Here is a 115,343-nt window from a genome sequence, read left to right as displayed (position 1 = left end):
TCATATGCTGGATTACGCCCGTGGACAGAAGATCATTTGCCAATCATTTCAGGAGTGGAACATATTCCGAACTACTTTATAGCAGCAGGACATGAAGGTGATGGAATTAGTCTTGCGGCAGTTACTGGGAAAGTGATTGAAGAGTTATTAAATGAAAAAGAAACAATCATTCCTATTGAACCACTTCGTTTGAGTCGTTTTACAGAAAGGGTGTTAAACGGATGAGGTCACAAAGAGTCTTTACGACGATTGATACACATACAGGAGGGAATCCAACGCGGACATTAATTAGCGGACTTCCTAAGTTAATTGGAGAGACGATGGCAGAGAAGATGTTACATATGAAAAAGGAGTATGACTGGATTCGCAAATTGTTAATGAATGAGCCACGTGGTCATGATGTAATGTCAGGAGCATTATTAACAGATCCGTGTCATCCTGAAGCTGATATAGGTGTTATATACATAGAGACGGGTGGATATTTGCCGATGTGTGGCCACGATACAATCGGTGTATGTACAGCTTTAGTTGAATCAGGTTTAATTCCAGTAATTGAACCGGTTACTTCTTTAAAGCTAGATACACCAGCTGGCTTAGTTGAAGTAGATATTTCTGTTCAAGATGGGAAAGCGAAAGAAGTCTCCTTCTGTAACATACCAGCTTTTTTACTGAAAAATATTTCTGTACACGTCGAAGAAATTGGAACTGTAGAGGCGGATATTGCGTATGGAGGGAATTTTTATGCCATTATCGATGCGAAGTCAGTAGGTTTAGAGTTAGTACCAGAAAACGCATCTACAATCATTGATAAGGCGATTCATATTAGAAATACAATTAATGAGAAGTTTGAAATCATTCATCCAGAGTATTCGTTTATAAGAGGATTAACACATGTTGAATTTTATACGGATCCTACTCATGAAAGTGCGCATGTGAAAAATACAGTTGTTGTTCCGCCAGGAGGAATTGATCGATCTCCATGTGGCACAGGAACATCAGCGAAGTTAGCTGTATTATACGCTCATAAAAAAATTAAAATCGATGAAGAGTTTATTCATGAGAGTATCGTTGGTTCATTATTTAAAGGGTGTGTCATAAATACGACATATGTGGAAAATATTGAAGCTGTAATAACGAAAATTACAGGATCAGCTTGGCTTATGGGTATGCATAGATTTTTTTACAATGAAAAGGATCCACTTAAAGAAGGCTTTTTGCTAATTCCGCCGATGGAACATGAAACGGAGGATGTAAAATGAATATTCAAAAAATGTATACAGCAGTAGACGTACACGTAAATGGCGAGGCGTTTCGTGTAATGAAAGACGTACCATGCAAATACTACTACAGTTTGGAGCAATTAAACGAACAATTTTCAGGTGAATTAGCAGAAGAAATGAAGCTTTTATTAAATGAACCACGTGGTTTTATCGGTTTAAATGGGTGTATTGTCGTTCCTTCTATTCATAATGAAGTGGATGCAGCTGTATTGTTTTTTAATCATGAAGGATCCATTCTTCTTCATTACGGAGGCATTGTCGCAGTAATAACGATGTTACTAGAAAGCGGGTATTTAAAAAAGAGAGAGTCTAATCAATACAAAATCGAAACGCTATCTGGCATATTTTCAGTGGATGCATATGTAGAGAATGATGAAGTTGTATCTGTTTCGTTTGAAAGTAAACTATGTTATATGATTGAAAAAAATTTAAAGATTGGTAATATAAGTTACTCTCTCATACAGGCAGATAAAGTATATGCAGTTGTAGAAAAGGATACGTATTCGCCAGAAATCAGTATTGAAAACATCTCTAAATTAAAAAAATGGGGTGAAGCTACACTTCAAAATATACAAAAACAGTCATTAATAAAAAGACTTATTTTAGTAGATTCTATGCAAAAAGAAAAGAACCATATAAAGTCGATTACATTTCATGAAGATAACTTTATAGTACGTTCACCAGGTTTTGTTTCTACTATTGTGTCTTATGTTCATGCTTTATTTAAAAATGAATATATAGCGGATAAACCTTTTAAAAATGAAAGTATTTTTAATAGCTTTATAACAGTAGAAAAAGTGAAGAAAGAAGAACTCGGATATATTTTCCGATTTGAAAGTAGAGGGTTTATTACAGGTATGCAAACATTTATATTAGATCCTACCGATCCGTTTCCAACAGGTTTCTTATTAAAATAATATGTTAAAGGGAGAGAGAAAGATGCAAAATATTAAAGGGGCATTTCCAGTATTAATAACACCAATGGATGAGTTTCAAGAGATTGATTGGAAAGGTGTAAAACAAAACGTAAACTACTTTATTGAGCAAAAAGTAGCTGGAATTATTATTAATGGAAGTACGGGAGAATTTGTTAGTTTATCAAAAGAAGAACGATTCAACATGGTAGAAACAGTATTAAAAGAAGTTGATGGCCGTATTCCAGTTATTGTTGGAACTGCTGCGGAGACGACGAAAGAAACGATTGAATATACGAAACATGCAGAAGCGCACGGAGCAGATTGTGCCTTAATTATAAACTCGTATTACTGTAAACCGAAAGAAGAGGAAATTTATTTTCATTTTAAAGAAATCTCAAACGCTGTAAATATACCAATTATGCTATACAATAATCCATTTACTTCTGGTGTTGATATGAGTACAGAGCTAATGCTCCGTATTGGAAAAGAATGTGAAAATGTTACACATATTAAAGAATCTAGCGGAGATATTCGAAAAGCGAGAGATTTAGTAAGACAAGGCGAAGGTGCTTTTCAAGTCTTCTGTGGATCTGAAGATTTAGTTATGGAATCTTATTTAGTTGGTGCATCGGGATGGGTTTCAGTAGCAGGAAATATCGTTCCAGGACTCGTTACGAAAATGTATGAGCATTTTCAAAATGGTGAATTAGAAAAAGCGTGGGAAATGAACGATGCTATTTTACCTCTTTGTGAGTTTCTTGAAGGATCAGGGAAATATGTACAAATCGTTAAACGTTCAATGGAATTACACGGACAAGTCGGCGGACCTTCTCGCTATCCGAGATTAGGATTAACGGAAGAAGAAGATCAAAAGCTTCAAACGATTTTATCAGAAATTGCAGCTCATGCAGCTGTTTAAATAAGGAGGAGAGTATATATGTTAACGACAAACATTGAGCTGAAACCAAAAGTGAAAGCGTTTTTAAATGAAGAAATTAAAATGTTTATTAATGGCGAATTTGTTCCTTCTATTAGTGGTAAGACGTTTGAAACATACAATCCAGCGACAGAAGACGTTCTAGCGGTTGTATGTGAAGCGCAAGAAGATGATGTTGATATCGCAGTAAAAGCGGCAAGATTTGCTTTTGAATCAGGCCCGTGGGCAGAGATGACTACTGCTGAAAGAGCACATCTTATTTATAAATTAGCAGATTTAATTGAAGAGCATAGAGAAGAATTAGCACAGCTGGAAGCTTTAGATAATGGAAAACCATATCAAGTAGCACTTGATGATGATATTGCAGCGACTGTAGAAAATTACCGCTATTACGCGGGATGGGCTACAAAAATTATCGGGCAAACAATTCCAATTTCAAAAGATTATTTAAATTACACACGCCATGAACCGGTTGGCGTTGTAGGTCAAATTATTCCGTGGAATTTTCCGCTCGTTATGTCTTCTTGGAAAATGGGAGCCGCTCTTGCGACAGGTTGTACGATTGTATTAAAACCAGCAGAGCAAACACCTTTATCTTTACTATATACAGCGAAGCTTTTTAAAGAAGCTGGTTTTCCAAACGGTGTCGTAAACTTTGTACCAGGTTTCGGACCTGAAGCAGGAGCTGCAATTGTAAACCATCATGATATTGATAAAGTAGCTTTCACAGGTTCAACAGTTACAGGGAAATACATTATGCGTCAATCTGCAGAAACAATTAAACATGTAACATTAGAACTTGGTGGTAAGTCACCAAACATCATTTTAGAAGATGCTGACTTAGAAGAAGCGATTAACGGTGCGTTCCAAGGAATTATGTATAATCATGGTCAAAATTGTAGCGCAGGATCTCGAGTTTTCGTTCATCGAAAGCATTATGAAACAGTCGTAAATGAACTTGTGAAAATGGCAAATAACGTGAAGCTTGGAGCAGGTATGGAGGCGGAAACTGAAATGGGACCGCTCGTATCTAAAAAACAACAAGAGCGTGTGCTAAATTACATTGAACAAGGAAGAGCTGAAGGTGCTACTGTTGCAGCGGGCGGTGAACGTGCATTTGAAAAAGGTTATTTTGTACAGCCAACAGTATTCACAAATGTTACAGACGATATGACAATTGTTAAGGAAGAAATTTTTGGACCAGTTGTCGTTGTACTCCCGTTCGATTCGACAGAAGAAGTAATTGAAAGAGCAAATCGCTCTTCATATGGACTTGCTGCGGGTGTATGGACACAAAATATTAAAACAGGGCATCAAGTTGCCAATAAATTAAAGGCAGGAACAGTGTGGATTAATGATTATAACCTAGAAAATGCTGCTGCACCATTTGGTGGATATAAGCAATCTGGTGTTGGACGTGAATTAGGTTCATACGCCCTTGATAACTATACAGAAGTGAAAAGTGTTTGGGTAAATATAAAGTAATAGAGAGTCTAACTGTTAATAAATAGAGGGATGAAATAATGAGAGATGCGGACAACTGGAAGGTTTAATAATAGTTGTCCGTTTTCTTATATATAAAATTGCTTTTTCAAAAGAATGATAAGGGGGATTTGGATGGAGCAGTTAGTAGAATGGTTAGTAGGGCAAGTTTGGAGTATTGGCTTAGTTGTTTTCGCATTAGGAGCAGGAGTGTATTTCACAATTGCAACTCGTTTTTTACAAATTCGCTATTTTAAGGAGATGATTAAACTATTATTTGAAGGGAAGAGCTCGGAGACTGGGATATCATCCTTTCAAGCATTTTGTTTGGCGTTATCAGGTAGGGTTGGAATTGGTAATATCGCAGGAGTAGCGACAGCTATCGCTTTCGGCGGACCTGGAGCTGTATTTTGGATGTGGGTGATGGCATTATTAGGAGCAGCTAGTGCATTTGTTGAATCAACATTAGCACAAGTATATAAAAGTAAAGTAGGCAATGAATACCGTGGTGGTACGCCATATTTCATTGAGAAAGGCTTGAAAATGAAATGGTTTGCGGTCATTGTAGCGGTCGTTGTAACACTATCATATGGCGTTTTATTACCAGGTATTCAATCGAGTAGTATCGCAGTTGGATTTGAAAATTCTAATGGTATTAGCAAATATATAACTGGTATATTGTTAGTCGTATTATTAGCAGCTATCATTTTTGGTGGCGTAAAGAGAATTGCGGGCGTTTCTCAAATGCTAGTTCCATTTATGGCAATTGGTTATGTAATTGTTACATGTATCGTATTAATTGCGAATGTAACGGAAATTCCAAGTATGTTTGCTTTAATTTTCTCAAGTGCATTTGGTGTAAATGAAATGTTTGGGGGCATCGTCGGCGCAGCTATTGCATGGGGGGTAAAACGTGCTGTATTTTCAAATGTTGCTGGTGTTGGAGAAGCGACGTATAGCTCAGCTGCAGCTGAAGTATCACATCCTGCAAAGCAAGGGTTAGTTCAAGCGTTTTCTGTATATATCGATACAATTGTTGTATGTACAGCGACAGCGCTTATGATTTTAATAACAGGTATGTATAATGTAATACCTGAAGGGAAAAGCGCTATTGTAAAGAATATAGGAAATGTAGATGCAGGTCCAATCTATACACAACAAGCAGTTGAAACTGTTATGACCGGATTTGGTCCAATATTTATTTCAATCGCAATCTTCTTCTTTGCATTTACAACTTTGCTTGCTTATTACTATATCGCTGAAACGACGCTTACTTATTTAGATCGTGGGCTCAAATATAGTTGGTTAAAGCCAGTTTTAAAAATTGGATTTTTAATTATGGTTTACATCGGTAGTGTAGAATCAGCGTCGCTTTTATGGAATCTTGGAGATTTAGGAATCGGTAGTATGGCATGGTTAAACTTAATCGCGATTCTATTATTAAGTAAAACTGCATTAAAAGTGTTAAAAGACTATGAAACGCAGAAAAAAGAAGGGAAAGATCCAGTGTTTGATCCTAAAAATGTGGGAATTGAAGGTTTAACATTTTGGGAAGAAAGAAATAAAGAGGTTGAAAGGAAAAATTCTAAAGAAAAAGTGTCAGTAGATAATGGGCTGAAACTGTAGATGTGCAAATTTAAAAGTTAAATAAACTGAAAATTCATTCTATTTTTTAAAAGTAAATATTTGTATATACCCTTCATTTTATCTCATACTAAAGTAAGTGTGAATAAAATGAATGGAGGATATACGATGGAAAATCAACAATATGGCTCTATAAATGATGTATTACTTGATTATAAAGAAGGTATAGGGAATTTTACGCAACAAATCCCTGAAATTGCAGAAACATATAACGCTTTTACACAAGCATGTTTTCAGGAGGGTACATTAACTAAAAGAGAAAAGCAGCTCATTGCATTAGGGATTAGTTTAGCAACACAAGACGAATATTGTACGATTTATCATACGAAGGGCTGTATCGACCAAGGATGTTCTGATAAAGAAATTTTAGAAGCTTGTGGTGTTTCAGCCGCGTTTGCTGGGGGAGCTGCAATGAGTCAGGCAGTAACCTTAGTACAAGAATGTCTGGTGGAATTGAAACATCAAAGTCATTAAACAAGAAAAAGCCCTCCTTGAAAAAATTATTTTAAGGAGGGCTTTTTAGTTTAGCCTAATTTTTTTGGAAGAGTTTCAATTGTTTCATATAATCGATAGCTTTTGTTTTATTACTCTGTTTAGAAACATATTGTAGCTCGTTTAAATCTCTATAATAACTATTAAATATTTCTTCAGAAAGTATGCCGTCAGAGATAGCTTTTTTTATTGCACAGTGTGGTTCATTTGTATGCGAACAATTAGAAAATTTACATTTCCGAGATATACCCGTAATATCTTCATATCCAAAATCAAAGTTACCTTTATGTTCTATCAAGTCAAATCCCATTTTACTAATAATTATTCCCTCCAATTTTGAAAGAGTTTTTTAGAATCATACATACAAATTTTAGCGTTTTTAAGTTATGTTTATTTTAATATTCTATATTTTTATAAATCGATGTCTCTATATTAGGGAGAAGTGTGTATATGCTCTTACCAATTAAAGATTCTAATTCTTTCTTAATTGCATAGAATCCCTTCCAATGTAAAGAAGTATGAGAGGTTGTGCCATGACGTAAACCAACTGAAATCAATCTTTTTTCAAGAGTAGTAAATCCATCCGCATCAGCAAGTGCGTCACAAAGGGTAATCACCTTATTGTATAAGTCGTAGTCACTATTTTTATTCAATATTTCAATTAACCGGCTTTCCATATAATCAGGAACAATGCTCCACTCCGCTGCGATATCTATATGTTCATTTTTGCAAGGAAATGAATGCGTCACACATATAATGGCGTTTCCTGTATACCCTAAATCATTCATATACATATAACCATCATAGGAATGAATAACAGATTTAGTAAAACCTTTATATCTTCCTATGTCATGCAGGAGGGCAGCGTTGTATGCTATATCAGCATCTAGGTCGTACCCATTATTAATAAGTTCAACAACTATCTTTTCAGTTGCAAGGGCAACATTACGTGAATGATCGAACCACGGACCTGGGTTTTGTTCATATGCCCACTGGAGTAATTCTCTTGCATATGTCCTATCTAATATATATTTCATATAGGTATCCTTTCTCTAAAAAATCATATATTTAATAATTTCATCTTAGAATTTCATTATTCCTTCTTTAAAAGTTGTTACAATGAAATAAAAGGGGGAAAAGTAATGCGAAATTTAGTAATTGAAGAAATTAAGCAACTAGAAAATGATATTGAAGAGCTTTCTGAACTGTTGAAAACTGTAGTAGATGATGGGGCGTCAATAGGTTTTTTACCTCCACTAGAAGAAAAAGAAGCAGCGAAGTATTGGCAAACTGTATTAGCACCAGAAGTGATATTGTATGTTGCTAAAATAAACAATGAAGTGGCGGGCAGTGTTCAATTACATTTAGTTACAAAGCCTAACGGGATACATAGAGCTGAAATTTGCAAGTTAATGACTCATCCAAACTTTAGACGTAACGGTATTGGACGTTCACTTATGCAAAAAGCAGAGGAACGAGCAAAGCAAGAAAACAGGACTCTTTTAGTATTAGATACTAGAGAAGGAGATCCTTCCAATAGATTGTATAAGCCATTAGACTATCAAGAATCCGGTAAAATACCAGGGTATGCGATTTCTCCGAATGGTGAGTTAGATGCAACGATAATTTATTATAAAATGATTTAGTTTTTTATTTAAAAAGAGGGATATTTTCAAACCACAAAGTTGTTATTAGGTCTGAGTATTGATTTATAAAAAGATTGATAAACCCCTGTATAATAGGGGTTTTCTTTTCATTCATTAACTTCATATTGAATGTTCAATTTGAGGGCCAATTTGTATAAGGTTTTAATAGGTTTATACGAGGTATTATTTAAATAGGAATTTTGAAGTCTTTTGGTGAATATTAAATGTTAATCTAAAAGATGGAGGTTGCTGTGATGTTGAAACTGTTTCAATATAACTGGCAAGTTCGTGATGAATGGTTTACATGGTGCGAAGACATGCCGGATGAAGAACTATTAAAGAAACGGGTCGGTGGGTTCGGCAGTATCCTACATACTTTATTTCACATTGTAGATGTGGAATATATGTGGATCTTAGGTTTGCGAGGTGAGCCAGTACCTGAGGAGCCATTGTTTGAAGAGTATGCCAGCTTGCAAAAAATAAAAAATCTCTCAGCTCAATATCACGAGAAAGTGAAGCCATTTGTGACATCTTGGACAAATGAAATGGATTCTCGGAAACTTTCAGAAACTGATTTCAATGAAGAAACGATTAGCTCTAGAGACGCCCCAATCAGGCGCCGAGTCATTGAATGTACACACGGAGAGATAATACGTCATGTCATTGTCCATGAAATCCACCATATCGGCCAGTTATCTATATGGGCACGTGAAATAGGAAAGGAGCCTGTTTCCGCAAATCTGAGGGGAAGAGGGCTATTTGATAACTAGACTACCTTTGCCAATTTCGTAATTTATTTATAAACGAATGGTTTAATTGAGTATATTTAAAGCATGTTTAGATCAATCTTTTTCAAAACACACTTTTTCTTTGTATTATTTTATCTAGGTTTATAGAGTTAATGTAATCAAACTTTTTTCGAAGCTACACTGTGATATATAATTGTAAGTAATTATTAACTACTTTAACGCCGTTTGTATTTTCAGACGGTGTTATAAGTATTTAACAGTAAAACGACAAAATAAATAATAGATTTGATAACTGGTAATTAAAATGCGTGAAGAATTGATATTTTTGTAGCTAAAAGAATTTGAGAAAATTTTTAGAGGGTTCTTTTAGTAATGCCCTTCCACTTATAATGGTTGTAGAGAAGATGACTAGGCAACTATAGTTATTTTCGTTTCATTTTTGGGAAGGGGATGAAAGAATGAAAAAGACAAGTTTACAAAAGATGAAAAAGATTATGTTAAGTGGTGGGATATTACTTACGGGATTATTAACATTTGGATTTTCAGAAAAGGCTTCAGCTCATGGGTATGTAGAATCACCAGCAAGCCGATCTTTTTTATGTAAGCAAGGGGTAAATGTAAATTGCGGTCCAGTTCAATATGAGCCACAAAGTGTAGAAGGAATAGGCGGCTTTCCGCAATTAGGACCTTCTGATGGACAAATTGCAGGTGCTGGTCATTTTCCTGCTTTAGACGCTCAATCAGTAGATAGGTGGAAGAAAGTTACGTTAAACGGCGGGACGAATACATTCAAGTGGAAACTAACCGCACCTCATAGTACGAAAGAATGGAAATACTACATTACAAAGAAGGATTGGAATCCAAATATGCCTTTAACAAGGTCTAGTTTAGATTTAGTGCCGTTCTATGTGAAAAATGATGGCGGAGTTAGACCGGGGACAACAGTAACGCATGAAGCAAATGTACCAACTGATCGTAGTGGCTACCATCTTATTTTAGCTGTTTGGGAGATTGCGGACACTGGAAATGCGTTTTATCAAGTTATTGATGTGAACCTTGTGAATAATGGTTTAAATTCCAATTTTGCGTTTAACAATGTAGTGCAAGTTCCTACACTATTTTAAATTAAATATACATTTTGATCATCTAATTCATTTTAGATGATCTTTTTTATGAAAAATATAGAAGAAAGTACAATTATTTATAAAAAATTCGGCTTTAAATATTGTCATATTTGCTTCTTTAAGATATCCTTTTCATGAAGAGGTGGAAAACATGGAAAAAGTACTAGTTTTCGGGCATAAAAACCCAGATACAGATGCAATTTGTTCTGCGATTGCTTATGCAGAATTGAAAAAAGAATTAGGAATGAATGCTGAGCCTGTACGTTTAGGCGAAATCAGCGGTGAAACTCAATTTGCGTTAGACTCTTTTAAAGTAGAAGGACCGCGTTTTGTTGAGACAGTAGCAAACGAAGTGGACAACGTTATTTTAGTTGACCATAACGAGCGTCAACAAAGTGCTAACGATATCGAATCTGTTCGTGTGTTAGAAGTTATTGACCATCACCGTATTGCTAACTTTGAAACAAGCGATCCTATATACTACCGTTGTGAGCCAGTTGGATGTACAGCTACAATCTTAAACAAAATGTACAAAGAAAACGGCGTTGCAATTCGTAAAGAAGTTGCAGGTTTAATGTTATCTGCAATCATTTCAGATTCTTTACTATTCAAATCTCCAACTTGCACAGAGCAAGACGTAGCAGCAGCTCGTGAATTAGCGGAAATCGCTGGTGTAGATGCAGATAGCTACGGCTTAGAAATGTTAAAAGCTGGTGCTGACTTAAGCGGAAAAACAATGGAGCAATTAATCTCCCTTGACGCTAAAGAATTCCAAATGGGTAACGCGAAAGTTGAAATCGCACAAGTAAACGCTGTTGATACAAACGACGTTCTTGTACACCAAGCGGAACTTGAAAAAGTTATCTCTGCAGTAGTAGAAGAAAAAGGTTTAGACCTATTCTTATTCGTTGTAACTGATATCTTAACTAACGATTCTGTCGGTCTTGCGATTGGTAAAGCAACAAACGTTGTTGAGAAAGCTTACAACGTAACATTACAAAACAACACAGCTACTTTAAAAGGTGTTGTATCTCGTAAAAAACAAATCGTTCCTGTACTAACAGAAACATTCCAAGCTTAATAATATTGAGTACGGATAAACAGAAAGGACAAGTAGTCATATTGGCTACTTGTTTTTTTCTTTTTTAAAATGACAGAAAATTATAATTTAAAACAAGGAGGTTTGTGTATGTTTAATGGTTCAAAGACGTTAAAAAGGGATGGAAATAGGAAATGTTATGACTTGAAAACGTTGGAAAACAAATTTCAATCACTTTTAAATCAAAATATTTCTTCTGTTGCTGAATTAGAGGAATGGCTAATAAAGGAACAGCGTTTAACTGCTGAAGTAGAAGAGGTGTTAACGAGTCAATTAATTGCTGTGTATAGAGATACGAAAGACAGTACAATACGTAATCTACATAAATATAACCAAAATAGTATTCAACCACTTTTAAAAAAATACAATGCAAAATTTGATCGGAAATTTAGTGGTTGTCCGTTTTCAAAGCTATTGGATGAACGAAAATACGGATACATGAAAAAAGTAAGATTGGTGAACAGCGAATTATTTAATGAAAAGAATATTTCTCTTGCCGTTAAGGAGGAGGGTTTTATAACGAAGTATAGAGAAATTATGTCTAACATAACAATCAACTGGAACAACGAAATAAGGACGTACGCATACGTTAAAGCAGAGTTGGATAACCCAAATAGAAGCATTCGTGAAAAGGCATGGCATGCTTTATGTGAAGCACGAAGTGTAGTAAAACCAGAAATAGATTGTATTATGAATGAACTTGTACAATTACGGAATCAAATGGCCCTAAATGCAGGGTTTAACAATTATAGCGAATATATTTTTAAGCTAAAAAACAGAGAATATAGTATTGAAGACTGTTATACGCTTCATGAATCTATAGAGAAGCTGGTTGTACCCGTATGGAAACGATTAGGAAATCTTTTTAAAAAGGATCTTGGTGTAAAAGCGTATCTTCCATGGGATCTTGCTCCTTGTACATTGCAGAAAGTTTCATTTCAAAATTCCAATGATTTATTGGATGGGATTGAAGAGATGTTAAGAAAGACAGATTCATATTTTCATGAGGAATTTATTCATATAAGGAAATCAGGATTAATTGACGTAGAAGAACGGGAAAATAAGGCACCGGGGGCTGCTTGTTTTACCTTACCTTATAACCAAGAGGTTTTTATTTATTCTAATTTTAGCCCATCATTTAACGCAATTAATGCACTCATACATGAAGTGGGTCATGCACTTCATTTCAATAAACAGTTTAACAATGAAAGTAGTATGCAAGAAAAATATCTTCGTGAAGAAGTAGCTGAGTTGTATTCTCATAGTCTCGAGCTATTACTAATGGATAAACTTAACATTTTTTATAAGGAAGAGAATGAATATAAGAAAGCACAACGAGAACAACTGCATCGAGCTTTGTCTTTATTAATTACGCCAGTTTCAGGTGATCTATTTCAGCATTGGCTCTATACCAATCCAAGTCATTCATCAGAAGAACGGGATGAGAAATATCTTGAATTATGTAAAAGGTATAAATTTTCGTCAATCGATATTACAGGCTATGAGGAAGGGCTTGGTGCGAGTTGGATAGAATCGTTCCATTATATTCAGTATCCTTTTTACAAAATTGAATATGCAATTGCACAATTAGGAGCACTACAATTATTTCAAAAATATCGGGAGAATCAAGAAAAAGCGATTAGTTTCTTTAAAGAGGGAACGAGTGCGGATTGGAATTTTTCCATACAGGAAATCTATGAAAATACAGGTGTTGCATTTGATTTTTCGCAAGAAACGGTACAAAGTACTGCTGGAGCTGTGTTGAAGTTTATAAGTGAATTAAAATAAGGATAGCATTCGCTATCCTCTTTATTCATAAGATCGTTTCTTGTTTATATAAAATGTAACAATAGCAGCAATAATGAAAATAGGTATTGCGTACGCTTGCCCAACAAAGAATTTCCAACCTATAGTATTATAGCCGTCAGATGCTGGAATGATAATTGCGATGATACAAACAATAATATAAGCTAATAATGCTGGGAGTATATTTTTCATAGTTGTTCACCTCCTTTTCATACTACATTTATATATTTTACTATTAAATAGCGATTGGGAGATTAAGTGTACTTGATTTTATGAAATTTTTACAAATTCACTAAAGGATGACGTGTTTGCATGCTGTATGAAAGTGACTTTAGTACGGTATGTTTATGTAATAATATATATGCTTAATAGACTGTTGTGAAATAAATTAAACCAAATATAGAATATAATGTAATTTGATCTTTCAAGATTAGTATATAGTATTCTGTAAAAAAATGTACTGGAAAATTGATATTTCATAAGAAATATAGAATCGAGGTAAGAAATAACGATGAAAAGGTTATGCATAATTCCATGCGGAAAGAAGAAAATTTGGGATAAGTACTCAGATTATGGAGAGGCAGAGGCAAAAGATGTATATATTAGTCCATTCGGAAAAGCATGTCAGGCGTATGCAACTGAGTTTTTTGAGAATTGGGTTATATTATCAGCAAAGCATGGATTTTTAAGACCAAATGATATTGTAAAGGAAAATTATGATCTTGCATTTGATTCAAATAGTAATGAGATTATTAGCATAGAACAATTAAAACAACAGATGATTGATAAAGATTTACTTCAGTTTGAAGAGATCGTCTTACTTGCGGGAAAGAAGCATAAAAAAGTAGTGACGAAGCTATATCCAGAAGAAATCATCACATATCCGTTAGCGGGATGTAGAGGGATTGGGTATATGTTGCAGAGGTTGAATGGGGCAGTGGAAGCGCAGAAGGAAGTATAGGGATAAATTAGTAATATAGATTAAAATCATGCCAAATTAATACATTTAAAATAGACTAGTAAACAAGCCTTTTTACGTTTTTAAACATAGAATATGATGAATTCTATTTTATATTAGGAGGGAATCATATTCATGTGTAATAATTGTGGTTGTAGACGCAGAGATTGTAATAGATTTTGGGATGATTTAATGTTTGGAAGATGTAGACGTAGAGATTGTGATGATTGTGGTTGTAGACGTAAACGTGACTGTGATTGTGATGATTGCCGTCGCAATCGTAAACGTGACGACGATGATGATAAATGTCGTAAGTGGTAATATTTTAAAAAGAGTACTTTGAAGTAAGTACTCTTTTTGTGTATAAACCTTTTAAATTCCATCTTGAACAGATTTTTTTTCAATTTCCCATGAATCCTGTTTTATAATCTTTAAAGCTACATTAGTACCATTAGATTCCTTATAAAAGATATATCCGTGGTTTGATTTAACGTAAGTTAAAGGTTCGCCAATGCAATCTTTAGAACAAGATGTGTTGATAAGTTCAATTAAGGATAGTTCGCTAGGATCGGTTTTACTAGCATCTATAAGTGTATCAAGGTTCGTTTTACGAAAACCTTGTAAGTTTACATCGAAATTCTTTTCTATTTCTCCAGTAACGCTAGTATTCATTACTCCAACTGAATTTTTCTTTTCTAGAAGAAAACCATTTCCATAAAGGAATTTTGTATATCCAATCCATGCGATTAAAAATAGTATAAAAAACATACCAGTTGTTTTAAGTTTTCGAAGCCGTTTACTTACGATTGATTCTGAATATTTCATTCAGCCTAATCCTCCAATGTTTTTATTTTAAAGTATGCGTGGGTATATATATTTAGAAGGAGATGAAAGTTAGAGAGTTACTGATTCAAAAAAAGAAAGCATCTGAAGTTAGGTGCTTTCTTTTTGAATACTGTCCGCTATCTGTTAGTTACTTGTTTCATAAGCGGTCTTATTTCTTTAACAGGTGGTTTTTTATCATAGGCATCAACGTAAGAAAAGTAATAATTTAAGTTTCTAAGAAGTCCCTTTCCTATTTTTGCGCTTAAGAAGGGGAATACTTGTCCAGTATAATCATCGAGAGATTTACAGTAGTATTTTTCGTCTAAGTATATGCTGTATTTACATGTTAGTTCTACTAATGAGTTACCTTCATCATCAAATACTTCTTTAGAATCAATAATGTCTATTAATGCGAATTTTTCATTCAGATAAACTTTCTTCTTTTTCTCGTGCTTATTTGTGAGAATAAATACGAGACCAATTGCGTTAATCAAACTATTTCCTCCTATAAAAAACGGATATTAATAAAATATATCGATATACGTTAAATGTAAAGAGGAGTAGTGAAATATCATTGATAGAAAGCTAAATAAGCCGATTTGTTTTTTCAAATCGGCTTATTTTTATTGAAATACTTGCGGAAATTGTTTTACGATTGCGTCTGTTATCATGTCGGCCATTTCTAATGCTTCTTTTTCAATTTTATCGTATAGTTTTACACTGGCATCATAATCTTTATTTAGGAAGGCAAGTGCTTCCGCTTTCGTTAACGCTAAATGCTCATAAAACATTTTTCTAAATTCTTCTTTTTCTATATATGGATTGATACTAGTTAGAAACTCAACAATTTCGTCTCCATTAGCGTACCATTTCTTTTCTATAGCGGCCGCTGCGTTTTGATCACCAGCTTTTGCGGCTTTAACAAGATCAGCAGCGATTGTTAAGTGGTCTTTAATTAATGCACTATATTTTTTTACTGCATTTTCTCCGTAGAATGGTTCAAGTGATAGCCCCATGTGTGTTGCATTTTGTAGAAGACGTCCAACGGTAACGTTTACGTCGGGCAAGTTAAAGATGATGCCTATAATGGCTAATCGTGTCCAAGCAACGTGTTGTTCCCATAAAGAACGCATATATCCTTTTAGAAAGTTTTCGTTTTTACTAACTGGGTAATTTCTTACAAATGAATCGAAGTTTCCATTAGTGATATGATAAGGGGAGTAATACGATTGCCAATAAGTATACATAAATAGTTACACTCCTTTGAACATGTATATCTCACAATATGATAAACGTTATTTTTAAGTTACGTGTCCAAGAGTTTTTTTGAGAGTTGGAAAAGGAGAAAGTTGAAGGGGAATGAAAAATATACTTATGATATATATAAATCAAAAGAATTTTAAAATAATAGAGGTCCTGCAAGGGAAATTACAGGACCTCTAAAGGGTATTGTCGAGATGTCGGACTCGACTACGTAATATTAACATAAAATTCTTTCAAAAAAACCTGGTAAATGTGTCCAAATAAGAAGGGTACTTTTTAATAAAGTTAAAGGGGTCTGCTTCCCGTGGCAGACCCCTTTAACTAGATAATGTTGATGAGCAAAAACTCATCTAGAGTACTTTTATAGTAACAAATGAAATTCACTTTGTGTATTGAGAAAAAATGAATTGCTTGTATGAATGTAGCGGATTTATATTTTGCTTTTTGGAATTATAATCATTTGTGGAGAGCGGAATAGGGTTCTAAAATGGAGAAAAGACTTTTCAACCAGGCTACGATATATTGCGATATGCAAGTATAAAAAAAGACCTGCTAATTTAAGCAGGTCAACATAAGGGGTTTATCTAACAGATTATTATATATGGTAACAACTGTATTGTAGTAAGTCTATAAGTTATATGTTGAGAAAATTTGTTTGAATGATATATATTTGGCACATGTATTTAACGTTTAAAAAGTTGAGAAAGGAAATTCATAAGCTTGCTATAAGAAAATAAGGGCTGATACTTATAAAATGATTCATATTTCCACGCATCATTATTAGAGAATTGGAGTTGTTTATTTGACGCTTTAGGTTTGTTGGAATTATTGTAACGACTCTTCATAATTTAACCTCCTCAAATTCATATGTATACGATTAGTAGTATTCTAGGAAGGTAAATTAAATGAATATTTATTTTGAAATTCTTTCTTCTTGTGTACTAGATTTGTTTTTTTATGTTGGAAAACGTAGAAAGCAAATAGAACTCAAATACTTATAAAATTCAAAGTGGCGAGAATCAGTTTGATGATATAATGGGAATAGATGAAAGATAAAGAAAAGCAGGTGACTCTTTTTTGTTTACAAAAGCACAAGAACTTTTAGCGTCTTATTTCGGTTATTCTTCATTCCGAAGAGGACAAGATGAAACAATTAAAAATGTATTAGATGGGAAAGATACAGTCTGTATTATGCCTACGGGTGGTGGTAAGTCAATTTGTTATCAAATTCCCGCATTAGTATTCGAAGGAACGACATTAGTTATTTCACCTTTGATTTCACTTATGAAAGACCAAGTAGATACATTAGTACAAAACGGTATTTCAGCTACTTATATTAATAGTTCCATTTCTATTACAGAAGCAAATCAACGAATTCAATTAGCGAAACAAGGCCATTATAAGTTACTTTATGTGGCGCCTGAGCGTCTTGATTCAATGGAATTTGTTGATCAACTTATCGATATGAAAATCCCGATGATTGCAATTGATGAGGCGCACTGTATTTCGCAGTGGGGACATGATTTCCGTCCTAGTTATTTACATATACATCGCATATTAGATTATCTTCCAGAAAAGCCGCTCGTATTAGCGTTAACAGCGACGGCAACACCACAAGTTCGTGAAGATATTTGCAACACGCTTGGAATTAATCAAGAAAACACGATTATGACAACGTTTGAGCGCGAAAACTTATCATTCTCTGTCATTAAAGGACAGGATCGTAATGCTTATTTAGCGGATTATATTCGTCAAAATCAGAAGGAATCTGGGATTATATATGCAGCTACAAGAAAAGTTGTCGATCAGTTATATGAAGATTTAGCGAAAGCAGGAGTTTCTGTATCGAAATATCATGCTGGTATGAGCGACCACGATCGAAATGAACAGCAAGAACTCTTTTTACGAGATGAAATAAGTGTTATGGTGGCAACATCTGCATTTGGAATGGGTATAGATAAATCGAATATACGTTACGTTATCCATTATCAACTTCCAAAAAATATGGAAAGTTACTATCAAGAAGCAGGACGTGCTGGTCGTGATGGATTAGATAGTGAATGTATTTTGTTATATTCTTCTCAAGATGTGCAAGTACAACGCTTTTTAATCGATCAATCAACTGGAGAATCACGTTTTTCAAATGAGCTTGAAAAACTCCAAAATATGACCGATTATTGTCATACAGAACAATGTTTACAATCATTTATTTTGCAATACTTCGGAGAAGAGCCGAAGGAAGATTGTGGTCGCTGCGGTAATTGTACGGACGACCGTGAAAGTATCGATGTGACGAGAGAATCCCAAATGGTACTATCTTGTATGATTAGGACGAACCAACGATTCGGAAAGCAAATGATTGCACAAGTATTAACTGGATCTAAAAATAAGAAAGTCATTGAATTTAATTTTCATACTTTGCCAACGTACGGTCTTTTATCAAACCGTAGTGTAAAAGAAGTCAGTGAGTTTATTGAGTTTTTAATTTCAGATGAGTTAATTGCAGTTGAACATGGTACGTATCCAACATTAAAAGTAACGGAAAAAGGAAAAGAAGTATTACTTGGTAAAGAGAATGTTTTACGCAAAGAACGAGTAGAAACGAGACAAATTGTTCAAGACCATCCTTTATTTGAAGTGCTTCGTGAAGTGCGTAAAGAAATTGCACAAGGAGAAGGTGTACCGCCGTTCGTTATTTTCTCTGACCAAACGTTAAAAGATATGTGTGCGAAAATGCCACAAAGTGACTCCGAACTCCTAACTGTAAAAGGAATCGGAGAACACAAACTCGTGAAGTACGGGTCTCACTTCTTACAAGCAGTTCAGCACTTTATTGAGGATAACCCAAACTATGCGGAAACAATTAAGACTGAAGTTGTTTCAGAGAGTAAAAAATCAGGAAAAGCGTCAGCGAATTCTCATTTAGAAACGTATGAAATGTATAAACAAGGCATTGATCTAGATGAAATTGCGAAAGAACGTAGCTTATCAAGACAAACAATTGAAAATCATTTAATTCGCTGCTTTGAAGATGGAATGGAAGTAGACTGGAACAGTTTTGTTCCTGCAGAATATGAATCACTGATTGAAACTGCCGTGCAAAATGCAGAGGGTGGTCTGAAATCGATTAAGGACCAACTTCCAAACGAAGTGAGTTACTTTATGATTCGTGCTTATTTACAAATTAGAAAGTAGAGACATATAAAGGGGATAGGGATTTATGCATCACGTTTTCGTGTATGGCACGTTAAGAAAAGAGCAAACGAATGCTCATTTTATGCAAGGTGCAATATGCATCGCAGACGAAGCATGGACGTATGGTAAATTATTTGATACATACGAAGGGTATCCTGCGATGATTTGTTCAAATGGGGAAAAGGTATACGGAGAAGTTTATGAAGTAAATGATGATGTTCTGCAAAAGTTAGATGAACTTGAAGAATACACAGGTAATGCAGAGAGTGATTTATATGACCGAATCACCGAAACGATTTATTTAGGTGATAGAGAAATACGTGCATTTGTGTATATTGCTCAAGGTAGTGAAATGTTAAAGAAAGTTATCATTTCTGGTGATTGGCTGGAGTATCAAAGAGAGAAATAAAGTGAAGCTTTAATCATTGAGCCAATCGTGCCTTTACGGACAGTTGATCTCCCACCTAACTTCTTTGCTTAGCTGAAGTTTGAGGTGGGAGTCTTACGGCTCGTTAATGCGGTATAAAAACTTATTTATAGTTATGAGTAATATAAAACCTGGATAGTGGCCGCTTGTAAAACGGTCATAGTTCGGGTTTTATTTGTTTTTTAGTGTTAAGGTTACTTTTTATCATCCGCTTTTATTAGTTACTATATTAATAGGTAAAGAGGACTTGCGAACTAAACAGTGAATATATTTAAATTAAAGTTTCGAATTAAAGGAAGGTGATAACAAATGGAAAGTTTAACAATACCTGAGTTGTTTCTTTTATTATCTGTAGATGATGAAACAGAAACGATAAAAGCTCCTTATCAATCGAATATAGAAATGTTCATAACAATAAATATATTGTTAGAACTTTATCTTCAAAATCATATTCACATAGATCATGAATTTAATGTAAGGAGAACTGGAAAGTCATCAAATATTTCTTATTTGCAACAAACTTTAGATGCAACAGAGCATTTAGGAGATAAGCATGGTATAAAAATATGGTTAATGATGATTTGCAGTAAACAACAATTAACCCACAAACTATATAATTCAATACTGGAGTGTATACAACATAAAAAGCAAATAAAGATAATCGAAAAGCGTGTATTAGGTATAACGGTTCAAAAAAAATATATTTGCCTTCAAACGAAAAACCAAATTCTTATGTTTTTACGACAAAGATCTTTGGAAGGTGGGAGACAATTTTTAACTACGTTAACACTTTTCTTAGTTATGGATTTGAATGGTATGTTAAAAAGCGAAATATTTCAAAGTAATTATGAGCATTTAGTGCAATTAGAAGAATACAACGAGCGGTTGCAGGAGGTTACATTTTTGCGCAGGGTAATAATACATATTAAAGAGAAATTACCTAATCTTTTAATAAGGAAACACGCTCCATTTTCGAGCATGTAAGTTTAGTTATTTAACATACTGTATAACTGGTATCATTCAGTAGAGAAATTATATGGAGTTAAGTTGTAATGTTCTGTCTATTTCGATATTATGTTAGATGTAGTGCAGAGGAAATGTTTTACTATATTTGGACTTGTAGTGTTAAGTGAAAGGGGAATTATTATGGGTATCAGAAATTTAATTTCTCACCTGTAGTAGAAAAATCTATTGCAGGAGGAGAATAATAATGAACGAATTAAATGTGAAGGAATTTTACAAAAAACAATTTGAATTGTCGAATTACGATATCAATACAGAAAGCTGGCTAGAGCAGGTTGCTAAAGAAGTTCAAGAACAAGTTGGTCATCCATTTCAAGCGATGTTAGAACTAGGAGCAGGAAATGGTAGATTTGCAAGGGCGATGTCTAGGTTACAAGTGAAAATGACTACGGTTGAACTTGTACCAGAGTTAGTTATGTTTGCAAAAGAACATTCTACTAATAATATAGATATTCATTGCGCTGATTTTTATAAAATTAACTTTGAAGAAAAGTTTGATGTTGTTAGTTATTTAGACGGATTTGGTGTAGGAACAGATGATGAGCAATTGATTCTATTAAAACGGATTAAAGATTGGATGAAGGATGAAGGATGTGCACTTATTGATATTTATCAACCATTGTATTGGAAAAAAGTAAGTGGACAAGAAATGTCCTTAAGTGCAGCTATGCGAAAATACGAATATGATAGTATAAATGAAAGAATGTTAGATCATTGGTGGGACCCTAATTATCCAAATGATGTAGTAACACAGTCTTTACGATGTTATACGGTAGATGAGATTAGCAATCTATGTGCTGAAGCTAGTTTAAGTATTATGGGATTCTTCCCTGGGGGAGCATATGATTTTGAAAAACGAAAATATAAAGAATTGGCAACATTAAATGAATGTTTGGCATATCGAATTAAAGTAAGGAAGAGTAGGGATTAATCTCTACTCTTTTTTAATTTAGAAAATTCTTACTAAAACTATTGACTTTATGAATGGATTTTTAATACAATTATATTTCGACTGAAAAAATTGGAACGGACAGGAGGGAATCATCAAATGAACAACATTTTTGACGAAGAGTTACAAAAAATGAAAGATACTTTAAGTACGATGGATGATCAATTAGAACAGCTTGAAAAAATCCCGGTTTATTATGGAGAAGATTTTAAAGAGCAAATTCTTGAAAGTATGAGGGAGTCTAATAGACAAAGCTTACGTATTGGTGTACATGAGCCGTATTTTGGAAGATTAGACTTTCAGGAAGATGGCAAGGAAGACGTAATGCCGATTTACATCGGTAAAGTAGGTGTTTCGGATAAAGATACGATGAAACCAATTGTAATTGATTGGCGTGCACCTGTCGCAAGTATGTTTTATTCATTTACCGGTGGTGAAGAATTAGCATTTTATCATTCACCAGACGGATTAGTAGAAGGTGCTGTTTATTTAAAACGAAACATTTCGATTCGAAAGAGAGAACTAGAACGTGTTGTTGATACATATGTGAAAGGAAATGAAGATGTCTCACATGCTGATGATTTTCTTCTATATCGATTAGGTGAGAATAAAGATAACAAATTGAAAGATATCGTTTCGACTATACAATCGGAGCAAAATGATATTATACGTGCGGAAAGAAACTTACCATTATTAATTCAAGGGGTTGCAGGGAGCGGAAAAACAACGATCGCTTTACATCGCCTTGCTTTTTTAATTTATGAATATCGTGAACAACTTGAAGCGGAGAGAATGATCGTATTCGCTCCAAACAGTTTGTTTTTAGACTATATTTCAAGTGTACTTCCTGAGTTAGGGGTAGGAAATATTAGTCAAACAACGTTTCCAGATTGGGCATTGCGTCTGTTAGATGGTTCGGTGAAACTGAAGCAGACAGAAGAAAAATTGAAAGAGGCTTTTTCAATTAATCGCGATGAAAAAAAGGTTATGCTCGGAAAATTAAAAGGCACGCTGGAATTTAAGTCGTTTATTGAAGAAAGAATGATTCAATTTGAAAAAGAATTAGTACCGACAAAAGATTTTGAGGCATGGGATAAAGCAGTTATTCCAGTGGAAGACGTTAAAAAATGGATGCAAGTTGAATATAAACATTATCCATTAAAGAAAAGAAGAGAACGTTTAGTCGGCCGAATGAAGCGCTGGATTGAAATTGAACTTAAAAAGTTTGGAGAAACAAACGAGAAAAAGTTACTAAAAAAAGAAGCAACAAAGAGATTAAATACATATATGAATTTTTGGCCAAAAATGAGCGCACTTTCACTATATAGTTCGATGATGAAGAGTAAAGAAATACTCGAAGTATTACCTGAAGAACTTGTTCAAGAAACAGAAAAGAATTGCCGTAAAAAAGAAGTATATGTAGAAGATTTACCAGCTTTAATTTACATACACCATCGCATAAATGGAATTGAAATCGGACAGAAGTTTCATCACGTCGTTATTGATGAAGCACAAGATTTTTCACCATTCCAAGTATATGTATTAAAAGAAATTACACTAGGTAATTCTTTCACCATATTAGGTGATTTATCTCAAGCGATTTATGATTATCAAGGAATTGAAGACTGGAATGCTTTTAAGGAAGTATTCCAAGAAACAGGTTATTATGAACTGACGAGAAGTTATCGTTCTACAAAAGAAATTATTGAATTCGCGAATGAAATAATTAAAAATGCAGAGATTCCAGTAGGACTCGCAACACCAGTTTTCCGTAGCGGGGAAGACGTGAAAGTAATCCGGGCAGAGGACCAATTTACTGAAGTTTTAAAGACATTACAGCATTTGCAAAATGAAGATGTGCAAACAATCGCGGTAATTGGTAGAACAGATGATGAATGCCGTGATATATATGAGAAATTAACAAATGTAGGGTTGACAGTTAATGTCATTGAAGCAGATCAAAGCAAGTATGAAGGTGGTATTTCGGTAGTGCCAGTATACTTGGCGAAAGGGTTAGAATTTGATGCCGTACTTCTAATCGACGTTGATGAAGAACATTACAAAAATACAAAACATGATGCGAAATTATTGTATGTCGGATGTACAAGGTCGCTTCATGATTTATGGATTTTCTATAGCGGGGAAGTATCACCTTTAATTAAGGGATTAAAATAAATAAAAAAGAGGATTTTCTAGTAGTTCATGAAAATCCTCTTTTTATAGTTAAAAGGTATATGAATTAACAATCTAAGCTGTTTTTTAAATAATAAAATATCATATTCTCAAATTCCTGAATCTGCTCTTTTTCCCATAGACGAACAGCATCTACCGGATTTTGTGTATTCTTTAACCAATCTAGAATTAAGTTTAGTTGCTCTTGTGTTTGCCATATTATTTGTTCTTTTATGTTCTCATCCCGAATTCTCTCAATTAATTGAATCATATAGGGAAGTTTTTCTTTACATTCGTTTAAATCTCCGCAATAACCTGATGGAAATTCATGCGTACCAAACTCTAAGCTATTTATATAGTAAGAAACAAGATGTATCATTGCCTCTTGTTCTGTATCGTCACCTAATTCAATGGTGTTTTGGAGAAGTTGTTCCAAATCCTCATCAGTATTTCCGGAACCCATATAAAGTCCCATCCATCTAAAAGGTCTTGAATCAGATGGATCCTTTTCTATCCATCGATATAGAATGTCTATTAGAAAACGATTTAGTGGGAAAGTTAACACTTCATTTTTTTCGTTTGATGTATCTAAAATAGTAAACAGCGTAATAGCAAACTCTTGTTGTTCTTTGAGTTCCCATTTCTTGGCATTTGAAATAAATGTTTCTAAATGCTTAAAAGCTAAGTTTCGTAGTCCTGCTTCGAGCTGCTGACAGTAAGAAATAAAATCATGCCAGTTCTCATTTGTATTCATATGTATAATAATGGCTTGTAGTGCAGTGTGATTTTTACTCATTAGTTATGTATCTCCATCCCGATAAAATGCTATTTTAATTGAATAACGTAAGCATATAGAAAAAATTCACTGGAGTTATATGCTTTAATATGTGCGTTTAAGTATAAATCTTGGTGATGGAAGTGTTTCTTGTTCTGCTTCAAAATACGCAACTTGATTTGTAATTGAGTATAGAATAGAAGGCATTCCCATTCCAACAGCAGCCTCTAATGCGTCTAGCAAAGGGAGGGTTTTCCCATCAATTTTTGTGTCCCATGATATGGCGTAGCAAGAATCATCGGCCCCATGTTTTTTTAACAGACGACCTATATCAATTGGACACGAATTAGGTTTAGGAATTTCAATCATATATTCTTCACGTAACGTAGTTCTGTAATTATGGCAAAGTCGACCTATCGCATCTTTACGTTTCTTAGTAGAAGAAAGCTCAAACATGATTCTACCTTGAAGTCGTTTAGTAAAAAATGATTTTACAATGATCTCTTCTAATTTTTTATCCATTATAAGTCTCCAATCTATTAATCATGTGTTGAAAATTTTAGTATTATTATATCATTACATATATTAAAAAAGGAGAGTAACTATGATTGCAAAAGTAATAACAAAAAGAAATTGGAGAATCGCGAAAAACATTGGAGAGATTAATGAAGCTTCACTTAAAGAAGAGGGATTTATTCATTGTTCATTATTAGACCAAGCTTTAAAAGTTGCTCAAAAACATTTCAATCATGAAAAAGATGTTTTATTACTTACAATAGATCCATCTCTTGTAAAAGCAGAAACAAAATATGAACTTGCTTCAAACGGTCAAGAATACCCGCATGTATATGGAGTAATTAATGTTGAGGCGATTGTAGAGGTTGTCCCATTTTCTAAAGAAAAAGGAGAGTTTATATTACCAGAGGTACATAGTTAAAAGTATTAATGGTATTTAAGTTTGTTAGTAAGCTGCAAGAAAATAAGAAAAGCACAATATAGTTTGTGCTTTTCTTATTTTCTGATTTTTATAAAAAAAGATTGCTTTTGTCACAACTATACTGTACGATACATAGTATAAAACATATACTGTATGACATATAGTAATGCAAATGAGGTGGGTAAATGGATACTTTATTAAATTCATTAATTACTGAGCTAAGAAGAGGGACGTTGACATTAGCAGTTTTAAGCCAATTAAGAACACCGCAGTATGGTTATTCACTTGTCCAGTTATTGGAGCAATCAGGAATCATGATAGATCAAAGTACTTTATATCCACTACTTCGCCGATTAGAAAAACAAGAGCTAGTGACGAGTAGTTGGGATAAAACGGAGAGTAGACCTCGTAAATATTATGTTTTAAGTGAATATGGATTAGATATATTTTTGCAATTGAAAAAGGAATGGATAAAGGATTCGAAAGAACTTTATAACTTATTAAAGGAGGAGGACGAGAATGAATTTAATTGATATCTATATCCAAGAAGTTGCGAAGAGATTACCTGAAAAAAATCGTGAAGATATTACATTAGAACTCCGGTCAACTATAGAGGATATGTTACCTGATGATTATAATGAAGAAGATGTAAAGAGTGTCCTTGAAAAATTGGGGAGCCCAGTTTCATTGGCTAATGGGTATTTGGATAGACCGATGTATTTAATTGGACCGCGTTATTTTGATGTATATACGACATTATTAAAAATGATTATACCAATTGCAGCTGTTATCGCACTCATTGCAATGGTTGCAGAAAATTTTATAGGCTATAGTGGTGATCAAGCAGTATTAGATGTTATTTTAAAATTGATAGGTAAAGGCATTGGGGAAATTGTCGAAGTAGGCCTCCATGTATTTTTCTGGTTGACACTTGTATTTGCTATTTTAGAAAGAACAGATAAAGACAAAGGTACCCAACCGTTGACGACAAGTTTAAAAAAATGGACTCCTGATGATTTGAAAAATATCTCGTATGTTCCAAAGAAAAAGTCGATCTCGAAGTTTGAAGTTTTTGGAGGTTTAATGTGGACAGCAGTGTGGGCTACACTTTACTTTTATGCGAATCATCTTGTAGGTGTATATCATGGTACAGAAAACGGACTGAAGTTTGTCGCGCCAACTTTTAATCAAGATGTTTTACTTCAGTACTGGCCAATCGTTGTAATTATGATTGTTTTCGAAATAGGTATATCTCTTTATAAGTTAGTGCAAGGACAATGGACGAAAAGAGTGGCAATTGGGAATGCAATACTACAGCTAACTGCAACAATAGTATTCATTGTAATCGTAGTAAATCCTCATTTATTTAACGAAGGATTCATTACGTATGTGGCAAATGTGTTTACAATTTCTCCAGAGGAATTTAAAACGTGGTTAATTGGTGGAGGGATAATTATCTCCATATTATCTGCGGTACTAAATGCAATTGATGGTTTTCGAAAATCTAGAATTCGGTTGTAAAAATAAGTTTGTATTATTATTAGGTAGATCAGTTGAAAGAAAGGTACAGAGAAAGATCATTATGAAAGGAAGAAAACAATGATAAGGGAAGCAATGAAAGAAGATGTAACATTTATTTTAGATATTTATAATGATGCAATCCTTAATTCAACAGCTGTATATGCGTACAAACCTGTAACCCTTGAAAATAGAATAGATTGGTATGAACAAAAAAAGGCTGATGGCTATCCAATTTTAGTCTACGAGCTAGATAATAAAGTAGTAGGATTTGCGACATTTGGTCCATTTAGAGCATGGCCTGCCTATAAATATTCAATTGAACATTCTATATACGTTGATAAGGAATATAGAAAAAATGGAATTGGGAAGTCTTTAATGAAAGAACTAATAGCTATTGCACAGAAAAGAGAATATATGACCTTAATTGCTGGAATTGACGCAGAAAATGAGAAAAGTATTGTCCTGCATCAAAACTATGGATTTGTTCATGCAGGAACAATAAAAAAAGCCGGTTATAAGTTCAATCGATGGCTAGATTTAGCTTTTTATCAATTGGAGCTTAATGGTCCTAAAAATCCTACTGAAGAATAGCTGTATCTATTACTGTAAAAATAATTTTAAAAAGAAATTGTATATATTACAAAAGATAGTATGAAGAAATCTCATGCTATCTTTTTCTTATTGTATTCATGATTATCATTTAACAAAAAAGGATTCTTATATTCTATATCGAATTTTGAGAAGATGATAAAACGATATAAGAAGAGGGATGAATATGCAGGCTGTCATTAGAAAAATAAAAGAAATACAAATTGGTCAAGTTGGAATACTTGTTTATTCAACAAAGAATGGAAATATAGTTGCTACCCATAACAATGAGCTATACGTTCCTTTAGCATCAGCAGCAAAAGTGGCAATTGGATTTACAGTAGCAAAGATGGTAAAGGATAAACTAATTAGTTGGAGTGATACACTTCATGACATTAAGTATAATCCAAATGAGGATAGTGCGCAGTTATATCCTCACTTACAAGACAGAGCTACATTAACACTTAGTAAAGCGGTTGAAGTAATGATAGCATGTCACGACAGCTATATTGCTCAGTCAATTGTTATGCACTGCGGAGGATGGGATACTGTCAGAGAATATGTTTCAACGAACTTTTCCAAGATTCATATACAGGAAAACCCTAAAGATGAGAAAAATATTGGGGAATTACAACAAGTTCTTTCGCTTTTATTACATATTTTCCAAGGATATAAATCCGCACCAGAATTATGGGAACCAATTATAAGTGGAATGGTAAGACAACAAGGAGAGTATGAAGGTATACCTTATTATCATCTAGCACATATGACAGGTGGTTTATCCACCGCTATAATAAATATTGGTATAATAGGAATGTTTCATAAATTTCCGTTTCTTTATGTAATTGGGGGGAGAGATTTACCTAATCGATTTGATAATAAACAAGTTGATGAAACCGTTATAGAAGCTTTGAGGTACGTATACAAAGAATATAGTTATGTTAGGGGTGAGTGATTGAAACGAAACTTAAAGACTTCAACAATCATTATTTTAATCATTACGATTATTGCTCTTGAAGTTGGAATTGCACTATACGATCACACTTTGTCATTAGATACAATTTACTTTGCAGCGATTCTTATCTGTATTGTATTGCTTTTTGGTACACGTGTTTCTGAAGAGAAAGAAAGTACATCGAAACAGAGACGAAGAAAAACAGCTCTTATATTTTGGCCATCTATTTTATTATCAATCGCTAGTTTTGCAGTTATTAGTTATGTAAGAATAGGCTATGTCTCTGTACCAGGAATAATTGGTTTTTCATGCTTTGTTACATATGGTGGATTTGTATTCATCAGTATATTAAAGAGAAGAAATAAAAATTAAATATAGCTTACTAAGTTGAAAGGAAGAAATATATGAAACGCATAGAGAACGGTACACGCACTGAAGGAGAATACATTAAAAATAAATTAATTCAATATAACATGTCTGTGCTGTCAGATGAAGTAAAACAGCCGATGGAACAAGTAAGCTTCGTAGTGAAAGATGAAGATGGAAAAATCTTTGGCGGGGTAACGGGAACGATGTATTTTTATCATCTTCATATCGACTTTTTATGGGTTGATGAATCAGTTCGTCATGACGGCTATGGCAGTCAATTGTTACATAAAATTGAAGACATTGCGAAGGAAAAAGAATGTAGACTCATATTACTAGATTCATTTAGTTTCCAAGCACCAGAATTTTATAAAAAGCACGGATACCGAGAATATGGTGTCGTTGAAGATCATCCGAAAGGGCATAGTCAACACTTTTTAGAAAAGAGATTATAATAATATTATGTATACTAGTTGGTGGGGGAAAGAATATGTACACGTATAAATTACAACATGAACAACCAATCTGTGCAGAGAAAATAAAGCAGCTTTACGATTCTGTAGGCTGGTGGCCAGAAAGAAAAGAAGTCGATATTCAAAAAATGTTAAAAAATAGTATAGCAATTGGAGTACGGGAAGAAAACGAATTAATTGGATTTGCTAGAGTTGTTACTGACGGTGTTTTTCGGGCGTATATTGAAGATGTTGTCGTACATGAGAGTGTAAGAAACAAAGGAATTGGTGAGAAGATGCTAACATTGTTACTGAAAGAGATTTCCCATATTGATATTGTTAGTCTATTTTGCGGAGAGAAACTAATAAAGTTTTATGGTGAACAGCAATTTAAAGCGACGAAGCAAATTGTAATGCATCGTAATCAAATAGTGGAAGAATAAGAGGTGCCAGAAGAATGAATGCAACGAGAGAGTATTGTTTATCGAAAAGAAAAGCGACAGAAGATTCTCCGGATGGCTGGAGTGCAACATGTATGAGATTAAATAATAAAATATTTGCGATAGTAAACCATGAAGAAGGTGAAAAAGCTGCGATTACATTAAAATGCGATCCAGAACTTGCCTTGCGAATAAGAGAAGATTATCCCGAAACAATTATTCCTGGATATCATATGAATAAAAAACATTGGAATACAGTGTACATACATAAGGATGTGGGGCAAGAACAAATTAATAAAATGATAGATTGGTCGTATGATTTAGTACTACAATCATTTTCAAAGAAAAAGCAGCAAGAGTTATTGGATTAAATACAAAGTGAATTCGACTATAAATAGCTAGTAAAATGATTATATTTTACTAGCTATTTGCAGTTTTACATTATATATTAGGGGATTTTGAAATGAATACGAAACGAAATAGATTACTATATGCGGTGTTTACTATAGTTGTTATTATGTTAGGTCTTAGTTCAAGAAAGTTTGCTTTTGTGTTACCAGATTTATTAAATGATTACTTAGGTGATGCTTTATGGGCATTAATGATTTTCGTTGGATTCGGATTTTTGTTTCCTAAAATAGAAACGAAGAAATTAGCTTTTATTAGTTTAATATTTTGCTACGGGATTGAAATTAGTCAATTGTACCATGCGGAATGGATAGATAGCATTCGAGCAACGACTCTAGGTGGACTCGTATTAGGTTACGGATTTTTATGGAGTGATTTAGTGGCTTACACAATTGGTGTTGGAGTAGGAATGCTTGGTGAGTTTATGCTACGGAAGAAATAAGTGACTTTAAAAAGGGGGATTTGTACATGAAGGATATATTAGAAATTGCAAAGTTTTGGTTTCAAGATAAAGGTGTCACAGCTACTGAAATTCAACCAAACGTAGCGAAGATTCATTGTAATAATAAAGCGTATATTTTAAAGGGAAAGGGATCGATAAAACAGTTTCTAGTTGAACTAAATGTATTAGAACAGCTTGATGAAAAAGGAGTTAAAGTACAAAAATTAGTAAAAACGAGAAATGATGAAAGGTACGTATTGTATAAAGAGAAGAATTATTGTTTGTACGAATATGTTGCCGGAAGTGTACTAGAAATCAAAGATACAGAAAAGCTAAAAGTGCTAGGAAGCACAATTGGAGAGGAAATGGCTAATTTACATTACGAACTAAATTCAGTGAATAGTGCTAACGAGTTAATAAAAAGAGAGTTATATAAAGTGGTATACGAATGGGCTTTACCGAATTTAGTAAAGAATGAGCATGTTCATCAGGATGTAATTCAAAAAATGGATCAAATACATACAACTTTCAAGGAAACGATTCACTCATTACCGAAACAAATTATTCATCGCGATATGCACTTATCAAATGTAATCTTTAGAGAAAGTGATTTTCAAGGGTTTATTGATTTTGAGCTTCTAGAAGAAAACGTTAGAGTATTCGATTTATGCTATTGCTGTACAAGTATTTTAAGTGAGATATTTAGTGATGAAACATTAAGAGGGAAATGGTTACAAATTGTAAGTGAAATTTTTAAAGGATATTATAAGCAAAACATTTTAACGAGAGCAGAACTACAATCAATTTGGTATGTAATGCTTTCAATTCAAATTATATTTATTACTTATTTTGTTCAGTTAAAAGATTTACTAAAGTTAAATGAAGAGATGTTTTTATGGATTTTTGCTAATAAGGAAGATATTGAAGAATCTATAGAAAGAAGCGTACTCATATGAAAAAAATAATATTAATAGGTTCTGGTGGTTCAGGAAAATCTACATTAGCAAGGCAGTTAGGTAATAAACTAAATATTAAGGTGCACCATCTTGATGCACTATTCTGGAAACCAAATTGGGAGGGTGTACCGAAAGAGGAGCAAAGAATTGTTCAAAATAACTTAATTCAAGATGAGAATTGGATTATTGATGGGAATTATGGCGGAACAATGGATATAAGACTGAATGCAGCTGACACAATTATCTTCCTTGATATTCATAGAACGATTTGTGTTTATCGCGCTTTTAAAAGAATTGTACAATATCGAAATAAAACAAGACCGGATATGGGGGCTGGGTGTGAAGAAAGGTTTGACTTACAATTCTTCAAGTGGATATGGGAGTATCCTAAGACGAAAAGACCTTCAACTTTCAAAAGACTAAATCAATTAAGTCAGGATAAAGAAATTATTATTTTAAAATCTTCAAATGAAGTTAAGCGATTTTTAAAAGAAGTGCAGCAAGTATAAACTTATGCACTCAAAGAGTAAATTTTGTTCCATTTTAAAATGGAGGGGATAACATTGAATGAAATCATTCGATCGATTGATTCTTATATGGTGAAAATTCCAGCAGGAGAAGTAACATTAAGAGATGATCGTATAAAAAAAGAATGGCAAGTTCAAATTAAACCATTTCTTCTTGCAAAGTATGCTGTAACAATGGAAATATATTATGCTATTACAAATAGTACACCAAATAATAATAAAGATAAGCATAAACCTGTTGTAAATATTTCATGGAATGATGCAATTGCTTTTTGTAATTTACTGTCTAAAATAGCAGGGTTTACAGAGTATTATTCTATACAAGATGATGGGAAAAAGGTTAGTTGTAACTTACATTCAAATGGCTATCGATTACCGTCTGAGGCAGAGTGGCAATATGCATGTAAAGCAAATACGACGGGATATACATATGGAGCACTTGAGAAAATAGCGTGGTATAATGAAAATTCAAGTGGGCAAATTCATGACGTCGGTAAAAAAGAGCCGAATGCATGGGGACTTTATGATATGTTAGGGAACGTTTGGGAATGGTGCTATGATTTGTATGATGAAACAGTGTACGGGTCATACCGCATTTTTCGTGGTGGTAGTTGGGCTGAAGCAGCTAGAGGTTGCGGTGCCACTTGTCGCCGTCGTAGTCATCCTACATTTCATATAGATGATCTCGGTTTTAGGCTTGCTAGGTCAATTTAGCAGGAAAATGATACATATAACACCGTAAAGAGTATGGAAAGTATCCATATTCTTTACAACATAGAAATTTTGAAATTTGAGGAGTGTTTTGAATGGCACGTGTTTTATTCATTAACGCTGGATCAGAAGGACATATAAATCCAACATTACAGGTTGTAGAAGAACTGATTTCTCGCGGTGAAGAGGTAGTTTATTTTTCAATAGAGGCTTTCAGGGAGCGTATTGAGAAGACAGGTGCTACTGTACGAACGATTGATGATCAAAAATTTATACAAGCATTTCTTTCCGGTGGTCGGAATTATTTACAGGAAAGAATAAATGGTCTTTTACATACAGCAGATGTTATTATACCGAGTGTTCTAGAACAAATTGAAGGAGAACATTTTGATTATATTATTCATGATTCGATGTTTGGCTGTGGTCGCTTAATTGCCCAAATTCTTAATCTTCCAGCCATAAATTCATGCACATCTTTTGCACAAGATGAAAAATCATTTAAACAAATGTTAGACCATCTTTCTAAAAATATCCCACTGGAAGTTCAGGATAGAATACATAATGATTTTGAAAACTTAACTAATGGAATTACAGAAAAATATGGTGTTAATATAAACTCACCGTATGAAGTTTTCTGTAATCCAGCTTCACTTACTATTGTGTATACAATTAAGGAGTTCCAACCTTTTGGGGATACATTCAATGAAACATTCAAATTTGTGGGTCCATCTATCTCTACACAAGTGAAAAATGAAGGTTTTGATTACACTTCAATTGAAGAAAAAAGCCTGATTTACATTTCATTAGGTACTGTTTTTAATGAAGCGCTTGATTTTTATAAACTTTGTATGAAGGCGTTCAAGAATAGTAAGCATACAATTGTTATGTCTATTGGCAACAAAACGGAAATAAGTGATTTAGGTAATATCCCTAAAAACTTCATTGTGAAAAACTATGTACCACAAACTGAACTTCTCAAATATACGAAACTATTTATTACACACGGCGGTATGAACAGTACGCATGAAGGGATATATAACGGTGTTCCACTCGTTGTAATTCCGCAAAGTGCAGATCAGCCAGTAATCGCAAAGCAAGTGGAGAGTCTCGGGGCAGGAGTTAAATTGCAAATGCAAGGATTAACTGCGGATCAACTAAGTGAAAGTGTAGAAATAGTATTAAATAATCCGTCATGTAAAGAAGCTGCTTTGAATTTGAAGGAGTCTCTCCGAAAATCAGGTGGGTATAAGCAAGCAGTTGATGAAATTTTTAAATTTACAGGCTGTTATTAAAACTATACATGTGAAAGGGTGTCTATATTAAATGATATAGACACTTTTATGTTATATGAAGCGAGGAATTGATGAAATGGAAAGAATGAAAATACTAGATGTAAATCTTGCTGACATGACAGCTACACCATTTTTTCAAGTGGAGGCGAAAAATAGAATTAGATTCGATATAGAATTATTTGAGGGTAATTTGAGAGGATTAAGAGGGATTTTGACTGAACTTTTTAAAAGTCCTGATACAATTGATGTTTCATTTATTTCCGGTTACATAACATATGGTAAAAGTAAGAGAATAAATGAGAAAACAAAAATTGGAAGGTTCATGAAGATTAAGAATTGGGCAGAAACGAAAGTAGACGTTGATGATCTTGAAAGTACAATCATATTTACTACGATTAAAGGTGTACATGAAGATGAAGTATATAAGTATTGCAAATATGTCGTTAATGGTGGTCAGCGAGCGTATATTTCTTTTTATAACGATACTTATTTATTGTATATAAGTACAGACGTTATTGACATTGTTTCACCAGATACAAGTTTAATAGAAAAGTTAAAACTTCAATACAGTGAAGAATATGATAAGTTTTATGAAACTATATTGACGGATTAGGAAATGTTTACAAGTGATAAGTAATTTCAAAGTATTGATAGAAAGATATATGGAAAATGGAGATGGCACGTTGTTTTAAAATAATGTGATCTCACATTGCCATGCGTTTTAAGTTAACGATGAAGGGTTTCAAGACGACTTGGTGCAATTCATCCATATATATACCTAAAATTTTTCATTACAAGTACTACAATTTCTATTGCTCACTTTTTCTTTATAAATTTAGGATGTAGTTTTACGTGTTAGTAGTAATTTCACTGTTTCTGCACAACTTCTGCACACATTTAGGTGATTTCTATGTCATGATATATTCCATAAGTGAAATATTTCACAAGAAATGAAATGTTTCTTTACGACGGTGTATGCATATTTACGCATACACGAAATAAGATTGACTCTTGTTATTCTTTTACATCAAAGCCCACATTACACTACGAAGTATAACAAGAAGGGGACAGGAACATGAATAATCGATTTTTAAAACAACTACAAAACTTGAAAATGAACAAAAAAAGTATAGGAGCTGTTGCATTAACAGCTGGAATTATCAGCACGACACTTATTCCTCAAAATGCATACGCGCACGGCTTTGTTGAAAAGCCTGGTAGCCGTTCCGCTTTATGTAGTCCAACTTATGGTGCTCTAAATGTAAACTGTGGAAGTGTTATGTATGAACCACAAAGTTTAGAAGCTCCAAAAGGATTCCCAGAAGGTGGCCCAGTTGATGGGCAAATCGCTTCTGCAGGTGGAAAATTTGGCGGTATTTTAGATCAACAAACAGCAAATCGTTGGTTTAAAAATACAATCACTGGTGGGGAAAATACATTTACTTGGAAGTATACAGCACCTCACTTAACAAGCAAATGGCACTACTATATTACAAAAAAAGGATGGAATCCAAATAAAGCACTAACAAGAGCAGACTTTGAGCCAATGGGCACTGTACAACATGATGGTTCTGCAGCTTCAAATAATTTAACTCATAAAATCAATGTACCTACTGACCGTAGTGGATATCATGTGATTTTAGCTGTATGGGATGTAGCTGATACAGCAAATGCGTTCTATAATGTAATTGATGTGAATCTCATCAATAATGTGAAACCAGACACAGAAGCGCCAAGTATTCCAAATGGACTTCAGGCGCAAAAAGTAACAGCGAATAGTATAGAACTAACATGGAACGTTTCTACGGATAATGTAGGAGTAAAAGGGTACCAAATCTTCCGTAACGGAGAGATGATTGACACAGTACCAGGCACTTATTTTATTGATAAGAAATTACAACCAAGCACAGAATACACTTATACTGTAAAAGCAATTGACGCAGCTGGCAATGTATCGAAAGAAAGTACAGCGCTTACAGTGAAAACAACAGTTGAAGCTCCTGATACAGAAGCACCAACACAACCAAAAGGATTACATAGCATGGGAACAACAGCATCAAGTGTGGATCTAATGTGGAGCCCATCTGATGATAACGTTGGAGTAGACTATTACGATATTTATAGAGAAATAGAAGGAACAATGAAAAAAATTGCAACATCCAATACGACTTCTTATATGGATAAAAATTTACTCGCTAATACTACTTATAAATATGCAGTGAAAGCAGTGGATGTAGTTGGAGATGAATCCGTACAAAGTGATACGTTCACAATTACTACAAAAGCTGAAAGCGCTTCATATGAAGCGTGGGATGCAAAGAAAGCATATAAAAAGGGGGATAGAGTTTTACACGAGGGAAAAGTGTATGAAGCAGTCCAGAATTATGAAGGACATGGGGATCCAAACTGGATTTTTGCTTTATCCTTATGGAAAACAGTGTAAGCTTTACCTCAAAATGAAATGAAAGATGATGGGCTTTGATGCAAAAAAAGGAAGTTTGAGAGTTAACTTTTCTGCTTATAAAAAAGACGACGTATTCAGCGTCGTCTTTTTGTATTAATCTAGAATATTCATCAAAGAGACTTTCAAACGAATAAGCTACAGAAAGGTTACTATACGAATACATAATGTAGAATCATATAGTAACCTTTCTATTATGATAACACTTTCGTCATAAGAATATGTGGAATTCCATCTTCCATAAATACGTCGGAAGAAGTTTGATAGCCTAATTTTTCATAAAACCCTTCAGCTTGTGTTTGACCGTGTAGTTTAACTTTGTTTGCTTCTTTGTTACGAGCAATCTCTTCTAACTTTTGAATGATTACTTTGCCTAATCCGTATTTGCGATAGTCTTTTAAAATACAAATTCTTTCTAGTTTACCCATTCCTTCAACGAATCGTATACGGCCAGTTCCTACAGGAAGTTCATTATAATAAACTAATATATGTTTGCATGCCTCGCCAATTTGGTCATATGTATCGAATTCATCTTCAAGAGGTACACCTTGTTCTTTTACAAAGACTTCTTTTCGAATGTGAAAGGCAGTTTCTAAATCTGTAAGTTCTGTTATGAGTTTGGATTGCAAATTGTTCAGCCCTTTCTAGTGTGATATGAATGTGTTTTCATAGTATATCATACTGTAATGCTATAAAAGAAAAAACTGACTTGCGAAAGTCAGTTTTTAAAATGGTTAATATTCTTTTATACCGTTTTTTGTTCCGATGATCGCTTTGCTCGTCATATTGATAAATAATCCTGTTTCAACTACACCGGTAATCATCTTTAGCTCTGTATGTGTATCATTTGGATTCAATATTTTGTTTGGAAAAATACAATCAATAATTAAATTGCCGTTATCAGTTATAAATGGTCCGCCATCTTTCATACGTAAACGCGTTTCGCATCCTAAAGATTGAATTCTCTTTTCAGTTTGCTTCCAAGAGAAGGGGATGATTTCAATAGGAAGTGGAAAGGTACCTAAATGTGAAACGAGTTTGGATTCATCTGCAATAATAATAAGTTCTTTAGAGGAGGTGGCAACAATCTTTTCGCGAAGTAATGCACCACCGCCACCTTTTATTAATTGTAAATCATTATTGATTTCATCTGCTCCATCAATTGTGAGATCAAGTATATCAATTTCATTTAAAGAGATTAGCGGAATAAATAATTGTTTTGCTAATACTTCAGTTTCTTTTGATGTCGGTACAGCTTGAATGGATAACCCTTTTTGTACACGGTGACCTAACTTTTGTATCGTCCAATATACGGTTGAACCCGTACCAAGTCCAATCGTCATACCATCTCTTACAAAGCTAGCAGCATATTCGCCTGCAAGCTGTTTTAAATTCATCATTTTACTCCGCCGGGCGTGGTCCAGCATCTAAACCGGAACTTTCAACTGTAAGTATTGGGCGAACAGTAATATCTTTATGTACACGCATTTGGCACGATAATCGTAAGTGGTCTTCAATTCCTTTTTCCGTAATAGCTTGTTTTTCATCATTTGTCGCCTCACAAAAATCACCTGCAATGACTTCAACTCTACAAGTTGTACATCTTGCTTTGCCACCGCAACGATGAAGAATGTGTACACCGTTATCTTCAAGTGCTAATACTAATTTCGTTCCTTCTTTAATATCGAAAGTTCCGGTACCTTCAACTGTTAATTTTGGCAAATTGATTCCTCCTCATGTAAAATGCTATATAACATATTTATGACCCGTATTCATGAACATAAACATAAAATTAATTATAAGCCCCGTAACTTTTTTATTTGTTCAATCGTTTAATAAGTAAGCGCTGAAAAGGAGTGGTTATTTTGTGCACAAAAGTAACTCAGGTTTTAAAGAATCATATCGATATGAATCATTCAAATATAAATTTATTAATTGAACATTATCCAGAGGTAAAAAGATACTGTACGTTTTTGACGAAGAATAAATGGGATGGGGAAGACCTTGCCCAAGAAGCAATTTGCAAAGTTCTTCAAAAGTATAGTGAGAAGAAAATTTGTATAACGCTTCTGTATAAAATTGCTCGAAATCAATGGTTAGATCAAATGAAATCAAAATCCGTACAAGAAAAATTAGAACAGCAAGTTACATTTGAAGAACCACATGAAAAAATTGCAGATTTGCATGAAATGGTAGGGAAATTATTGTCTTCGTTAAATGTGCAACAATCTGTAATTTTATTATTAAAGGATGTTTTTCAATATAGTATCGCGGATATTGCTAAAGTATGTTCGGTATCAGAAGGTGCAGTAAAAGCATCGTTATTTAGGAGTAGAAATAGGCTGAAAACTGTAAGTGAAGAAGGAATTGAAATAGTGGAGTACACGGATGATGTTGAAATCGTTGTAACTTCTATTCGTGAAGAAAGACCTGAATTGTTGACGAAACTTCTCCCAACAATAGACTTCACTAAGTTACCATCAATACAACCAGTGTTATTATTCAGTATGAAAAAACCTTCTTCTTACAGTTGTATGCTTAGTGCGGCATAAAATAGATGGAGGGATTTAATATGAATGCAATTCCTTACGTAGTAGAACAAACGAAATTAGGAGAACGCTCCTATGATATATATTCAAGATTATTAAAAGACCGAATTATTATGATTGGTTCAGAAATTAACGATCAAGTTGCAAGCAGTGTAGTAGCACAATTATTGTTTTTAGAAGCGGAAGATGCAGAAAAAGATATATTCCTGTATATCAATAGTCCGGGCGGTTCAACGACAGCGGGATTTGCAATATTAGATACGATGAACCTTATTAAACCAGATGTGCAAACACTTTGTATGGGCTTTGCGGCATCATTTGGTGCGCTTTTACTATTAGCTGGCGCAAAGGGAAAAAGATTTGCGCTCCCTAACAGTGAAATCATGATTCATCAACCGCTCGGCGGTGTAAAAGGGCAAGCAACGGAGATTGAAATTACAGCAAAAAGAATTTTAAAGTTAAAACACGATATAAATAAAATTATCGCAGAGCGAACAGGGCAACCAGTTGAAAAAGTAGCACATGATACAGAAAGAGATTATTTTATGACGGCAGTAGAAGCGAAGGAATATGGAATTGTCGATGCAGTTATTGAGAAAAAATAACATAAAACAGGCTAGAGAATATACTAAATTCTCTAGCCTGTTTTTGTCATTCTTTATTCTTTTATCCATTCATCAACTAAAGCTTGATTCTTTTTAATCCATTTTCGCGCGGCTTCTTCTGGATCTTTCGTTTTATTTAGCATGACCATTAAAGTACCTAGTTGTTCATCGTTCATTTTCCATTGATCAAAGTATTTCACAATATCCGGATGATCTTTTTCGAAACCTTTACGAACTGAGTAATAAATGTCATCTTTTTCACCATATACTTTCTTAGGGTCTTTTAAATATTTTAAGTCAAATTCTGAAAAGCCCCAATGAGGATTCCAAAGCGTAACAGCGATTGGTTTCTTTTTGGTATATGCCTTTTTGAGTTCGCTCATCATCGCAGCTTCTGAAGATTGGACAAGTTTTAATTTTATATCATATGCCTTCATTGCTTTATCCGTTAAATTCATAAGGCTACTACCTGGTTCAATCCCAACAATTTTATTATCTAGCTCATCTTTATGTGTGTTTAAATCTTCTATGCTGTTTATGTTTTTCATATAAGAAGGGACGACTAAACCTAGTCCAGTGCCTTCATACCATTTTGATTTTAAGACAATATCATCTTTATAACGAGCATTTAGCGGTTTATCCGTAACAGGCAGCCATACTTCTAAATTTGCATCGACATCACCACGAGCAACACCAGTCCAAATCGCAGCTTTTTCTAAATACATGAGCTCAACTTTATAGCCTTTTTCTTCTAATAAAACTTTCCACATGTTTGCAGTTGCAATATTTTCTTTCCAACTTGTTACACCAAGTTTAATTTTTCCTTTCGAATTTGCATTTGTTGCATTACATGAAGTAAAAATCATAGTAATAAATAATGCAAGGCATATAAGCCATATTTTCTTTCTCATTGAAACCCTCCTAAGAAACGTTTGCCTCTTTAAATAAATGTATAAGTAAGCATTCTTATTATGAACGGAAACGAGAATTTTAAAGAAAGCTTATGAATGTCATTTTTATGTAATATTTCTTTGCAAAATCGCAACACTATGTAAATAGATGGATAGAAAAGGAGTAGTGACATGGATAATACAAAGGTACGTGTTGAAAATGTAACAAAAGTATTTGGGAAACATCCGCAAAGAGCGCTTACCTTATTAAAAGAAGGGAAAAGCAAATCGGAAATTTTAAAAGAGACAGGAATGAACGTTGGGGTGAAAAAGGCAACGTTTGAAGTATACACCGGAGAAATTTTCGTTATTATGGGTTTATCCGGTAGCGGGAAATCAACGCTAGTTCGAATGCTAAATCAATTAATCAAACCGACAGCGGGGCATATATACATAGATGGTGAAGACATCGCAACGATGGGAAAAGAAGAATTGCGAAGAGTAAGAAGGACGAAAATGAGTATGGTTTTTCAGAAGTTTGCTTTATTTCCACATCGTACGGTAATACAAAACGTTGCGTATGGGCTAGAAATTCAAGGAGTTCCAGTAGAGGAACGAGAAAATAAGGCGTTAGAATCGCTACAGTTAGTAGGACTCGATCATCATAAAGATAATTACCCTAGTCAACTTAGTGGTGGTATGCAGCAGCGTGTTGGAATCGCAAGGGCACTAACGAATAATCCAGATGTATTACTAATGGACGAGTCATTTAGTGCATTAGATCCACTAATTCGAAAAGAAATGCAAGATGAATTGTTAGAGTTACAAGATAAAATGGAAAAAACAATTATATTTATTACACATGATTTAGATGAAGCTCTTCGCATTGGAGATCGTATCGCATTAATGAAAGATGGAGAAATCGTTCAAATTGGAACGCCGGAAGAAATTATGATGAGTCCTGCCAATGAATTTGTAGAGAAATTCGTGGCGGACGTGAATTTAGGAAAAGTAATTACGGCGGAATCTATATTAAAACGACCGGAGACTTTATTAATTGATCGTGGACCACGTGTAGCACTTCAAATTATGAGGAATGCAGGTGTTTCTACCGTATATGTTGTAAACAAAAAGTATGAATTTTTAGGTATATTAACTGCGGATGATGCAAGTAAAGCAGTACAAAAACAGTGGCCGATTGCTGATTTATTACTTAACGATATTCCGCACGTTTATTTAGATACTTTACTTGAAGAAACGTATGCAAAAATGGCGGAGATGAAATATCCGTTACCCGTAATTGATGAGAAGAAAAGGTTAAGAGGAATTATTAAACGTGAAAGTGTCATTCAAGCTCTTGCAGGTAACATTGAGGAAGAGGTGAAAGACGATGAATAATATTCCGCGCATTCCATTAGGCGAATGGGTTGATTCATTTGTTGCAAGTTTATATGAGCACTTTGAAGGCTTGTTCCGAGGATTCTCCTATATTATCGGTGGATTTGTTGATTTACTCACTAATTTTTTAACAATAATACCAGCCATAGTGATGATTATCATCTTATGTTTCCTCATTTGGTACACAACGAGGAAATTACCTTTAGTCATTTTTACGCTCATCGGATTATTATTTATTTTAAATATTAACTACTGGGCACAAACGATGCAAACATTAGCGCTCGTACTTACGTCAGTTATTATTTCAATTATTATCGGAATTCCCATTGGCATTTTAGCATCTCAAAATGAACGCTTCTCAAAGTTTTTAAAGCCCACTTTAGATTTCATGCAAACAATGCCAGCCTTCGTTTATTTGATACCAGCCATTACGTTTTTTGGTGTAGGCGTTGTACCTGGTATTATTGCATCAGTAATTTTCGCTATGCCACCGACAATTCGTTTTACGGATTTAGGAATTAGACAAGTTCCAGAAGATTTAATTGAAGCTGCGAATGCATTTGGCTCTACCGCATCACAAAAATTATTTAAAGTACAATTACCCCTCGCAACTGGAACGATTATGGCTGGAGTGAACCAAAGTATAATGCTTTCGCTATCAATGGTTGTAACAGCGTCACTTGTAGGAGCGCCAGGACTTGGAGTCGATGTGTATCGCTCTGTAACACAAGTAAACATCGGAATGGGATTTGAAGCTGGACTAGCTATCGTCGTGATTGCGATTATATTAGACCGAATTACGCAAGGGTTTTATACAAAAAGAAAATAATTCAAAAAACACACTTTATACTACAAAGTGTGTTTTTTGAATTCGAATTACATCCGAACAATAACAGAGCCTCCAGCTGGTGCACAAACTTGGTTTTGCTGTTGTTCCATTGATTTTATTAATTGATTATTTTCTTCGATTAATGAGATTAATTTAGCTAATTGGCTTTCAAGGCTTGCGATGCGCTGCATCATGTATTGCGAATCATAATGCAGTGTATTCCTTACTGGATGAGGGGAGTAAGCATATTGTTGATTTATATTTGGATTCCAATGAGGATACATTTGAATCGTTCCTCCTTCAATAAATTACTGATCTTTCTTATAGTAAATGCCTATGTATATGTAATGGTGACTTGAAAATTCTTTCAAACGAAGAGGATTATGTAGGGGGAATGGAAAAGTAATAAAGTACATTTTTTGGAAATTTTTAAGCGGAATAGTAAATATATTAGGAAGCAGCAACGTTCATGTAAATGGATATTATATGGGGAGAAATTATGAGAGGAGATGCTATTTTGGCTAATAATAAAAAAAGAAATGATGCTATGACAATTGGTGTCGCTATAGGTGTTGTAATCGGTGTAATTCCTGGTGTATTTACTGATAATATAGCAATCGGAATAGCGATTGGGATTGCAGTTGGAATGGGGATTACGCTTTTGAAGAAATAATGAGTTGTAAATTATTTTAATGTGAAAATTCTAATTTCAAGAGATTGAATTTTCGGAATATAAAACCTATTTTTCCTTTTTTTATGATATTATATATGCAAAGGATGGTGATGGATATGCCAATAAACAATCAAGCAGAACAAAACTGCTTCATTTGTGAAAAACATAAAGGGAACATTACAGTTCCAGGTGGAGCTATTTACGAAGATGAACTCATTTACGTTGGACATGTCCATTGGGATGCAGAAGAAACATATCTTGGTTATGTAATGATTGATATAAAGAGACATGTACCTGGTCTCGCTGAATTAACTGAAGATGAGGCAAAGGCATTCGGACTGATAACAAGTAGAGTAAGTAAAGCGCTTAAAGAAAGCGAAGGAGCAGAACATATTTACAGTTTCGTTTCAGGTAATGGTGTACCACATTTGCATATGCACATTATTCCGCGTTATCCAAATACACCAAAAGAGTTTTGGTCACCGACTGAAGTAGCAAATTGGACTGGTGCACCCTATGGAGATTCAGAGAAAATTAAAAAACTATGCGAAAGAATACGAAAGTATATGGTGAATGAGTATGCATACAACAAATAATACACAATATTCATGGGTTGGAAGTAGAGAAATGTGTTTAGACGAAGTTTCAGTCAAGCAATATGGTGATATTGTACTTGGTAAATACGGCGGAAATATAAGCGCCGGAGCAAAAAAGAATGAAGACGGTGCATTAGTTTGGTCGAATGGTGATTGGGAATTCGCTGTTATATTAGACGGGCATAATAGTGCAGAAAGTGTTGAATTAGTAGTAAATACAATCCAAAAAGAATATGAAAATATAAAAGCGATTATGAAAGAATCAATTAAAACAGTATTTCGATCTGTTGAAAATCATATACTTACAATTTTTCAATCCTCCTCATTTGAAGAAAACTGTAAAAGAGTAAAAGGTGAAACTGCTTGCTTAATATGCGTAAGAAAAGAAAATTACATATGGTGGCTTTCCATAGGTGATTGCTTAGTTTATGTATTTCATGATGAATTACATAAATTAGGACAATATACATTGAATCAACGCCACTTTTACGAATGGATTGGAAATGTAAACACATTTGATTTACCTGTTCCTTGCTATTCGTCAGGAATTCGTGAGCTACGTACTGGAAAGAATCGAATTGTAATGGTGACAGATGGGGTATTAGAATGCGGGGAAAGACACTATGAAACACCATTAAATCTATATAATGATATGAATAGAAATAATATAAAACTTGAAGAAAGTGTTCATCATGTATTAGAGCACGTTGATCATCAATTCGGACGAGATAGTGCGACAATTATTAGTTGGGACGTAGAAAATAAAATACATGCTACGTATCCGAGTGATCAACCGAATAAAAGGTAAAGGAGGAGACATCACTGTTTTTGGTTAAAGGAATTTTATTAATACTATGGATCGTATTTTTAGTTATTTTGGAAAAAGTAGTGAGAAAAAAATTAAATATACCGAAACAAATAGACTGGAATAGTAAATATGTAAACAACTCTCATAAATGGGGTACTAGGGCTCTTATCATTTCTTATATAATTGTTACGATGATATGTGCCACTTTAAATCCCATTTATATTAGTAATTTACCCATATTATTTTTAATAACTTTATACTGCTTTCAATCATATATGGAGTGGAAATATGATAAAGAATCGAGGGAATATGTCATTTCTTTAGGAACAGTTCCATTATTAATAATAACAGGAATTATGATTAATCTTTTCTTTTATAGCTATTGGATTTAATCATATGTGGAATGAATGGGGAGACAAAATGAAAAATCCTAAATTACGCGCTGAAGTAATGATTTTAAATGATGATCATTCTAAAGTACTTGTACAATGTGATTTAAGGGAAACATTTTATCGTTTTCCAGGAGGTTCTATTGAATTTGGTGAAACAGCAGAAGAAGCTATTGCGCGAGAATTAATGGAAGAATACGATTTGAAGATTGATGTTCAAGAATTAGCAGTTGTAAGTGAGCATATTTTTGAATGGAACAACGAAAAAGGACATCATTGCACATTGTTACATTGGGGAACTGTTCAAGAGAGAGTTACAAATGAAATAAGGCATAAAGAACATGAGGATATTATATTAATATGGAAAAGTATAGAGGAGTTAAAGAATAAGCCCACATATCCTGACGGAATCGTAAGTTATTTAGAAGATAATAAACGTAATATAGTCCACTTTATTATTAAAGATAAATAGATTAATAGAAGGGGGATAACAATGGGAAACTCTACTTTTTGGATTATTATTTTTGCTTTTTGTATAGCGGGCTATTTTTTCGATAAGTTTTTAAGAAAAAAATTGAATATGCCAAAGAGTGGTTTTTGGGGATATAAGCATGTGAATAGTCTGCATGTAAAATTAGAAATAGGATTATTTATAATTTATTTAGTAACTAGTTTTATTTATATATATAACTTCGAAAATGCTAATATTGGATATGCTATTATTACCTATTTGGGGGTAACATGGATTTTAAGAGCGTGGATGGAATGGAAGTATGATAGAGAGTCGAAAGAATTTATTTTTTCAATAATTGGACTAGGTTCATTTATAGTTATGTTCTTAATACTATTTTATCTCGTTCCACCAGCTGCATAATAAAGTGACTATTTAGAAGATAATAACTGTCATGTAATCCACTTTATTTTAGAAAATGCAACGTAGTAATAGGAGGAATGGAAATGGGAACTTATACTGTTTGGATTATAATTATTGGAGTTGGTATAGGTGGCTATTTTTTAGAAGAGCTTTTAAGAAAAAAGTTAAATATGGAGAAGAGAGGCTTCTTTGGATATAAACATGTAAATAGTTTACATGTAAAATTGGAAATAGGATTATTTTTTATTTATTTTATTGGTAGTATGGTTTATACTAACAACTTTCAAAATGCAAATGTAGGATATGCATTCTTCGCTTTTTGGGGAGTATTATGGACATTACGTGCATGGATGGAGTGGAAATATGATAGAGAATCGAAAGAATATATCATATCAATAATTGGCTTATTTACATTTTTTATTGCGATTTCATTGCTACTTTACTTCAATCCGTTTTCAGCGTAAAAGTAAGTCTATAGCAATAAATAAAAAGAGGGGATGAAATGGTTTGGAGTTAAATAAGATATTAGAACGAATTCGAGTGAAATCTGCAGAGCAATCACTACTAATAATAGGTATTGATGGTTGTGGTGGCGCAGGAAAAAGTACGTTAGCTAATAAAATAAAAAGTAAGTTTTCCACTGTAACGGTTGTTCATATGGATGATTTTTATTTACCATCCGCACAAATTGTAAATGAACATCCTACGAATAAATCGATTGGTGCAGATTTTGATTGGAAACGCCTTTTACAAGAAGTTTTAGATCCGATTAGAAATGGCATTGAAGGATGTTATAAACGTTACGATTGGGAAACGGATGCCTTGACAGAATCTCATACTGTCCCTGCAAACGGAATTGTTATTATAGAAGGTGTATATGCAACACGTCAGGAATTGGCGGAAATGTATGATTGGAAAATATGGGTGAATTGTCCTCGTGAAACACGTATAAAAAGAGGGATTGCTAGAGATGGAGAAGCAGCGCGTGATATGTGGGAAAACAATTGGATGGTTGCTGAAGATATGTATGTAGAAAGTCATAAGCCACATGAATTGGCAGATTTTATTATTGAAGGCACAAATAATGAGATAACTAATTAATAAGAAACCATTTATCTATACATGAATGGTTTCTTATTATGTGTACGAAGTTCGGTCTTCGCAATTTAATCATTTATTTTAGCCAATATGGATTTAATGAAATTTGTTTTATCCTCTGCATATTTATGCTTATCATTTGGGTTAGCTTTTGAAAATTGAATCTTTAACTGTTCATACTGAATACGAGAAGTTTTATTGTCTATTAAGTAATCTCTGAATTTTAATTGTTCTATTAAATATGAATTCCCTTGTTCATACATATGAATTTGATGAGTTCTTGGCTCACCTTTATTGAAATAATACCTTTCGGGTAATACATCTTTTCTATATTTATAATTTAATTGTTCTAGGTTTGTAATACATTTTAGACCACTTTTGGAATCTCTTAATTCAATCGCAATATCAATAATAGGTTTTGCGCTTAAATGTGGGATGGAAGTACTTCCAATATGGTGTATCGCTAAAATATATTTTCCAATGTGTTCCTCAATTAATTGTTTTTCTTTTGAAAACTCAAATTCCCACTCTTCGGACCACGGAACTAAAAACACTTTACCATAGGGTAAACCTAGCATTTAATTAGCACCCCTTACATATTTTTTCAATAAAGTTACTTACATTTTCTTAAAGCACCTCAATACAAGAAACTCCCACAATCTCCAAGGAAGAACCTTCTTCGCAAAGATCATAAATTTTACACCTTTCCCAATTGGGTATCGTAATGTAGTACGCCTTGCTTCAGCAATTTCTACGATTTTATTTGCAACATCCATCGGATTACCAAGTGTATCGTTGCCATTGTTTATGTGCTTTTGTATTTTATCCATATATTCTTTGTAAGGAGAGGTTGTATCAGATTGGTCTTCAGCTAATTGTTTACCAACTTCCCATATGTTCGTGTTATAAGAACCAGGTTCAAGTAAGGCAACGTCTATTCCGAAAGGCTTTACTTCTAAGCGAAGGGATTCACTCCAGCCTTCTAATGCATACTTTGAAGAAACGTAAGGGGATAAACCAGGGAATCCTACTTGCCCGCTAATACTGCTTATATTAATGATTTTTCCGCTTTTCTGCTTTCTCATATATGGTAAGACAAGTTGCGTGATGGATATAGCTCCAAAAAGATTTGTTTCAAATTGTTTTCGGTATTCCTCCACTAGGATTTCTTCGATAAAGCCCCCATTTGCATATCCTGCATTATTTATGAGAATGTCTATTCTGTTTATTTCGTTTAAAAATAATTGGAAGTTATGTATAGAACCTTGATCTGTTACATCTAATTGTTGAACTTTTATATTTTGTTGTAAGTGGAGTTTAGTAGCTTGAGATATTAAGTCTACTTGTTTTTCAAGATTTCGCATTGTAGCAATGACAAAATAGCCTTTTTTCGCAAGTTCAAGTGTCGTTAAAAGTCCGAATCCACTTGATGCCCCTGTAATAATCGCGATTTTTTTATTCATTGTTCGCTCGCTTTCTTTTTCTTTTATCATAACGAGTTATGGGAATAAAATCTATTTATTGTATAAAGATATTTGTTATAATTGAAAATAATTATCAATTAAATTTTAGTTTTATATAAAAGGAGTGTGGATTTCATGAAGACTAACGGTTTTCATGATATTTTTCATAAATACTTTCATGGTTTACAAGTTGTAGAGGAAAAACATATGAATATGCCCAAAACAATAGGTATGGGTGAAATACGAAGATGGACTTCATTTTCAGGTATGGAAATTGTGTTATCAAATTATCAATTTCATAATAACCATCGCATTCAGTTTGCATCGGACGCAGCAATGGTGGAGCTTAATTTTTGTTTACAAGGGTTCGGAGAAGTGCAAGTTGGTCATTCTTCGTATGAATTAATGACTGGAAATAGCTATTTATATTTTATGAATGATTTTGATGTAGTATTTGAATATGAAAAAGAAACGCCTCTATATTCATTAGCGATTGGGATTCCTGTACAATTGTTTAATCATTTCATGATGAATAATGCTATTGAAAAAAGTCTTGATTTTCATTCTATATTAGGAAATCAATCTTTTAAAAAGTTTCAAAATCCAATTGATTCTATAACATCTAATCTTATTAAGAGAATGATAGAGTATCCCCAAAAGGATCGTATTAATCAACTAGAAATAGAAAGTAAAGCGCTCGAATTGCTTTCTATACATTTTGGGAGAGTGTTGCTTAATGATTGTGACGCAAATAAAAGGAGTCAATTATCAAAACAGGATTTGAATAAAATAAAACAGGCTGAAGAAATTTTACTTCAACGAATGGAATCACCCCCATCATTATTAGAATTAGCTAAAATAGTAGAGTTAAATGATTATAAATTAAAAATTGGGTTTAAAGAATTATTTGGGATGTCCACATTTGCATATTTACGAGAAAAACGTATGGAACATGCAATAGATTTACTGCGTTCGGGAAATAGTAATGTGACCGAAACGGCATTTGCAGTTGGATACAATAATGTCAGTCATTTTTCAGAGTTATTTCGTAAAAAGTATGGAATGAATCCATCAGAACTTTTACGTATTTATTAACGTAAAACAGGAATAATCCGCTATACCGTAAATTCCTCCGTCATTTGGTAGTTGCTTTTTGTAATGGTCATTATAATTACAAACAACATCCAATTGGAAATAACTTTTTATGGAGGAATTTAAATGAAAGAACGGAATGAAAGTCATTTTTGGATATTTGTATTAACAGGAATGTTTCTTATTATAACAACGACGGGTTTTGCACGTATGGCATATGGAATTATATTGCCGTTTATGCAAGAAGGACTCCATTTATCTACAGCTCAAGCAGGTATGTTAGGAACTATACTCTTTTTAGGGTATTTATTAACAGTCGGAACATCTGGAATACTTACTATCCGTTTTGGAGCAAAATCAGTTTTATTAATAGGGAGTTGGCTCGTCGTTATAAGTTTAATAGGATTAGCATTTGTTTCCTCATTTTGGATAGCCTCTATTTGTATGCTATGTGCTGGAGCTGGAAGTGCTCTTGTATATACACCACTCATGTCAATAACAGTAGGATGGTTTCCAGAAAAAAGAGGAACTGCAATGGGGCTGTTATTAAGCGGTGCTGGCATAGGCATGCTATTTAGTGGAATAATTGTTCCTTATATAGTACGTATATTTCCAGAGTATAGTTGGCGTGGTTCATGGCTTTTGTTTGGCGTTATTACATGTATTGTTGTATTCGTTGCCTCAATTGTTTTGAAAAATCCAGAAGTTACTGAAGATGAGGGGGAAAGGAATAATAAGTCGTTTTTATGGAAAACGAAAGAGTTATACATCATTGCATGGATGTATTTTATTGTGGGCGTTGTTTATTTAATTCCAAATTTATATCAAACTAGTTTTATGATTAATAATGGTATTTCGGCATCAATTTCGGGAACTGTTTATGCGATTGCAGGAATGTTTTCAATCGTAGGAGCTCCTGTCTGGGGATTGATTTCGGATCGGATTGGTATAAAGAAGACGTTATGTATTGCACTTTTATTAGCTGTAATAGGTGATATGATTCCAATTATATTTGGACATATCATTGGCTTTATCATGTCGGCAATTATTTGGGGTTCCAGCCTCGGAGGTATCCTTTTATTAATTCAAGTTGCTGCTTCAAAGCAAGTATCTCCGAAATATGTCTCAATGGCAATTAGTTTTATATCCGTTTTCTATGCAGTTGGTCAAATGATTGGACCAGGACTTGCAGGATGGATTATCGGGGAAAGTGGTTATACAACAGCTTATGGATTAGGTGCTTTCGGTTTCTTTATGTGCATATGTTTGGGATTAAGGCTAAAAAGAGGGGATCTGGCAAACTCAGCGTATATAGAGAAGTGAGTATTGTCTTGAAATGAATCTTTTTAACGGGGGGAAGAAAAGTGTTCCATGTTAAAGACGTATTAGCAGATCAGTTATTAGCAAATGCGAATGATCCCAGTTGGTATATTCCATTTTCAGATGCAGTTAAGGATTTATCTGAGAGAGAAGCTTTATGGAAACCGAATGAAGAGTGTAATAGTATAGCTGAAATTGTACAACATTTACTGTATTGGAATACGACGTGGCAAACTAGGTACAAAGAATCAAATGTTAATGCTGTGCCCGCTATTGGTGATAATAACAAAAGTTTTATGCTTTCAGATAATCAAACATTTGAAGAGTTAAGAGAAAAACTATTAGAGAAACTGTTACAATGGCAAAGTCTCATAAATGAAGACAAGGTTGAAAGTGATGTAATTGGATTTCCTGTATGTACGAAGTGGTGGGAAGTATTAGCTAATGTAACGACTCATAACGCGTATCACATTGGTCAAATTATTTACATTCGGAAATTACAGAAGAGTTTTGATAATGAATAAGATAATAATTCTCAAATTAGGTGAACAAAAGTGGACAAAACGAGACAGATGTCTCATTTTGTCCACTTTTTTATTATGAAAGAAAAGAGAAAACCTATTAAATCAGGGATTAGAATTTGGCACAGTACTTGCGATATAAAAGATGAACAAGAAAATAGGAGGGCTGGACATGTTAAAAACAACTGAAAGTAAAGGGAATGAAATTACGAAAGAACAAGCTCGTTGGATGTATGAAAAAATGTTAGAGATTCGTAAGTTTGAAGACAAGGTGCATGAATTGTTCGCGCAAGGCGTTCTGCCAGGTTTCGTTCATTTATACGCTGGTGAAGAAGCAGTAGCAGTTGGTGTATGTGCCCACTTAACAGATAGTGACAGTATTACAAGTACGCATAGAGGTCACGGCCATTGTATCGCAAAAGGTTGTGATTTAAATGGCATGATGGCCGAACTTTTTGGGAAAGCGACAGGCTTATGTAAAGGTAAAGGTGGTTCAATGCATATTGCCGATTTAGATAAAGGAATGCTTGGTGCAAATGGGATTGTAGGCGGAGGTTTTCCACTTGCTTGCGGTTCAGCATTAACAGCTAAATATAAAGGAACGAAAGATGTAAGTGTTTGCTTCTTCGGTGACGGAGCAAATAATGAAGGAACATTCCATGAAGGGGTTAATTTAGCAGCGATTTGGAAGTTACCAGTTATTTTTATCGCAGAAAATAACGGTTACGGTGAAGCAACAACATTTGAATATGCTTCTAGTTGTAACTCTATTGCTGATCGTGCAAAAGCATATAACATTCCGGGTGTTCAAGTAGATGGAAAAGATCTATTAGCAGTATATAAAGCGGCGGAAGAGGCTGTTGAGCGTGCACGTAATGGCGGTGGCCCAACTTTAATTGAATGCATGACATATCGTAATTACGGTCATTTTGAAGGAGAAGCACAAACGTATAAAACAGCGGAAGAAAAAGAAGAACATTTAAATGAAAAAGATGCGATTGTGCATTTCCGCAAGCATTTAATTCATGAAGCTTTATTAACGGAATCCGAACTTGTGGATATGGAAAAGGCAGTAGATGAAGCAGTACAAAAATCAATTGAATTTAGTGAAAACAGTCCATATCCAGAGGATGAAGAATTATTAAAAGATGTATACGTTTCTTACAAATAAGAGGAGGGTGAAAAATAATGACTAGAACAGTAAGTATGTCAACTGCAATTAATGAAGCGATGAAAATATCAATGCGTCGTGATGAAAATGTAATTTTAATCGGAGAAGATGTTGCAGGCGGTGCACAAGTGGATCACTTGCAAGATGATGAAGCATGGGGCGGTGTACTCGGTGTTACGAAAGGACTTGTACAAGAATTTGGTCGAAATCGTATTTTAGATACTCCAATTTCAGAAGCGGGTTATATGGGAGCGGCGATGGCAGCTGCTGCAACAGGTTTACGTCCGATAGCTGAATTAATGTTTAATGATTTTATCGGTAGTTGTCTTGATCAAGTATTAAACCAAGGTGCAAAGTTCCGCTATATGTTCGGTGGAAAAGCGAAAGTGCCAGTTACAGTACGTACGATGCACGGTGCTGGATTTAGCGCAGCGGCACAGCATTCACAAAGTTTATATGCGTTATTTACGAGCATTCCAGGTATAAAAGTTGTCGTTCCTTCCACTCCTTATGACGCAAAAGGCTTATTATTAGCGGCAATTGAAGATGACGATCCAGTAATCTTCTTTGAAGATAAAACACTTTACAATATGAAAGGCGAAGTACCAGAAGGGTACTATACAATTCCTTTAGGAAAAGCAGATATTAAACGTGAAGGTTCTGATGTAACAATCGTTGCAATTGGAAAACAAGTTCATACAGCGCTCGCTGCTGCTGAGCAATTAGCGAAAAAAGGACTTGAAGTAGAAGTAATCGATCCGCGTTCTTTATCACCACTTGATGAAGATACGATTTTAGCATCTGTTGAAAAAACGAATCGCCTGATTGTTATTGACGAAGCAAATCCAAGATGTAGTATCGCAACAGATATTGCGGCAATTGTAGCGGATAAAGGATTCGATTTGTTAGATGCACCTATTAAACGAATTACAGCACCACATACACCAGTTCCGTTTTCGCCACCACTTGAAAAGTTATATTTACCAACGCCGGAGAAAGTAATTGAAACTGTATCAGAAATGATCGGAGACCAATCTTTATTACATGTGTAATGAAACGATGAGAAGGGAGAGAGAAACATGGCTGTAGAAGTTGTAATGCCGAAGTTAGGTATGGCGATGAAAGAAGGTATTATTACGAGCTGGAATATTAAAGCAGGTGATAATGTAGAAAAAGGTGAACTAATTGCTAGTATTAACTCGGAAAAAATCGAAACTGAAATAGAAGCACCAGCTGATGGAACTGTTCTTGATATAGCTGTAAGTGAAGATGAGGGAGTGCCGCCGGGTACTGTAATTTGCTACATCGGTAAACCGGACGAAAAAGTAGAAGTTCATGAAAACATACATGTTGTAGAAGAAAAAGCATCTAATCCAGAACCTAAAAAGGTACAACATCCAGAACCATATGCGATAGATGTGACGAAGCAAAGAGTTAAAATATCTCCAGTAGCAAAGAAAATTGCAAAAACTGAAAATCTCGATATTAGATCATTAATTGGTACAGGACCTGGCGGAAGAATTACAAAGGTAGATGTATTAAAGGCGCTTGAAGAAAGAGTAGCAATTCCAGAAGTACTTGAACAAGAAGAAAGTAAAGTCATTCCTATTACTGGTATGCGAAAAGCAATTGCGAACCGTATGCATGCAAGCCTACAAAATAGTGCGCAATTAACATTAACGATGAAAGTAAATGTTACAGATTTAGTTGCTTTACATAAAGAAATAGCGGAAGTTGTACAAAAACGATACGATAACAAACTAACTATTACTGATTTCGTTTCTCGTGCTGTTGTATTAGCGCTTAGAGAGCATAAAGAAATGAACAGCGCGTATATAAATGATGCCATTCATCAATTTGAACATGTTCATTTAGGTATGGCGGTCGCGTTAGAAAAAGGATTAGTCGTTCCAGCTATTCGCTTTGCTAATAATCTATCTTTAGTAGAGTTATCTAAAGAGATTAAAAATGTGGCACAAAAGGCACGAGCAGGCAGTTTAAGTAGTGATGATATGCAAGGGACAACATTTACAATTAGTAATTTAGGTAGCTTCGGTATTGAATATTTTACGCCAGTATTAAATACACCTGAAACTGGTATTTTAGGTGTAGGTGCAATTGAACATATTCCTGTATATAAAGGGAAAAAATTAAGAAAAGGAAGTATGTTACCTTTAAGTTTAACATTTGATCATCGTGTACTAGACGGTGCACCAGCAGCTGCATTTTTACGCACAATTAAACGTTATTTAGAAGAGCCTGTAACAATTCTTTTATAAAGAGAAGGTGAGAAAATGAGTAATTTAGTTGTTATTGGGGGCGGACCTGCTGGTTATGTAGCGGCAATTACCGCGGCTCAAAATGGAAAAGATGTCACTCTTATTGATGAAGCTGATCTTGGCGGGACTTGTTTAAATGTCGGTTGTATGCCTACGAAATCATTGTTAGAAAGTGCGGAAGTGCATGACATTGTGAGAAAAGCGAATAATTATGGAGTTACACTTAACGAAGGAAGTATATCAATTGATTGGAAGCAAATACAGGCGAGGAAATCACAAATCGTAACGCAGCTCGTCCAAGGAATCCAATATTTAATGAAGAAAAATAAAATAAAAGTTATACAAGGTAAAGCGAAATTTGAAACGGATCACCGTATGCGAGTTACACACGGTGATAAAGAAGATGTAGTACATGGAGAACAGTTCATTATAGCGGCAGGATCAGAACCAACTGAATTACCTTTTGCTCCATTTGATGGGAAGTGGATTTTAAATAGTAATCATGCAATGTCCCTAGAAAATATACCAAAATCATTATTAATCGTTGGTGGTGGTGTAATAGGTTGCGAGTTTGCAAGCATTTATAGTCGTCTTGGAACAAAAGTTACGATTGTTGAAATGGCATCGCAATTATTACCTGGTGAAGATGAAGATATCGCACAAATTTTAAGGGAGAAACTAGAAAATGATGGCGTAAAAATATTTACAGGAGCGGCTTTAAAAGGATTAAATAATTATAAGAAGCAGGCTTCATTTGAATATGAAGGAAGTATCCAAGAAGCCAACCCGGAATTCATTCTCGTTTCTGTAGGTCGAAAACCACGTGTACAAGAATTAGCTTTAGAAAAAGCAGGCATTCAATTTTCAAATAAAGGAATTTCTGTGAATGAACATATGCAAACAAATGTATCACATATTTACGCAGCGGGTGATGTGATTGGTGGAATACAGCTTGCTCACATTGCCTTCCATGAAGGAACGACAGCGGCATTACACGCGAGCGGAGAAGATGTGAAAGTAAACTATCATGCTGTACCTCGCTGTATTTATACAGCTCCAGAAATTGCTAGTGTCGGTTTAACAGAAAAAGGAGCAAGAGAGCAATATGGGGATATACTTATTGGAGAATTTCCTTTTACAGCGAACGGAAAAGCGCTTATTATTGGAGAACAAACGGGGAAAGTAAAAGTTATTGTGGAACCTAAATATCAAGAAATTGTAGGAATTTCTATTATCGGTCCTCGTGCAACCGAACTAATCGGACAAGGAACTGTAATGATTCATACAGAAGTTACAGCTGATATAATGCGAGATTATATTGCAGCGCATCCAACTTTATCTGAAGCAATCCATGAAGCATTATTGCAGGCAGTAGGACATGCTGTACATGCTTGAAGGTAAAAAGACCAGTCTAATAGGACTGGTCTTTTTAGTAAATAATATTTAAGTAGCAATATGTATAAAAAGATACTAGAAAAATCACTATACTCTCATGTTTTTTTAATCGATGAGAGTATAGTGATTTTGAAACTTCTTCACTTATTTAATTGAAATGCGCTGTTACTATTTAATTTCAATAGCTGAAGTTATATCGTTCCAATCTGCAGCTAAATTAGCAGTTTGACCATACCAATCAGAGTGTCTAAAGGAGACACCTTTTCCATATCCTTGAGTTGAAGAATGTTCCCATAGCGTTGTTGAATAACTTGCAGAAGGTGAAGCTGTACTTACAGAAGAAATTCTGTCGTTCCAGCTAGAAGGTAGGTTTTTAAAACCACTGCTCCAATAAATATACTGTCCACCTTTATTTTGATGCTCATAAAAATCGGTACTACCAGCACCACTACCTAAAGGGTTAATTTGATTTTTAAGTGCCTTTTTATCCTTTTCAATAAAAGCATTCAATGTTTCTCTGCTAGTAAAGCCATAAGCTAACCAATCTCCATTTTCATTTTGCTTAGGTAGTACCATAGTAATTTGGATGTCTTTTTTTGATTGATCGCTTAATTTTGTGAATGAATTAACATTCTTTTCATCAACTTTTAAATAATCAAATGATTTAATTGTATTATCTTTTTCTGCAGCACTTACTACTCCTAATCCTCCAGTTAATGCAAAACCTGCTACTAATGCCCCTGCTACTAATTTCTTCAACATATAACCATCCCTTTTTGTTTAGATTTTTGTACAGGTAAAACTTGTACATGTAAAATGTATTCTAATTTCACATTTTTGTAAATATTCTGAAGTTTTAGAAATAATAGGTGGAATATTTACATTTTTGCATTTATTCTTTAGAAAAAATAGCTATTGGAATGATATAATAAATAGATATATTGCTTTTGTTGGATGTTGAAATGTTTTAGGAGGAAAGCCATTGAAGTATTTCAATAAAGATTGGTATAAAGAAATGCAAGTATCTGGATTTTTAATTTTCTCAGAAACATTAGAAGAATGGGAAGAGATTTTGCGAGAGAGCGAAAAGGTAGGAATGGATTATAAGAAAAGTTTGAGAGAAGACATGGAAGAAAAGAAAGAAGATTTATTAAAGTTTCTACCTAAGTCACTACATCCATACATTCATGACAATACAATTAAGTCAGAATACCCATCAGAAAAGTTAAAGAAACTTATGCTTGATTGGACAGAAGATTATGAGAAAAGAATGAATGATTTAGAACAAGCTTATATAGATAATTATAATGCTATAAAAGAAAAGCTCGCGCAGAATGTCGTCCAACTACATGAATACTCACTACATGACAGTGTAGTCAAATCAGTAGAGAGAAGATCAAAAGATACGCTAATCATAACTTTAGATTGCAGTGGTACTTTCAGTGAATTTGACAAACTGGAAGTAACTTTTACAGGCGTAACGAAATGTTCTATTCCGGAAAATTTTGAAGGTGCTTGGTGGTTATATCATGAAATAGATTTCACTAATGAAGGTTTCGAATTGGGTGTTTTATTTGATTGCCCATTTGAAGAAGTGACGATTTGTGCAAAAGATGTATTGCTTGAGATGGGTAACTAGTAAACTTTATAACTTTACAAACAAAAAAACAGTCTTATATGACTGTTTTTTATTTAGATGCTAAATTATCAAGTTTCCAATATGTATCTGTTAACGGCGCAGCTTTGCTATCTATGTATAAATACATATTATTTAAATCTTTTGGAGAAGTTTTCATATTAAATACAATGTCGGTAGTTAAAGAAAACTCAGATGGAACCTTTTTAGCATTTTCATTTTGTATAAATTCACCTTCGTATTTTTCACCCGTTTTTTCATCTTTTATGAAATATTTTATTTCTGAAAGATCTATCGTTTGTCCGTCAGCACGAGCATTATTTATAGTAACGCGAGCTGTGAGACGCCACTCTTTGTCTATTTTATCGAATTTTGCATTTTCAACAGTTGCTCTATAGTATTCGTTTTTAAATATTTCCCCATAGTGCATTGCATTCTTTTCAAAAGCGCTCTTTTCTTGTTTTGGTGCAGTATTTCCACTACATCCTGCCATTATTCCTGTAAATAATAATGCTGTACAAGTTACTTTAATTATAGATTTCATAGTAATCCCTTTCTGTATTAAAAAGTAAAACATAGGAATAATTTTACATCAGTAGGAAGGTAAATGGAAGTATGTTTGTGGAATATGCAAATATACATTTATTTCGTTTTTAAGTTAACGGGATAGAAAGAGGGAGAAAAACTGTATAAAGCTGAATAAATAAGAATTGAAAATATTGTAATACAGAAAAAGCATGCATATAATTAAAATAAAGATTAAATTTCTGAATCTTCAATAATGGTGGTGGGAACATGTTTACTGAAGAGCGTAGAGAGAAAATTTTAGAGTTACTTAAGAAAGATGGAAGAGTAATCGCAAAGGATCTTGCTGAAATTTTTGATATGTCTATTGATTCTATAAGAAGAGATCTATCTATTATGGAGAAAGAGAATTTATTAAAAAGAACGCACGGAGGTGCAGTTGAACTTACGCGAGTGAGAAACTTAGCTGCCGAACCATCGAAACGTTATCGTGATAGTTCAATAGATGAAGATGCGATTGCGAAAGTTGCTGTATCCTACATACAAGAAGGAGATTCCGTTTTTATTGGCGGGGCTTCCATTCATTATGCCATGTTAAAGTATTTACCTGAAACATCATTTACAGTTATTACGAATGCTTTAGAAATTGCTAGTAAGTTACGGGAATATAAGAACATTGATACGTACTTAATTGGTGGAAAAGTGAAACCATCAGGAAATATGACAGATACACTGGCCTCTGAATTGATAAGTAGATTCTCTATTGATCTTTATTTCTCTACAGGTGGCGGTATTTCATTGAATGGTATAAGTACTGCGACACCGGAAGTTGCTTATTTTGGAAAAACAGTAAGTAAAATTGCTAGAAGAAATATTTGTTTAGCTCCTCATAATAAACTTGGAATAGACTGCTTTATAAAAGGAGAGTCACTGATAGAAATTGACCTTATAATAACAGATGAAGGGGCTAGTAAAGAAACGATTCAACAATTTGAGAAACAAGGTAAAGAAATTGTAATAGCGTCAATAGACCGCATTTAAAAGGAGTTTGAAATGATTATAAAAGGACAAGAGTTTCATATAAATGGATTAACTTATACAGTTCGTTCTGCAGTTCAAACGGATGCTGAGCAGTTATCAGAAATTAGAGTTCAGATCGATGGCGAAACTGAAAATATGGATAGAGAAGCTGGAGAGGGGTTTATTGATAAGATAGGGTTTCAAAAAATAGTAAAAACAGATAGTGAAGAGATGAAGAATCTTTTTTTAGTTGCAGAAGTGCACAACCGAATCGTAGGATTTTCGAGATGTGAAGGATCAAATTTGAAGAGATTATCCCATAAAGTAGAGTTTGGTGTTTGTATTTTAAGAGAGTTTTGGGGATATGGAATGGGTAAGAGTCTATTGCAACAATCTATTCAGTGGGCTGATGAAAATGAAGTGAAAAAGATATCATTGCAAGTGTTAGAGACAAATGAGAAAGCTATTCAGCTTTATAAAAAGTTAGGTTTGGAGGTAGAAGGTATTCTAAAAAATGATAAAAAACTGTCAGATGGTAAGTATTATAATACGGTAGTAATGGGAAGGTTTACTGATACTTTTCATAAAAGAGGTGAAGAAGTATGTTTTACAGAAGGAAATACTATGTAGTAAAAAATGAATTCATAGAAATATTTAATGATCATTTCAATGATACTAATTTACCTAATCAAATAAAATATGGTTCTCGTTTAATAGGACGCTGGATGAAAGATAATAATGATGGTACGACTGAAGTATTTGCAATATGGGAATATGATAGTTATGAACAGTATAAAGAAATTGAATCAAAAATTAGAAGCGACAAGATACATGTTAAAAGAATACATGATTGGTATGAAAAACATGGCGGGAAAGAATATGTTTTACAGGAGTACATATTAGAGTTAAAAAATGAAGAGTTAGTATGTACTGTAAAGTGATAGAGGGGTGAGGAATAATGGGAATTAAAACAAAATTATATTTTAGTTTAGCATCCACCATTTTATTTGCAATAGCGGTGATAGTTTTCTTTATAAACGGCAACCCACAAAAGTGGTTTTGGTTATGTATTTTCTTTGCGTCCATTATACAAAATATAGTTCTACTAAAAAAGAATAAAGAAGTTTATTAAAATATTCAAATTATTAACATATTTGTGTCATCTTTCTAGTTGTATTGAAAACGCTTTTATTCAGTTTTATAATAAAAGTATGTTTTATAAATCTCCAAAACAATTAATAGGGGAGATGATACAATGTTAGCTTCACCGTTTTACTTACATACATGGAAAAAGTTTGTTGATGAAGGAGTCCTTGATTCGAACCGTATAAACGAAAGAATTTCAGAGTCATGGCATCGATGTAAACAAGCAAATGTGAATCCTCATATGAATAAAGGTCAGAAAATTTTGTCTTCTGATATTTTTCAGGATCAAAAGAAAAAGAGTGAAATCTTCCTTGATATAGCAATACCTCAAATACAAAATATGAGAAGAACCATTGATGAACTGCAAATGATGGCATTATTAATTGATCCAGATGGTTATGTTCTATCATTAAGTGGAAATCAGCAAACGTTGAAACGAGCGAAACATATTAATTTTATTGAAGGTGTGAAATGGACGGAAGCAGCTGTTGGTACAAATGCGATAGGAACAGCGTTACAGATTGAAGAGGCTATTATGATAAGTGGTACAGAGCATTATTCTGTCGCATCTCATAGCTGGAGCTGTGCGGCCTCTCCGATTCATAATGATGACGGGAAATTAATTGGTGTTCTAGATTTCTCTTGTCCAATTGAGTTTTCACATCCATATATGCTCGGAATGGTAACTTCGATCGCGCATGCGATTGAACGTGAATGTAGTATTCGAGTACATCAAAATGAACTGCATTTAATCCATCGTTTTTTAGATGTAATTGACAGTGATGAACAAGTTGTTATTTGTAACCATCGTGATGTTATCGTTTCTGCGAGCAAGAGGGTTCGTGAACGAGTATGTAATTGGTCACGAATGAAACTTGAAGATTTAATGCACCATGGATTGAAACCTAAATTAGAGGTACCGGTATATGGTAATGATAGAATGATCGGGAAATGTATTTACTTAAAGGAAAATAAACAAGAAAATTTATTTTCTACTTACCCGTTTATAAACGGAATTACTTTCCCTGGAGTTATTGGGACAAGCAGCGTATTTCAACATACTTTAGAAGAAATTAAGCTTGTTTCACCAACTGACGCTAGTGTATATGTATGTGGTGAAACAGGTGTAGGGAAAGAATATGTAGCGAGAGCGATTCATGAAAATAGTCCAAGAAAAAATGGTCCTTTTATAGCTGTTAACTGCGGTTCATTACCGAAAGAATTAATGGAAAGTGAATTATTCGGTTATGCTGAAGGTGCGTTTACAGGTGCGCGGCGCCAAGGATATAAAGGGAAATTCGAACAAGCAGACGGAGGAACAATATTTTTAGATGAAATTGGTGAAGTGCCGCCAAAGATGCAAGTGGCATTATTGCGTGTTTTGCAAGAACGAACAGTAACCCCAATTGGTAGTTCAAAAGAGGTACCAGTAAATATTCGTATTATTACTGCGACACATAAAGATTTACTACGATTAGTAGAAGAAGGGAAATTCCGTCAAGATTTATATTATCGTTTACATGTTTATCCGCTATATGTTCCGTCGTTAATAGAAAGAAAAGAGGATATTCCGTACTTCATACAACATTTTTGTGAACGAAAGGATTGGAATGTTGTATTTCCAAAGAGTATTTGTAATCAATTTTCACAGCATACATGGCCCGGAAATATTCGAGAATTATTAAATGTATTAGAACGCATATACATTTTGTCGCAAGGACGGGAAATATGCGAAAAACAAATCTCTTTTTTATTACAAACAATGATGGGAAATCAACATCAACTTGAATTGCAAGCAGAAAATAAAACGGAGCATACATTAAATTTCCGTGAAAAAATACAGCGTGATAGCATGATTGAAGGGCTAGAAAAGACGAACGGAAATGTTTCATTAGCTGCAAAACTATTAGATGTGCCACGCAGTACGTTTTATAAACGTATGCAAAAATTTAGGCTATAAAAGTAGATTTTTGTAATCTACTTTTTCTTTATGGGCTCACGTTCTGTCGGAATGTGCGCTTGCCAGGGAAATAATAGAATAATTAGAAAGAAGATTTCCTGAAGGGGGTTAGCATGTGAAGTATATTGAAATTGGAATCGGGAATAGGTGGTTCATTCGAACGGAAACCGAAAATAAAGATGGAACTGAATTCGAGGAACGAGGAATTATTAAACCTATTTATTTTGAGTCTTTATATGTACGGATTTGGTTTCGGAAAACGTGTTTTATTTTTGATACGAAAGAGGGCTTTAAGAAAGTAAGAAAAAGTAGAGCTGAGTATAAGTTTATTGTTGGAATGGTGAGTAGGTTAAAACAATAGAATCACACAGGGGGGGGTTTTTATGATTAGAATTATCACATTCATACTCGCTTTTATTATAATGGGCTATTCTATTTACAGTTGGAATGATGATTCGAAGCAAAGTATGCTCATTTTACAATTACTTTTAGGTTTTATGCTTGCCGGTATGGGGATACACAACGTTAAGAAGGATGAAAAAGAGAATAAGAATATGGGGCCTTTGCTATTACTTACATCACTTTTTTGTATTATTGTATCGTTAATAAAATATTTTAAATAAACCGTTACTAAGCATATTGAGTAACGGCTTATTGAGGTTATAATGTGCTATTTATATAACCCCGTCGTATACATTACCGTTAAATTATGTACAATTTCTTCTAATTCTAGTTCTTTATCATTTTGCACGATTGTCCAAAGAAACGTTTCATTCATAGAGAACCAGCCGCATGCGACAATCTCTTTATTTAACTCAGTTCGTACTAATTCATTTTCCTGGGAATGAGTAATGTCTTGTATAATCCGTGTTACAAAGCGTTCGCGAATCTCATCCCATTTTTGACGTATTTCTTTTGAGGTTCTTATTGCTTCTTCAACAACTTGTAATATAGCTCTTTCTTCTTGTGCTAACTGTAAAAAAGCGCGCACTTGATTCTGAATCATATCTCGTGCTTCGGCCTTTGTTTGAGGGGAAAAAGAGCGATCAGCAATATCATAAAAGCGATTCATAACATCTTCCATCAAAACGACGAGGAGAGCATCTTTGTTTTTAAAATATACATATGCTGTTCCATAACCAGTTTCTGCATGTTTAATAATTTGCGTGATTGTAGTTTTCTGAAATCCGTTTTTTATAAACATAGTATAACCCGAATGTAATAGTTTCTTTTTTGTTTCTAAGGAGCGGTGTTTTCTTGTTGAAAGAGTAGAATTTTTCAAGGAATCACCTCTTTATACTGAAATATCTGAAAATATAATTGTATTGTAAAAGAAGTTTGTATATAAAGTCAACTGACATAATATCATTGACGTTATATCAATTTAAGTGATATATTTCAATTAGTTAGAATAAAAAGAAAATTAAAAGAAGGTGACACCATGTATAAAGAACCATTTCAACCAACTTATGAGTATGCGCTTGAATGTGATAAACATGATGAACTGAAAGATTTTCAATCTGAATTTTATAAAAAAGAAGGAACAATATATTTAGATGGTAACTCTTTAGGGTTGCTTTCAAAAAGAGCAGAGAAATCGTTACTCACCTTGCTAGATTCATGGAAAGAGTTTGGGATTGATGGATGGACTGAAGGTGAGCATCCATGGTTTTTCCTTTCGGAGAAATTGGGTGAATTGACAGCACCTCTTATTGGATCTTTACCGGAAGAAACGATTGTAACCGGTTCTACGACTGCGAATATACATCAAGTTATTGCGACGTTTTATGAGCCGAAAGGAATACGAACAAAAATTCTTGCGGATGAATTAACTTTTCCGTCAGATATTTATGCACTTCAGAGTCAAATTCGTTTAAAAGGCTTAGATCCAGATGAACATTTAGTACGAGTGAAAAGCCGAGATGGAAGAACACTTTCTGAAGATGATATTATTCATGCGATGACCGATGATATCGCTTTAATATTATTGCCTTCTGTACTATATAGAAGTGGACAAATTCTTGATATGAAGCGATTAACAGCTGAAGCTCATAAACGTGGTATTCATATCGGTTTTGATTTATGTCATTCAATCGGCTCCATTCCGCATCATTTTAAAGAGTGGGATGTAGATTTCGCTGTATGGTGTAATTATAAATATTTAAATGCAGGTCCTGGTGGTGTTGCGGGCCTTTATGTAAATAATAAACACTTTAATAGACTCCCAGGATTATCTGGTTGGTTTAGTTCTAGAAAAGATAAGCAATTTGATATGGAGCATTCATTAACTGCGGCTGACCATGCTGGAGCTTATCAAATAGGGACACCTCACGTATTAAGTACTGCACCATTAATCGGTTCTCTTGAAATTTTTAAAGAAGCTGGTATTGAAAAGTTACGTGAAAAATCATTACATATTACGAGATATATGCTTGATTTAATTGAACATGAATTAAAAGGCTTTGAATTTACAATTGGAAATCCATTAGAGGATGAAAAACGAGGCGGGCATATTTATTTAGAACATGCCGAGGCGGCACGTATATGTAAAGCGTTAAAAGCAAATGGGGTTATTCCAGACTTTAGAGCTCCAAATGGAGTTAGACTTGCGCCTGTTGCTTTATACAATACGTATGAGGAAGTATGGAATTCTGTACAAATCTTAAAGAACATTATGAAAAATGAAGAATATAAAAACTTTGAAAATAAGCGAGAGGTTGTGGCGTAAGCATGAAAACATCGCAGTGGATTGATATTTCACAACCGCTAAATAATGATATCGCGACATGGCCAGGGGATACACCGTTCTCGTATGAAGTTTCATGGTCAAAAGAAGACAGTGGCTCAGTAAATGTCGGAAAGTTAACGATGAGTATCCATACAGGTACTCATATTGATGCACCTTTTCATTTTGATAATGACGGTAAGAAGGTGTTGGATTTAGATATTCAAGTTTATGTTGGTCCAGCCCGGATCATTGACGTTTCTAATCTTGAAAGCATCGGGAAAAAGGAATTAGAAAACTTTCATTTAGAAGGTGTAGAACGATTGTTATTACGTACATCTTCACATGGTAAAGTAAATGAATTCCCAGATGTAATCCCGCATTTACGCGCAGATATTGCAGCCTTTCTTTCTGAAAAGGGAATTCGTTTAATCGGGGTGGACGTACCATCTGTTGATCCTTTAGATGATAAAGAACTAGCAGCGCATCATCAATTATTTAAACATGGAATTCATATTTTAGAAAATGTCGTACTAGATCACGTAGTAGACGGCGATTACGAACTTATTGCATTACCACTTGCATTAACAGATGCGGATGGGAGTCCAGTTCGAGCTGTTATTAGACCAATATAAGTAGAAATGAACACAAAGGGGCGTTTGGCTAATATGAAAGAAAATGAAAAGGTAATTATGGAAAAAGGGATTCATACGGATTTTAAAGAGAATATGACGTACGGAGAGTATTTACAGCTAGATAGCTTATTATCTAGTCAACAAAGATTATCAGATCATCATGATGAAATGTTATTTATCGTTATCCACCAAGCGAGTGAGCTTTGGATGAAACTAATTTTACATGAATTGAATGCAGCGATTGAATCTATTAAACAAGATAAATTACCACCAGCCTTTAAAATGTTAGCACGTGTATCAAAAATTCAGTCGCAAATTATTCAATCTTGGGATATTCTTGCGACATTAACGCCATCAGAATATATTGAGTTCCGCGATTCACTTGGTCAGGCTTCAGGTTTTCAATCGTATCAATATCGAATGATTGAATATGCACTTGGTTATAAAACACCACATGCATTAAAAATTTATGAAAAGGACCCAGAATTACATGCTCGTCTTCATAAAGCACTTCATGCACCAAGTTTGTATGATGTGGCGATACAAGCCCTTGTTAAAGAAGGATTTCCAATTCATAAAGATGTGTTAAATCGTGATGTTACGCAGCCTTACGAAGAGGATGCAACTGTAGAAGCGGCTTGGATAGAAGTGTATGCGGACGTGCAGAAATATTGGGATTTATATCAGCTTGCAGAGAAATTAATCGATATTGAAGACTGGCTACAACAATGGCGTTTCCGTCATATGAAAACGGTAGAACGAATTATTGGTCATAAAATGGGAACAGGTGGCTCTTCTGGCGTATCTTATTTAAAGCGAGTGCTTGATCAATGCTTCTTCCCAGAGCTTTGGAACGTTCGAACGAAATTATAAAAATAAACTTGTCAGCTATTAAATGCTGGCAAGTTTATTTTTTTGTTTTAATAACAAATATGATTTAATAGAGAGAACGAGATGAACTACAAATATTACATAACCGTTTAGATGGAGGAAGATTTCTTGAATTTCGAGCAATTACAAAATAAATTTGAAAAGAAAAAGGTTAATGCATTTCTTGTTTATCAAAAGGGGGAATTAACGACTGAGTACTATAAAACGATAGACTGTGCAAATGACTTATTTAAAATTAATTCGATTACAAAAAGTATCGTATCTATATTAATTGGTATCGCAATTGATAAAGGATTTATAAATAATATACATACACCAATCACAACATGGATTCCAAATGTACCGGAGAATAAGAGGGAATTAACGCTGTATCATTTATTAACGATGACAACAGGAGAAGATTGGAAAGAGTTCGGAAATGGGGTTGTTTTCCCGAATGATTTTGTGGAATCAGACAATTGGGTGCAATACATTTTAGAAAAGCCGCTCATTGAAGAAATGGGTACGAAAATGAATTATAACTCAGGTTCTTCCCATTTACTTAGTTACATCATTCAAGAATCAACTGGAATGTCGACGGAGCAGTTTGCGAAAAAGTATTTATTTGAGCCGTTAAACATTACGGAGTATGAGTGGCAACAAGACCCGCAAGGTATATATGTTGGCGGATTTGGTATGAAAATGAAATCTATAGATTTATTAAAGTTAGGAAAATTATGTTTGCAGAATGGATATTCGAAGGGAAATGAAATTATATCATCGAAATGGTTAGAGCAATCAAGTACAGCTCTATTTGAAACGTATGAACATGTCGGGGCATATGGATATCACTGGTGGGTGTTAAATAACGAAAGATTTCACATACCGTATTGTATGTATTTTGCTATGGGATACGGAGGGCAATACATTATTATCATTCCGCAGTTAGAGCTCGTAGCTGTTATTAGTAGTCACATGCCTAAACGTGGCCTCGTACCATTAAAGTTATTTATAGAGCATATAAAAGAGAATTCCAATCATAAATAAGAAGAGACAGGAGGTGTTTTATGAGAAGTGCAAAAATGATAGCGATATTAAGATTGTTTTTAAGTCTTTTAGCGTTTAGTGCACTTGTTACTCAATTTGTTACAAGAGCACAAGTGAAACCGTTCAATCCAGTTAATTTTTTTAGTTACTTCACAATTGAAAGCAACATTTTAGTGGCGGTAATTCTTCTATTAAGTAGTTTAGGGACAACCCTATTTGGACGTTCGGAGCAGTTTGGAGTTCTTCGAGGTGCAGCTACAGTATACATACTGACTACAGGGCTTATTTATTTTTTGTTATTAAGGGGATTAGAAGAGTCACTTCAAACACCGATACCGTGGGTCAATACTGTGCTTCATTACATCATGCCGTTAGCGATGATTTTAGATTGGGTTATAAATCCACCTACGAAGACCATTACATGGAAACAGGCTGCGAGTTGGCTTGTTTTCCCGCTTTTATATGTTGTCTATAGCTTAATACGCGGGCCATTCGTGAATTGGTACCCATATCCGTTTTTAGATCCGAGAATAGGTGGATATGGGAGAGTATTTTTATATAGTATAGGGATATCCGTTGTTATTGGAGCTATTTGCGGATTAGTAAAAATGTTAGGGAATCGATCTTTGCATATAAAAAATAATCCTCCTTATTAAGGAAGAAGTACATAAAGAAACCTCTGTCTGTATGTAAAGACGGAGGTTTTTTTGTTTTACCGACTTGTCTTCTGAAAGGACATCTTTAAAAATTCCTCTGTTTTCGTATCAAACTCTACATCCACAAAAACACCATACTCTTTTCCACCCTCACGTAGCCATAATTTAAACTTTTCAACTGTTATTTGAACAGTTTTTGGTTGTCTACCTATATGAAGGTAATCGATAATCTCAGCTTTCGGATATTGTTCTTTCGTTTTTTCAACGGCTAGTTTACCCCATTTTGCATAGGGTGGCTGTGCGCGAACAATAGATGGGTCGGTATGTATATTTGAACATATTGTTATTAAAAAAAATATAAATGCTGTACGTACGAGGAATCGCTTCATAATAAGCTCCTTTTATTCTTTTTGTATATTGTTTACATATTTCTTCAAGCATATAAGTTTGGATTTTTTTGTCTTCTTTACATAAAAGCGAGGGTTTTACAAAACATAACCATGAAATCATTTCCGTAATTAAGGAGGGAAATACATGCGTCAAAAAGCTGTTTTTAAGATAGCGATCTTGCTTGTCTTTATCGGGCTATCTTTAATGGTAAGTAGTATACAAACCAAAAATGTGGAAGCCTTTTCTAATCAAGTGATTCAAAGAGGGGCATCTGGAGAAGATGTCATTGAACTGCAAACTCGTTTGAAATATAACGGATTTTATACGGGGAAAGTTGATGGTGTTTTCGGATGGGGTACATATTGGGCGCTTCGAAACTTTCAGCAAAAATTCGGATTGCCAGTTGATGGTTTAGCGGGTGCTAAAACGAAGCAAATGCTTGTAAAGGCAACGAAGTATGATAAGTCGACCGCTAATAAAGATACTACAACTAATAAAGGGAACAGTGGTGGAGGTACACAGGAAAATAAGCCGCCAAAAAGTACAGGGACAAATGTTCCAAACGGTTATTCTCAAAATGACATTCAGTTAATGGCAAACGCTGTATACGGAGAATCCCGTGGTGAGCCGTATTTAGGACAAGTTGCAGTAGCTGCGGTTATTTTAAACCGTGTCACAAGTGCATCATTTCCAAATACTGTTTCAGGAGTAATCTTTGAGCCGAGAGCATTTACAGCAGTAGCAGATGGACAAATATATTTAACGCCAAATGAAAATGCGAAAAAAGCCGTATTAGATGCGATCAATGGATGGGACCCAACTGGGAATGCATTATATTATTTCAACCCAGATACTGCGACAAGTAAATGGATTTGGACTCGTCCACAAATTAAAAAAATTGGTAAGCATATTTTCTGTAAATAGAGCGGAGGTGGAAACATGTTACGAGGTATTATCATCGTATTGTTAACAGTAGGTGTAGTCGGAACAGGGTATTGGGGCTATAAAGAGCATCAAGAGAAAAATGCAGTATTAATTCGAGCGGAAAATAGTTATCAGCGTGCGTTTCATGATTTAGCATATGAAGTTGATTTATTACACGATAAAATTGGAACAACACTGGCGATGAATTCACGTTCCTCATTATCGCCAGCTTTAGTAGATGTATGGCGTTTAACATCAGAGGCTCGTTCTGATGTAGGACAATTACCTTTAACATTAATGCCATTTAATAAAACGGAAGAGTTCCTTGCGAATATCGGTGATTTTAGTTATCGTGCAGCGGTTCGTGATTTAGAAAAAGATCCGTTAAATGATCAAGAATATAAAACGTTACAAGGTTTATATTCAAATGCAGCAAATATACAAGATGAACTGAGAAAAGTGCAGCATCTTGTATTGAAAAATAATCTTCGCTGGATGGATGTAGAAATGGCTCTTGCGTCAAACCAAGATCCAGCAGATAACACAATTATCGATGGATTAAAGACGGTAGAAAAGAATGTAACATCATATTCGTCCACAAACTTTGGACCGACTTTTACAAGTGCACAAAAGAATAAAAAAGGCGGATTTGAGGCAAAAGGAAAGGCGATTTCGAAAGAGGAAGCGGAAAAAATCGCGAAATCATTTTTAAACTTAAAAGGGAATGAAAAAGTAGAAGTTGAGAAAAGTGGAAAAGGTGCAAAAGAATTATTCTACAGTGTGAAAATTCAAGATCCAGCAACGAACAATGAGTATTATATGGATATTACCGGAAAAGGTGGATATCCAATTTGGGTAATGAACAACCGAGAAATTAAAGAGCAAAAAATCAGTTTAAATGATGCAGGAAGTAAAGGATTGACGTTTTTAAAGGATCACAAGTTTACAAATATGGAGCTGTTTGATAGCTCTCAATATGATAATATCGGTGTGTTTACGTACATTGTAAATGAAAATGGAGTGCGTATTTATCCAGAAGCAATCCAAATGAAAATTGCTTTAGATGATGGGTCGATTGTTGGTTTTTCCGCAAAGGAATATTTAGCATCACATCAAAAACGAACGATTCCGAGTGCGAAGCTAACCGCTGCTGAGGCGAGAAAGAAAATTAACCCCGATGTAAAAGTTATGGAAGAACGTAAAGCTGTAGTAGTAAATGACTTGCATAATGAAGTACTTTGTTATGAATATATTGGTACTTTAGGGAAAGATACGTACCAAATTTTCATTAACGCAAATAGCGGTGCAGAAGAAAAAGTGAAGAAGATGCAAGCTGTTGAGAAAATTTATGATTAAACATCAATGATAAAGTGGTGAAAATAATGAAAATCATTATATATATGTTAATGCTTTGTTTCGTTATTACTGGATGTAGCATTGGAAAAAAAGACAATCCTAATGAAAAGCCAGAACAAAAAAATGTCTCGATGAAAAATGTTACGTATACAAATAAATCAAATAAGCCAAATGAAAAAGCAGCTGATCATCTGGCATCTTTAGCTGCAAGTATACCTGGTGTAAACGATGCTACAGCAGTAGTAGTTGGGAAGTATGCTGTTGTAGGTATTGATGTGAAAGCGAAACTTGATCGAACTCGCGTTGAGTCAATTAAGTATTTTGTTGCAGAAAGTTTAAAGAATGACCCGAACGGTGCAAATGCAGTCGTTGTAGCAGATGTTGATACGTATGAAAGACTAAAACAAATAGGCAAGCAAATCAAAAAAGGTAAAACTGGTGAAGGCATACTTGATGAATTAGCAGCAATTGTTGGCCGAGTAATGCCGCAAGTTCCAAATGATATGATTGAAAATAGAGAAACGAATCCGATTAAAGATAATGATAAACAATTACCAAAAGATGAAGAACAAGAACTACGAAAAGAACAAGAAGATCAGTCAAATAACCATTTGAAAAAATAGTGAAAACCCCGTACTAAATTGTACGGGGTTTTTCTGTAAGATTAAATATTCAGTTTATTTTCAAGGGAATATATGGTTTAATAATGAGGGGAGGGACAGCCGTTATGATGAAAAAAAGCGCACTCATATTAGGTAGTTTATGCATAGGTTTTAGTATGACAGCGTGTGACCAGAAGAAAGAAGTGAAGAAGAAAACAGCTATGTCTTCTACTATAACGGAAAATAAAAAGCAAGAGACCATTAATATAAATCATTTCTCAAATATTAATGAAGGAATGACTTATTTAGAAGTGAAAGATTTAATCGGTTTTGAAGGGGATTTACTCATAGAAGAAGGAGAAGAACATTCTACACGAATTAAGCAAATTTTTGCTTGGAAAGGAAACGATCCAAAATCATTTGCTAAAATAACATTTTTGGATGGAAAAGTGCATTCTAAAACACAGCAAGGTTTAAGTTAATAACTTGAAGGAATGGGAGAGTTAAGCATGAACATACATACAAGCGAAATACAATTAGTGCCGTATAAGGAGCAATATAAAGAGATAATACAATCATTTACTTTACCAAGTGAACAAGTTCAATTTACAGCGAATCCAGGTGAATTACTGGAGAAAGCGAAAAATGATCGAACGAAAAATGTAGTTGTTATTTTAGACTATAACGGAGTACCTGTCGGTGTATTTATATTACAAACAGGTGATAGGGTACAGGAGTTTACAGAAAATAAGGATGCCATACTTTTAACCTCTTTTTCCGTTAATCACAATAAACAAAAGAAAGGATATGCTAAAAAATCATTGGCGTTATTACAAGACTTTGTAAAATATTATTATCCAATAAAAAATGAAGTGATTCTCGCTGTAAATGAAAAAAATATTCCGGCACAAAAGTTATATGAGAAAGTTGGATTTCAAGATAAAGGGTTTAGAAGAATGGGACCAATTGGACAACAATTCATATTACATTTACCTATAATGAGATAACAAAGCTTACAGCCCTTTCCGAACGAGAAAGCCCATCGCCTTTAGGCATGGGATGAAAGTGAGGTTGGATACGGAGTGCCACTGAAAATCGAAAGGTTAAGTATCCAAAGTATAGGTAGTTTCTTCAAGTCTTTTTGTTGTGATTTTTCGAAAGTAAATGATACATTGTAACTAGAATCAATGATGATAGAAGTACGTTTCAAAGTGTTTGAGAGGAAAATCTCCTCACCTCATGTAGTTGTAAAGTTTATGGACACGTTCTTATTTTGTTTCTATTGCTAGAAATGTATCACATGAACGATGTTGAAAATCAAAAAACAAGGGGATGAAACGTATGTCACAGACCCTAACAGTGAAAGTGAAATTGATTCCAACAAAAGAACAAATCCGTTTATTAGAACAAAGTAGCCAAGAATATATCAAAGTCATAAATATACTTGTATCAGAAATGGTTGAAGCACAGAAAAGTACGAAAAAAAGCACAAAAGATATCGAAGCAAATATCCCAAGTGCGGTGAAGAATCAAGCAATCAAAGACGCAAAAAGTTTGTTTGCTACAAAAGTAAAGAAAAGCAATTATAAAATCATTCCGATTTTAAAGAGGCCTGTTTGTATATGGAACAATCAAAATTATTCGTTTGACGCCACTCATATTTCAATCCCGTTTAAGGTAAATGGAAAGTCCACTCGTTTAAAGGTCCGAGCTTTATTAATCGATAAAAACAATCGCAATTTGGATTTGCTAAAACATAAGTTAGGTACACTTCGCATCACAAAGAAATCGAATAAGTGGATTGCTCAAATATCTGTCACGGTTCCTACAAATGAAAGAGCAGGGACGAAAATTTTAGGAGTAGACCTAGGTCTCAAAGTCCCTGCGGTAGCGATCACAGATGATGACAAGGTTCGTTTCTTTGGGAATGGTAGGCAAAATAAATATAGGAAGCGTAAGTTCCGTAGTGTTCGTAAGAAGTTAGGAAAAGACAAAAAAGTGAATGCAATTCGGCGATTTGATGATAAAGAACAAAGATGGATGCAAGAAAAAGATCATAAAATAAGTCGTGAAATCATTAATTTTGCGATTGCAAATCATATTTCTGTCATTCGATTAGAACAATTAACGAATATAAGACAGACGGCAAGAACAAGCCGTAAAAACGAAAAAAACCTACACACTTGGTCATTCTATCGTTTGTCAAAATTTATTGAATATAAAGCGATATTAGCTGATATTCAGGTTGAATATGTGAATCCAGCTTATACAAGTCAAAGCTGTCCGAAATGTACTGAAAAGAACAGGGCACAAGACAGAAAGTACAAGTGTCCATGTGGGTTTGAGACACACCGTGATATCGTTGGGGCGATGAATATTCGCTACGCAACTGTGATTGATGGTAACAGTCAATCAGCCTAAGCACCTATATGGTCTGGTTTAGGAGGGGCAATGAGATGCCCTCATCTTGAAGGCTGTTCAAAACAGAAATAGACTGCGAACGCTTAGTTATTCAAGAATCCCACCCGTAATTCCGTAAGGATCCAGGCTTGCGACTTTAGTCGTGGGAGTCTCAATCTTGAAAAAAATCATGTAGTAAGTTTTTTTATTTGAGATATTTTCCGTACATGATATGTTAGATGTATTAAAGTAAGTATTCGAGAAGCATGAAGGTGCAAAACAATTCGCTTGTTAAGCATGTAAATACGTGAGGGGTAAGCATATGACAATTTATATTGCACTACTACGGGGAATTAATGTAGGTGGACATAAAGTAATCAAAATGGCAGATTTGAAAATAATGTTTGAATCAATAGGGTTAAAAAGAGTGAAAACATATATTCAAAGTGGAAATGTAGTGTTTGAGTCAGAAGAAGAGATAAGTTTTTTAAAGGAACGAATTGAATGTGAAATTAACAACGTTTTTGATTTCAATGTTCCAGTCATGTTACGAGCAAATGATGAATTTATTAATATTATTAAAAAGTGTCCTTACGAGACCCATTCGTTATTAGAAGGAGAAAGTGTAAATGTGGCCTTTTTAGCTAATCCACTTTCTGAAGAAGACAGTAAGCGGTTACTTATGTACAAAAGTGACATAGAAGATTGCCATATCGAAGGAAGAGTAGTGTATTTATTTTTCAAAAAAAGCATTCGGAATTCTAAACTAATGAACCAGTTTCAAAAATTACATACGCCAGCTACAGTAAGGAACTGGCGGACTGTGAATAAGCTGAAAGCAATAGCAGAGGGTTTTTAAACATAAAAAAGTGGTTTTCTGTAAATAGAAAACCACTTTTTTTATTTATATTGTTTGGCGACAATGAGTTCAACGATAGGATAAATAAAGAATGAAGAACAAAGTGCGATAAAAAGGGGAAGGTTTTTTACACCATCCAAATTGGAACCCATAGAAAATCCTTCTGACCAGAATAATATAAGAAACATAACACCTACAAGAACAAAATACGCGATTTTAAAGCTTTTATATGTAATTTGTTGTCCCATCTCATCTTGACTTTCTTCTGACACGCCGTGAAGATCTCCCCATGTAATATGATTGATGAGGTAACTAAGTATTAAAGCGCTTGTGAAAATTGTTCCACCTAAAATCGTACCTTCAGTAATGTATTTATAAGCTCCGTGTATAAGTACTCCGAGTAATGATAAAACGATTGTTATTAAAATAAATTTTTTATGATTCATATTAGAACAACACCTCCACTTTTGTAAAAAACTCTTTACATCCATAGTATAAAATTGGAAAAGTTTTATGTCAAACATTTTTTACATATGAAGTGAATGTTTATGATATTTTGTTTAAAGGATGAAGAAAAAATTACATTACATTTGAATGTAAAAGAATGGGCTCGCATATATTTGGAAGGGATGTCAGATTAATTTAGGGGGTAGTTATGTCTATTCTTTTAAAAGCTGGTGCAGATGCAGGAAATAATGGTTTGAAGTTAATGGTGAAAGGGCAGGAACCTATTTTTATTCCGAGTATTTATTCCTTATATATAGGTGAGTCTACGGGGTTGTTAGATGAGGGTGAAGTTTCATCGTCAGAATTAGAGAATCACATTGATGTGACCATTAGTTCTCCATCGCTAATGTTAAATAATGTACGATACATCGTTGGAGAAAAAGTGATTCAAGATCAATTAAAAGGTACTGAAGTGGAGAAAAAATCAAATAAATCTACTGATGAGTTAATGGTCATTACAATCCTTTCAGGTTTAGCGATAAGTGCTATGCGTCAAAGCCCTACTTCAAGTCATATTAATATTCGTTATGATTTATCTGTTGCTCTTCCAATGCAACTTATTACACAGGAAATTGCTGCTGAAAATGCGAAACGGTATATGGGTAATCACAAGGTCATATTCCATTATCCAAATGGACACGATGTTACGATTAATGTTTCTATTGAGTTTTGTAAATGTCTACCTGAAGGCGCTTCTGGGACGTGGGGGATTGTATATGATGAGGAAGGAAATGTTGTGAAACATAAAATAGAATGTGAACAAAATCAAGTTTCAGAAATTGATTTTGTAGATAAAACTTTATTGTCTTTTGATATTGGCGCGGGGACAACGGAAGAAGTTGTTTCATTAGGGGTAAATTTCCGTCCGCAATTAAGTAAAGGATTATCATATGGTGTAAAAGAAACGTTACTACAAATTATTACGAGATGGAATCGGAAATATCCTACGAAAACAATTGATAGCATTACAGAATTTAACCAAATTTATTTAAATGAAAAGCACCCAAGAAATGCATTGTTAGTTGAGGAATCGCAGCCAGCATTTTTAGGTTTAGCAGCACGTGTCGCAACGGATATTATTAACAAAATTGATGATATGAAAGACGATCCATATGTATTTATTTATGGTGGGGGCGCAGTTATTATTAAAAATAGCTTAAAAATGATTTTGAAACAAAAAGGACGCTTGAAAAATGTGATTTTTGTAGATAACCCGTTATTCACCAATGCTCGTGGGTTATTAGTATATACATGCTCGCCAAAATATAGAGAGCATAAGCAAAAAGAGTTAGGGTTTACAAACTTAACGATAAGTTAGTTGGTGGAAGTATGCGATCTAGGCGATATAAACGTGGTGATCGAGTGAAAATTAATATTAATAAATCAGTATCGCCTGAAATGATTGCTTGGCTTAATAAACAATCTAATCCAACTAATTTCTTTTTCTTTGCGGCCCAGCAATTATTTAAACAAGTAGGAGATATTGATGTATCAAAAACCTTGCCAAGTAGCCATGTTTTTTCTTTATATATAGAACCATCATCTCTATTAAAAGTTGAAATGAATCCATTTAAACACGTACCACTAGAAAATAGTAAATCCACCGAAAATGTAAAAAAAAAATCGTGGGAATCTGTTGATCAGTTAGATTGTCCATTTTTTTAAGCATAGAAAAATATAGGTAGAGCCCATCACTATACATACGAATGCAGTGATGGGTTTTTGATATTGTATCGTAATCTTTATAAAGTGAAACTATAATCAGTGGGGGTTTTGTTCATACCCCACTGATTATTAGCCTTCACCAATCGGGAGTTTTACTGCCCACAAATAGCGGGATAAATAGAAGGGGCAAAACAATTTGTGCCCCTTCTAATAGTTGTTCTTATCTTATACGGGATATATGTTCTGAAACTGCTTTAATAATTTCATCCCAGTCATCAGGATGATTCTCATGTCCTGTACCTTCAAGGGGTAATAGCTTTGAGCTCGGAATTTCATCAATAAGTGCGAGTCCATGTTCAAGTGGAAGAGCTGTATCGTCCGTACCATGAATTACTAAAGTAGGTACTAGTAACGACTTTAGGATACCTTCATAAGAATCATCACCTGTAAGGAGGGCGTGATTAAACATACTTAATAGATTGTTAGCACGTTCTATTTCTTGCTTTACTTGTTTTAAAGTTCTTGCTTCATCAAATATACGCTTTGATCCACAGAGTAGACGTGACCCTGTAATTAAATATTTCGCTATAACATCTTTATTTGTCCAATCTAAATTTGCACCATTAGCATGATGTGTCAAAATTCTTTCATCCATTGGAGGCAAATCACGAGTATTGTTATCAGATCCAATAACGCTTGTTGCTAGTAATGTTAAGGTCAAAATTCTTTCTGGGTGTTTTACTGCAGCAATTTGAGCAATCATACCTCCTAATGACATGCCAAAAAGGTGTGCTTTGTCAATATGATACGCATCGAGTACTCCGATTGCATCTTCAGCCATGTCTGCTACAGTGTAATTGGAAGTCCCAGGCTCATATGTAATAGAGCGACCAACATCACGGTTATCATAGCGAATGACAAATCTTCCTGTGCTAGCTAACCTTTCACAAAATTCTTCATCCCAATAAACCATTGAACACGTAGCTCCCATAATTAATAATATTGCTGGGTTATTAGGATTGCCAAAGCTTTCTGTACATATATCGATACCGTTTACTTTGAAAACTTGTTCACTCATAGCACACTCTCCGTTTCATTTAAAGGTCATTAATAGATAAAGAGAAATATAACTTTGGGTGTTTCTTAGGCGTAAATTAGATTGTATTTAAGTGAAATAAATGTTTTTTGCACTCATGATGCTTAATTAGTAGAGTAGCATAAATATCACCTCCTAACATATTTATTGTCATCCAAGGCGGAAAATTTTGAAAAATAATTGTTTGTTATTACAATAAACAACAAGGGGGAGAGGAAATGAAAGCAATTGCTATTGATCAATATGGTAGTGTTGAAGAATTACAAGAAAGACAAGTTCCTAAACCAGTTGTTAAATGTAATGAAGTATTAATACGTATACAAGCAACATCTGTCAATCCTGTTGATTGGAAAATAAGAAAGGGAGAATTACAAGAGAAGCTGCAATTTTCATTTCCAATAATATTAGGTTTAGATGTTGCTGGAGTAATTGAAGAAGTTGGAGAAGATGTGGACCATTTCAAAATAGGAGATAAAGTGTTTACGAAACCAGAAAATATAGGGAAAGGCTCCTATGCTGAATACATTACAGTGAAATCAGATTTAGTAGCACATATGCCAAATAATATTAGTTTTGAAGAAGCTGCGTCTATACCTCTTGCAGGACTAACAGCTTGGCAAAGTCTTGTTGATTACGCACAAATAAAAGAAAATGACCGAGTATTAATTCATGCTGGAGCGGGCGGAGTAGGGAGTTTTGCAATTCAAATCGCAAAATCATTTGGGGCCTTTGTCGCAACAACTGCAAGTAGTAAAAATGAAGAGTTTTTAAAGTCTTTAGGTGCTGACCTTGTTATTGATTATAAAAAAGATAAATTTGAAGAGCTACTATCAGATTATGATATTGTGTTAGATACAATCGGCGGAGAAGTACAAGAAAAAAGTTTTCAAATTATTAAATCTGGTGGTGTTCTAGTTTCTTTACTTCATGAACCACGTCATGAAGTAAAGGCCATAAAATCAGGGTTTTTATGGTTGAAACCAAGCGGGAAGCAATTGGACGAATTATCTGTTTTGATTGAGCATGGAAAAATTAAACCTATCATCAGTAAGGTTGTTCCGTTTAATGAAGAAGGAATTAGAGAAGCTCATATTTTAAGTGAAAGTCAGCATGTTAGAGGGAAAATTGTAATTACGCTGGAATGATATTTACATAAATATACGAGTGGTGACTATATGAGATGAAAATAGTCACCACTCGTATATACTATAATTTTTGCACGACAAAAGTAATCGCATTCGTATTTAATTGAATGTGTTTACCGTTTCGTACAATATCATACGCTAAATTTTTTATTTCAACTTTTACTTCTTTCCATTCGTTATAAACGCCTTTTAGTGTACGTATCATTTCTTCCGTAGAAAGGTTAATTTCAATTAAAGCATCTAATTCTTCTCCTGTTTCTAAATCTATTTCTTGAATGTTAGAGTTAACGATTAAACAATTGATACCGCCACTCTTTGTCCCATTTTTCATAGTCTGAAGCACTTTTTTAAAATCGTCTATTGATCTAACATGTTCTAAACTTGATACTGCAACGATGTAGTCATAAGTATTAGGAGCAATATAGTAGTCTTCAATTGCTGCTTGTTCCGTTTTTATGTATTCAAATACACCATATTCTTTGCTATAAACTTGTAACTTCATTAAAGCCGAATCGAGTAGATCAACACAAGTAACAGTGCCGCCACTATTCGTGATTTTTTGTGCAATCGGAATACTGTTTCTACCGACACCAGAGCCAAGGTCAAGTATTTGTAGGTCTTTCTGTTCTTCAAGATAGTTCAGCATGTCCATAACTGTTTTAACAGGTTTATACAGCCAAGATCCCGCTTCGAATAATTTATATTGTTCATAGCAAAGATCGTGATACTTTTTCTCTTCTTGTCTTATGTAATCGATTCTGTTCATAGTGTTTCAGCTCCAATAGTTTCATGGCGAAATGAATAGGTTCGACAACCTTTAACATTCATTTGAATTCGAAATATACCACCAGCATGTGGGTATTGTTTTAATTCCACATCGGTCATTCTTGTTCTGGCTGTTGTGATATATAAATCGGTCAAATTAGGTCCTCCAAATGTACACGACGTTACATATAAAGCAGGAATCGGAATACTTAAAATCTGTTCTCCAGTCAAGGGATTCCATCTAGTAATCTTCGAGCCTCCCCAATGTGCAATCCATAAACAACCTTCTACATCAATTGTCATACCATCGGGTAGACCTTCATTTTCAGGGAAGATGATAACATCTGTTGGATTGCTAATTACACCAGTATGTATATCATAATGAAAACGGACTACTTTTTTTGTAGGTGTATCAATAAAATAAAGGTATATATCGTCAGGAGACCATGCTATGCCGTTTGATGTATTTACATGTGCAACTTTTTTATCTACGTTGAAATTATTGTTTAAACAATATAAGGAACCAGCAGCATTAATACCGTATAAGTCTGTAGTGCCTGCCCAAAAGCGGCCGGCTGGATCGCATTTTCCATCGTTAAAGCGGTTTTCTAATAAATCTGGTTCAGGGTCATAAATATGTGTAAGTATTTTTGTGTCAAGATTAAGAGAATAAAAGCCTTGTTCCATTGCTACTAAAACTTCATCGTTCGTATATGGAACAACACAACCGATTTGTTGGTCGAGAGTGATCGCTCGGTTTGTTTTTTTAACAGGATTATAAAGACATAATTTTTTTCCGATAATATCAACCCAGTATAATAATTGTTTCTTCTCATCCCAGCAAGGACCTTCCCCTAAATTCGCCTTAGCATCAACGACTAATTCTATATTTCCGTGCAATATGTTTCACCTCTATTCATTAAAGCTATATATAAAGTTCGATAAGAAGAGAGGTAAACCTTTCACTGAAATGAAATTAAGATTTCCAGTGTAAGAAAAGAGGGCCTTATCAAGTAATTCGAAAATAGCGTATAGACATGGGTAGGAAAATGCATATGATGTTTTATGAAATTGTCTATTTTTCATGTGAAAATGTATTTCGCGTATACGAAGGAAGCGGAAAATATAGGGAATTCAAGAGAGATCCGGAGGGGAAATATTGTTGTGATGAATGTAGTCATAAAATTCAACTGGAAGCGATAAAACATTTTTTTAGATAGTTATATGCTATTTGTTTTCGTTCAGAAAAATTTGACAAAGTATTTGTTATAAATTATCATATGTAAAAACTAATATTCAAAATGGCATTGAAGAGAAGAGTAGTTAAGAATGAATACATACAGAGAGCTCCGGTAGCTGAGAAGGAGAGGTGAAAATCTTAATGAAAAAAGACTTAGAGCTGCGCAAGGAACTAATTCATTTAGGGATGGTGCGACGGGTTCTCCCGTTATAGAGATAGGGTATAAGCATATTTTGCCGTACCTGAAGAGGTTAATATGGTGATGTATTAACAAACTGAGGTGGTACCGCGAAGTTAATAACTCTCGTCCTCAAGATGAATAATCTTGGGGGTGGGAGTTTTTTTATTGCATAAAACTGAAAATGTGAAAATAAAAATACAATTGAGGTGAGTGGCATATGCATTGGGCGTATGAAGTAGCACATGAATTAATTAGAAAACATCCAAACAAAGAAACTTTTGTTTGTGCAGCTGGAATTAGTCCATCTGGTTCTGTTCATATTGGGAACTTCCGTGAAATAGTAACGACTTATTTCGTTGTAAGGGCTCTGCAAGATTTAGGGAAAAAGACTCGTTTTATCTTTTCATGGGATGATTATGACAGGTTTAGAAAAGTTCCTAAAAATATTGATCCATCTTTTGCAAAATATATTGGTATGCCATACTGTGATATTCCTGATCCGTATGGGTGTCATAACTCGTACGCAGAGCATTTTGAAAAAGAGTTTGAGAAATCGCTACAAGCATTTGGGATTGAAGTGGAATTCATATATCAATATGCTGAATATAGAAGCGGAAGGTATAACGAAAACATATTAGAGTCTTTGTATAAAAGAAAAGAAATATATGATATTTTAATGGGTTTTAAAACAGGAATACACCGAGAAGAAGATAGAGAAAACTTTTATCCCGTTACGTTATATTGTGAGAGGTGCGGGAAAGATGCAACAACTATTACACATTTTGATGAAGTATTAAAAACAGTTCGGTATGACTGTGAATGTGGAAATCAAAATAAATTATCCGTATTAAATACAAGTCAAATGAAACTGAATTGGAAAATCGATTGGCCGATGAGATGGATGATAGAGGATGTTATTTTCGAACCGGGCGGAAGAGATCATTCATCGGAAACCGGTAGTTATAATGTATCAAAAGAAATTGCAAGGAAAATATTCAATTGTGAAGCCCCTCAATACGTTGCTTATGATTTCATTGGAATTAAAGGGCATCATGAAAAAATGTCCAGTTCTTCAGGGAATAGTATTACACCTAGCGACTTATTAAAAGTGTATGTACCAGAAGTGATTCTTTTTATGTTTGCAAAATATAGGCCCGGCGCAGCTTTTCATATTGGACTTGATGAAGATGTGATTCGCAATTATACAGAGTATGAGAGATTGAAGGATAGTTATGAAAATAAAACACTCAAAAATGAAGATTTATTTGATGCAATTAAACTTTCTAGACTTGATAGCCGATTTAAAGAGTATCCAAAGTTTAATCAAGTAGCAGGAACTTTACCATTATTAAATTTTGATTCATCTATTTTACAAGATATATTAGAGAAAATAGATAGGAGCTATGCATTACCTGAAATGATAGCGATAAGTAATCGTGCTGAGTATTGGATAAGAAACTTTCAATCTAAAAAATTGATTGCGGTAAATAAAGAGAAAAATACGGAGTTTTATAACACATTAGATGAACGGCAGAAAAAATGGCTAGTAGAAGTTTGTAAAATAATTCGTTCTAATAACGATCATTCTAAACTAATGGAGCAATTGTATACGATTTGTCATCATGAAAATAAAAAAATAATGAAAGAAAATCAAAAACAATTATTTACCATTTTATATAGGCTCATTATGAATCAATCAAGTGGTCCACGTATACCATTATTAATACATGTGGTAGGCGCTAGAAAATTCGTCACATTATTAGATTTCTAAAATATAGTTAAAAGCAACGCAAGTACTCAATAGAATAAGTACTTGCGTTGCTTAATTTTTACTATCTTGAATACATTTTTGGACATTCATCGCCACTAGGCTCGTAAAAGCAATGGCTTTTAAATTGTCCTGCAAACGGCTGATTATACCATTCGGGCGGACAAGCTCCAACTGGACGGAAATACCAAAGAGCCCATCGTGCTGGCCAGCGCCATTCACCTTGTAAAACTTTTCTTGCGATTTCTTTTTCTGATTCACGGGCACGTTGATAAAAGTAACCGTATTGAACTGCTTCGAATCCGCCAGGGCTTTGATATACTGCATCACGCACAGATCGAAGTTGTTTGAAATCTAAGCAATCACAAAATACACGGTTTACTACAACACATCCAACAAGTTGTTCACCTTGTCGTCCTTCGCCCTCAGCTTCAGCACGTATTAAACGTGCTAGTAAATCAACGTCACTTTCGTTGTATGGAATAAGGGGCATTGTAATACCACCTTTCTTTACCTGTTATAGTAAAGAGTGTATGTTTCAAAATGAGCTAAGTGCATTTTTCTTGAAAATAACTACTAATTTTAAAAAGGAGCTTATGCAGATAAAAGCTAATTATTATATAGAAGATAAAAACGAAAAAGGAGAGGTACTATGCATCGTATTCATAAAGAACATATCATTTACGCAATGTCACCAGAAAATAATCCATGTATTGAAGTAGAAATTGGGAGCCGTCTTGTATTTGAAACATATGATTGCTTTGAAAATCAAATTAATTCTGAAGATGTTGTGTTTCAAGAATTAGATTGGAATCGAATAAATCCAGCGACCGGACCTGTACATATTAAAGGTGCAGAACCTGGTGATATATTAGTCGTAACGATTGAAAAGATTAAAATTGCAGAGCAGGGTGTTTTAACTACAGGTGCGAACCTAGGTGTAATGGGTGATGAGCTAAATGAAAATACAGTAAAAATTGTCCCAATACATAATGGACATGTTTCATTTTCAAATGAACTGCAAATTCCAATTAATCCAATGATTGGTGTGATTGGTACTGCACCGAAAGAAGAGAGTATTTCATGTGGTACACCGCATGATCACGGCGGGAATATGGATTGTAAAGAAATCAAAGAAGGTACAACGTTATTATTACCTGTAAATGTTCCTGGTGCTCTTTTAGCATTAGGCGATTTACACGCTGCGATGGGTGATGGTGAAATTGGTGTTAGTGGAGTAGAGGTTGCTGGTGAGGTAACTGTAACTGTTCAGACTATAAAAGGAAAGAAATGGCCATTACCATTGGCTATTCAAAAAGAAAAAATAATGACGATTGCTTCAGAGAAATTGCTAGATGATGCAGCGAATCGTGCTGTACGTAATATGGTGACATTTTTACATGAAGAATTAGAAATGTCTAAAGCTGATGCAACTCTTTTATTATCAGCAGCAGGTAATTTGAAAATTTGCCAAGTTGTGGATCCACTAAAAACGGCGCGGATGGAACTAGGAAGGGAATATGTGGAGAAGTTAGGATTTTCTCTAAATGAATTTCATATTAAATAAGAAAAATAGAAAAGAATACTTTTGTATAAAAGTATTCTTTTTCTATTTTACGGATTTTGTGAAAAGAGGTAGTATTTATATAAGTATATTTGGGATTGTGGATCAAAAAGGAGTTCAGAGATGGTTAAAATTATGATTGTTGAAGATGATATGAAAATTGCAGAGCTATTATCAACATATGTTGCGAAATACGGTTACCAAGGAATTATTGTAACGAATTTTCAAAATGTGTTAGACATATTTTTAGAAGAAGAACCGGAGTTAGTGTTATTAGATATTAATTTGCCAAGTTTTGATGGTTACTATTGGTGCCGTCAAATTCGCGGGGTTTCTACATGTCCAATTTTATTTATTTCGGCTCGTGAAGGTACGATGGATCAAGTTATGGCGTTGGAAAATGGTGGCGATGATTTTATTCCGAAGCCGTTTCATTATGAAGTTGTAATGGCGAAAATTCGTAGTCATTTAAGACGTGCTTATGGAGACTATGCACCGAAACTAGAAGAACGAATGGTTGAGCAACAAGGTCTTAGTTTATATCCCGAAAGACTTGTATTAAAACTTAGGAACCAAGAGGTTGATATAACGAGAAACGAAGCCATTTTATTAGAGATGTTAATGAAAAACTATCCGCGTGTTGTGAGTAGGGAAGTATTATTAAATAAATTATGGGATAGTGAATCCTATGTGGATGATAATACATTAAGTGTAAATACAACACGTGTGCGTAAAAAGTTAAAAACGTTACATATTGAAGGAGCAATTGAAACAATTCGTAGTGTTGGATATAGATTACATATTACTTGGGATAATGGTATGGAAAAATGATAAGGTTATTTATACATGATCATATACCACTTATTTGTTTTACTGCGATCCAACTACTAGCCATATTCTTAGTTTATTGGTTTGATGGGCATAATCATATTTCAACGGCATTATATGCAATGTTTTTAGGTGCTTTTTTTATGGTGAGTTATTTAGTATTTCGTTATTTTACACATCGATCTTTTTATGAACGTTTAGCAAATCCGTTGCAATCTTTGGATGAATCTGTTCAAAAATCTGATTTTGCAGTTTTATCTACTGCTCTCCAAGATTTGCTCGAAGTACAATATCGACATTATCAAAATCAGCTCCAGTTACAAGAGAGGAAAAATAATGATCATTTAACCTTTATGAATCAGTGGATTCATCAAATGAAAACACCTTTATCTGTAATAGAATTAATTACACAAGATGAAGTGGATTCACGTTTTGAAAGTATTAATGAGGAAACAGATAGGTTAAAAAAGGGTTTAGAGATGGCACTGTATGTCGCACGTTTAGAAGCATTTACACAAGATTTTTATGTAGAAAGAGTACAACTACATAAAATAGTGAATGATTCCGTGCATGAACATAAACGCTTTTTTATTCGGAATTTTGTATACCCAGAGCTTGAAATTGATAAGAGTATTACTGTAGAAAGTGATGCGAAGTGGTTACAATTTTTAATTGGACAAATAATATCGAATGCGATTAAATATTCATCAGGTAGTAGAGAAAAGATTAAAGTGAAAGCACGTAAGGAAGGTAATACAGTTGTACTTGAAATTACCGATAGTGGCGTAGGGATACCGAAGCAAGATTTACCAAGAGTATTCAAACCTTTCTTTACAGGAGAAAACGGTAGAGATTTTAAAGAATCAACTGGAATGGGGCTCTATCTTGTATATGAAATTACGAAACAATTAGGGCATAGTGTAGAAATCCATTCAGAAGTTGATAAAGGTACCGTTGTACGAATAATATTTTTTAATGTGTAACAAGTGAACAAGGCTAAAGAACTTTGGAGATAAGTTTTTTAGCCTTGTTTTGTACCACTTGGGAATAAAGAATTATTTACCTAAGAGAAGTAAAAGCGAATTGTTTATTATTCGGTTATGGTAGGGGGATTGAAATGGATATTCGTAAAATGAGATATTTCATAACAGTGGCAGAAGAATTAAACTTTAGTCGTGCAGCAGAACGGCTTAGGATGGCACAACCTCCTTTAAGCCAAGAAATTCGTAAATTAGAAGATGAATTGGGCGTTCAACTTTTTCATCGAACGAAAAGAATGGTTGAACTTACGGATGCTGGAAAAATATTTTTAGAAGGTGCGCGGCAAACGTTGCTTCAAGTAGATAGAACTATTAAAGAAACACAGCTTGTGGATGAAGGGAAGACAGGACATTTAATCATCGGTTTTGTCGATTCTACAGAAACCGTTATAGACATATTAAAAACATTTCGAGAACGGTTTCCTAAAATTCAGCTTATATTACGTGAGATGACAACAGACCAGCAAATAAAAGCGCTATATGAAAAACAAATTCATATTGGATTTATTCGTTCCAAGCAGAATAATGAAATATTAGTTTCCGAAGTTTGTTCTGAGGAATGTTTAAAATTGGTTTTGCATGAAGATCATCCTTTAGTTTCGTTACGTAACATTTCAATCAAATCATTAATTGATGAACCATTTATTTTATTTCCCCGTCATTTCGGTACAAACTTTTATGATTTAATTATTAGTTACTTTTGGGAGCATGGAGTCAGCTTAAATATTGTTCAAGAAGCGATTCAAATGCAAACGATTGTGAATTTAGTTGCTACAGGGATGGGGATTTCTGTAGTTCCATCATCGGTGGAAAGCTATAAAAAATCGGGTGTCATGTATAAAGACATTCAAGAAAATACACCGAAAATAAATTTATATGTTGGATGGAGACAAGATGAAAAATCTGTCGTATTAGAGAACTTCTTAACAGTTGTTAGAGAGGTTTATACGACTTCACAATTTGAATTTGAAAAGTAAAGGCCCATCTTGATGGGATGGGCAGGGGGAAAGTTGGATAGGAAAACTTCTATTTTTATTTTAAAGTCAGACTACAAAGATATTTTGTGGTTTTTAAAAAGGAATTCACTGATGTTTCAACCTGTTTTACTCGGATCGTACTCAATGAAACCTTTTAGTACACTATCAATCTGATCCATAATTTCAGGTTGCAATTTAACACTAGAAGCAATTACGTTTTCTCTTATTTGCTCAGGATTTGAAGCGCCAATAATTGCAGAGGAAACAGCTGGATTTTGTAGTACCCAAGCAACTGCGAGTTGTGGTAGGGTAAGATTAGTTTCTTGCGCGATCGGATTAAGTTTCTGAATTGCAGTGAGTACATCATCACTCATCCAACGTTGCACGAGTTTGTGGAAAAATGGTTTACCAGCATCTGAATTAGCACGTGATTGAGTCGGTATTGGTTTACCTGGTTGATATTTTCCAGAGAGAATACCTTGTGCGAGGGGAGACCATACAACTTGACCAAGTCCCTCACGTTGACACGTTGGTATTACATCAGTTTCGATAACTCGCCATAACATCGAGTATTGAGGTTGGCTAGCGATGAGTGGAATTTTCAATTCTCGTGCAAGCGCTGCACCGCGGGTGATTTGTTCCGATGTCCATTCACTTACGCCTAAGTAAAGGACTTTACCTTGTCTTACAAGATCAGCAAAAGCTAACATCGTTTCCTCAAGGGGAGTTGTTGAGTCAAATCTATGTGCATAATAGACATCAATGTAGTCTGTCTGCAACCGCTGTAACGATGCATTGCAATTTTCTATAATATGTTTTCTCGATAATCCACGATCATTTTTTCCAGGTCCGGTCGGATGGCATACTTTTGTACAAAGTTCTATACTTTCTCGGCGTATACCTTTCAAAGATCGGCCAAGTACTTCCTCGGCTATCGTGTCCGAATAAACATCAGCAGTATCGAACGTTGTAATTCCAACATCCAGTGCGGCTTTCACACAATCATTTGCAATATCTTCATTTACTTTCCCGCCATGGTTTATCCAGTTCCCATATGCAATCTTACTTACTGTTAATCCACTGTTTCCTAGTTTGCTAAATTCCATTGTAGTATCCTCCTTTTAAAATGATATCTTTATTATAAGAACTGAAATGTAATATGTATAATATATAATTAATGATAAATTTATATAAAAATTATATAAGAGGGAGTGCTTAGAAGTTTACTACTAAGGAAACCTAAAGCTAGTAGTACTACAGATGTTGTTTGTATCTGATCGATATGAAGTGAAGATAAATAGACCTAAAAGAAAGCAATCATTTTCACAGCACGTATAATCGCATTTACTCATACAGTACTACTATGGTACAATATGGTTACTAACGACGGAAAGGAATGATGGGTGGACGATGATTAACTAATCTTATTTTTAAATGTTGAAATTCAATAAATTTCAATTTATAAAAAATAGGATTAGTCTGCCCAATTTCCTTACAACGGTATTGCTATTTATTATGCGTAATAGCTTATTTGGGTATAAATATGTTAACGACTAATCCTGCCAAATTTATTTGGGAGGATTTTTTTTATTCTCCCTTAATGAAAGGGATCGGTATTATGAAAGAACTATTAAAATTAAATGATGTGTATGTTGAAGTAAAGGAAAACACTTTGTTAGAGAAAATGAATGTTACAGTAAGACAAGGGGATGTTATCGGATTAATCGGCAAAAATGGTGCTGGTAAATCAACGTTACTTCAATTAATAAATGAGAAGATTGAGCCATCAAAAGGGAATGTTGAATGGCAGCAAATGAATATGACAACGGCATATGTTGAACAAGAAATAGAATCTTTTATTAGTAATGATATGATTGCAAAAGAAGCAGAACTTCTTGCGAAATGGAGCGTGCCAACGAATGATTTTCATACTTTAAGTGGTGGTGAAAAGCTGAAAGTTCGACTAGCAAAAGGATTTGCCGAAAATCCCAATTTATTAATATTAGACGAACCGACAAATCATTTAGATGAGATGAGTACGGAATTTCTCATTAAGCAAATAAAAAATATGAATGGTACAGTTATCGTCGTATCGCATGATCGATACTTTTTAGATGTTGTCGCAACGAAAATATGGTCAATTGAGGAAAAGAAACTAATTGAGCATAGCGGTAATTATACGAGTTACATGAAAGCACGTGAGCATACAAGAATGACGCAGCAACGTGAATATGAAAAACAACAAAAAAAGATAGAACAAGTAGAAACACATATAAAAGAATTAAGTTCATGGTCACAAAAGGCACACGCACAGTCTACAAAACAAGAAGGAGTTAAAGAGTTTTATCGTGTAAAAGCGAAGCGAATGGATGCGCAAGTGAAGTCAAAACGAAAACGTCTCGAAAAAGAGCTGGAGAAAACGAAAGTAGAACGTGTGAAAGAAGAGTATTCAGTGGAGTTCTCTATTCAAGCGAATAAAAAAGTAGGAAAACGCTTTTTAGAAGTAAAGAAATTAAAAAAAGACTTTCATGGAAAGACATTATTTGAAAACGTTAATTTTACAATCCAGCACGGTGAGAAGGTTGCGATTGTTGGACCAAACGGTAGCGGAAAAACAACATTACTGAAGATGATTATGGGAACGGAAACTGTACAAGGAGAAGTATGGATTTCACCATCTGCAAACATCGGTTATTTAACACAAGAAGTATTTGATTTACCACTGGATAAAACACCAGAAGATTTATTTTTTAAAGAGACATTTGAAGAAAGAGGAAAAGTCCAAAATTTAATGAAACATTTAGGATTCCAAGCTTCTCAATGGAAAGAGCCGATTGAGCATATGAGTATGGGGGAACGAGTAAAATGCAAGTTAATGACTTATATTTTAGAGGAAAAAGATGTACTTATTTTAGATGAACCGACGAATCACCTTGACCTCCCTTCACGTGAACAGCTTGAAAATACATTAGCTGAGTATAATGGAACACTCGTTATCGTTTCTCACGATCGATATTTTCTGGAGAAAACAACTAACACAAAACTTGTCTTTTTAAACAATACGATACAAAAGCAGCTAGAAGAACCTACGAAAACAAGAGATGAAATTGAAGAGATTCGTTTAACATTAGAAACAGAGAGACAAGAAGTATTAGGTAAATTAAGCTTTTTGACTTCTAACGATAAAGAATATAAAGAACTTGATGAACGATTTATAGAACTTACGAAGCAGATTAAGGCGCTTTAATGTAATTAAGGGGGATTAACATGGGAGAAGAGAGTTCGACTAATTTATTTAGAATAGACTGTGGAGATATATACTTGCAAGAGTTTACTGTGAAAGATGCGGAGAGTATTTATAAAATATCGAATCAACCGGAAATAGAACAGTTTTTACCAGACTGGAAATCAACGAAAGAACAAAGGGTTAATTGGGTTGCAAATTATGAAATACCAGAAAATAAAGCATTTCTTAATGCAGTGAGAACTACGACTAACATAGATGATCACATATTAAGACTAGGAATATTTAAGAAAACCACAAATGAATTTATTGGATGGTGCTGCACAGGTATGAAAGATGAGCTTCCTGCACCGAACAGAGAAATTATGTATGCTGTTTCAAGTGAATATCATAATAATGGCTATGCAACGAGAGCGACAAAAGGCTTGATCGGCTATTTGTTTGAAAATACAAATGTGGATGTCCTTAACGCAATTGCATTAATAAACAACGCACCATCAAATAGAGTTATTGAAAAATGTGGATTTACTTATATAAGCCAACAGACGATAGAAAACCAACTATATAATCATTATTTATTGAGCAAATCAGAGTGGATAAAAAATATCGCTCTTTAAAAGGAGTTATAATGGAATGAAATGATTTTAAAAAAGCTTAGAGCTAAAGCTCTAAGCTTTTTTATGTACTATTTACTTTTGGATTATACTTATGAATTATAAGTTATTATTCATCGTTTTGAAGTTCTATAGTTATTCTTTATAATATATTTTATGTTGCTAATAAAGAATATAAGGAATACAGCAACTTTTAATGATGATAATTGTTTCTTAAACTCACTTTTATTTATATATTTAATAGGTTTACAAGGTGTCCTGGCAACCAGAAATAAGTAGTATTGTATTTCATACTACTATATAGATATTATAAGATGAATAATCGTTAATTATAGTTTGAAAATAGGTTTGTTATCAGTTTTTTCAGAAATCTTACAAGCGTGTAAGATAAATGAAAGATGAATCAATATGAGCTATAAGACAATTCATTTACACTATATTGTGAGAAGTGCAAATGAAGGGAGAATATAAATGGAAATTCTACATGCAAAAAGTATTAGTAAAGTATATAAAGGGAAAGTACCTTTTAAAGCATTGGTAGATATTGATTTATCAATTCAAGAAGGTGAATTTATAGGGATTATGGGGCCATCAGGGAGCGGGAAAACAACGTTATTAAATATGGTATCTACTATCGACTCTCCAACATCGGGAGAAATATTAATAAATGGTACAAATCCTTTCCAGTTGACATCAGATAATTTGGCTTTATTCCGTAGGAAACAATTAGGATTTGTTTTTCAATCATTTAATTTACTTAGCACACTTACAGTAAAGGAAAATATCGTATTGCCGATGACATTAGATGGTGTTTCTGTACAAGAAATGAACAAACGAGTTGAAGAAATTGCAGAGAAATTAAATATTACAGATATATTGAGTAAAAGAACTTTTGAAATTTCAGGGGGGCAAGCTCAAAGAACAGCAATTGCTCGTGCAATTGTTCATAAGCCTCAATTATTACTTGCAGATGAACCAACAGGGAATTTAGACTCTAAATCTTCAAATGATGTAATGGAGATGCTAGATACTTTAAATAAAGAAGAAAAAGCTACGATGATGTTAGTTACACATGATCCGTATGCAGCGAGTTTTTGCAGCAGAGTTATCTTTATTAAAGATGGTCAATTATATAACGAAATTTATTGCGGTGACAGCAGGCAAGCCTTTTATCAAAAGATTATGGATGTCCTTTCTTTGTTAGGAGGGAAAAGGCATGACTTTTCGTCAGTTCGCATTTAATAATATTTTTCGTAATAAGCGTACATACGCTGCCCATTTTTTAAGTTGTGCATTTTCTATTATGATTTTCTTTACGTATGCCCTTTTATTATTTCATCCTGATTTACAAGGGGAATTAAAATCGACGAGTACAACAATAAGTGCATTTGGAACATTAGGATTTACAATTTCGCAAGGCTTGATTTTTGTATTTTCATTTTTCTTTATTTTATATTCAGTAAGTTCATTTTTAAAAACACGTAAGAAAGAATTTGGCATTTTAATGATGCAAGGAATGTCAATGAGGCAGCTTAAGAAATTATTATTAATTGAAAATATGTTAATTGGACTTGGGTCAATTTGTATAGGGATTTTCATCGGACTCATATTTTCTAAACTAGTGTTATTGATAAGCGCAAGTGTATTAATGATTAGTAATGGTTTACCTTTTTATATACCAGTGCAGGCGGTATTATTAACATTCATCACATTTCTTTTATTATTTTTAATTGTTTCGCTTGTTACTTTTAAAATGATAAAAGTAACGGAACTTGTGGAACTTATTCAAGCAGAGGAAAAGCCAAAGCCTGAACCGAAAGCTTCAATTCTATTATCGCTACTTTCTTTAATTAGTGTAGGCTATGGATATATTTCAGTATTTCGCTTTATCCCAAGTACTAATTTTATTACGCTCGGAATGGGTGTACTTCTAGTTATTATAGGAACGTACTTTTTATATACACAGTGTAGCGTGTATATATTGTATCTTGCTAAAAGAAGTGAATCATTCTTTTTAAAGCGAACAAATATATTAACATTTTCAGAACTAATTTACCGTATGAAAGATAACGCAACGATGTTTTTCATTGTATCTATTATTTCAGCAGTTGCATTTACAGCAATCGGTACAACAGCTGCTCTTGGTAATAGGAATTTAGTATGGATGACAAACCCATATACATTTCTGTATGAAAGCTCTGAAAACAACAAATTGGTAGATAAACATCTCTCTATTATAAAAAAACATCTTGAGGATGCAAATATTCCGTACCGAATGGCTTCATCTTCAAATAAATTTACAGAAAGTAACGTAAATGTATTGAAATTAAGTGAATATAACGAACTTACGAGAGCACTCGGGTACCAACAAGAAACGATTGAAAAAGAAGATGAAATTTTACTAATCCCTGGGAGGGTGTCACAAAAACAAGAATTTAAAAATGGTGACTATAAAAAAAATATTGAAGTCATTCAAGGAGATTGGACAAAGACATTTCGTGTGAAAAAAACTGTGGGAAATTTAGTTTTACCACATGATCCTAGTAGTATTTATATTGCTGTTCAAGATCATGTGTATGATGAAATTCCTCATACAAGTAATCCAAAAGATGAAAATATTCAACATCGTACTTACGGATTTGTTGTAGATGATTGGATAAAAACGAAAGAGATTTCAAATCAATTAAAGAATGTATTCGATAAAGATCTTAGGGACAGAGATTTCTACTTTGAAGCTTTAACATTAAACTTGTTGGAGGCAAAACAAAAGAATGGTTTATTACTTATGGCAAGTATTTTAGTCGGAATCGTTTTCTTTACATTTGCTGCTAGTTTTATTTATTTCCGATTATATACTGATTTGGATCGCGATCAACAGCAATATAAAATGATTTCGAAAATGGGATTAAGTAAACGAGAATTAAAAAAAATTGTAACGAGACAGTTAGTATTAATGTTCTTCTTACCGATTATCATTGCAGTGATTCATACTGTAGTTGCGTATACGGCACTGCAACAATTAGTCGATTTTTCTATTTTAAATAGCTCGATCGTTATTTTAATTTCATTTATATGTATACAAGTTTTATATTTCTTTATAACTCGTTGGCGTTACCTACAAAAGCTTTATAAAGTTATGGAGCAATAGAGTTTATTAGCTTGTAAGACTACATTAAAGTATGTGGAAAAAATGAACTGTATGATGAAAGGAAACGCGATGAAAAGAACTTTAACTATTTTTATGTTAACGATACTACTTTTAATAAGTTTTAGTGCATGCTCTAAAAAGGAAAATCCATTTCCTGCAAACGGTTTATTAATCATTGGAGATGAAAATAAAATTTCACCAATTATTAATCGTTATCAAGAAATTACGAAAGAAAATGAAGTGTTTTCTGTGAAAAAAGGTAAAGTTGGAAATGGACAGGTATTAATTTTAAATGAATCTACAGCACAAGCATTGATTAAAGAAAAAGTTTTTCGTAAACGAGATAATGGCTCCAATTATATTATAGATACGTTACCGAAATTCCCAAAAGAAGGTTCGCTGTTGTTTACACATGAAGACGAAAAGAATATGAAAAGTATTGAATTAGAAGGAAAAGAGATTCCAGTTTCATACGATAGTGACGCTTGGATAGGTAACACTCGTAAATATCCAACGCAATGGTATGTGATTGTAGCACAAAATAGTGTGTATAAAGAAATAAAGGTAAATGAAACGAAAATGCACCTTCTTCATCTGAAAAAATCTTTAGGAGATGAAAAACCTAAAATGTCGACAGATAATACATTGGTTAATGAAAATGTCAAAGTAACAAGGCTAATTAAAGGTTTGGAAGGAGAAGTATCTTTTCAATTTGTAACGATTGGAGAAAAATCTTAAAAAAGAGTTCAAGGTTGATAAAAACTTTATCAATCTTGAACTCTTTTTAGTTTATAGACCAATCAAATATTATGCTTTACATTACTTCATCTAATCGGGCCTCACTCGTTTCTTCAATCGTATTTGAATTTTGAACTGAATTATTTTGAGCTTCTTTTTCTTTACGAGACTTTTGTAGCATTTCAAGGATGATCCATAAAGGAACACCTTTATCCTTTAACATCTTCCATAAATCTAATTCGTTAAATTTATGCTCAGGCTGTTTCATTTCTTTTTCAGAGGAACGAATATCGAACTTGATAGGATCATCCGCTTTCTTACCTTCAAGTTTAGTAGAAGAGAGAGTATTATGCTCAAGAATAGATGGAGTTATTTTAGTAGGTTGAGATAATGTATGAATGTTTGATTCAATTTGCATGCTTTTTCCTCCTTTTCGAGTAATGAAATAAGTTTTCTTATGATTATTAAATCCATTTGACATGAGGAAACTATATTCAATTATAAATTCAAATAATCAGATTTACAAGTTGTATTGTAAAAAGTAAATGTTTCCTTGAATTAATATTTATCAACATTTGTGTATGTTGTCTATATATACAACGTATATAAAATACTTTACATTATGTTTAAGTTAAAAACTGATTGTGCCAATCTTTTTCACAGAAAAATGAAAGCGTTTAATTAGGGGGAGAAAGTATGGGGAAGTTATTTTTAAAAGTATGTTTTTTTACATTAGTGACTGTTTGTTCATTCGCAGCGAAAACAACATACGCTGAAGAGAGACAACAAAATAATTATCCTATCATTTTAGTGAATGGATTTGCTGGATGGGGTAGAGAGGAAATGCTAGGGGTAAAATATTGGGGTGGTGTTCATGATATACAAGAAGATTTAAAAAGAAATGGTTATACAGTACATACTGCAGCTGTTGGGCCAGTTTCTAGTAACTGGGACCGTGCATGTGAATTATACGCGCAAATTAACGGTGGAACAGTAGACTACGGCGCGGCGCATGCTGAGAAACATGGACATAATCGTTTTGGTAGAACTTATAGTGGATTTGCACCGAATTGGAGTGAAACAAATAAAGTTCATTTAGTTGGGCATAGCATGGGTGGACAAACGACAAGAACATTAGTGCAGTTATTAAAAGAAGGTAGTTATGAAGAAAAAAATCATGTGAAAAATCATCCGAACGCAAAGATATCACCACTATTTGAAGGCGGTAAATCGTATGTTCATAGTGTTACAACTTTAGCAACTCCTCATAATGGGACAACACTTGCAGACGGGAGTCTTCTATTGCCATTCGTTAAAGATTTTCTCATTACAGCTGCGAGTTTAGGAGGAAACAATAATTTATCATTATATGATTTTAAATTGGATCAATGGGGTATGAAAAAATATGCTGGAGAGTCCTTTTTCCAATATACTGATCGTATTTTAAATAGTTCAATTTGGGAGAATACAAAAGATATTAGTCAATGGGATTTAAGTACTGATGGAGCAAAGGAGTTAAATAATTGGGTAAAGACGCAATCGGATGTATATTACTTATCCTATAGTGGACATGCATCGCAAGCAGCACCTATAACAGGTTTGCATCTACCGCATATAACAATGAATAAAGTGCTAATGGGGAATGCATTCTTCTTAGGCTCTTATGCAAGATATGAAGAAAACCGACCATTAATAGATACTTCTTGGTGGCAAAACGATGGTGTAGTAAATACAAATTCTATGATTGCGCCTGCGTCTAATACTTTTGTAAATAATAATGAGTCTTTACAAATTGGAAAATGGAATCATATTGAAACGAAAGCAAATTGGGACCATCTTGATATGGTAGGGCTTAGTGTTTCAGACACGTTAGGTTTTTCTAACATTCAAGAGTTTTATAGAACAATTGTTGGAAAATTATCACGTCTACCGAAATAGATAATATAAAGCGCTCTCGATGGAATTCGAGGGCGCTTTATATTATATTGAAAGAGGGATTTGGTATAAAGATATGGGGGGATATTATGAAAATTCAAATTGTATTATCAGGATACGGGACAGTAGGAAGAGAGTTTATAAAATTATTAAATGAAAAATATTTATATATAAATGAAACATATGGAATTGACTTAGTTGTTAGTGGAGTGATAGGAAGAAATATTGCAATACATAACGGGAAAGGTTTGCAGATTAATGATTTATTGACGTATGGTGATGGTTCTGCTGCAATTGAAAAATATATCGAACATTATCCAGAGGAACGCGGAACGATTAATATAAATGGTACTGTATTGGTTGAATCAACTGCTACAAATCTTAAAAATGGAAATCCAGGGAAACAGTATATGAAACAAGCTATTGAAAAACAAATGGATATAGTAGCTATTTCAAAAGGTGCACTTGTTACAGCTTGGAGTGAACTGAATACAGCAGCACGTATTTCAGGCTCACGCATTCGATATAGCGGTGCAACTGCCGCTGCGTTACCGACATTAGACATAGGACAACTAAGTTTAGCAGGTTGCCATATTGAAAAAATAGAAGGAATATTGAACGGGACAACAAATTATATTCTTACAAAGATGCATGAAGAATATAAGACGTTTGAAGAAGCATTGCAAGAAGCACAAAATAAAGGAATTGCGGAGACTAACCCGTTATTAGATATAAGCGGGATGGATAGCGCTTGTAAATTATTACTTTTGACGAATAGTTTAATGGGAAACGATTATTCACTCAAAGATATAAAAATAAACGGAATAGAGCACGTTACAACGCAACAAATTCAAAATGCAAAGAAACAAAATAAATCAATTAAATTAATTGCATCAGCATATAAAGATGATAATGGAAAAGTAAACCTTAGTGTACAACCTTGTAATTTAGAGAAAGAACATCCGTTAGCAAATATAAATGGCACGGAAAAAGGAATTACGTTCTTTACAGATACAATGGGACAAGTCACTACAATTGGTGGAGCTTCTAATCCACGCGGAGCTGCAGCTGCTGCTTTAAAAGATGTAATCAATTTATATCGAAATGATTTATAGGCTTTATAACCGTACCGCTATTAATAAAAAATACATATGTAGTGGACCTTTTGAGAATGAAATAAATATGCAAAAATAATTGCAGGGGGTAAGAAATTGTTTAAAGATTTTAAAGTTGTAAAAGATCGTCCCGTTTATATTCAATTAAAGGATTATTTAAAAAAGATGATTATGAAAGGGCATTTGTTGGGGGACCAAAAAATCCCATCAACAAGGGAACTGAGTGAATTATTATCAGTGAGCAGAAATACAGTACTCTCTGCATATGCGGATTTAGAACAAGAAGGACTCATTTATGCAGTTAAAGGAAAAGGAAATTTCGTTGCGAAGGTGGATATAAGTAACACCTCGTCTGTTGAAATAGATTGGAAAAATAAACTTAATACAGTTACCACATTAGCGGATGAATTAGACTTAATGAAGCATGGAGTTCGCTGGGAAAAAGGAATGATTGTTTTTAATAGTATAGCCCCGGACGAAAAGCTATTTGATGTTGAAAATTTCAAAAGAGCTTTTCTTACTCGTATGTCCATTGAAGGGGATATCGTATTGAACTACGGATATGCAAAAGGTTATAGACCGTTAATGAATTATTTACTTCATTACATGGAAATGAAAGGTGTAGATATTTCGAACAAAGATATTCTAATTACAAATGGATTTACAGAAGGATTAGATATTGTGTTATCTTCTTTATCGAAGAAATCAGGGCGTGTTATTTGTGAGAACCCAACTCACCATGCTGCATTGAAGCTTTTTCGTTTACATGGACTTGAAGTTCATGGAATTGATATGAATGATGATGGTATTGATACGAATGAAGTAGAAAAAAGTTTGCGTGAAAAGGATTTTGATTTCGCGTATTTAATCCCTTCTTATCATAATCCAACTGGTATTGTTACGAGTTCGGAGAAAAGAACGGAATTGATGAGGTTATTTTCAAAATACAAGATCCCTATTATAGAGGATGGGTTTAATGAAGAATTACGTTATTCGGGTTCACATTTATCGCCATTATTAACTTTTGCAGGGGCTGGTAATAATGTGATTTATATTAGTAGCTTTTCAAAGGTACTTTTCCCTGGTTTACGTGTAGGTTGGATCATTGCAGATAAAGAACTGATACATTATTTAGAAAGTGTTAAAAGAGCCAGAACCATTCACACATCTACGTTAGATCAAGCTGTTCTGTTTCAATATTTACATGAAGGATATTTTGAAAAATATTTAAAAAAAGCAAGATCTGTTTATAAGAAAAAATATGAGTTAGCTGTTGGGGCGTGTAATCAGTACATTCCGTTTAAAAGAATGACTGGAGACGGTGGACTTCATTTGTTTATAGAGTTGGAAGAAAAAATTCAAGCCCGCACACTTTTACAAAAGTGTTATGAGAAAGGAGTTACGTTTTCTCCTGGTGATGTTTTTTACTCTGATGGAGGAGGAGCGAACACATTCCGATTAGGATTTTCACGTTTGAAAGAACAGGAAATTGTTAGAGGGATTCAAATAATTGGTGAAACTTTAAAAAATGAAACTTGGAGTTGAGAAAATGAGAATTGGCGTTATTATGGGAGGAGTATCCTCTGAAAAACAAGTATCAATTATGACTGGGAATGAAATGATTGCACATTTAGATAAGAGTAAATATGAAATCGTTCCAATTACGTTAAATGAAAAAATGGATTTAATTGAAAAAGCGAAAGACATTGATTTTGCATTGCTAGCATTACACGGAAAGTACGGAGAAGATGGTACAGTTCAAGGGACGCTAGAGAGTTTAGGTATTCCTTATAGCGGTAGCAATATGTTATCTAGCGGTATATGTATGGACAAAAATATTTCGAAAAAGATTTTGCGTTATGAAGGAGTAGAAACACCAGATTGGATTGAACTTACAAAAATGGAGGATCTAAAGCTTGAGGAGTTAGATAAATTAGGATTTCCGTTAGTGGTAAAACCAAACTCTGGCGGCTCAAGTGTTGGAGTTAAGATTGTCTATGATAAAAATGAATTAATCTCTATGCTGGAAACTGTATTCGAATGGGATTCTGAAGTAGTAATTGAGAAGTATATAAAAGGTGACGAGATTACATGTTCAATTTTTGATGGGCAACAGTTACCTATCATTTCGATTCGACATGCTGCTGTGTTCTTTGACTATAATGCAAAATATGATGATACTAGTACAGTTGAAGAAGTTATTGAACTTCCAGCTGAAATAAAGGAACGTGTAAATAAAGCGTCACTGGCTTGTTATAAAGCATTAAAATGTAGTGTTTATGCAAGGGTTGATATGATGGTGAAGGAAGGAATTCCATATGTAATGGAAGTTAATACATTACCAGGGATGACACAATCAAGTTTACTACCAAAAAGTGCGGAAGCAGCGGGAATTAATTATAGCAAACTATTAGATATGATAATTGAAACTTCATTAAAAGTAAGGAAAGAAGAAGGTTTTTAAGATAGTTATATAATTAATTCTTTTGACAGTTCCATGAATTATGCTATGATAATTACAATACGACAACTAAATATTTATCCACTAGGGGGGCCTTTTATAGGCTGAGATCAGATGAAATTTTGAGACTCTTAGTACCTGATCTGGTTAATGCCAGCGTAGGGAAGTGGGAAAGACGTTGCTATTTAACGAATATATGCTGTCAATTTCACTTTCTTTACGCCTGTAAAGAAAGTTTTTTTATTTTACAGCTTTAATAATTATGGATAAATACGTATATTTTTTACATTATTTGGAGGGATTTAAATGACTTTTTCACAAGCATTACGTAAAGAAGTAGATTCAATTTGGGAAGCAAGTTTTAACCATCCTTTTGTAAAAAAACTAGGCGAAGGAACATTAGATTTAGCTAGTTTTCGATATTATGTGCTTCAAGATTCTTATTATTTGAGTCATTTTGCTAGAGTACAAACGTTAGGTGCTGCAAAGGCTCTTGAATTAGAAACGACAGCTCGTATGGCACACCATGCACAAAATACGTATGAAGCTGAGTTATCATTACATGAGAATTTCGCAAAGAAATTAGGGATTACAAAAGAAGAAAAAGATAATTTTATTCCTGCGCCAACTGCATATGCATATACATCTCATATGTATCGTGCAGCTTATGAAGGGCATTTAGGAGATATTATTGCGGCTATTTTACCTTGTTATTGGTTATATTATGAAATCGGTGAACGATTAAAAGAATGTCAACCAGAAGAGCCAATTTATCAAGAATGGATTTCTGCATATGGATCTGATTGGTTCCGTACGCTAGTAGAAGAGCAAATCACACGATTAGATACGATTGCTGAAAAGGTAACAGAGGCAGACCGTAATCGTATGAGACAACATTTTATTTTTAGTAGTCAATATGAATATTCATTTTGGGAAATGGCATATTCATTAGAAAAATGGCCGATGAATGAAGAAGTTAAAGGTGTTATTTAATTAAGAGTATATAAAAGGTATCGCTATATAAAGAGGCGATACCTTTTATTATATTTAGTTTCTGTAATTTTTTTGTAAATCATAGATAAAAAATATAATAATTTATTATAATGATTTTATAATATAAAGTCCCATAAGGAGGTAGTTATATGTTAATAGTTATTTTATATTAATTTGATTTTAATAATGTTTTATTTAAATAACTAAATGTAATTTAGCTATTTCCTTTAATGCGCTTGGTTAAAATTTGATTCGTTAATGCTTAAAAAATTGGTATCTTTTCTAGTATTATTCATGATCAATATAAATTAAGAGAGGAAGTATTAATAATATGGAAAAATTACAGTTATTAGCATTTAAAAATATAGTAGAACCCCTCTATAATGAGAAAGTATCGTATATTTATTTTCCTATTGAATGGCTTGAGATTGTAGAGATACATTATAGAACATTTTTATTAACGAGCAAATTAAAACTTGTAAATGAAAGATTGTATGAAATGTTTTCTGATATATTATTCATTCAGCATAATCCATATATATTAAAGGAAGATACACCTTGGATTGTGGCTAAGGAACCAATGAGACAAGAACAGTTAGACTATATTTTCCAAAGCTGGTATGAGGTTATTCGTGATTGGAAACCGAATAAATTAATAGATCCACCACATTTAGAATGGCAACATGATTTAATTAGTAATTTACCAGTATTACATGATAAAAAAACGTTTTCTAAATGGGTACCGGCTCTAATTACTCATATCTTTTGCGAACAGCCTTTACGTATGGAAAATAAAAATGAGGAAGAAATATATTTTTCGCCACTGCGATCACAACATATTTCTGAAGCGATGTCTGAGCCAATTAAAGATGAAGAAACACATGATTATTTCGCTTATGTATATCGGTTTGAATACATAACTCGTGGAGGTGAGAATATTCCGCTATTAAAAGTATCCGTAGGGATTAGGCGGTTTTATCAACAATATAATCATAAAGATATTTCTATACTTTTAGGGCGAAAGCGGAGCCAAATACTGATTTCAACTCCTGAATTTGAATTAAATAAGAAACAGCAAAGGTTTATAAAGTTAAAAGTGCAACAAGCTGAAAAAGGAATAAAGTGGATTAAACGTTTTAGAAATTTAAAAGATGATTATAGGATAGGGGGAGAAGTTAAATTAGAGCGCATTCTCCAATGTCCGAAAGAGTATATTAGAGGAACTAATGTAAGAGTACTTCTTCCATATAACGAAAATATATATAAAGTTCAAGGAACAAAAATAAAATTTGGTATAAAAGTAAGAGAAAAAGAGGAACTTTTTAATGAATTCCAACGAATATTCCCATACTTCACATTACTTCCAGAGGGTAAAAAAGTATTAACTAATAATGAAAATGAGTTATTACCTTTATTTGCACCAAAGGGATTAGACACAATTACGTTAGAAGTATGGTCAGATGATATAGTAATAGAGATAGAACAAGCGTTATTAGATAGCAAAATAGTTTTAGCTCAAAACGGAGATTCCTCCTATGTATTAAATGCAGACAATCCGGTGTTGTTAAAAATAGTAAGATATAACATTGGGGAATTGTTACAAAATCCATACAGAATGCAATATAGCCATAAAAACAAAAAGAAACTAGTAGGCGATGTCGTAAAAGCTGTACATGCTACGGCAGGTGAGCAAAATGAAATGAAATTAGCATTAATTGCAATAAAAAATTGTGATGGTCGCGAAAAAATTAATCCAAAGCAAATTATTCGGGAAGGATTCGCTCAAACGGAACGTATTTCAGCATTTATTAATTTATTTATCGGACAAAGTGTATCTAAAAAAGAAATTATTAATGCCATTCTTAGTTTGTTAGAACAAAAGGGGTTCTTAAAGTGTAGTTGGAATAAGATAAAATTACCGGGGATAATTGTAAATTTATCAATTGAGAAAATGTCTAAATATGATTTCTTACCTATTTTTTCAAAAATAAATGGGAGAGAAATATTATATAAATTATATGGTCAAGAAGAATGGGGCACAATTGATCATACTTTATTAAATATAGGTAATAATAAAGTGTTTTTACCACAACCATCAAAAAGGAATGATATAGGAGTCAGTTTTAAACAATTTATGTCAGAAACATTAGTTGAAATTTCACAAGATGCACATAAACAAAATAAAGAAGTTTATTTTATTGTAGATGCCAATATGAGGAAATATTGGCTAGAGGAATTGCAAAATAAAAGCGTTAATATTGGGGTTTCACCTGAAATAATCTCAAATTTAAAAGAGGATATAAACATAATTAGAATTAATACTAACTCAGATGTACCGAACTATATTGTTAGAGACCAAGAACATGTTATGAATGAAACGAGATTATTTGTAGATCAAATGGGAATTTACTATAGCACGGCTGCATACGAATTAGATTGTAATGAGATAGTACATCAGTACATACTCGAAGTTATCCAGCTTGGTGTAAAATCTGAAGAGAGAGAAGAAATCGCCAAAATGATACATTACATGTGCTGTAAATCAACCTTGCTGTCAGAACAAAATATTCATAATACGCATGTAATGCATATGGCTAAATTAATTAAAAATTATACTACCGATATTGATTCAAGGGAGTTTAAAGAATTCGATGACGAATTAGATGAAGATGTAATAATTTTAGAAAAAGAAGATACATTGATATTAATATAAAAAATAGTGTACAAATCCTGCTAGTAATAATGAGCAGGATTTGTCATTTTTCATTGTAAATATAGATATGATTTGTCATGTATATTTTCGGTTTCATATTTACTTTATTTACATACAGGATTAAGATGTTTTTTAGAAATACAAAAACTACATCATATGGAAAAGCGATTTTTATTAATTGAAAAGAAAATTTGAAAGGAATGGGGAATTGTGAAGAAATTAGATGTATTATTAATGCTACTGAGCGGCCTCTTTCCAATTGCAGGAATGTTAAAGCAAATCCCTCTTGAACAATCTTTATATATTGGAGGACTTTTATTTTTTACTAGTTTCGGTAGTTACTTTGCGAAAAAGATATATTCACGTATATGTAGCTGGATAGCCTATGCACCATTTATAACACTACTGTTAGTTATTTGGAATCAGGATATTTCAATAAGTTCAATAATAGCGAACGCGAAAATCGCCGCTTGCATTGCGTTAATTCCGTGTTTATTCCGGTTTCGTACATACGGGCTTACTTTGGGCTTATTCTCATTATGGGCCGCGTTACTATGGGATATAAAAGAAGTGCAGTCGTTAGTCATACTTGAGCGTATGATGAATTTAATGACAAGCCATTATTTATATATTCTCCTTTTAGTTGGAGGACTTATATTAGGTGGATTACTTGCGATGTTATTACACCGTAAAGAGAAAGACACTAATAAAGAAAATACTAATTTATTTAAACAAAAAAAGAAACGTAAAAGGCTATCATTTAAGATCCGCTTTCCAAGATTACCGAAATTTAAGATGAAATTATTTAAGTTTGGTGGAAAAGGTTCTAAACGTAAAAGGCCAGAAACAATGCATGAGCGTAATAACGAAGAACCAGTTGTAACATATGAAATGGCAGAGCAAATAGATCAATATAAAGAAAGTACTGTTCAAGGACAAACTAGGATGGAACGTCGAAAAAATAGGTATAATGCATAAAAAATTCCACTAACCCCTTAATGATTTATCGTAAAATTGATAAATCACTAAGGGGTTTTATATATTCCTCTGTGTGCTTTTTTATCTCTCACATGTTTATTAGCAATTATCCAGTGAAATATATAAACTACTAGTAGTTACATAATACATTTTAGTAATGAGAAGAAATTAATACTTAACAAATCTTTATGTATGGCGGTTTCTGGGTAATCAGAAACTGCCTATTTTATATGGTTGCAAACATCGACTATTTGGAAAATCCCTTTGTTTTATTTGATGGAGATATAGTACCGCATATTGGTCATTCTTATTTAGGGCTATTTATTTCGATGAAGAGGATAGAGTGATTCGAAGCAGTCAAAAAAGAGCGTATGAAATATAAATAAAAAAGGACAAGCAGTCGTACCTACTGTCCATTAAAGGAGAAAAACATTTTGGTTTAGAACTACGAATAAACAGAAAATCTGCTTGTAATTATTGTTAACCTAAGTGTATTTATCTATACAATAAAAAAGGGATAAGTAAAATATACTTATCCCAAGAAAGGAAATTCAAAACACCAAAATGGCTCGTATTGGTCTACAGGTTCAAAACTAGTATATGTAAAATATAAAATCTCATACACAAAGCAGATAACAATTTTAGTTGTCTGCCAGTTAGTCGAATGAGTTAGTCAATTGTGATAATTTGCTTTCCCATTACAAGAAGAGTGAAGCTGATAGTTCAAACAGCTTGTAGGTAGTGTTTACGATGTTTTTAAAAATATACAGAGAAAGCAGATAAGTGAAGAACCTATCTGCTTCGCTGTAACAAAAGAAAGAAGTACCAGCCGTGGATACAGCGGCTTGAAAATAGTATGTATTGTTTTTTTGAAAAGTATTCAAGGAGTGAAGTCTGGTGGAATATATTCTATATGGTGTATATGAAATCACCCAGTTAATCAGTGAAGCAAAGGAGAAAAAAATAATGAATATCACACAATTACGTGGAATATAAAAGACGCTAACTAATCGAAAGCACTAAATATGGCGATTAAGGTAGCCTTGTAGATGAATGATATGAGACTAATAAAAGAATAACGAACTCAAGTCACATACGAAATTGACGATATCATCGAGCGAAAAGATAGACGTTATTATTACAGTCATTCAGCTAATGAATAAAGCGTGCCCAACTGGTGAAGAGTTACACCAGTTGGATAGATCCCTTGATATACAACCGAAAAAAAGAGGTGGACAAGAAAAAATACCGATTTGGGAAGATAAAGAAGAAGTGGACAAGTGAAGGGAAACGGTATGAGAGAAATTAAATAGGATGAAGAAAATGCCTGAAACCGTTGACGTGAAAGTTATGTCGGATGATGAGTTTCTAAAGAAATATAAGGGCACATTTAAAAAGGAAAGACACCCATTCAAAAACTACTATAAAGATTGCAAGCAGAAACATAACGGTTTGTTATAGAAATTTCATTTTGGTCAGATAGATTTTTGTTTGGAGTTTTAAGACTGTTGCATTTTTTTTATTTTTTTTGTTCCCAAAACACAACTAATAATTGCAAGTAATGCACTTGAGGAGATGAAATTAACGGTCCAATAAATTCCTGTTCCAGTAATTAAATCGATAATTACAAATTTTTTAATTGCCGAACTTTTTATTGTATGAAAAACAAATTGATTGTTATTGTTATCCAATGTTGTCACGTCCCTTATCTTTTTTAAAACATATGACAAGGTATGCTTGTTCTAGTCATTTAATCTCAAGAGAATGATAAAGAACCATAAAAAGAACAGCTAGCAAAAGCTAGCTGTTTCATAAATCAAAAACAAAAAATCAGATTGGTTTTGATTTATGATTGAGACGAATTATTTAAAATGTTGTAGAGAATTTAGTAAGTCATTATGGATACGTAATAAGGTTTGGATATCTTCTTCAGACAGTTGTTCTAGTGCTAGTTCCATTGCTTTATAAGAAGTAGAGTTTTCAATGGATCTCTTAGATATTTCTTGTCCTTTTGTTGTTACTTTTAATTGTATTTCTCTACGATCTTCATGTGATTGTTTTCGCTCAATTAATCCTAAATTAACTAACTCATCTACATTTACACTCATTGTGCTTTTAGGAACTGAAAGGCGTTCTGAGATATCTTTAAGAGTAGTATTAGGAGTTGCATAAATTGAATTTAAGATGCCCATTTGTTGAACTGTTAATCCTAACGTAGAAGCGTTTTGATGAGTAAACTTTATAATTTCTTTGTTTATTTTTACAAATGAATGGACAATTTCACTGGCTTGTTTGATACCTTGTTTATGTAGACTCAAAGTAATAACTTCCTTTCATTTTAAAATAATTCAACTCGAAATTGTTCATCGCTGAACTATTTTATTTTGAATCAAATTGTAGGGAAAGTCAATAAACGATATTGATAAAAAATCTAATGAAAAATTCATTTTGTAGAAATAAAAAAAGGTGATGAACGTCGCATCACCTTTTGATAAAGCAGAGCACTTTCAAAAATAAAGTATTCAAAATTAAAACAGAAGTTATCATAAATTTCTTTAATCTTTGACTTGAAACTTATCTTTAATATTAATAAATAATAAAAATAATATTATGGCAGATATTAAATTAGACAAGTAGAAATCTTGGTGGAACAGTAGTTCAAAGATGACATCGAAAGTGTATAATAAAGCAACAGCAGGTAATATGCAAATGAACATAAATCTCCAATTTTTTAAATAATGTTTGTAATAAGTATGTACTTTCTCCATAGATATTGCTCCTGTAATTTTTATTTTCTATATAAATATACATTTAAATAAAAGAATTTACAAAGCGTTTTAAAAATAAATAAAAAATACTGTGAAAGTGATGTGTAATAGAAGAAGTGTACTGAAATGTTAACATCTATACGAAATAAACATAAACTAACGCTAATATATCACTGTACTAATATGAAATTATAATTAGATATAATCTATAAAAAACTTTAAAACACCGTTACTAAAATGATACACTATAATCTACGTTATTTTAGTAATGAATAGAGGGATTTACATGATAGATAAAATCAAAAATGTTGTAGAGGATATGTACGAAGATGAAGCAAAACATTTACTGCAAAGCATTCTTATACAATTAGATTTATTAGAAGAGAACTATAGTGAAGATACGATTAAACACTTGATAAGTATACCTAAGCAACTAACGAGTAATACATCTTATAAAAAGAATGTAAAAGAAAGTACACACATTCATATCGCTTTTGATGATTCAACAACTGGGTGTTTAAAATATATGTTAAGTCAAGAAGAACTATTTGAGGAGAGTGTTGTTGCATTCTCTGAATTCTTTTCAATTGGACCGATTAATCAATTACATACGAATAAAGGGCAACTCGCAAGACAGCAATGGTTATTAAACAACTTAACTTCTTATGATAGTTATTTTGAAGAAGAATATTTACCGAAATTTATGGAAACTTTAGAAGAGCTACATTCTATTCCTAATGAAACACCGATTACCATTTGGAAGGCAGATAACGCACATGAACATGTAGGCCTTTGTTTTGTAATGGCGCAATTAAAAGGTAAGAAAAATATTCGAATCATTAATACATCTGAAATGAGTAGAGAAATATTAAACCAAGAGTATGATATACGTGGAACGGGAGAATTATCGCCCGAAAGTTTAGCTACTTTCCAAAATAGTTTTGCAGAATCACCGTTTTTAACTAAAAAAAGCAGAGTGAATCTTGAACACGAGTGGGATAGTTTATCGAATAGCATGGAATTTTTAAGAGTTTGGAAAGATAATGAAGTGCATTCTGTACAAGAAGAATATTTTGACCAATTCATTATTGAGTGTGCGAAAAAAGTAGGTGCTGATAAAGACTTCCTTAAAGCTCCGAGAGTAATTGGTGAAGCGCTTGGCCTTGTAGAGCAATTAGTTGGGGATACTTTCTTAGAGTATCGCTTGAAAGTATTAATTAAACAAGAGGTATTTGAATTTGAAGGTTTATTAGAGGAAATGCGTTTTTATAGTGTGAAGTTGAAAAAAAAATAATATATTCTGTTTATAAAAAAGCTCGTATTTTTGAAAAAAAGATACGAGCTTTTTTTTTAGTTTAATTTGGGCTATACATAAGCTTCCGATAGGTGTCATATCACATATGAATGTTAAAGGTAATGAATGAAAAGAAGGTGATTTGTTAATATGTATAACGAACAAAATTATCCATATGATCAAACGATGTATTATAATCCACAACAATACGGATATGAACCTGATATCGAAGTTAGAGAGGTTGAACTAGAAGACTATAGACCAGATGATGCGGAAGATGCTCCAACATCACCACCACCGTCACAAGCTCCGTCGTTACCGTCCACATTTGCTTCTCCAGCACAAGCAGGAAATATGAAATCTTGGATGTGTAACTGTCTAGGAAGATGGGGCTATTTACGTTTACATCGACCTGGTCCTTTCGGAAGAGATTTATGGTTCTTTCCAACCGAGGTAAGAAGAAGCGGGGTTTCAGGTTACACTTGGCAAGGTGGTCGTCGTCGTAAAGTAAGTTATCGATATCAACAAATTAGTAATTTTATGTGCTTCGCATAATAGGAAGTGAGAGAGTAGAATAATTTTACTCTCTCACTTTTTTATTTTTCAATATACGAAGTAAGATTTTAATTAAAAATTTACAATTTTCTAGTTTTTATTGAAGTATAATTCAAATGTTAGGTTGATTTACACAAATAATTGAGAGTGAGGGAATGTAATGTCAATAAAAAATAAGGTTGGCCGAAAAATAGAGGATGGCATTAATTTAGCTTCTGCTCAGTTTAAAGAAGATGCATATGAAATTTATAAAGAGTCACGAAAAATGCAACCTATATTATTTGTAAATGAAGTTGAAATCGGTAAAGAATGGCTCATTACAAGATATGAAGATGCTGTGCCACTTTTAAAAGATAATCGTTTAAAAAAAGATATGGCAAATGTGTTTTCTCAAGATACAAATAACATGTATCTTTCTGTTGACAATAGTGATCATTTAACAACGCATATGTTAAATTCGGACCCACCTAACCACAGTCGTTTACGATCTTTAGTTCAAAAAGCTTTTACACCAAAGATGATTTCACAATTAGACGGAAGAATTCAGAGAGTAGCGGATGATTTAATAAATGAGATAGAGCAAAAAGGTACATTAAATCTTGTAGATGATTATTCATTCCCATTACCGATTATTGTAATAAGTGAGATGCTTGGAATTCCAAAAGAGGATCAAGCGAAATTTAGAATTTGGTCTCATGCCGTCATTGCATCGCCAGAAACACCTGAAGAAATAAAAGAAACCGAAAAACAACTATCTGAGTTTATTACATATCTTCAATATATAGTTGATGTAAAACGGAAAAATCCAAAAGAAGATTTGGTTAGTGCGTTAATACTTGCAGAAAATGAAGGGCATAAACTTAGTGCTCGAGAGCTATATTCAATGATCATGTTATTAATTGTAGCCGGACACGAGACGACAGTGAATTTAATAACAAATACGGTATTAGCACTTCTTGAAAATCCGAAGCAATTACAGTTATTAAAAGATAATCCGAAATTAATTGATTCAGCTATTGAGGAAGGATTGCGTTATTATTCTCCAGTTGAGGTGACGACTGCAAGATGGGCGGCTGAGCCGTTTCAAATTCACGAACAAACAATCCAAAAAGGAGATATGGTTATTATCGCATTAGCTTCAGCAAACCGTGATGAAACCGTATTTGAAAAACCAGAAGTATTTGATATTACACGAGAAAATAACCGTCATATTGCCTTTGGGCATGGTAGTCATTTCTGCCTAGGAGCACCACTTGCTAGGTTGGAAGCAAAGATTGCTATTACTACTTTGTTTAAACGGATGCCATCGTTACAAATAAAAGGTGAGCGTGAAAAAATTAATTGGCAAGGTAATTATTTAATGCGTTCTTTAGAGGAATTACCATTGTCTTTTTAGAATAGTTATATTGAGACATGCATACACGACAAATGATTAACATAGAGTATGTATGTGTTATTTAAATTCGAAACGGAAGGGTGAAAACATCCCAATGATCAACTAATTCTATTTGTAAGAGATCTTCGTTAAAAAACGAAATATTCTTCTGAATAGGATTAGTATGTGCATATATAGAAAAGGGATGTGTTTCGCACTGCGAATATATAGTCTTTTCATATGATTTGTGCTGCCTCCTGTTCAGAACACGAAATAGGGGGCTTTTTTATGTCGACGACTGCAGAAACGAAACAAAATCATGGGGTATCACAAGTATTAAAAAATCGATTTGTGCAAGGGATTCTAGCATCAGCATTATTTTTACAAGTTGGTATTTGGGTTCGTAACTTTGCGATATTACTTTATGTTATGGAAATGACGAAAGGTGATGCTTTTGCCATTTCGATGATTTCGGTTGCTGAATTTGCTCCCATTTTTATTTTCTCATTCATTGGTGGAACTTTTGCTGATAGGTGGAAGCCAAAGAAGACAATGATATGGTGTGAGACGTTAAGTTCTATTTCCGTATTCGCTGTATTAATTACTCTTATGTTTGGAACGTGGAAAATCGTGTTTTTTGTGACGCTTATTTCTGCAATCCTTTCGCAGTTTTCTCAACCATCTGGTATGAAGTTGTTTAAACAGCATTTATCAACGGAACAAATTCAATTAGCGATGTCTATATATCAAACAATATTTGCGATTTTTATGGTGTTAGGACCGATTCTTGGAACATTTATTTTTCATAGTTTTGGAATTTATATTTCAATCATCATAACAGGTATCGCTTTTTTACTTGCAGCAGCTGTGTTGTTATTTCTTCCGAAAGATCTTGAGAATGATAATGAGAAGAAAGAAATTACGCTGTTACAGGAAATGCTGGATGGTATTAAATATGTAAAAAAGAAAAAAGCATTAACTTTGCTAGGGTTTTGTTTTATGGCAGCTGGACTAGGTATAGGTTTAATTCAGCCACTAGGCATCTTTATTGTGACTGAGCAGTTAGGGTTATCAAAAGAGAGTTTACAATGGTTACTAACAGTAAATGGTGCGGGAATGATTGTTGGCGGGGCTTTAGCGATGGTATTTGCGAAAAACGTTGCTCCCCAAAAGATGTTAATTGTAGGGATGCTCGGTCAGGCAATTGGAATTGGTATTATAGGCTACTCCACAAATTTATGGGTGACACTTACGGCACAACTTTTTAGTGGTTTAGCTCTTCCATGTATCCAAATTGGTATTAATACGCTCATTATTCAAAATAGCGATACCGATTTTATTGGTCGCGTGAACGGCATTTTAAGTCCACTATTCACCGGTTCAATGGTAGTAACGATGAGTATAGCTGGTTCCTTAAAGGAGATGTTTTCATTAGGTACGATGTACGAGGGAACGGCTCTACTATTTATAATTGGACTATTGTTTATTTTGCCTATATACAATTTAAAGCCAGTAATAGCAGTAGAAAGTGAAATGAATGGTAAAGGAAGTGCTGTGCAACATGAATCCTAATCCAAATGTTAAATACCCTATTGAAGGAAATCAAAACGTTCATTTTATAAAAAATACAATAACGAAATCTAATATATTTGTTGGTGACTATTCTTATTATGATGCGAAAGATGGAGAAACATTTGAAGATCGAGTATTATATCATTATGAATTTATTGGAGATAGGCTTACCATTGGAAAGTTTTGTTGTATTGCAAATGGAGTTATCTTTATTATGAACGGAGCGAATCACCGGATGGATGGATTTTCGGCATATCCATTTAATATATTTGGAAATGGGTGGGAGAAGTATACACCTAGTTTGTCTGATTTACCTTACAAAGGTGATACAGTTATAGGAAATGACGTTTGGATTGGTATGGATACAACTATTATGCCCGGAATAAAAATAGGGGATGGTGCAATCATTGCAGCTAAATCTGTTGTGACTAGAGATGTCGCACCATATACAATTGTTGGCGGAAACCCTGCAAATAAAATAAAGGAACGATTCACAAATACAATAATAGAAGAATTATTGCAAATTCAATGGTGGCATTTTGACATTGAAAAAATAACCGAAAATATAGATGCTATTGTACAAGGAGATATTGAACCATTAAGAAAGTTAAAAAGGTAATAAAAAATGCATGACAAAGAGTATCATACCTCCGAATTTTGTTAATGATAATAGAACAAGGAGGTGTGATACTATGGCACAAGACGTTTTATGTGAAGTAAACAACTGTAAATTTTGGGCTAACGGCAATAAATGTAGTGCAGATGCAATTTATGTAGTAAGTCATAAAGGTAAACATGCATCTACAACTGAAGAAACAGATTGCAAAACTTTTGATCCAGAAGTATAAATTTTTGAAGGGTAGCCAAATCGTGGTTGCCCTTTTATTAATTATAGTATTGATAATAAATCTCATTTTCATTCATTGTTTTTAACTTTTCTTTTTATTTTTTCATATTTTCTTCATAAGTGATGCAATCCAGAGCAATTCATGTTCAATACGTGATTTACTAAATTCAATGACTTCTGTAATAAAAGATGAGCTAACATGTAAAGATTGAATAGCAGTAAGTTGTTTATGTAGTACGTCTTGGCGTATTGTTAAAATTTCTTTTCTAGCTTCGTAATCAAGTTTTTCAAATAGCGCGATACGCACAAGGAACTCAGCGTTATTTGTCGCAATCTTTTCGGGAAACTCTCTTAACATTTCAGAAAAAATTTCTTCTCCTGTTTCAGTTATGTCGTACATATTTCGATTTGGCTTTCCGACTTGTTTATGTATTTTTTTCGTTATAGCGCCCATATTTTCGAAGCGCCGAAGAGCGGGATACAGTGTATTATGGGGTTCAGCCGAGATACGTGTAAAAACGGGTCATAAGCTGTGATATATTTCCATTAATGGTTTTTTAGTTAAAAATATCTACCTCATGATTAACAAAAAGCTGATTACCTATGCGCTATAAATGAACTGCCCCCAATTGTTAAACAAAACCTAGCAATTGGGGGCAGTTCATAGTTATCATTTGACTCTTCTAGTGACTTTCTC

Annotated in this window: 132 protein-coding genes, 1 riboswitch and 1 other annotated feature (1 of these 134 running past the window's edge); of the genes, 102 read left to right on the top strand and 30 right to left on the bottom strand. The window is 33.7% G+C overall.

Annotated elements, in window-relative coordinates; genetic code table 11:
- The 7 genes from MR155_RS09385 to MR155_RS09355 all read left to right on the top strand — a co-directional run.
- Positions 1-225 carry the 3' end of an NAD(P)/FAD-dependent oxidoreductase gene (locus tag MR155_RS09385; RefSeq protein WP_242309408.1) on the top strand. The gene continues 951 nt to the left of window position 1, outside the view, so 225 of the gene's 1,176 nt are visible here — the last part of the coding sequence; the start codon falls outside the window, past its left edge; it ends in the stop codon at positions 223-225.
- Positions 222-1,259, top strand: a complete 1,038-nt coding sequence (locus MR155_RS09380) for a proline racemase family protein (RefSeq protein WP_242309406.1) — start codon at positions 222-224, stop codon at positions 1,257-1,259. Before MR155_RS09385 ends, MR155_RS09380 begins: the two co-directional genes overlap by 4 nt.
- Positions 1,256-2,197 carry a proline racemase family protein gene (locus tag MR155_RS09375; protein WP_113937468.1) on the top strand — a complete coding sequence of 314 codons (942 nt, stop codon included), beginning with the start codon at positions 1,256-1,258 and terminating at the stop codon, positions 2,195-2,197. The genes MR155_RS09380 and MR155_RS09375 overlap by 4 nt, the downstream gene beginning before the upstream one ends.
- A gap of 22 nt (positions 2,198-2,219) precedes the next feature.
- Positions 2,220-3,116, top strand: a complete 897-nt coding sequence (gene dapA, locus MR155_RS09370) for a 4-hydroxy-tetrahydrodipicolinate synthase (protein ID WP_219302637.1) — start codon at positions 2,220-2,222, stop codon at positions 3,114-3,116.
- A gap of 18 nt (positions 3,117-3,134) precedes the next feature.
- Positions 3,135-4,619: an aldehyde dehydrogenase family protein gene (locus MR155_RS09365; RefSeq protein ID WP_242309404.1), complete on the top strand. Its 1,485-nt coding sequence runs from the start codon at positions 3,135-3,137 to the stop codon at positions 4,617-4,619.
- 132 nt (positions 4,620-4,751) lie between these two features.
- Positions 4,752-6,242: an alanine/glycine:cation symporter family protein gene (locus tag MR155_RS09360; protein WP_242309401.1), complete on the top strand. Its 1,491-nt coding sequence runs from the start codon at positions 4,752-4,754 to the stop codon at positions 6,240-6,242.
- Positions 6,243-6,368: 126 nt separating this feature from the next.
- Entirely contained in the window at positions 6,369-6,734 is a 366-nt protein-coding gene (locus tag MR155_RS09355) for a carboxymuconolactone decarboxylase family protein (protein WP_002085063.1), read from the top strand.
- A gap of 55 nt (positions 6,735-6,789) precedes the next feature.
- On the opposite strand, the gene MR155_RS09350 is transcribed toward MR155_RS09355, so the two are convergent.
- Positions 6,790-7,062, bottom strand: coding sequence for a hypothetical protein (locus MR155_RS09350; protein ID WP_113938511.1), 273 nt, complete (start codon positions 7,060-7,062; stop codon positions 6,790-6,792).
- 85 nt (positions 7,063-7,147) lie between these two features.
- A complete protein-coding gene (locus MR155_RS09345) occupies positions 7,148-7,789 on the bottom strand; it encodes an HD domain-containing protein (protein ID WP_219302631.1) in 642 nt (213 codons plus the stop codon).
- A gap of 105 nt (positions 7,790-7,894) precedes the next feature.
- On the opposite strand from MR155_RS09345, the gene MR155_RS09340 reads away from it, so the two are divergent.
- The 5 genes from MR155_RS09340 to MR155_RS09320 all read left to right on the top strand — a co-directional run bounded on the left by MR155_RS09340 (position 7,895) and on the right by MR155_RS09320 (position 13,158).
- Positions 7,895-8,398, top strand: a complete 504-nt coding sequence (locus MR155_RS09340; RefSeq protein WP_242309399.1) for a GNAT family N-acetyltransferase — start codon at positions 7,895-7,897, stop codon at positions 8,396-8,398.
- A 254-nt stretch (positions 8,399-8,652) separates the two neighbouring features.
- Positions 8,653-9,168 (top strand): DinB family protein, encoded by a 516-nt coding sequence (locus MR155_RS09335; protein WP_242309397.1) that lies wholly within the window; start codon positions 8,653-8,655, stop codon positions 9,166-9,168.
- A 437-nt stretch (positions 9,169-9,605) separates the two neighbouring features.
- Positions 9,606-10,271: a lytic polysaccharide monooxygenase gene (locus MR155_RS09330; RefSeq protein WP_002085072.1), complete on the top strand. Its 666-nt coding sequence runs from the start codon at positions 9,606-9,608 to the stop codon at positions 10,269-10,271.
- Positions 10,272-10,422: 151 nt separating this feature from the next.
- On the top strand, positions 10,423-11,352 hold the full coding sequence (gene ppaC, locus MR155_RS09325; RefSeq protein ID WP_193646464.1) for a manganese-dependent inorganic pyrophosphatase: 930 nt from the start codon (positions 10,423-10,425) through the stop codon (positions 11,350-11,352).
- A 108-nt stretch (positions 11,353-11,460) separates the two neighbouring features.
- Positions 11,461-13,158 carry a M3 family oligoendopeptidase gene (locus tag MR155_RS09320; protein WP_242309395.1) on the top strand — a complete coding sequence of 566 codons (1,698 nt, stop codon included), beginning with the start codon at positions 11,461-11,463 and terminating at the stop codon, positions 13,156-13,158.
- A 21-nt stretch (positions 13,159-13,179) separates the two neighbouring features.
- On the opposite strand, the gene MR155_RS09315 is transcribed toward MR155_RS09320, so the two are convergent.
- Positions 13,180-13,368, bottom strand: a complete 189-nt coding sequence (locus MR155_RS09315) for a DUF4017 family protein (RefSeq protein ID WP_219302624.1) — start codon at positions 13,366-13,368, stop codon at positions 13,180-13,182.
- A gap of 319 nt (positions 13,369-13,687) precedes the next feature.
- Between MR155_RS09315 and MR155_RS09310 the strand changes: the two genes are divergently transcribed.
- A complete protein-coding gene (locus tag MR155_RS09310) occupies positions 13,688-14,137 on the top strand; it encodes a DUF6884 domain-containing protein (protein ID WP_242309393.1) in 450 nt (149 codons plus the stop codon).
- Positions 14,138-14,269: 132 nt separating this feature from the next.
- On the top strand, positions 14,270-14,455 hold the full coding sequence (locus MR155_RS09305) for a hypothetical protein (RefSeq protein ID WP_002085081.1): 186 nt from the start codon (positions 14,270-14,272) through the stop codon (positions 14,453-14,455).
- A 51-nt stretch (positions 14,456-14,506) separates the two neighbouring features.
- On the opposite strand, the gene MR155_RS09300 is transcribed toward MR155_RS09305, so the two are convergent.
- The 3 genes from MR155_RS09300 to MR155_RS09290 all read right to left on the bottom strand — a co-directional run bounded on the left by MR155_RS09300 (position 14,507) and on the right by MR155_RS09290 (position 16,206).
- The gene (locus tag MR155_RS09300; RefSeq protein WP_242309390.1) at positions 14,507-14,959 is read right to left on the bottom strand and encodes a hypothetical protein; all 453 of its coding nucleotides are present in this window, start codon (positions 14,957-14,959) and stop codon (positions 14,507-14,509) included.
- 137 nt (positions 14,960-15,096) lie between these two features.
- Positions 15,097-15,453 carry a hypothetical protein gene (locus MR155_RS09295; RefSeq protein ID WP_000606233.1) on the bottom strand — a complete coding sequence of 119 codons (357 nt, stop codon included), beginning with the start codon at positions 15,451-15,453 and terminating at the stop codon, positions 15,097-15,099.
- 129 nt (positions 15,454-15,582) lie between these two features.
- Positions 15,583-16,206, bottom strand: a complete 624-nt coding sequence (locus tag MR155_RS09290; protein WP_219302618.1) for an acetylglutamate kinase — start codon at positions 16,204-16,206, stop codon at positions 15,583-15,585.
- Positions 16,207-17,299: 1,093 nt separating this feature from the next.
- On the opposite strand from MR155_RS09290, the gene recQ reads away from it, so the two are divergent.
- The 5 genes from recQ to MR155_RS09265 all read left to right on the top strand — a co-directional run bounded on the left by recQ (position 17,300) and on the right by MR155_RS09265 (position 23,991).
- Positions 17,300-19,417 carry a DNA helicase RecQ gene (recQ, locus tag MR155_RS09285; protein WP_242309388.1) on the top strand — a complete coding sequence of 706 codons (2,118 nt, stop codon included), beginning with the start codon at positions 17,300-17,302 and terminating at the stop codon, positions 19,415-19,417.
- Positions 19,418-19,442: 25 nt separating this feature from the next.
- Entirely contained in the window at positions 19,443-19,826 is a 384-nt protein-coding gene (locus MR155_RS09280) for a gamma-glutamylcyclotransferase family protein (RefSeq protein WP_219302614.1), read from the top strand.
- A 327-nt stretch (positions 19,827-20,153) separates the two neighbouring features.
- The gene (locus MR155_RS09275) at positions 20,154-20,828 is read left to right on the top strand and encodes a hypothetical protein (protein WP_219302612.1); all 675 of its coding nucleotides are present in this window, start codon (positions 20,154-20,156) and stop codon (positions 20,826-20,828) included.
- 226 nt (positions 20,829-21,054) lie between these two features.
- Positions 21,055-21,798: a class I SAM-dependent methyltransferase gene (locus MR155_RS09270; protein ID WP_219302610.1), complete on the top strand. Its 744-nt coding sequence runs from the start codon at positions 21,055-21,057 to the stop codon at positions 21,796-21,798.
- A 117-nt stretch (positions 21,799-21,915) separates the two neighbouring features.
- Complete coding sequence (locus MR155_RS09265) at positions 21,916-23,991, top strand: HelD family protein (protein WP_242309386.1); 2,076 nt, start codon at positions 21,916-21,918, stop codon at positions 23,989-23,991.
- 64 nt (positions 23,992-24,055) lie between these two features.
- On the opposite strand, the gene MR155_RS09260 is transcribed toward MR155_RS09265, so the two are convergent.
- Both MR155_RS09260 and MR155_RS09255 read right to left on the bottom strand, forming a co-directional pair.
- The gene (locus tag MR155_RS09260) at positions 24,056-24,784 is read right to left on the bottom strand and encodes a hypothetical protein (protein ID WP_242309384.1); all 729 of its coding nucleotides are present in this window, start codon (positions 24,782-24,784) and stop codon (positions 24,056-24,058) included.
- An 84-nt stretch (positions 24,785-24,868) separates the two neighbouring features.
- Positions 24,869-25,285, bottom strand: coding sequence for a hypothetical protein (locus MR155_RS09255; protein ID WP_242309382.1), 417 nt, complete (start codon positions 25,283-25,285; stop codon positions 24,869-24,871).
- 82 nt (positions 25,286-25,367) lie between these two features.
- Here MR155_RS09255 and MR155_RS09250 point away from each other — a divergent pair, with 82 nt between their 5' ends.
- The 16 genes from MR155_RS09250 to MR155_RS09175 all read left to right on the top strand — a co-directional run bounded on the left by MR155_RS09250 (position 25,368) and on the right by MR155_RS09175 (position 36,801).
- A complete protein-coding gene (locus MR155_RS09250; RefSeq protein WP_219302602.1) occupies positions 25,368-25,700 on the top strand; it encodes a DUF952 domain-containing protein in 333 nt (110 codons plus the stop codon).
- Between the two features lie 185 nt (positions 25,701-25,885).
- On the top strand, positions 25,886-26,233 hold the full coding sequence (locus MR155_RS09245) for a PadR family transcriptional regulator (protein ID WP_002065784.1): 348 nt from the start codon (positions 25,886-25,888) through the stop codon (positions 26,231-26,233).
- Positions 26,220-27,221 carry an HAAS signaling domain-containing protein gene (locus MR155_RS09240; protein ID WP_242309380.1) on the top strand — a complete coding sequence of 334 codons (1,002 nt, stop codon included), beginning with the start codon at positions 26,220-26,222 and terminating at the stop codon, positions 27,219-27,221. Before MR155_RS09245 ends, MR155_RS09240 begins: the two co-directional genes overlap by 14 nt.
- A 78-nt stretch (positions 27,222-27,299) precedes the next feature.
- On the top strand, positions 27,300-27,812 hold the full coding sequence (locus MR155_RS09235; protein ID WP_219302596.1) for a GNAT family N-acetyltransferase: 513 nt from the start codon (positions 27,300-27,302) through the stop codon (positions 27,810-27,812).
- Positions 27,813-27,996: 184 nt separating this feature from the next.
- Positions 27,997-28,764, top strand: a complete 768-nt coding sequence (locus MR155_RS09230) for a serine hydrolase (RefSeq protein ID WP_219302594.1) — start codon at positions 27,997-27,999, stop codon at positions 28,762-28,764.
- Positions 28,765-29,136 carry a hypothetical protein gene (locus tag MR155_RS09225; protein WP_002136727.1) on the top strand — a complete coding sequence of 124 codons (372 nt, stop codon included), beginning with the start codon at positions 28,765-28,767 and terminating at the stop codon, positions 29,134-29,136. It abuts the gene before it with no gap.
- Positions 29,137-29,168: 32 nt separating this feature from the next.
- A complete protein-coding gene (locus tag MR155_RS09220) occupies positions 29,169-29,585 on the top strand; it encodes a GNAT family N-acetyltransferase (protein ID WP_242309377.1) in 417 nt (138 codons plus the stop codon).
- Between the two features lie 35 nt (positions 29,586-29,620).
- Positions 29,621-30,025 carry a GNAT family N-acetyltransferase gene (locus MR155_RS09215; protein WP_242309374.1) on the top strand — a complete coding sequence of 135 codons (405 nt, stop codon included), beginning with the start codon at positions 29,621-29,623 and terminating at the stop codon, positions 30,023-30,025.
- Positions 30,026-30,039: 14 nt separating this feature from the next.
- Positions 30,040-30,393: an MmcQ/YjbR family DNA-binding protein gene (locus MR155_RS09210; RefSeq protein WP_070143336.1), complete on the top strand. Its 354-nt coding sequence runs from the start codon at positions 30,040-30,042 to the stop codon at positions 30,391-30,393.
- 92 nt (positions 30,394-30,485) lie between these two features.
- Entirely contained in the window at positions 30,486-30,872 is a 387-nt protein-coding gene (locus MR155_RS09205; protein WP_219302589.1) for a ribosomal maturation YjgA family protein, read from the top strand.
- A 26-nt stretch (positions 30,873-30,898) separates the two neighbouring features.
- Positions 30,899-31,828, top strand: coding sequence for a phosphotransferase enzyme family protein (locus MR155_RS09200; protein WP_242309372.1), 930 nt, complete (start codon positions 30,899-30,901; stop codon positions 31,826-31,828).
- The gene (locus tag MR155_RS09195) at positions 31,825-32,337 is read left to right on the top strand and encodes a DNA topology modulation protein (RefSeq protein WP_242309370.1); all 513 of its coding nucleotides are present in this window, start codon (positions 31,825-31,827) and stop codon (positions 32,335-32,337) included. Before MR155_RS09200 ends, MR155_RS09195 begins: the two co-directional genes overlap by 4 nt.
- A gap of 39 nt (positions 32,338-32,376) precedes the next feature.
- Positions 32,377-33,069: a formylglycine-generating enzyme family protein gene (locus tag MR155_RS09190; protein WP_219303730.1), complete on the top strand. Its 693-nt coding sequence runs from the start codon at positions 32,377-32,379 to the stop codon at positions 33,067-33,069.
- A gap of 92 nt (positions 33,070-33,161) precedes the next feature.
- On the top strand, positions 33,162-34,358 hold the full coding sequence (locus tag MR155_RS09185; protein WP_242309368.1) for a macrolide family glycosyltransferase: 1,197 nt from the start codon (positions 33,162-33,164) through the stop codon (positions 34,356-34,358).
- A gap of 76 nt (positions 34,359-34,434) precedes the next feature.
- Positions 34,435-34,971, top strand: a complete 537-nt coding sequence (locus MR155_RS09180) for a phosphatase (RefSeq protein ID WP_242309687.1) — start codon at positions 34,435-34,437, stop codon at positions 34,969-34,971.
- A 462-nt stretch (positions 34,972-35,433) separates the two neighbouring features.
- Positions 35,434-36,801, top strand: a complete 1,368-nt coding sequence (locus tag MR155_RS09175; RefSeq protein WP_242309365.1) for a lytic polysaccharide monooxygenase — start codon at positions 35,434-35,436, stop codon at positions 36,799-36,801.
- Positions 36,802-37,013: 212 nt separating this feature from the next.
- Here the strand turns inward: MR155_RS09175 and MR155_RS09170 are convergent, their stop codons facing one another.
- The 3 genes from MR155_RS09170 to MR155_RS09160 form a co-directional block, all read right to left on the bottom strand.
- The gene (locus tag MR155_RS09170) at positions 37,014-37,448 is read right to left on the bottom strand and encodes a GNAT family N-acetyltransferase (RefSeq protein ID WP_002136715.1); all 435 of its coding nucleotides are present in this window, start codon (positions 37,446-37,448) and stop codon (positions 37,014-37,016) included.
- A gap of 105 nt (positions 37,449-37,553) precedes the next feature.
- A complete protein-coding gene (gene rpiA, locus MR155_RS09165; protein ID WP_242309363.1) occupies positions 37,554-38,216 on the bottom strand; it encodes a ribose 5-phosphate isomerase A in 663 nt (220 codons plus the stop codon).
- A gap of 4 nt (positions 38,217-38,220) precedes the next feature.
- Positions 38,221-38,541 (bottom strand): 2Fe-2S iron-sulfur cluster-binding protein, encoded by a 321-nt coding sequence (locus MR155_RS09160; RefSeq protein ID WP_002085119.1) that lies wholly within the window; start codon positions 38,539-38,541, stop codon positions 38,221-38,223.
- A gap of 143 nt (positions 38,542-38,684) precedes the next feature.
- On the opposite strand from MR155_RS09160, the gene MR155_RS09155 reads away from it, so the two are divergent.
- Complete coding sequence (locus MR155_RS09155; protein WP_113938483.1) at positions 38,685-39,371, top strand: RNA polymerase subunit sigma-70; 687 nt, start codon at positions 38,685-38,687, stop codon at positions 39,369-39,371.
- Between the two features lie 20 nt (positions 39,372-39,391).
- Positions 39,392-39,973 carry an ATP-dependent Clp endopeptidase proteolytic subunit ClpP gene (gene clpP / locus MR155_RS09150; RefSeq protein ID WP_000991622.1) on the top strand — a complete coding sequence of 194 codons (582 nt, stop codon included), beginning with the start codon at positions 39,392-39,394 and terminating at the stop codon, positions 39,971-39,973.
- 53 nt (positions 39,974-40,026) lie between these two features.
- On the opposite strand, the gene MR155_RS09145 is transcribed toward clpP, so the two are convergent.
- Positions 40,027-40,884, bottom strand: a complete 858-nt coding sequence (locus tag MR155_RS09145; protein ID WP_242309361.1) for a glycine betaine ABC transporter substrate-binding protein — start codon at positions 40,882-40,884, stop codon at positions 40,027-40,029.
- A gap of 171 nt (positions 40,885-41,055) precedes the next feature.
- Between MR155_RS09145 and MR155_RS09140 the strand changes: the two genes are divergently transcribed.
- Positions 41,056-42,261 carry a quaternary amine ABC transporter ATP-binding protein gene (locus tag MR155_RS09140; RefSeq protein WP_000370622.1) on the top strand — a complete coding sequence of 402 codons (1,206 nt, stop codon included), beginning with the start codon at positions 41,056-41,058 and terminating at the stop codon, positions 42,259-42,261.
- Positions 42,254-43,090: an ABC transporter permease gene (locus tag MR155_RS09135; RefSeq protein ID WP_219302575.1), complete on the top strand. Its 837-nt coding sequence runs from the start codon at positions 42,254-42,256 to the stop codon at positions 43,088-43,090. The genes MR155_RS09140 and MR155_RS09135 overlap by 8 nt, the downstream gene beginning before the upstream one ends.
- Before the next feature lie 47 nt (positions 43,091-43,137).
- Here MR155_RS09135 and MR155_RS09130 read toward each other — a convergent pair whose 3' ends face one another.
- A complete protein-coding gene (locus MR155_RS09130; RefSeq protein WP_002085127.1) occupies positions 43,138-43,374 on the bottom strand; it encodes a hypothetical protein in 237 nt (78 codons plus the stop codon).
- Positions 43,375-43,589: 215 nt separating this feature from the next.
- On the opposite strand from MR155_RS09130, the gene MR155_RS09125 reads away from it, so the two are divergent.
- The 8 genes from MR155_RS09125 (at position 43,590) to MR155_RS09090 (ending at position 47,531) form a co-directional block, all read left to right on the top strand.
- Positions 43,590-43,763 (top strand): glycine zipper domain-containing protein, encoded by a 174-nt coding sequence (locus MR155_RS09125; RefSeq protein ID WP_002127725.1) that lies wholly within the window; start codon positions 43,590-43,592, stop codon positions 43,761-43,763.
- Between the two features lie 104 nt (positions 43,764-43,867).
- Positions 43,868-44,359 carry an HIT family protein gene (locus MR155_RS09120; RefSeq protein ID WP_080116904.1) on the top strand — a complete coding sequence of 164 codons (492 nt, stop codon included), beginning with the start codon at positions 43,868-43,870 and terminating at the stop codon, positions 44,357-44,359.
- Positions 44,343-45,167, top strand: a complete 825-nt coding sequence (locus tag MR155_RS09115) for a PP2C family serine/threonine-protein phosphatase (RefSeq protein WP_242309358.1) — start codon at positions 44,343-44,345, stop codon at positions 45,165-45,167. The genes MR155_RS09120 and MR155_RS09115 overlap by 17 nt, the downstream gene beginning before the upstream one ends.
- 68 nt (positions 45,168-45,235) lie before the next feature.
- Positions 45,236-45,559, top strand: coding sequence for a DUF4181 domain-containing protein (locus MR155_RS09110; RefSeq protein ID WP_080001824.1), 324 nt, complete (start codon positions 45,236-45,238; stop codon positions 45,557-45,559).
- A 28-nt stretch (positions 45,560-45,587) separates the two neighbouring features.
- Positions 45,588-46,028 carry an NUDIX domain-containing protein gene (locus MR155_RS09105; RefSeq protein ID WP_242309356.1) on the top strand — a complete coding sequence of 147 codons (441 nt, stop codon included), beginning with the start codon at positions 45,588-45,590 and terminating at the stop codon, positions 46,026-46,028.
- Between the two features lie 21 nt (positions 46,029-46,049).
- Positions 46,050-46,430, top strand: coding sequence for a DUF4181 domain-containing protein (locus MR155_RS09100; RefSeq protein WP_002065826.1), 381 nt, complete (start codon positions 46,050-46,052; stop codon positions 46,428-46,430).
- A gap of 83 nt (positions 46,431-46,513) precedes the next feature.
- Positions 46,514-46,894: a DUF4181 domain-containing protein gene (locus tag MR155_RS09095; protein ID WP_242309354.1), complete on the top strand. Its 381-nt coding sequence runs from the start codon at positions 46,514-46,516 to the stop codon at positions 46,892-46,894.
- Positions 46,895-46,937: 43 nt separating this feature from the next.
- Positions 46,938-47,531, top strand: coding sequence for a uridine kinase family protein (locus tag MR155_RS09090; protein ID WP_242309352.1), 594 nt, complete (start codon positions 46,938-46,940; stop codon positions 47,529-47,531).
- Between the two features lie 65 nt (positions 47,532-47,596).
- Here MR155_RS09090 and MR155_RS09085 read toward each other — a convergent pair whose 3' ends face one another.
- Entirely contained in the window at positions 47,597-48,106 is a 510-nt protein-coding gene (locus MR155_RS09085) for a GrpB family protein (protein WP_242309350.1), read from the bottom strand.
- A 39-nt stretch (positions 48,107-48,145) separates the two neighbouring features.
- Positions 48,146-48,991 (bottom strand): oxidoreductase, encoded by an 846-nt coding sequence (locus MR155_RS09080; protein ID WP_242309348.1) that lies wholly within the window; start codon positions 48,989-48,991, stop codon positions 48,146-48,148.
- 135 nt (positions 48,992-49,126) lie between these two features.
- Here MR155_RS09080 and MR155_RS09075 point away from each other — a divergent pair, with 135 nt between their 5' ends.
- The 7 genes from MR155_RS09075 to lpdA all read left to right on the top strand — a co-directional run bounded on the left by MR155_RS09075 (position 49,127) and on the right by lpdA (position 56,769).
- Entirely contained in the window at positions 49,127-50,086 is a 960-nt protein-coding gene (locus tag MR155_RS09075; RefSeq protein WP_219302562.1) for a helix-turn-helix domain-containing protein, read from the top strand.
- 123 nt (positions 50,087-50,209) lie between these two features.
- A complete protein-coding gene (locus MR155_RS09070; RefSeq protein WP_219302560.1) occupies positions 50,210-51,406 on the top strand; it encodes an MFS transporter in 1,197 nt (398 codons plus the stop codon).
- Between the two features lie 41 nt (positions 51,407-51,447).
- Positions 51,448-51,927: a DinB family protein gene (locus MR155_RS09065; protein WP_219302558.1), complete on the top strand. Its 480-nt coding sequence runs from the start codon at positions 51,448-51,450 to the stop codon at positions 51,925-51,927.
- A gap of 169 nt (positions 51,928-52,096) precedes the next feature.
- Positions 52,097-53,095 (top strand): acetoin:2,6-dichlorophenolindophenol oxidoreductase subunit alpha, encoded by a 999-nt coding sequence (gene acoA / locus MR155_RS09060; protein ID WP_002127717.1) that lies wholly within the window; start codon positions 52,097-52,099, stop codon positions 53,093-53,095.
- Positions 53,096-53,112: 17 nt separating this feature from the next.
- On the top strand, positions 53,113-54,147 hold the full coding sequence (acoB, locus tag MR155_RS09055) for an acetoin:2,6-dichlorophenolindophenol oxidoreductase subunit beta (RefSeq protein ID WP_074608677.1): 1,035 nt from the start codon (positions 53,113-53,115) through the stop codon (positions 54,145-54,147).
- 27 nt (positions 54,148-54,174) lie between these two features.
- Entirely contained in the window at positions 54,175-55,374 is a 1,200-nt protein-coding gene (locus MR155_RS09050) for a dihydrolipoamide acetyltransferase family protein (RefSeq protein ID WP_242309346.1), read from the top strand.
- Positions 55,375-55,389: 15 nt separating this feature from the next.
- Positions 55,390-56,769, top strand: coding sequence for a dihydrolipoyl dehydrogenase (lpdA, locus tag MR155_RS09045; protein ID WP_242309344.1), 1,380 nt, complete (start codon positions 55,390-55,392; stop codon positions 56,767-56,769).
- Between the two features lie 168 nt (positions 56,770-56,937).
- On the opposite strand, the gene MR155_RS09040 is transcribed toward lpdA, so the two are convergent.
- Positions 56,938-57,531, bottom strand: coding sequence for a hypothetical protein (locus tag MR155_RS09040; protein ID WP_000914428.1), 594 nt, complete (start codon positions 57,529-57,531; stop codon positions 56,938-56,940).
- Positions 57,532-57,751: 220 nt separating this feature from the next.
- Between MR155_RS09040 and MR155_RS09035 the strand changes: the two genes are divergently transcribed.
- Positions 57,752-58,408, top strand: coding sequence for a DUF4085 family protein (locus MR155_RS09035; RefSeq protein WP_242309341.1), 657 nt, complete (start codon positions 57,752-57,754; stop codon positions 58,406-58,408).
- Positions 58,409-58,457: 49 nt separating this feature from the next.
- Here the strand turns inward: MR155_RS09035 and MR155_RS09030 are convergent, their stop codons facing one another.
- Positions 58,458-58,949, bottom strand: a complete 492-nt coding sequence (locus MR155_RS09030) for a hypothetical protein (RefSeq protein ID WP_060751402.1) — start codon at positions 58,947-58,949, stop codon at positions 58,458-58,460.
- A 251-nt stretch (positions 58,950-59,200) separates the two neighbouring features.
- On the opposite strand from MR155_RS09030, the gene MR155_RS09025 reads away from it, so the two are divergent.
- From MR155_RS09025 to MR155_RS09000, 6 genes are all read left to right on the top strand, one after another.
- Complete coding sequence (locus MR155_RS09025; RefSeq protein ID WP_219302550.1) at positions 59,201-59,971, top strand: DeoR/GlpR family DNA-binding transcription regulator; 771 nt, start codon at positions 59,201-59,203, stop codon at positions 59,969-59,971.
- A gap of 12 nt (positions 59,972-59,983) precedes the next feature.
- On the top strand, positions 59,984-60,580 hold the full coding sequence (locus MR155_RS09020; RefSeq protein ID WP_107886811.1) for a GNAT family N-acetyltransferase: 597 nt from the start codon (positions 59,984-59,986) through the stop codon (positions 60,578-60,580).
- A complete protein-coding gene (locus tag MR155_RS09015; protein ID WP_002127705.1) occupies positions 60,553-60,891 on the top strand; it encodes an NIPSNAP family protein in 339 nt (112 codons plus the stop codon). Before MR155_RS09020 ends, MR155_RS09015 begins: the two co-directional genes overlap by 28 nt.
- A 314-nt stretch (positions 60,892-61,205) precedes the next feature.
- A complete protein-coding gene (locus MR155_RS09010) occupies positions 61,206-63,056 on the top strand; it encodes a sigma-54-dependent Fis family transcriptional regulator (RefSeq protein ID WP_242309338.1) in 1,851 nt (616 codons plus the stop codon).
- A gap of 115 nt (positions 63,057-63,171) precedes the next feature.
- Positions 63,172-63,417: a DUF3977 family protein gene (locus tag MR155_RS09005; protein ID WP_000873838.1), complete on the top strand. Its 246-nt coding sequence runs from the start codon at positions 63,172-63,174 to the stop codon at positions 63,415-63,417.
- Positions 63,418-63,439: 22 nt separating this feature from the next.
- The gene (locus MR155_RS09000; protein ID WP_242309336.1) at positions 63,440-63,679 is read left to right on the top strand and encodes a DUF3953 domain-containing protein; all 240 of its coding nucleotides are present in this window, start codon (positions 63,440-63,442) and stop codon (positions 63,677-63,679) included.
- A gap of 47 nt (positions 63,680-63,726) precedes the next feature.
- Here MR155_RS09000 and MR155_RS08995 read toward each other — a convergent pair whose 3' ends face one another.
- Positions 63,727-64,338: a TetR/AcrR family transcriptional regulator gene (locus tag MR155_RS08995; RefSeq protein ID WP_002165668.1), complete on the bottom strand. Its 612-nt coding sequence runs from the start codon at positions 64,336-64,338 to the stop codon at positions 63,727-63,729.
- Positions 64,339-64,497: 159 nt separating this feature from the next.
- On the opposite strand from MR155_RS08995, the gene kynU reads away from it, so the two are divergent.
- The 5 genes from kynU (at position 64,498) to MR155_RS08970 (ending at position 68,989) form a co-directional block, all read left to right on the top strand.
- Positions 64,498-65,784 (top strand): kynureninase, encoded by a 1,287-nt coding sequence (kynU, locus tag MR155_RS08990; RefSeq protein ID WP_002032712.1) that lies wholly within the window; start codon positions 64,498-64,500, stop codon positions 65,782-65,784.
- A 2-nt stretch (positions 65,785-65,786) separates the two neighbouring features.
- On the top strand, positions 65,787-66,416 hold the full coding sequence (gene kynB / locus MR155_RS08985; RefSeq protein ID WP_078185613.1) for an arylformamidase: 630 nt from the start codon (positions 65,787-65,789) through the stop codon (positions 66,414-66,416).
- Between the two features lie 33 nt (positions 66,417-66,449).
- A complete protein-coding gene (kynA, locus tag MR155_RS08980; protein WP_000661975.1) occupies positions 66,450-67,289 on the top strand; it encodes a tryptophan 2,3-dioxygenase in 840 nt (279 codons plus the stop codon).
- Between the two features lie 126 nt (positions 67,290-67,415).
- Positions 67,416-68,333 (top strand): serine hydrolase domain-containing protein, encoded by a 918-nt coding sequence (locus tag MR155_RS08975; RefSeq protein WP_113936327.1) that lies wholly within the window; start codon positions 67,416-67,418, stop codon positions 68,331-68,333.
- A 20-nt stretch (positions 68,334-68,353) separates the two neighbouring features.
- Positions 68,354-68,989 carry a Pr6Pr family membrane protein gene (locus MR155_RS08970; RefSeq protein ID WP_219302544.1) on the top strand — a complete coding sequence of 212 codons (636 nt, stop codon included), beginning with the start codon at positions 68,354-68,356 and terminating at the stop codon, positions 68,987-68,989.
- A 56-nt stretch (positions 68,990-69,045) separates the two neighbouring features.
- Here MR155_RS08970 and MR155_RS08965 read toward each other — a convergent pair whose 3' ends face one another.
- Complete coding sequence (locus MR155_RS08965) at positions 69,046-69,378, bottom strand: DUF3889 domain-containing protein (RefSeq protein ID WP_219302542.1); 333 nt, start codon at positions 69,376-69,378, stop codon at positions 69,046-69,048.
- A gap of 145 nt (positions 69,379-69,523) precedes the next feature.
- Between MR155_RS08965 and sleB the strand changes: the two genes are divergently transcribed.
- From sleB to MR155_RS08930, 7 genes are all read left to right on the top strand, one after another.
- Positions 69,524-70,303 carry a spore cortex-lytic enzyme gene (gene sleB, locus MR155_RS08960; protein WP_002013086.1) on the top strand — a complete coding sequence of 260 codons (780 nt, stop codon included), beginning with the start codon at positions 69,524-69,526 and terminating at the stop codon, positions 70,301-70,303.
- Positions 70,304-70,318: 15 nt separating this feature from the next.
- Positions 70,319-71,659 carry a germination protein YpeB gene (gene ypeB / locus MR155_RS08955; protein ID WP_242309334.1) on the top strand — a complete coding sequence of 447 codons (1,341 nt, stop codon included), beginning with the start codon at positions 70,319-70,321 and terminating at the stop codon, positions 71,657-71,659.
- Positions 71,660-71,685: 26 nt separating this feature from the next.
- The gene (locus tag MR155_RS08950) at positions 71,686-72,282 is read left to right on the top strand and encodes a YhcN/YlaJ family sporulation lipoprotein (protein ID WP_242309331.1); all 597 of its coding nucleotides are present in this window, start codon (positions 71,686-71,688) and stop codon (positions 72,280-72,282) included.
- 104 nt (positions 72,283-72,386) lie between these two features.
- The gene (locus MR155_RS08945; RefSeq protein ID WP_002127693.1) at positions 72,387-72,743 is read left to right on the top strand and encodes a hypothetical protein; all 357 of its coding nucleotides are present in this window, start codon (positions 72,387-72,389) and stop codon (positions 72,741-72,743) included.
- A 27-nt stretch (positions 72,744-72,770) separates the two neighbouring features.
- Positions 72,771-73,268, top strand: a complete 498-nt coding sequence (locus MR155_RS08940; RefSeq protein WP_219302539.1) for a GNAT family N-acetyltransferase — start codon at positions 72,771-72,773, stop codon at positions 73,266-73,268.
- 334 nt (positions 73,269-73,602) lie between these two features.
- On the top strand, positions 73,603-74,682 hold the full coding sequence (locus tag MR155_RS08935) for an RNA-guided endonuclease InsQ/TnpB family protein (RefSeq protein ID WP_219302537.1): 1,080 nt from the start codon (positions 73,603-73,605) through the stop codon (positions 74,680-74,682).
- A gap of 301 nt (positions 74,683-74,983) precedes the next feature.
- Positions 74,984-75,520 carry a DUF1697 domain-containing protein gene (locus MR155_RS08930; RefSeq protein ID WP_242309329.1) on the top strand — a complete coding sequence of 179 codons (537 nt, stop codon included), beginning with the start codon at positions 74,984-74,986 and terminating at the stop codon, positions 75,518-75,520.
- Between the two features lie 41 nt (positions 75,521-75,561).
- Here MR155_RS08930 and MR155_RS08925 read toward each other — a convergent pair whose 3' ends face one another.
- A complete protein-coding gene (locus tag MR155_RS08925; RefSeq protein WP_242309326.1) occupies positions 75,562-75,966 on the bottom strand; it encodes a hypothetical protein in 405 nt (134 codons plus the stop codon).
- A 209-nt stretch (positions 75,967-76,175) separates the two neighbouring features.
- Between MR155_RS08925 and MR155_RS08920 the strand changes: the two genes are divergently transcribed.
- Both MR155_RS08920 and MR155_RS08915 read left to right on the top strand, forming a co-directional pair.
- On the top strand, positions 76,176-77,345 hold the full coding sequence (locus MR155_RS08920) for a ParM/StbA family protein (protein WP_242309324.1): 1,170 nt from the start codon (positions 76,176-76,178) through the stop codon (positions 77,343-77,345).
- Between the two features lie 11 nt (positions 77,346-77,356).
- A complete protein-coding gene (locus MR155_RS08915) occupies positions 77,357-77,692 on the top strand; it encodes a hypothetical protein (protein WP_002085171.1) in 336 nt (111 codons plus the stop codon).
- A gap of 220 nt (positions 77,693-77,912) precedes the next feature.
- Here the strand turns inward: MR155_RS08915 and mle are convergent, their stop codons facing one another.
- Entirely contained in the window at positions 77,913-78,770 is an 858-nt protein-coding gene (mle, locus tag MR155_RS08910; RefSeq protein WP_242309322.1) for a BCA family alpha/beta fold macrolide esterase, read from the bottom strand.
- A gap of 236 nt (positions 78,771-79,006) precedes the next feature.
- Here mle and MR155_RS08905 point away from each other — a divergent pair, with 236 nt between their 5' ends.
- On the top strand, positions 79,007-79,933 hold the full coding sequence (locus MR155_RS08905; RefSeq protein ID WP_242309320.1) for an NADP-dependent oxidoreductase: 927 nt from the start codon (positions 79,007-79,009) through the stop codon (positions 79,931-79,933).
- Between the two features lie 61 nt (positions 79,934-79,994).
- Here MR155_RS08905 and MR155_RS08900 read toward each other — a convergent pair whose 3' ends face one another.
- On the bottom strand, positions 79,995-80,699 hold the full coding sequence (locus MR155_RS08900; protein WP_242245674.1) for a class I SAM-dependent methyltransferase: 705 nt from the start codon (positions 80,697-80,699) through the stop codon (positions 79,995-79,997).
- Positions 80,696-81,598 carry an SMP-30/gluconolactonase/LRE family protein gene (locus MR155_RS08895; protein ID WP_242245673.1) on the bottom strand — a complete coding sequence of 301 codons (903 nt, stop codon included), beginning with the start codon at positions 81,596-81,598 and terminating at the stop codon, positions 80,696-80,698. Before MR155_RS08895 ends, MR155_RS08900 begins: the two co-directional genes overlap by 4 nt.
- A 149-nt stretch (positions 81,599-81,747) precedes the next feature.
- Here MR155_RS08895 and MR155_RS08890 point away from each other — a divergent pair, with 149 nt between their 5' ends.
- Together MR155_RS08890 and lysS are read left to right on the top strand one after the other, a co-directional pair.
- Complete coding sequence (locus MR155_RS08890; RefSeq protein WP_242309685.1) at positions 81,748-81,918, top strand: DUF2197 domain-containing protein; 171 nt, start codon at positions 81,748-81,750, stop codon at positions 81,916-81,918.
- Positions 81,919-81,996: 78 nt separating this feature from the next.
- Positions 81,997-82,253, top strand: a binding site (T-box leader).
- Positions 82,254-82,336: 83 nt separating this feature from the next.
- Complete coding sequence (gene lysS, locus MR155_RS08885) at positions 82,337-83,890, top strand: lysine--tRNA ligase (protein ID WP_242309318.1); 1,554 nt, start codon at positions 82,337-82,339, stop codon at positions 83,888-83,890.
- Between the two features lie 61 nt (positions 83,891-83,951).
- Here lysS and MR155_RS08880 read toward each other — a convergent pair whose 3' ends face one another.
- Positions 83,952-84,380 carry a cell wall hydrolase gene (locus MR155_RS08880; protein WP_002013108.1) on the bottom strand — a complete coding sequence of 143 codons (429 nt, stop codon included), beginning with the start codon at positions 84,378-84,380 and terminating at the stop codon, positions 83,952-83,954.
- A gap of 159 nt (positions 84,381-84,539) precedes the next feature.
- Here MR155_RS08880 and MR155_RS08875 point away from each other — a divergent pair, with 159 nt between their 5' ends.
- The 4 genes from MR155_RS08875 to MR155_RS08860 all read left to right on the top strand — a co-directional run bounded on the left by MR155_RS08875 (position 84,540) and on the right by MR155_RS08860 (position 88,296).
- The gene (locus MR155_RS08875) at positions 84,540-85,454 is read left to right on the top strand and encodes an acetamidase/formamidase family protein (protein WP_242309315.1); all 915 of its coding nucleotides are present in this window, start codon (positions 84,540-84,542) and stop codon (positions 85,452-85,454) included.
- A 120-nt stretch (positions 85,455-85,574) separates the two neighbouring features.
- Entirely contained in the window at positions 85,575-86,282 is a 708-nt protein-coding gene (locus tag MR155_RS08870) for a response regulator transcription factor (RefSeq protein ID WP_242245667.1), read from the top strand.
- Positions 86,279-87,262, top strand: a complete 984-nt coding sequence (locus tag MR155_RS08865) for a sensor histidine kinase (protein WP_242309314.1) — start codon at positions 86,279-86,281, stop codon at positions 87,260-87,262. Before MR155_RS08870 ends, MR155_RS08865 begins: the two co-directional genes overlap by 4 nt.
- A 134-nt stretch (positions 87,263-87,396) precedes the next feature.
- Positions 87,397-88,296: a LysR substrate-binding domain-containing protein gene (locus tag MR155_RS08860; protein ID WP_242309311.1), complete on the top strand. Its 900-nt coding sequence runs from the start codon at positions 87,397-87,399 to the stop codon at positions 88,294-88,296.
- Positions 88,297-88,412: 116 nt separating this feature from the next.
- Here the strand turns inward: MR155_RS08860 and MR155_RS08855 are convergent, their stop codons facing one another.
- Positions 88,413-89,402 carry an aldo/keto reductase family protein gene (locus MR155_RS08855; RefSeq protein ID WP_219302520.1) on the bottom strand — a complete coding sequence of 330 codons (990 nt, stop codon included), beginning with the start codon at positions 89,400-89,402 and terminating at the stop codon, positions 88,413-88,415.
- 512 nt (positions 89,403-89,914) lie between these two features.
- Between MR155_RS08855 and abc-f the strand changes: the two genes are divergently transcribed.
- The 5 genes from abc-f (at position 89,915) to MR155_RS08830 (ending at position 96,040) form a co-directional block, all read left to right on the top strand.
- Entirely contained in the window at positions 89,915-91,543 is a 1,629-nt protein-coding gene (abc-f, locus tag MR155_RS08850; protein WP_219302518.1) for a ribosomal protection-like ABC-F family protein, read from the top strand.
- 20 nt (positions 91,544-91,563) lie between these two features.
- A complete protein-coding gene (locus MR155_RS08845; RefSeq protein WP_219302516.1) occupies positions 91,564-92,157 on the top strand; it encodes a GNAT family N-acetyltransferase in 594 nt (197 codons plus the stop codon).
- 468 nt (positions 92,158-92,625) lie between these two features.
- Complete coding sequence (locus MR155_RS08840) at positions 92,626-93,396, top strand: ABC transporter ATP-binding protein (protein WP_002147481.1); 771 nt, start codon at positions 92,626-92,628, stop codon at positions 93,394-93,396.
- The gene (locus MR155_RS08835; RefSeq protein WP_113936349.1) at positions 93,371-95,302 is read left to right on the top strand and encodes an FtsX-like permease family protein; all 1,932 of its coding nucleotides are present in this window, start codon (positions 93,371-93,373) and stop codon (positions 95,300-95,302) included. The genes MR155_RS08840 and MR155_RS08835 overlap by 26 nt, the downstream gene beginning before the upstream one ends.
- 54 nt (positions 95,303-95,356) lie before the next feature.
- Entirely contained in the window at positions 95,357-96,040 is a 684-nt protein-coding gene (locus MR155_RS08830; protein ID WP_088291903.1) for a lipoprotein BA_5634 family protein, read from the top strand.
- Positions 96,041-96,116: 76 nt separating this feature from the next.
- Here MR155_RS08830 and MR155_RS08825 read toward each other — a convergent pair whose 3' ends face one another.
- Positions 96,117-96,458: a DUF3914 domain-containing protein gene (locus MR155_RS08825; protein ID WP_219302514.1), complete on the bottom strand. Its 342-nt coding sequence runs from the start codon at positions 96,456-96,458 to the stop codon at positions 96,117-96,119.
- 278 nt (positions 96,459-96,736) lie between these two features.
- Here MR155_RS08825 and MR155_RS08820 point away from each other — a divergent pair, with 278 nt between their 5' ends.
- The 9 genes from MR155_RS08820 to MR155_RS08780 all read left to right on the top strand — a co-directional run bounded on the left by MR155_RS08820 (position 96,737) and on the right by MR155_RS08780 (position 107,696).
- The gene (locus MR155_RS08820; RefSeq protein ID WP_219302512.1) at positions 96,737-97,978 is read left to right on the top strand and encodes an esterase/lipase family protein; all 1,242 of its coding nucleotides are present in this window, start codon (positions 96,737-96,739) and stop codon (positions 97,976-97,978) included.
- An 86-nt stretch (positions 97,979-98,064) separates the two neighbouring features.
- Positions 98,065-99,090: a homoserine dehydrogenase gene (locus MR155_RS08815; protein ID WP_242309309.1), complete on the top strand. Its 1,026-nt coding sequence runs from the start codon at positions 98,065-98,067 to the stop codon at positions 99,088-99,090.
- 96 nt (positions 99,091-99,186) lie between these two features.
- Positions 99,187-100,635, top strand: a complete 1,449-nt coding sequence (gene pdxR / locus MR155_RS08810; protein ID WP_002085207.1) for a MocR-like pyridoxine biosynthesis transcription factor PdxR — start codon at positions 99,187-99,189, stop codon at positions 100,633-100,635.
- A 4-nt stretch (positions 100,636-100,639) separates the two neighbouring features.
- Entirely contained in the window at positions 100,640-101,554 is a 915-nt protein-coding gene (gene ddlB / locus MR155_RS08805) for a D-alanine--D-alanine ligase (protein WP_002013134.1), read from the top strand.
- 73 nt (positions 101,555-101,627) lie between these two features.
- Positions 101,628-101,733, top strand: a riboswitch (TPP riboswitch).
- Between the two features lie 124 nt (positions 101,734-101,857).
- Positions 101,858-102,544, top strand: a complete 687-nt coding sequence (gene tenA, locus MR155_RS08800) for a thiaminase II (RefSeq protein WP_242309306.1) — start codon at positions 101,858-101,860, stop codon at positions 102,542-102,544.
- 331 nt (positions 102,545-102,875) lie between these two features.
- Positions 102,876-105,257 carry a pPIWI_RE module domain-containing protein gene (locus MR155_RS08795; protein ID WP_242309303.1) on the top strand — a complete coding sequence of 794 codons (2,382 nt, stop codon included), beginning with the start codon at positions 102,876-102,878 and terminating at the stop codon, positions 105,255-105,257.
- A gap of 210 nt (positions 105,258-105,467) precedes the next feature.
- Positions 105,468-106,235 carry a DUF3959 family protein gene (locus tag MR155_RS08790; protein WP_002085215.1) on the top strand — a complete coding sequence of 256 codons (768 nt, stop codon included), beginning with the start codon at positions 105,468-105,470 and terminating at the stop codon, positions 106,233-106,235.
- 1,101 nt (positions 106,236-107,336) lie between these two features.
- Positions 107,337-107,519, top strand: coding sequence for a hypothetical protein (locus MR155_RS08785; RefSeq protein ID WP_219302500.1), 183 nt, complete (start codon positions 107,337-107,339; stop codon positions 107,517-107,519).
- 39 nt (positions 107,520-107,558) lie between these two features.
- Positions 107,559-107,696: a hypothetical protein gene (locus MR155_RS08780; protein WP_242309301.1), complete on the top strand. Its 138-nt coding sequence runs from the start codon at positions 107,559-107,561 to the stop codon at positions 107,694-107,696.
- Between the two features lie 38 nt (positions 107,697-107,734).
- Here MR155_RS08780 and MR155_RS08775 read toward each other — a convergent pair whose 3' ends face one another.
- From MR155_RS08775 to MR155_RS08765, 3 genes are all read right to left on the bottom strand, one after another.
- Positions 107,735-107,926 (bottom strand): hypothetical protein, encoded by a 192-nt coding sequence (locus MR155_RS08775; RefSeq protein ID WP_000369808.1) that lies wholly within the window; start codon positions 107,924-107,926, stop codon positions 107,735-107,737.
- Between the two features lie 171 nt (positions 107,927-108,097).
- Entirely contained in the window at positions 108,098-108,553 is a 456-nt protein-coding gene (locus MR155_RS08770; protein ID WP_002127658.1) for a MarR family winged helix-turn-helix transcriptional regulator, read from the bottom strand.
- A 237-nt stretch (positions 108,554-108,790) separates the two neighbouring features.
- Positions 108,791-109,003: a hypothetical protein gene (locus MR155_RS08765; protein WP_002127657.1), complete on the bottom strand. Its 213-nt coding sequence runs from the start codon at positions 109,001-109,003 to the stop codon at positions 108,791-108,793.
- 286 nt (positions 109,004-109,289) lie between these two features.
- Here MR155_RS08765 and MR155_RS08760 point away from each other — a divergent pair, with 286 nt between their 5' ends.
- From MR155_RS08760 to MR155_RS08735, 6 genes are all read left to right on the top strand, one after another.
- Positions 109,290-110,297, top strand: coding sequence for a DUF1835 domain-containing protein (locus MR155_RS08760; RefSeq protein WP_219302498.1), 1,008 nt, complete (start codon positions 109,290-109,292; stop codon positions 110,295-110,297).
- Between the two features lie 150 nt (positions 110,298-110,447).
- Positions 110,448-110,852 carry a hypothetical protein gene (locus tag MR155_RS08755; RefSeq protein WP_061675032.1) on the top strand — a complete coding sequence of 135 codons (405 nt, stop codon included), beginning with the start codon at positions 110,448-110,450 and terminating at the stop codon, positions 110,850-110,852.
- Positions 110,853-111,012: 160 nt separating this feature from the next.
- The gene (locus tag MR155_RS08750) at positions 111,013-112,248 is read left to right on the top strand and encodes a cytochrome P450 family protein (protein WP_242309299.1); all 1,236 of its coding nucleotides are present in this window, start codon (positions 111,013-111,015) and stop codon (positions 112,246-112,248) included.
- Between the two features lie 267 nt (positions 112,249-112,515).
- A complete protein-coding gene (locus tag MR155_RS08745; RefSeq protein WP_002127654.1) occupies positions 112,516-113,799 on the top strand; it encodes an MFS transporter in 1,284 nt (427 codons plus the stop codon).
- A complete protein-coding gene (locus MR155_RS08740) occupies positions 113,789-114,418 on the top strand; it encodes a Vat family streptogramin A O-acetyltransferase (protein ID WP_242245657.1) in 630 nt (209 codons plus the stop codon). Before MR155_RS08745 ends, MR155_RS08740 begins: the two co-directional genes overlap by 11 nt.
- A 73-nt stretch (positions 114,419-114,491) precedes the next feature.
- Complete coding sequence (locus tag MR155_RS08735; RefSeq protein ID WP_000046089.1) at positions 114,492-114,647, top strand: DUF1540 domain-containing protein; 156 nt, start codon at positions 114,492-114,494, stop codon at positions 114,645-114,647.
- Positions 114,648-114,749: 102 nt separating this feature from the next.
- Here the strand turns inward: MR155_RS08735 and MR155_RS08730 are convergent, their stop codons facing one another.
- On the bottom strand, positions 114,750-115,154 hold the full coding sequence (locus tag MR155_RS08730; RefSeq protein WP_131246285.1) for a PadR family transcriptional regulator: 405 nt from the start codon (positions 115,152-115,154) through the stop codon (positions 114,750-114,752).
- Between the last annotated feature and the right edge of the window lie 189 nt (positions 115,155-115,343).

Source organism: Bacillus cereus group sp. BfR-BA-01331 (genome assembly GCF_022663915.1).
In the GTDB taxonomy this organism is placed as follows: domain Bacteria; phylum Bacillota; class Bacilli; order Bacillales; family Bacillaceae_G; genus Bacillus_A; species Bacillus_A mycoides.
The sequence above is the reverse complement of the archived record's forward strand: the minus strand, read 5'-3'. Positions and strand labels throughout refer to the sequence as shown.

Bases quoted from the DNA above. Each gene is read 5' to 3' on its own strand.
- MR155_RS08915 (WP_002085171.1), top strand. From the start codon at position 77,357: ATGCGATCTAGGCGATATAAACGTGGTGATCGAGTGAAAATTAATATT.
- MR155_RS09220 (WP_242309377.1), top strand. From the start codon at position 29,169: ATGAAACGCATAGAGAACGGTACACGCACTGAAGGAGAATACATTAAA.
- MR155_RS09360 (WP_242309401.1), top strand. From the start codon at position 4,752: ATGGAGCAGTTAGTAGAATGGTTAGTAGGGCAAGTTTGGAGTATTGGC.
- MR155_RS09330 (WP_002085072.1), top strand. From the start codon at position 9,606: ATGAAAAAGACAAGTTTACAAAAGATGAAAAAGATTATGTTAAGTGGT.
- MR155_RS08815 (WP_242309309.1), top strand. From the start codon at position 98,065: ATGAAAATTCAAATTGTATTATCAGGATACGGGACAGTAGGAAGAGAG.
- MR155_RS09355 (WP_002085063.1), top strand. From the start codon at position 6,369: ATGGAAAATCAACAATATGGCTCTATAAATGATGTATTACTTGATTAT.
- rpiA (WP_242309363.1), bottom strand. From the start codon at position 38,216: ATGAATTTAAAACAGCTTGCAGGCGAATATGCTGCTAGCTTTGTAAGA.
- ddlB (WP_002013134.1), top strand. From the start codon at position 100,640: ATGAGAATTGGCGTTATTATGGGAGGAGTATCCTCTGAAAAACAAGTA.
- acoB (WP_074608677.1), top strand. From the start codon at position 53,113: ATGACTAGAACAGTAAGTATGTCAACTGCAATTAATGAAGCGATGAAA.
- MR155_RS08845 (WP_219302516.1), top strand. From the start codon at position 91,564: ATGGGAGAAGAGAGTTCGACTAATTTATTTAGAATAGACTGTGGAGAT.
- kynU (WP_002032712.1), top strand. From the start codon at position 64,498: ATGTATAAAGAACCATTTCAACCAACTTATGAGTATGCGCTTGAATGT.
- MR155_RS09180 (WP_242309687.1), top strand. From the start codon at position 34,435: ATGGAAAGAATGAAAATACTAGATGTAAATCTTGCTGACATGACAGCT.
- ppaC (WP_193646464.1), top strand. From the start codon at position 10,423: ATGGAAAAAGTACTAGTTTTCGGGCATAAAAACCCAGATACAGATGCA.
- MR155_RS08780 (WP_242309301.1), top strand. From the start codon at position 107,559: ATGCCTGAAACCGTTGACGTGAAAGTTATGTCGGATGATGAGTTTCTA.
- MR155_RS09250 (WP_219302602.1), top strand. From the start codon at position 25,368: ATGATTGCAAAAGTAATAACAAAAAGAAATTGGAGAATCGCGAAAAAC.
- MR155_RS09310 (WP_242309393.1), top strand. From the start codon at position 13,688: ATGAAAAGGTTATGCATAATTCCATGCGGAAAGAAGAAAATTTGGGAT.
- MR155_RS08950 (WP_242309331.1), top strand. From the start codon at position 71,686: ATGAAAATCATTATATATATGTTAATGCTTTGTTTCGTTATTACTGGA.
- MR155_RS08820 (WP_219302512.1), top strand. From the start codon at position 96,737: ATGGGGAAGTTATTTTTAAAAGTATGTTTTTTTACATTAGTGACTGTT.
- mle (WP_242309322.1), bottom strand. From the start codon at position 78,770: ATGAGTGAACAAGTTTTCAAAGTAAACGGTATCGATATATGTACAGAA.
- MR155_RS09030 (WP_060751402.1), bottom strand. From the start codon at position 58,949: ATGAAATCTATAATTAAAGTAACTTGTACAGCATTATTATTTACAGGA.
- MR155_RS08875 (WP_242309315.1), top strand. From the start codon at position 84,540: ATGCATCGTATTCATAAAGAACATATCATTTACGCAATGTCACCAGAA.
- sleB (WP_002013086.1), top strand. From the start codon at position 69,524: ATGCGTCAAAAAGCTGTTTTTAAGATAGCGATCTTGCTTGTCTTTATC.
- MR155_RS09115 (WP_242309358.1), top strand. From the start codon at position 44,343: ATGCATACAACAAATAATACACAATATTCATGGGTTGGAAGTAGAGAA.
- MR155_RS08825 (WP_219302514.1), bottom strand. From the start codon at position 96,458: ATGCAAATTGAATCAAACATTCATACATTATCTCAACCTACTAAAATA.
- MR155_RS08745 (WP_002127654.1), top strand. From the start codon at position 112,516: ATGTCGACGACTGCAGAAACGAAACAAAATCATGGGGTATCACAAGTA.
- MR155_RS09375 (WP_113937468.1), top strand. From the start codon at position 1,256: ATGAATATTCAAAAAATGTATACAGCAGTAGACGTACACGTAAATGGC.
- MR155_RS09075 (WP_219302562.1), top strand. From the start codon at position 49,127: ATGAAGACTAACGGTTTTCATGATATTTTTCATAAATACTTTCATGGT.
- MR155_RS08900 (WP_242245674.1), bottom strand. From the start codon at position 80,699: ATGAACAGAATCGATTACATAAGACAAGAAGAGAAAAAGTATCACGAT.
- MR155_RS08930 (WP_242309329.1), top strand. From the start codon at position 74,984: ATGACAATTTATATTGCACTACTACGGGGAATTAATGTAGGTGGACAT.
- MR155_RS09080 (WP_242309348.1), bottom strand. From the start codon at position 48,991: ATGAATAAAAAAATCGCGATTATTACAGGGGCATCAAGTGGATTCGGA.
- MR155_RS09100 (WP_002065826.1), top strand. From the start codon at position 46,050: ATGGGAAACTCTACTTTTTGGATTATTATTTTTGCTTTTTGTATAGCG.
- MR155_RS09320 (WP_242309395.1), top strand. From the start codon at position 11,461: ATGTTTAATGGTTCAAAGACGTTAAAAAGGGATGGAAATAGGAAATGT.
- MR155_RS09135 (WP_219302575.1), top strand. From the start codon at position 42,254: ATGAATAATATTCCGCGCATTCCATTAGGCGAATGGGTTGATTCATTT.
- MR155_RS09260 (WP_242309384.1), bottom strand. From the start codon at position 24,784: ATGAGTAAAAATCACACTGCACTACAAGCCATTATTATACATATGAAT.
- MR155_RS09085 (WP_242309350.1), bottom strand. From the start codon at position 48,106: ATGCTAGGTTTACCCTATGGTAAAGTGTTTTTAGTTCCGTGGTCCGAA.
- MR155_RS09265 (WP_242309386.1), top strand. From the start codon at position 21,916: ATGAACAACATTTTTGACGAAGAGTTACAAAAAATGAAAGATACTTTA.
- MR155_RS08860 (WP_242309311.1), top strand. From the start codon at position 87,397: ATGGATATTCGTAAAATGAGATATTTCATAACAGTGGCAGAAGAATTA.
- MR155_RS08870 (WP_242245667.1), top strand. From the start codon at position 85,575: ATGGTTAAAATTATGATTGTTGAAGATGATATGAAAATTGCAGAGCTA.
- kynA (WP_000661975.1), top strand. From the start codon at position 66,450: ATGAAAGAAAATGAAAAGGTAATTATGGAAAAAGGGATTCATACGGAT.
- lysS (WP_242309318.1), top strand. From the start codon at position 82,337: ATGCATTGGGCGTATGAAGTAGCACATGAATTAATTAGAAAACATCCA.
- MR155_RS08765 (WP_002127657.1), bottom strand. From the start codon at position 109,003: ATGGAGAAAGTACATACTTATTACAAACATTATTTAAAAAATTGGAGA.
- MR155_RS09120 (WP_080116904.1), top strand. From the start codon at position 43,868: ATGGTGATGGATATGCCAATAAACAATCAAGCAGAACAAAACTGCTTC.
- MR155_RS08865 (WP_242309314.1), top strand. From the start codon at position 86,279: ATGATAAGGTTATTTATACATGATCATATACCACTTATTTGTTTTACT.
- MR155_RS09095 (WP_242309354.1), top strand. From the start codon at position 46,514: ATGGGAACTTATACTGTTTGGATTATAATTATTGGAGTTGGTATAGGT.
- MR155_RS08755 (WP_061675032.1), top strand. From the start codon at position 110,448: ATGTATAACGAACAAAATTATCCATATGATCAAACGATGTATTATAAT.
- MR155_RS09125 (WP_002127725.1), top strand. From the start codon at position 43,590: ATGAGAGGAGATGCTATTTTGGCTAATAATAAAAAAAGAAATGATGCT.
- kynB (WP_078185613.1), top strand. From the start codon at position 65,787: ATGAAAACATCGCAGTGGATTGATATTTCACAACCGCTAAATAATGAT.
- MR155_RS09040 (WP_000914428.1), bottom strand. From the start codon at position 57,531: ATGTTGAAGAAATTAGTAGCAGGGGCATTAGTAGCAGGTTTTGCATTA.
- MR155_RS09190 (WP_219303730.1), top strand. From the start codon at position 32,377: ATGGAGGGGATAACATTGAATGAAATCATTCGATCGATTGATTCTTAT.
- clpP (WP_000991622.1), top strand. From the start codon at position 39,392: ATGAATGCAATTCCTTACGTAGTAGAACAAACGAAATTAGGAGAACGC.
- MR155_RS08880 (WP_002013108.1), bottom strand. From the start codon at position 84,380: ATGCCCCTTATTCCATACAACGAAAGTGACGTTGATTTACTAGCACGT.
- MR155_RS09275 (WP_219302612.1), top strand. From the start codon at position 20,154: ATGGAAAGTTTAACAATACCTGAGTTGTTTCTTTTATTATCTGTAGAT.
- MR155_RS08830 (WP_088291903.1), top strand. From the start codon at position 95,357: ATGAAAGGAAACGCGATGAAAAGAACTTTAACTATTTTTATGTTAACG.
- MR155_RS09205 (WP_219302589.1), top strand. From the start codon at position 30,486: ATGAATACGAAACGAAATAGATTACTATATGCGGTGTTTACTATAGTT.
- MR155_RS08840 (WP_002147481.1), top strand. From the start codon at position 92,626: ATGGAAATTCTACATGCAAAAAGTATTAGTAAAGTATATAAAGGGAAA.
- MR155_RS09000 (WP_242309336.1), top strand. From the start codon at position 63,440: ATGATTAGAATTATCACATTCATACTCGCTTTTATTATAATGGGCTAT.
- MR155_RS09300 (WP_242309390.1), bottom strand. From the start codon at position 14,959: ATGAAATATTCAGAATCAATCGTAAGTAAACGGCTTCGAAAACTTAAA.
- lpdA (WP_242309344.1), top strand. From the start codon at position 55,390: ATGAGTAATTTAGTTGTTATTGGGGGCGGACCTGCTGGTTATGTAGCG.
- MR155_RS09270 (WP_219302610.1), top strand. From the start codon at position 21,055: ATGAACGAATTAAATGTGAAGGAATTTTACAAAAAACAATTTGAATTG.
- MR155_RS09305 (WP_002085081.1), top strand. From the start codon at position 14,270: ATGTGTAATAATTGTGGTTGTAGACGCAGAGATTGTAATAGATTTTGG.
- MR155_RS09010 (WP_242309338.1), top strand. From the start codon at position 61,206: ATGTTAGCTTCACCGTTTTACTTACATACATGGAAAAAGTTTGTTGAT.
- MR155_RS09195 (WP_242309370.1), top strand. From the start codon at position 31,825: ATGAAAAAAATAATATTAATAGGTTCTGGTGGTTCAGGAAAATCTACA.
- MR155_RS08735 (WP_000046089.1), top strand. From the start codon at position 114,492: ATGGCACAAGACGTTTTATGTGAAGTAAACAACTGTAAATTTTGGGCT.
- MR155_RS09015 (WP_002127705.1), top strand. From the start codon at position 60,553: ATGTTTTACAGAAGGAAATACTATGTAGTAAAAAATGAATTCATAGAA.
- MR155_RS08760 (WP_219302498.1), top strand. From the start codon at position 109,290: ATGATAGATAAAATCAAAAATGTTGTAGAGGATATGTACGAAGATGAA.
- MR155_RS09315 (WP_219302624.1), bottom strand. From the start codon at position 13,368: ATGAAAAATATACTCCCAGCATTATTAGCTTATATTATTGTTTGTATC.
- MR155_RS09130 (WP_002085127.1), bottom strand. From the start codon at position 43,374: ATGTATCCTCATTGGAATCCAAATATAAATCAACAATATGCTTACTCC.
- ypeB (WP_242309334.1), top strand. From the start codon at position 70,319: ATGTTACGAGGTATTATCATCGTATTGTTAACAGTAGGTGTAGTCGGA.
- acoA (WP_002127717.1), top strand. From the start codon at position 52,097: ATGTTAAAAACAACTGAAAGTAAAGGGAATGAAATTACGAAAGAACAA.
- MR155_RS09240 (WP_242309380.1), top strand. From the start codon at position 26,220: ATGAATTTAATTGATATCTATATCCAAGAAGTTGCGAAGAGATTACCT.
- MR155_RS08750 (WP_242309299.1), top strand. From the start codon at position 111,013: ATGTCAATAAAAAATAAGGTTGGCCGAAAAATAGAGGATGGCATTAAT.
- MR155_RS09230 (WP_219302594.1), top strand. From the start codon at position 27,997: ATGCAGGCTGTCATTAGAAAAATAAAAGAAATACAAATTGGTCAAGTT.
- MR155_RS08905 (WP_242309320.1), top strand. From the start codon at position 79,007: ATGAAAGCAATTGCTATTGATCAATATGGTAGTGTTGAAGAATTACAA.
- MR155_RS09335 (WP_242309397.1), top strand. From the start codon at position 8,653: ATGTTGAAACTGTTTCAATATAACTGGCAAGTTCGTGATGAATGGTTT.
- MR155_RS09200 (WP_242309372.1), top strand. From the start codon at position 30,899: ATGAAGGATATATTAGAAATTGCAAAGTTTTGGTTTCAAGATAAAGGT.
- MR155_RS09070 (WP_219302560.1), top strand. From the start codon at position 50,210: ATGAAAGAACGGAATGAAAGTCATTTTTGGATATTTGTATTAACAGGA.
- MR155_RS09345 (WP_219302631.1), bottom strand. From the start codon at position 7,789: ATGAAATATATATTAGATAGGACATATGCAAGAGAATTACTCCAGTGG.
- MR155_RS09280 (WP_219302614.1), top strand. From the start codon at position 19,443: ATGCATCACGTTTTCGTGTATGGCACGTTAAGAAAAGAGCAAACGAAT.
- MR155_RS09050 (WP_242309346.1), top strand. From the start codon at position 54,175: ATGGCTGTAGAAGTTGTAATGCCGAAGTTAGGTATGGCGATGAAAGAA.
- MR155_RS09350 (WP_113938511.1), bottom strand. From the start codon at position 7,062: ATGGGATTTGACTTGATAGAACATAAAGGTAACTTTGATTTTGGATAT.
- MR155_RS08740 (WP_242245657.1), top strand. From the start codon at position 113,789: ATGAATCCTAATCCAAATGTTAAATACCCTATTGAAGGAAATCAAAAC.
- MR155_RS09105 (WP_242309356.1), top strand. From the start codon at position 45,588: ATGAAAAATCCTAAATTACGCGCTGAAGTAATGATTTTAAATGATGAT.
- MR155_RS08920 (WP_242309324.1), top strand. From the start codon at position 76,176: ATGTCTATTCTTTTAAAAGCTGGTGCAGATGCAGGAAATAATGGTTTG.
- MR155_RS09380 (WP_242309406.1), top strand. From the start codon at position 222: ATGAGGTCACAAAGAGTCTTTACGACGATTGATACACATACAGGAGGG.
- MR155_RS08940 (WP_219302539.1), top strand. From the start codon at position 72,771: ATGAACATACATACAAGCGAAATACAATTAGTGCCGTATAAGGAGCAA.
- MR155_RS09215 (WP_242309374.1), top strand. From the start codon at position 29,621: ATGTACACGTATAAATTACAACATGAACAACCAATCTGTGCAGAGAAA.
- MR155_RS08835 (WP_113936349.1), top strand. From the start codon at position 93,371: ATGACTTTTCGTCAGTTCGCATTTAATAATATTTTTCGTAATAAGCGT.
- MR155_RS08890 (WP_242309685.1), top strand. From the start codon at position 81,748: ATGCATATGATGTTTTATGAAATTGTCTATTTTTCATGTGAAAATGTA.
- tenA (WP_242309306.1), top strand. From the start codon at position 101,858: ATGACTTTTTCACAAGCATTACGTAAAGAAGTAGATTCAATTTGGGAA.
- MR155_RS09185 (WP_242309368.1), top strand. From the start codon at position 33,162: ATGGCACGTGTTTTATTCATTAACGCTGGATCAGAAGGACATATAAAT.
- MR155_RS09255 (WP_242309382.1), bottom strand. From the start codon at position 25,285: ATGGATAAAAAATTAGAAGAGATCATTGTAAAATCATTTTTTACTAAA.
- MR155_RS08925 (WP_242309326.1), bottom strand. From the start codon at position 75,966: ATGAATCATAAAAAATTTATTTTAATAACAATCGTTTTATCATTACTC.
- MR155_RS09210 (WP_070143336.1), top strand. From the start codon at position 30,040: ATGAATGCAACGAGAGAGTATTGTTTATCGAAAAGAAAAGCGACAGAA.
- MR155_RS09365 (WP_242309404.1), top strand. From the start codon at position 3,135: ATGTTAACGACAAACATTGAGCTGAAACCAAAAGTGAAAGCGTTTTTA.
- MR155_RS08945 (WP_002127693.1), top strand. From the start codon at position 72,387: ATGATGAAAAAAAGCGCACTCATATTAGGTAGTTTATGCATAGGTTTT.
- MR155_RS08855 (WP_219302520.1), bottom strand. From the start codon at position 89,402: ATGGAATTTAGCAAACTAGGAAACAGTGGATTAACAGTAAGTAAGATT.
- MR155_RS09140 (WP_000370622.1), top strand. From the start codon at position 41,056: ATGGATAATACAAAGGTACGTGTTGAAAATGTAACAAAAGTATTTGGG.
- MR155_RS08795 (WP_242309303.1), top strand. From the start codon at position 102,876: ATGGAAAAATTACAGTTATTAGCATTTAAAAATATAGTAGAACCCCTC.
- abc-f (WP_219302518.1), top strand. From the start codon at position 89,915: ATGAAAGAACTATTAAAATTAAATGATGTGTATGTTGAAGTAAAGGAA.
- MR155_RS09020 (WP_107886811.1), top strand. From the start codon at position 59,984: ATGATTATAAAAGGACAAGAGTTTCATATAAATGGATTAACTTATACA.
- dapA (WP_219302637.1), top strand. From the start codon at position 2,220: ATGCAAAATATTAAAGGGGCATTTCCAGTATTAATAACACCAATGGAT.
- MR155_RS09175 (WP_242309365.1), top strand. From the start codon at position 35,434: ATGAATAATCGATTTTTAAAACAACTACAAAACTTGAAAATGAACAAA.
- MR155_RS08935 (WP_219302537.1), top strand. From the start codon at position 73,603: ATGTCACAGACCCTAACAGTGAAAGTGAAATTGATTCCAACAAAAGAA.
- MR155_RS09025 (WP_219302550.1), top strand. From the start codon at position 59,201: ATGTTTACTGAAGAGCGTAGAGAGAAAATTTTAGAGTTACTTAAGAAA.
- MR155_RS08965 (WP_219302542.1), bottom strand. From the start codon at position 69,378: ATGAAGCGATTCCTCGTACGTACAGCATTTATATTTTTTTTAATAACA.
- MR155_RS09340 (WP_242309399.1), top strand. From the start codon at position 7,895: ATGCGAAATTTAGTAATTGAAGAAATTAAGCAACTAGAAAATGATATT.
- MR155_RS09235 (WP_219302596.1), top strand. From the start codon at position 27,300: ATGATAAGGGAAGCAATGAAAGAAGATGTAACATTTATTTTAGATATT.
- MR155_RS08970 (WP_219302544.1), top strand. From the start codon at position 68,354: ATGAGAAGTGCAAAAATGATAGCGATATTAAGATTGTTTTTAAGTCTT.
- MR155_RS09290 (WP_219302618.1), bottom strand. From the start codon at position 16,206: ATGTATACTTATTGGCAATCGTATTACTCCCCTTATCATATCACTAAT.
- MR155_RS09145 (WP_242309361.1), bottom strand. From the start codon at position 40,884: ATGAGAAAGAAAATATGGCTTATATGCCTTGCATTATTTATTACTATG.
- MR155_RS09245 (WP_002065784.1), top strand. From the start codon at position 25,886: ATGGATACTTTATTAAATTCATTAATTACTGAGCTAAGAAGAGGGACG.